Source organism: Stenotrophomonas sp. YJH_SMC_27, from assembly GCF_059369815.1.
Genome location: NZ_JCAFTA010000005.1, coordinates 170,207 through 255,566, shown reverse-complemented (window position 1 = coordinate 255,566; position 85,360 = coordinate 170,207). Strand labels below are relative to the sequence as shown.

The following is an 85,360-nucleotide window of genomic DNA, read 5'->3' as shown; positions in this document are numbered from 1 at the left end:
GCGGGGCGGTGTGGGCTGGCAGGACACGCCGTAAACCCCGCTCCGCGGTCCGGCCCAGCCGCTGGCGGCTGGGCGTTCGGGCGCTTGCGAAGCAGTGCTTCGCAAGCAAAGCGCCCTCACCCCTGGGGGCTCGATGGCGCCTTGCTCGTGTGCGCTGTCCTGCGCACACGGCAAGACCGGGGTTGGGGCGTCCTGCCCAACCCGCCCGAGGCATGCCTCGGGCCCATGGCGCCAACGGTCCTGCCAACCCACACCGCCCCGCCTCTGACAGTTCCCCGCGATCTGAAATCCACGCCACGCGTGGATGAAAGCCACCGAAATCCCTCTGGGGAAAAGCCCCCCCTTGTTAAGGGGGGCGCGCCGATGGCGCAGGGGATAGGAGGAATGCGTGGGCATCCCAACCCGCCATCGGCGGGCTGGAATGCGGAATGCGCGGACCTGAATCTTGCGATTTGGGTTTCGCCCACAGGGCGATACCCAAATCGCAATGATTCAGGTATAAGCTGTTCTCCCGATGGAGACAGACACTACACGCTTGGGTCTGATCGAAGCCGGAGCTCCCCTTTCTGCTCCGGGCGCCGAAGCATCGCCCAACGCCACGACGCTGCATCGCCCCGGTTCGGTCCGGCTGCTCTCGCTTGATGCCCACGGACGCGTACTGGACTGGATCACCTGGCAGGACGCAGCCTGCCTCTACGCCCGCGAAGCGGTTGCCTGGACGCTGGGCGATCCCTGCCTGCACATCCACGGCGGTACCAACCGCTTCAGCGGCCTGCAGAGCGGCATGGACCTGCACCCGATCATTGCCGCCCGCGGCCACGCCCGCTCCCGCGCGATCGATCCGACACCGAACCTGACCAACCCGGCCCTGTTCGCCCGCGACGCCCATCTGTGCATGTACTGCGGCCAGCAGTTCAACCGCCCCACGCTCACCCGCGACCACGTCGTGCCGCTGTCCAAGGGCGGCCTGGACTGCTGGGAAAACGTGGTCACCGCCTGCTTCCACTGCAATTCGCGCAAGAGCGACCGCACCCCGCAGCAGGCCGGCATGCCCCTGCTGGCAGTCCCCTACCGGCCCAGCTGGATCGAGCACCTGATCCTGTCCAACCGCAACATCCTGGCCGACCAGATGGCCTTCCTGAAGGCGCAATTGCCCAAGCGGTCGAAACTGAGCACCTGAACGCCCGAAAATGCAACCCTCACCGTCCTGTCACGGGCGGCGGCGTTTGCTTGCCCCACCCCCGTTTGAGGGCGAAAATGGGCGTTCAGAAAAAGTGCGAACATGATGATCGACTCTGCCCGCTATCCCCGCCTCGCGCGCATCCAGACTCCGGATGACCTTCGCACGTTCGACGAATCCGAATTGAGGGCGGTCGCCGACGAACTGCGCGCCTACCTCATCGAATCGGTGGGCAAGAGCGGCGGCCACTTCGCCGCCGGCCTGGGCGTGATCGAACTCACCGTGGCCCTGCACTACCTCTACCAGACTCCGGTCGATCAGCTGGTCTGGGACGTGGGTCACCAGACCTACCCGCACAAGATCCTGACTGGCCGCCGCGACGAGATCCATACCGTCAAGCAGAAGGACGGCGTCGCGCCGTTCCCGAAGCGCGAGGAAAGCGAGTACGACACCTTCGGCGTCGGCCACTCCTCGACCTCGATCTCGGCGGCACTGGGCATGGCCATCGCCCGCCAGTCCGAAGGCGACGACCGCAAGATCGTGGCCGTGATCGGTGACGGCGCGATGACCGCCGGCATGGCGTTCGAAGCACTGATGCATGCCGGCGGCATGGAGCCGGAACCGAACCTGCTGGTGATCCTCAACGACAACAACATGTCGATCTCCGAGGCGGTCGGCGGCCTGACCAAGATGCTCGGCCGTGCTACCGGCAGCCGCACGCTCAATGCGCTGCGCGAAGGCGGCAAGAAGATCCTCGGTGACAAGAAGAACAACCCGGCGCGCTTCGTGAAGCGCTGGGAAGAACACTGGAAGGGCATGTTCGTGCCGTCCACGATGTTCGAGGAAATGGGTTTCCACTACACCGGCCCGATCGACGGCCACGACATGCCCGCCCTGCTGTCCACGCTGAAGACGCTGCGCGCCTCCAAGGGCCCGAAGCTGCTGCACGTGATGACGACAAAGGGCAAGGGCTACGAGCCGGCTGAAGGCGATCAGATCGGCTACCACGCGGTGGGTCCGTTCGATCCGGACAAGGGCCTGGTGGCCAAGGCCGGTGCCAAGAAGCCGACCTACACCGATGTGTTCAGCGACTGGCTGTGCGATGCCGCCGCCGCCGAACCGCGCCTGTACGGCATCACCCCCGCGATGCGCGAAGGCTCCGGCCTGGTGCGTTTCAGCAAGGAATACCCGCAGCGCTACTTCGACGTGGCCATTGCCGAACAGCACGCGGTCACCCTCGCCGCCGGCATGGCGACCCAGGGGGGCAAGCCGGTGGTGGCGATCTACTCGACCTTCCTGCAGCGCGCGTACGACCAGTTGGTGCATGACGTGGCCATCCAGGACCTGGATGTGCTGTTCGCGATCGACCGCGCCGGCGTGGTCGGCCCGGACGGCGCGACCCATGCCGGCAACCTCGACCTGAGCTTCCTGCGTTGCGTGCCGAACATGGTGGTGATGGCCCCCTCCAACGAAGCAGAATGCCGGCAGATGCTCAGCACCGGCCTGCAGCACCCCGGCCCGGCAGCCGTGCGTTATCCGCGTGGCACCGGCACCGGCGTGGCTGCCGGCACCGACCTGTCCACCCTGCCGATCGGCAAGGGCGAGCTGCGCCTGCAGGGCAGCCGCATCGCCCTGCTGGCCTTCGGCAGCACGGTGGCCGCCGCCGAGCAGGTCGGCCGCGAACTGGGCCTGAGCGTGGTCAACATGCGTTTCATCAAGCCGCTGGACCGCGAGCTGTTGCTGGCTGTGGCCGCCCAGCACGAGGGCCTGGTGACGATCGAAGACAACGTGGTGGCCGGTGGCGCCGGCTCCGGCGTCGGTGAGCTGCTCAATGCCGAAGGCGTGCTGCGCCCGATCCTGCACCTGGGCCTGCCCGACAGCTACCAGCACCACGCCAGCCGTGAAGACCTGCTGGCCGAAGCCGGTATCGATGCCGCGGGCATCCGCGCGGCGGTACTCAAGCGCTGGCCGCAGCTGGCCGCCGGCACACCGCCGCTCAGCGCGGCCGGCTGAGGCCGATTGCCAATTCGTGGATCCACGCATGGCGTGGATCTACTGCGGAACAGAGGCGCAGACCCACGCCAGATGCAAAGTAGATCGACGCCATGCGTGGATAGCGGGGTCCCAGAACCGGATCTGGCCGGAAGCCACAACCCTCAGCCGTAGCTGACCGCTTCCACGAAGGCGCCGCTGGCTTCCACCCGCACCGCAGCGCGCTGCCCGGTGTCGACGAAGTGGAGACGTGCAAGGGTCTCGGCGAAATCATAGGCTCTGGCACCGTCGCGGAACTCGATCGGTTCGGGCCGGTCCGGGTGCAGCACGCGCCATTGGCGTTGCTCGCATTGCAGGCGGATCAACATGCAGCTCACTCCTTGAGGCAGCGTATCGACGGTGGCGGGATGGGCGTGCCGGTTACGGCAGACGTCATCGCGACGGATCAGGGGCACGCAGGGGTGCCCTGATTCGCAGAAGATACGACGTTCAAAATGTGAGCTGTATCAGATTATTCTGATTTTCGAGGGGCGCGCTCAATTCACCTGGAACTGCGCCCGGCAGCCGTCGCTGACCCAGATGCCACGGCGGTCCCAGCCCCAGGTCTGGCCTTCGATGCAGGCACTGCGTGAATCCTGGCGGACCAGGCGCACGCCACGGCGGATGCGGGCATCGCAGTATTCCTGGCGGTGACCGTTGGAATGGCAGGTGATCACCTCGCCCCCGCCCCAGCCATTGCCACCATTGCCCCAGCCGTTGCCATGGCCACCACCCCAGCCACCGCCGCGGCGGTACTCGCCGACGAACTCGGCACGGCAGCCCTGGGTGACCCAGACGCCGTAGCGCGATTGCCCCCAGGTCTCGCCTTCCACGCACGGCGAGCCGGACAACTGGCGGATCATCCGGGCACGGCCTTCCAGGCGGCATTCATTGCTGCGGTTCTTGATCGATTCGCAGCGTACGATGCCGCCGCCGTCGCGACCGCCATAGCGATCGTCGTCATAACCGTAGCCATAGCTCTGCGCCTGCGCGCCGCCTGCGGCGGCCAACATCGGCAGCAGCGTGCAGGCCAGGGCGCGCCAGGTGAGTGCCTTGCCCATCGGAATCTCCACATGAATACGATGGCGCAAGCATCCGGGATTCGCGGCCCGACGGACAGGGGGCGCCCCCAAGGCGGTTCTTTCCCCATTCAAACAGCTCAACCGTGGCTGACTGCACCTCGGCCGGATGGTGTCAACGTCCGAAGTGGAGTGCGTCCACGGAATTGCCAAGCGCCTCGACCCGTACCGTGCTGCACTGGCCGGTGCGGCGGTGGTGCTCCTGGGCCCGCGCTGCGGCGACATCGAAGGCCTCGGCGCCCCGTGCATAACGGGTTGCGTCATGCGCCTGCGGGTCCAGTACGGACCAGTGCCGGGCATTGCATTGAACGGTAATGACCATTGGAGACTCCTGCGGAATGGGTCAAGCCGGCGACGGAAGGCCCTGAGCACCGGTACCCCAGCAGGCTAGCGATCGCCTCCGGGATGGCCCATCAGATTTGTACGAAAATGCCGCGCCGCGCTGTCAGGGCCCCCGCCATCACATCCCTGAGGCCGTTTAGTGAGTCCCCTTTCGTGACCCTTGTCACGGAGTTGGCGGAGCTTCACACTACCGTCACCAACAGGGGCCCCTTCCACATGCGCACCTTCTTCTCGCAGCAGCGTTGGACGCTGCTGAAGTTCTACTTCGTGGCCAGCTACCTCGTGCTGATCGAGGAACTGATCCGCGCCGCCATGCACTGAGCGCTTGCTGCAGGGCTATTTGCGGCAGACACTGTCGCTTTAGGCACGGAGCCCGCCCGATGAAAGCGCTTCTTCTGATTCCAGCCCTGCTGGTGCTGTCCGCCTGTGCCAACCAGCATCAGGCCGCTGCGCGTGCCGATACGGCGGCCACTTCGCCTGCCACGCCGAAGGTCGGTGGCGACCGCGATGCCCACGGTTGCATCGGTTCGGCCGGCTACCAGTGGTGCGAGCACAGCCAGCGTTGCGAACGTCCGTGGGAACTGGCGCAGGCACAGGGTCTGGCCAACACCGCCGAAGCCATCGATGCCTACTGCGCGAAGCCGGCCAGCCCGGCGCGCAAGTGAGTCGCGCCGCCCATGGCCGAGCTGAGTCCGCTACCCACCCTGGCCCCGGGCCGCTACCGCCACTTCAAGGGCGGCGAGTACGAAGTGCTCGACATCGTCCGCAGCAGTGAGACCCTGCAGCCGATGGTGCTGTACCGCGCGCTGTATGGCGAAGGTGGCCTGTGGGTACGCCCGTACACCATGTTCGTCGAGCAGGTGCCGGGCGAGCACGGACCGCAACCGCGTTTCGCCCGCATCGACGCATGATGGCTCCGCTGCCGGCCTTGGCCGGCAGCGCGCGGCAACGCGGTGGGCCTGCGCTACAGTCGTACCGTCCAGTCGGTTTCTTCCCGCCACGCCGGTATCCGCTCCTGTTCGCGCTGCAAGGCAGCCGACCGCGTGCGCCAATCACTGCTGCGGGCCACCATCGAAGTAGCCTGCCGTAATGGCTTGGCTGCTGGTGGATGAAGCCACCGGCGCGCTGATCGGCGATTTCGAAGCGCGGGCAACCCGATGGAACCAGCGCTGCCTGCGCTTGACGTCCTGGAAGCGTGCGATGCTGGCCGAATCCTGGCGACGCCAACGGTACGCGGCGCGCTGCACGCTGCCAATGGCTTCTGGGCCACGGCCTACCCGCTGGACGCGCAGGAACGTGCCAGCGCATTGACCATGGCCGAACAGGCGCTGAAACTGAGCGCAATGAGCTGGAGCGGTCAATGAATTCCTATCTCTACCTTGCCGCTGCCATCGTGCTGGAAGTGATTGCCACATCACTGCTGAAGGCGTCCGACAGCATGAGCCGGCTGGCGCCGACACTGGGCGCACTGGTCGGCTATGGACTGTGCTTCTACCTGTTGTCGATGACCATGAAGTCGATCCCGACCGGCATCGCCTACGCGATCTGGTCCGGCGTCGGCATCGTGCTGATCTCGCTGATCGGGCTGGTGGTGTTCAAGCAGCGCCTGGATGCACCCGCGCTGATCGGCATCGGCCTGATCTGCGCCGGTGTACTCGTGATCAACCTGTTTTCGCGCAGCAGCGCGCACTGAGCACGCTGCTGCGCGATCAACGCTAGCTGACCTTCTTGGCCACGGTCATGCCGAGCAGGAACAGCACCACGGCGATGATGATGCCGGCCCAGAACAGGAACTTGGCGATGCCGACCGAGGCACCGGCGATGCCACCGAAGCCGAGCACGCCTGCGATCACACCGATGATGGCGAAGATGATGGCCCACTTGATCATGTCAAACCTTTCCCTGCGGGGACTGCGTACTGGATGATCAGGCTAGGCCGTCACCGATGCGGCAGTCGTGAACAGGCCGCGTGCGCGGCGTGAATCAGCGCGGACGAAAGCGCAGCAGCGCGACGGCAAACGCCAGGAACACGCTACCGACCAACCGCTCGAACCAGCGTCGCGCAAAGGGTTCGGCCAGCCAGCGGCGCAGGCCATGGCCACCGGCTGCATACATCACGTACCAGAACAGTTCGCAAGCGGCGAAGGTGGCCACCAGCACGCTGTACTGAAACGCCTGGCCACGTGACGGGTCAACGAACTGCGGCAGGAACGCCGCCGCGAACAGCAGCAGCTTGGGATTGCTCAGGCCCACCAGAAGGCCACCACGGAACACGGTCCAGGCACCAAGCGTCGGCATCATCGGCAGTGCGGCATCCACCGTCACCGTAGGCGCGGGACGACAGCTGTCGCGCCATGCCTTCAGGCCCAGCCAGGCCAGGTAGGCCACGCCCAGATAGCGCAGCACTTCGAACAGCATCGGCGAGGAATGAAGCAATGCGCTCAGGCCAGCAGCGGACGCGGCCAGCACCAGCAGCATCGCCAGCAGGCAGCCGGCCATCGCCGGTACACTGCCGCGGAAGCCGAGTCCGACGCTGCGGCCGAGGATATGCAGCATGTTCGGCCCCGGCGTGCCACACAGAACGAACACCGTGGCGAGGAACCACCACCAGGTATGCAGGGCCATGGCGCACATCCACTTCAGAAGACCGTACCAGCATAGAGTGCGTCTGCAACGCGCGGCACATACAGCACAGCGTGGATGTGGTGGTTACAGAGGCAGGCTCAGGCCGCGTGCGCGTCGCGCCGTACCAGTACCTGGTCGATCAGGCCCCATTCGCATGCCTGCTCGGCACTCATGAAACGATCGCGGTCCAGGGTCTGCTCGACCTCCTCGACACTGCGTCCGCAATGCTGCGCATACAGCCGGGTGATGCGCTGCTTGGTGCGCTGCATTTCCTCGGCGTGGATGAAGATGTCCGAAGCCTGGCCCTGTACCCCGCCCAGCGGCTGGTGCACGTGCAGGCTGGCATTGGCCAACGCCGCGCGGTGACCCGGCTCGCCGGCCATCAGCAGGAACGACCCCATCGACCGCGCGGTGCCCATGCACAGCGTATGCACCGGAGCAGAGATGTATTGCATCGTGTCGTACATCGCCAAGCCGCTGGAAATGACTCCGCCTGGCGAGTTGATGTACAGATGGATCGGCTTCTCCGGGTTTTCCGATTCCAGGAACAGCAGTTGCGCGCAGACCAGCGCCGATACGGTGTCATCGACTTCGCCGTTGAGAAAGATGATGCGCTCGCGCAGCAGCCGCGAGTAGATGTCATAGGAACGCTCGCCGCGCTCGCTGCGTTCCACCACCATCGGTACCAGCTGCATCCTGTCCCGCATGTGCCTGCTCCCTATAGCGTTCGATCCAAGCGCTGGTTCAAGCCGCGCGCATCACCGTGCGATGCTCATCGTTGGAAGCCGGCCGGATCAGAGAACGCCGGTCAGTGAGCCGATGCACGATGGTCAGCACCGTCCCTCCACCCTCATCCGCGCGCAGCCGGAAACACACCAGACTGTGCAGATGTGGGGGCTGCGCATCGCGCAAGCGGAAGCCCAGCTCCCGTCCCTCCTCGCAGAGGTAGGGCTGCGGGTCGGCAAGATCGGCTGCGGGCAACCAGCGCTCACGCAGCGCCGGGTCCAACAGTGCGCGCCAGACCCGTTCCGGTGGCGCTGGCAGCCACTGCTCCATCACCAACGCAGGAGCCGCTTCGTTCAGAACGTCGTCCATCAATCCATCTCCTTCAGCAGATCCTGCAAGGCATCCATACGCGCGGGCCAGTAGGCCCGGTAGCGCTGCAGCCAGTTGCCGATGTGGGCCAGTCCGCGCGGATCGACCTCGTAGTAGACGAAGCGGCCTTGGCGCTGTTCGCTCACCAGCCCGGCATCGCGCAGCACCGCCAGGTGCTGGGACATCGCAGACTGGCTGATCGCCATGCCCTCGCGCAGCGCGCTGGCATGCTGCCCGCCCTCGGCCAGCTTTTCGAAGATGTGGCGGCGGGTGGGGTCGGCCAGCGCTTTGAAGAGGGCGTTCTCGATCATGACCAATACATTAGCAATCACTAATGTGTAGTGCAACTCCCGCATCGGCTGTGCTGCAATGACGGCTCCCCGGCATGGAGCTGTGCATGAAGACCCTTGGCCTGATCGGCGGCATGAGCTGGGAAAGCTCGGCGCAGTATTACCGGCTCATCAACGAGGACGTGCGGCAGCGCCTCGGTGGCGCACATTCGGCGCAGCTGCTGCTGTGGTCGGTGGACTTCGCCCCGATCAAGCAGCTGCAGCACGACGGCGACTGGGATGCACTGGGCGACCACATGGTCGAGGCCGCACGGCGCCTGCAGGCCGGTGGTGCCGAACTGCTGCTGGTCTGCACCAACACCATGCACCAACTGGCCGACCGCATCGAGGCGGCCTGCCCACTGCCACTGCTGCATATCGCCGACCCCACCGCCCAGGCCATCGTGCAGGCAGGGGCGCGAAAGGTGGGCCTGCTCGGCACCGCCTTCACCATGGAGCAGGACTTCTACCGCGGCCGGCTGCAGGATCGCTTCGGATTGGAGGTCCTGGTTCCCGAAGCCGATGATCGTCGCAGCGTGCACGACATCATCTACCAGGAACTGATCGCCGGCGTGGTCAGCGAACACTCACGACAGGTCTACGCCGGCGTGATCGAGAGACTGGTCGCGCGCGGCGCCGAGGCCATCATCCTCGGCTGTACCGAGATCATGCTGCTGGTACGGCCGGAGGACAGCACAGTGCCGCTGTTCGATACCACTGCACTGCATGCGCGGGCCGCCGTGGACGCGGCGCTGGCGTGAATCAAAGCGCGCCGGAACGCGGAATCAGTCCGCGCCCTGCACTTCCAGCGCGGTGATCAGCCATTCGACCACCGCCTGGGAATCGCACAGGAAGAAGATGGCATCGCCGGAGCGCGCTTCGGTAAGCAGGCGATAGACCGTGATCGCCACCGCCGACTGGTTGGCGATGAACACTTCCGGGCTGCGCGGCCCTTCGCTGTGGCCAGCAACCGCGTGCAGCGCCTTGCGTGCGGCCACGGTCGCAACCGGGTCCGCGCTGCGGGTCAGTTCCGGCCCGCGCAGGCCCCAGGCAGTGAACACGTGCTTGCCCTTGAACGTGGTGTCCAGGACCCGCACCTCGGCGCCGCCTGCGTCGGCCGAGCGATGAATGACGGTACTGCTGATCAACGCAACCCCCTGTGGTCGTCGTGGTCCGCGCATCCTCCCGCACAGGCCGCCCGCACACCAGTGACGGCAGCCACAGGCTGCGCCGACAGGCGTGGAAGACATGTAAGAAGGTGTAAACCGATGCGATCGGATGTGCAGCGATGATACGGGATGTAAGCCTCTGCTTGGGCCCGTGCGCACTACTAAATCCTTACTGAGCCACTTCCGGAACGATGCGTTCCGACGGCCCCGTGCTGGGTCATTCTTGCCGCCCGAATCCCCCGCTCGAGGCTCCCCATGACCCTTCGCCCGCTGCTGCCGATCACCGGTGCCGTCCTTGCCCTGCTGCTGGCCGCCACCGCCGTGGCCGCCCAGGACCACGACACTGATCACATTCCAGCGCTGCGCTGCGAATCCCAGTTCAACAAGACCGAGCAATGCCCCATTGAGGGCCCGATGCGCCTGGCCAGGCAACTGTCGGTCACCCGCTGCGTGGAGAACCAGAACTGGGGCCAGAGCCGCCGCACGTTATGGGTGACCGACGGCTGCCGCGCCGAGTTCGTCGCCGATGGATACGGGCGCTGGCCGGGACGTGGCCGCGGCCGTGACCGCGACAACGAGGGTGAACGCCTGGTCTGCGAGTCCTACGAGAACAAGGACAAGGAGTGCCGCATCCGCGTCCGCCACGAGGTGCGGCTGGTCAAGCAGAAATCGGTGACGACCTGCATCGAGGACCGCAACTGGGGCTGGGACCGTCGCGGCGTGTGGGTCAGCGACGGCTGTCGTGCCGAGTTCCGGGTGTATTGACTGCCTGCCACGCGCTGGCTGTGGCGCATGCGCGGACACGGCCGACGTGATCGATAGACTGGGCGCAACCAGCCCAGGAGCTTCGATGGTGCCGCCCGATCCTTCCTCGACGACGCTGCATATCCGCGAGGCAACGCCCGCCGACGTTCCCGCGTTGATCGCGCTCGACAGCGTTGCGGCCCACGATCCGCGGCGCGCACGGCAGATCAGCGACTGGCAGGCCAGCGGTGGCATGCACGTGGCCGAACGGTCCGGCCAGCTGGCCGGTTACCTGGTCATCCATCGTCACTTCTTCGGCGAAGCCTTCGCCGAGATGCTCATGGTGGCGCGCGAACAACGCAGACAGGACGCCGGCGCCGCCCTGCTGCGCCATGCCATCGCGCTGCAGGGGCAAGGCAAGCTGTTTACTTCGACGAATGCATCCAACACCAGCATGCAATGCCTGCTCGCCGCCTCGGGTTTCATCGAAAGTGGCATCGTGCATGGATTGGACGAAGGCGATCCGGAACTGATCTACTGCTTTGCCGGCAGCTGATCGAGATACACGGCCACCTTGGCGTCCAGCAGGTCCATCAACAGCGGATCCATGCAGCGATAGTCGTCGGGGATGTCCAGGCAATGCAGGCGCTTGTGTTCCAGCAGTCGCGCGTACGTGGCCTGCAGGCGATGCTGGTGCTTGGCCTCCATCGCGAAGATGACATCGGCCCAGCGGATATCCGCCGGGCCGATGGGGCGTCGTGCGTGCGGGCTGGTACCGGCCGACAGCGCGTTGAAGCCGGGCCGCCGTCGCCACATGGCTTCGGCGGTCGGGCTGCGCAGCTGGTTGCGGCTGCAGACGAACAGCAGGTTGATCATTCCTGTTCCTGCAGTTGGCGGGCGCTGAGGACCGGATAGGTGAAGCCCAGCTGGCGTGCGCGCGCGAGCTTGGCATCGCGCGTATACAGCAGCTTCCAGTTCTTCTCGGGCTTGTAGCTGTAGGCGGTCGTGGCGCGGTCGCCACCATGGTTGCGGGCCTGGCTGCGACGCCAGGCACGGTTTCTTGCAGATTCCATGATGTGTTCTCGTGAGTACCGGGTTCAGCAGCCGCGGTAGTACGAGTGGCGCGCAGCATACACCGCACGCACAAAAAAAACCCACGCATCGCTGCGCGGGCTTCTTGATTCATCACAGTGGTCGGGACGGCCGGATTCGAACCGACGACCCTCTGTCCCCAGGCATCATCACTGGTTGCCCCATCCCGTTGATCTATAAGGGTTTCAGGCCTGCACCGGGCCTCCCAGAAGTGCCGATTGAGGCCCAATTCAATCAATTACTTCCGCGCTGATAGGGTTGCAGCCACCGGGACTAAACATGGCTCCGCATCTGCTGCGGCCCTGCCCTCATCTACGCCCTACGGGCGTCGCTCGGACGGAGCTTGGTCACCGGCGGCGGCTTGGCGGGCTCCAATGACCGCACCCTCCTGCCTCGGACTATTCCGGCGGAGAAAAACCGTGTGCTTGACCCAAAACGAAAAACTTGTACGCGTTCGGGAATCGAACAGCGCCTGGATGTGAGCTGGCCGCCAACTCTAGTGCGTACGAAAGAGATGAGACATTCTTGCCGGGGACCGGCGGATGCCGCAGCGCCATGCCCTTGTCGTCAGTAAAATGAGTGAACTCGTGGACCATCGTGCCAACCTTTGAGGGTTCACCAATGTGATTGGCGGGCAGCATAGATAGGGACCAAAATACAGGGCATGCGTGAATTACGTATGGAGCACCTGACTGCACATAAGCAATGGTGTCTGCCGGCACTTCGTCAGCATTGCACCGGCAGGAGAGGGACACCGGCGGCTTCGGGGGTCACTCCGTCTCCCGAAATTCTCCAGATGATCGCCATCAAAGTGCTATCAACCAGCGCATCATCTTCGTTGACATCTTCACCGGCAACGACGTTGACGTCCGGGCCATGCTCCCCGAAATAGCGCGTATAGTGAACTGAGGGGCTGAACCTCAGCCACAACTCAGTTTCAGATGTTGTATGGACCTCAGTCATCTGCTGGAGCTGGCTCAGCGCATTTCCTGCACCAATCGTTACCCCAGCCAATACACTCTGAAAAATTGCACTTTTTTGGCCGAAGGCGGGGTGCCGGCCGGATCGACACATGCCACAGGTTCAAGAAACTCCCCCGCCCGGGCTTGCTTCATTGTTCTTCCAGTAACGGGTACAACAACCGTGCGGGGTGCGGGATACGCACTTTGCCACTTGCCTGATTGCCGCTTTATGGGCCCAGCTTCCGCATTCCTGCCGTCGGCGGTGCGATAGGAAATCGGGGCTCGCAAGCCAATGGTGTAACCCAGCCCTGGCGACAGACTATAGCCACTTGCAAGATTTATATCTAGGCTGAAACTGCCGCCAGGAGGTATGGACAAAGAACTCGGAGTTTCGGAGAGCGTATCCCTCATTATCCCGAAGAACTGGACTTCGCGCCCATCCTGCTGTTTCACTATGAAGGGATCATCCAACAACATTTTGCGAGCATTGAGCGTCGGCAGAGAAGACTCAGCGACTACCGCAACCTGGTCACCGACATTCGAGAGCTTCAACGCGATTGAAGTTTCTCCCAGGTCGCCCTTCAGCGGAACTATTTCGACTTGTAGCCGAGCGTCGGCCATCGCAACATTGCTGCTACAAAGCGCGATGAACAGCATTGCCACTTTAACGGGTGATTTCATTCCGCCACCCGCCTTCTTCCATGATTCAAGATGCGTTATTAACATACAGATCAGCATTTTCCAACCCGAACCTCAGCCATCGATCTGTAGGACTTCCCCGAACCGCAGATTAAATTTTCGAACCGCCATAAGAATCACGTTTTTGCAGGCACTGACCTCCAGGATCTTTTGCTACCGCGCCTACGCCACTGTGCCGAGCTCGGCCATCATCGCAAAGGCCATCGCCGGCGAGACCGTTGGACTTCAGTGAAGCGTCGAAGAACTACGCCTTTCGCCTGGCAATCGAGCGCATCAGCGGAGAGCCGCGAGTTCCAGGACGTCCGCGAGTCAATCAGCTTGGATCGGCATGCATCAGGTGTCACTCCAGGAGATCCGCAGGCTTGGCGGTGCTCTTCCACACAACCGTCGAGGTTGGTCGGAAGAACAAGTGCAGCACCTTCTCACACACAGCTCGCCGGCGATGACCGAGGTGTATCTGGAAGGCCACGAAAGGCCGTGGACCGAGATCAACACGGGCATCCTCGCCATTCGATAGGGTGACGATAGGGTGCACAACGAAGAAGGGCCTGCACCGTATGGCGCAAGCCCTTGTTCTATCGCTGCTTTTGGTCGGGACGGCCGGATTCGAACCGACGACCCTCTGCCCCCCAGGCAGATGCGCTACCAGGCTGCGCTACGCCCCGACTGATGCTGCGATGTGCCCGCCAGTGCGGCGGGCCGTGAAGTATAGCGGATTACGATGGAAATGGGATCAGCGGCGCAACAACTGCAGCACTTCTTCCAGTTCCATGCGCACCTGCTTGATGATCTGGTTGCTCAGCGCCGATTCCTCGCGGGCATCGGGGCCGTCCAGACGCAGGCGTGCACCACCGATGGTGTAGCCCTGTTCGTACAGCAGGCTGCGGATCTGCCGGACCATCAGCACGTCGTGGCGCTGGTAGTAGCGGCGGTTGCCTCGGCGCTTGGCCGGCTCAAGGCTGGGAAACTCGGTTTCCCAGTAGCGCAGGACGTGCGGCTTGACGTCGCACAGCTCGCTGACTTCACCGATGGTGAAGTAGCGCTTGGCCGGAATCGGCGGTAGTTCGCGGTTACTGCCCGGATCCAGCATAAGCTTCCACCCTCTCCTTGAGCTTCTGGCCCGGACGGAAGGTGACCACCGTACGGGCGGAAATCGGAATTTCCTCGCCGGTCTTGGGGTTGCGACCCGGGCGCTGGTTCTTGCGCCGCAGATCGAAATTACCGAAGCCCGACAGCTTCACCTGACGTCCCTGTTCCAATGCTTCACGCAGCACATCGAAAAACGCGTCGACGAATTCCTTGGCTTCCCGCTTGTTCAGACCGACTTCGTCGAACAGCTTTTCCGCCATCTCCGCCTTGGTCAATGCCATTGCCTGCTACCCCCGAGTGCTGCCCGCTCAGCCGCGGATCCGGGCGTGGTGTTCACGCTCGATGGCAGTGACCGCCTCGGCCACCACCGCTTCCACGTCGCGGTCCGTCAGAGTGCGCGACTTGTCCTGCAAAATCAAGCCCATAGCGAGACTCTTGAATCCCGGCTCGACGCCCTGGCCGACATAGCGGTCGAACAGGTTCAGGTCGCGCAGCAACGGGCCGGCGACCTGGCGGACGGTCGCCGCCAGATCGGCCCAGGCCACCTGTTCAGGCACCAGGAATGCCAGGTCGCGGCGCACCGCCGGGAAGCGCGACAGTTCGCCGGCACGCGGCAGGCGGCGGGCGGTCAGCGGTTCCAGGTCCAGTTCGAAGGCGTAGACGTCGGCTTCGATGTCCATCGCCCTGGCCAGGCGCGGGTGAACCTGGCCGATCCAGCCGATCGCCACGCCATCGCGCAACACCTCGGCCGAACGCGCCGGGTGGCCGTAGGCGCGGGTGGACGGACGGAACTCCAGCTGCGCGCCACTGGCGGCCGCCAGCGATTCGAGGTCACCCTTCAGGTCATGGAAATCGACCTTGCGGGTCGGCAGACCCCACTGCACCGCCTGCGCATCACCGCAGACCGCAGCGGCCACGCGCGGGGTTTCCAGCGGTGCCGGCTGGCTTTCGCCAAGCGACGCATCTCCGGCCTGCTGGGCGAACACCCGACCCAGCTCGAACAGGCGCACGCGGCCGAGCTGGCGAGCGGCATTGCGGCCCAGGGTGGCAACCAGGCCCGGCAGCAGCGACGGGCGCATCACCGCCAGTTCGGCCGACAGCGGGTTGGCCAGCGGCACCAGGGCGTCGCGCAGCTGCCACTGGGCCAGCAGTGCGTCGTCGACGAAGGCGAAATTGACGGTTTCCTGCAGGTCGCGGGCGATCAGCTGGCGGCGCACGCTCAGCGCGTCCAGCTGGGTCTCGCTCGGCATCGCCACGCGCGAGGCACCGCCCGGCAGCGTGGTCGGGATCTGCTCGTAACCGTGGATGCGGGCCAGTTCTTCGATCAGGTCCTCTTCGATGGCGATATCGAAGCGGCGGCTCGGCGCGGTGACCTGCCAGCCGTCGGCGGTGGCGGCCACGTCCATGCCCAGCGCACGCAGGATGCGCTCGACTTCGGCATCGTCAATGGTGATGCCAAGCACGCGGGTGATGCGCGTGCGGCGCAGCACGATCGTGGCCGGCTGCGGCAGATCGGCCTCGCGCACAGCTTCGGTGACCGGCGCCGGGGTACCGCCGGCCAGGTCCAGCACCAGGCGGGTGGCGTACTCGATCGCGGTACGCGGCAGTGCCGGATCGACACCGCGCTCGAAGCGGTGGCCGGCATCGGTGTGCAGGCCCAGCTTGCGGCCACGGCCCATGATCGCGGCCGGCGCGAAGTGCGCGGCCTCCAGGAACACGGCGGTGGTCGCGTCGGTGACACGGGTGTCGAAGCCGCCCATCAGGCCGGCCAGGCCGACCGCACGATCGGCGTCGGTGACCACCAGGAAGCTGTCGTCCAGCGCGGCATCGCGGCCGTCCAGCAGCTTCAGCGTCTCGCCCGCGCGCGAACGGCGCACGGCAATGCTGCCCTGCAGGGTGGCCAGGTCGTAGGCATGCATCGGCTGGCCCAGTTCCAGCATCACGTACTGGGTGATGTCGACCAGCAGCGAGACCGGGCGCACGCCACTGCGGCGCAGGCGCTCGGCCATCCACAGTGGGGTCTTGGCGGCAGCGTTGACGCCCTCGATCACACGGCCCAGATAACGCGGCGCTTCGGCGCCAGCGTCGAGCTGGATGGCCAGCTCACGGCTGCCGGCAGCCGGAATGGCGTCGGCGGCGAAATCCAGCACTTCACTGCGGGTAGCGGCGGCGACGTCGTAGGCGATGCCGCGCAGGCTGAAGCAGTCGGCGCGGTTCGGGGTCAGCTTGATTTCGATACTGGCGTCCGGCAGGCCCAGGTACTCGACCAGGGCCTGGCCGACCGGGGCGTCATCGGGCAGTTCCAGCAGTCCGGAGGCATCGTTGTCCAGGCCCAGCTCCTTGGCCGAGCACAGCATGCCGTTGGACTCGACGCCACGCAGCTTGGCCGGCTTGATCTTCAGCTCGCCGATCTGCGCACCGACCATCGCCAGTGGCGCGACCAGGCCCGCGCGGGCGTTCGGCGCACCGCAGACGATCTGCAGCAGCTCGCCCTGCCCGGCATCGACCTTGCACACCTGCAGGCGATCGGCTTCCGGGTGGCGCGCGGCCTCGACGATGCGTGCCACGACCACGTGATCGAGGCCTTCGCCCAGCGCGGATACTTCTTCCACTTCCAGGCCGATGGCGGTCAGCACCGCGCTCAGCTCATCGCGCGAGGCGGAGGTCGGGACGTGGCTGCGCAGCCAGTTTTCGGAGAATTTCATGGTGTCACCCTGGTGGGAGGCGTGCCTCCCGTTGCGGTTTTTGTGGTCGCCCAGCGCATGCGCAAGGAGGCGTCCATCCAGAAAGGCAGCCGAGCATGGCCCGGCTCTACACGGTTGCGGCTTACGCGAACTGTTTCAGGAACCGCACGTCGTTCTCGAAGAACGCGCGCAGGTCATTGACGCCGTAGCGCAGCATCGCGAAACGCTCCACGCCCATGCCGAAGGCAAAGCCGGTGTAACGCTCCGGATCGATGCCGACATTGCGCAGCACGTTCGGATGCACCATGCCGCAGCCGAGCACTTCCAGCCAGCGGGTCGTGCCATCGGGCTGCTGCCAGGCGATGTCCACTTCCGCACCCGGTTCGACGAACGGGAAGTAGCTGGGACGGAAGCGCATCTCGAAATCGCGCTCGAAGAACGCGCGCACGAATTCCGCCAGCGTGCCCTTCAGGTCGGCGAAGGTCGAGTGCTCGTCCACCAGCAGGCCTTCGACCTGATGGAACATCGGCGAATGGGTCTGGTCGCTGTCGCTGCGGTACACCTTGCCGGCAGCGATCATGCGCAGCGGCGGCGCGTGGTCGCCCATGTAGCGCACCTGCACACCGGAGGTATGCGTGCGCAGCAGGCGGCCGTCGCCGAAGTAGAAGGTGTCGTGCATGGCGCGCGCCGGGTGGTGCGGCGGAAAATTCAGCGCCTCGAAATTGTGCCAGTCATCCTCGATCTCCGGCCCTTCCGACAGCTCGTAGCCCAGCCGGCCGAAAATACCGGTGATGCGTTCCAGGGTACGGGTGATCGGATGCAGGCCAGCACGGTCGCCATTGCGGCCCGGCAGGGTGATGTCGATGGCTTCGGCAGCCAGCCGCGCGTCCAGTGCGGCGTCTTCCAGCAGCGCCTTGCGCTCGGCCAGCGCACGGGTCAGTGTGTCGCGGGCCTGGTTGATCGCTTCACCGGCGGCCTTGCGCTCCTCGGCCGGCAGGGTACCGAGCTGCTTGAGCTGCGAGGTGATGCTGCCGCTCTTGCCAAGCAGGGCCACGCGCAGCTGTTCCAGCACGTCAGGGCTCTGTGCGGCGGCCACATCGGCCAGCGCCTGGGTGGTGAGGGATTGGATGTCGCTCATGGGGGGCCGGAACTCCAGTCGATCTGCCATCGCGATGCGCGAAGGGCCGACCCCTGTCGCCACCGCCGTCCCCGCGCTGCCGCTGTGGCCGCACCGGGACCCAAAAAAGAATGGGGAAGGACTTGCGCCCTTCCCCATGCATTGCCTTGACCTGACACCGTTCCGAGTGAACGGTTACGGCATCGGGAAGGACTTATGCCGCCAGCGCGCCCTTGGCCTTTTCGGCCAGCGCGGCAAAACCGGCTGCGTCGTGCACGGCGATGTCAGCCAGGACCTTGCGATCCAGGGTGATGCCGGCCTTCAGCAGGCCGTTCATGAAGCGGCTGTAGCTCAGGCCGTTGATGCGGGCAGCCGCATTGATGCGGGTGATCCACAGCGAACGGAAGTTGCGCTTCTTCTGCTTACGGCCGATGTAGGCGTACTGCTGTGCCTTGATGACCGCCTGCTTGGCAACGCGGAAGACCTTGCGACGGGCGTTGTAGTAGCCCTTGGCGAGATCCAGAATCTTCTTGTGGCGGCGACGCGCCTGTACGCCACGCTTAACTCGTGCCATTTTTCAGTTCCTCAGAGGTAAGGGAGCATGCGGTCCAGACGGCCTGCGTCTTCTGCACGGACATGGCCCGTCTGACGCAGATTACGCTTACGCTTGGTCGCTTTCTTCGTGAGGATGTGGCTACGGTTGGCGTGGCCGCACTTGTACTTGCCCGAGGCGGTCTTGCGGAAACGCTTGGCCGCTGCCCGGTTGGTCTTGATCTTGGGCATTGCAATGTCCTTGATGGGATTTGACCCTGGTTTCTGACTGATCTGGCGGCGGTCTGGGCCGCTCTTTCCGTCCTGCCATGATCGGCGTACGACCCGTCCTGGGTGGGTCGAGCCGGGCATGATACAGGCAAAACGGCCCTGCCACCAGCCCCTGCTCGCCTTTCATCCGCAACCCGCCGGCCCGCCACAAAAGCAAAGGGACGCCAGCGGCGCCCCCTTACCCTGAACCATTCAGCCAGGCGCCCCGAAAGGCAGGCCGTCAGGCCTCAGGTCTTCTTCTTCGGCGCGATCATCATGACCATCTGACGCCCTTCCAGGCGCGGACGGGATTCAATGACGATGTCCTCGCCCAGATCGGCCTCGATCCGGTTGGCCATTTCGCGGCCCAGCTCCTGGTGGCTCATTTCACGGCCACGGAAGCGGATGTTGACCTTGATCTTGTCACCATCTTCGAGGAACCCGCGCATCTTGCGCAGCTTGATCTGGTAGTCGCCCTCGTCCGTGACCGGACGGAACTTCACTTCCTTGATCTCGACCTGCTTGGTCTTCTTCTTGGCCTCGCTGGCCTTCTTCTGCGCTTCGAACTTGAACTTGCCGAAGTCCATGATCTTGCAGACCGGCGGATCGGCCTGCGGCTGGATTTCGACCAGGTCCAGGCCTTCATCTTCGGCCATGGACAGCGCTTCGTCGCGCGACAACACGCCGATCATTTCTCCGTCACTGCCGATCACGCGGACGCGCGGCACACGGATTTCCTGATTCTTGCGGTTCTGTTTGTTGTCAGGGGTGCTGATATTACGTTCTCCCAAGGGTATCGAACCGGCCCGGGTGCCTGTGCCCCCGGACCGGACCTTTGCTTACGCGCCCTCGGCGTGGAGCCGCTCGATGAAGGCCTGCAGGCTCATGCTGCCCAGGTCTTCGCCAGAACGCGTACGCACCGCCACAGCCCCATTTTCCTTCTCGCGGTCACCGATGACCAGCAGGTAGGGCACGCGCTGCAACGTATGCTCGCGGATTTTATAGCCGATCTTCTCGTTACGCAAATCCGAGCTGACGCGGAAGCCTTGCTCCGCAAGGGTTTTGGTCACGCCCGAGACATAGTCGGCCTGGGCGTCGGTGATGTTGGCCACCACCACCTGGGTCGGCGCCAGCCAGGCCGGGAACTGGCCGGCATGGTGTTCGATCAGGATGCCCAGGAAACGCTCCATCGAGCCGACGATGGCCCGGTGCAGCATCACCGGGTGCTTCTTCTGGCTGTTCTCGTCCACGTACTCGGCGCCCAGGCGGCCGGGCATCATGAAGTCGACCTGCATCGTGCCCAGCTGCCAGGTACGGCCGATGGCATCCTTCAGGTGGTACTCGATCTTCGGGCCGTAGAAGGCGCCCTCGCCCGGCAGCTCCTGCCATTCCACGCCACAGGCGGTCAGTGCCGAGCGCAGCGCGCCTTCGGCCTTGTCCCAGGTGGCGTCGTCACCCAGGCGCGATTCCGGGCGCAGCGCGATCTTGATCTGGATCTCGTCGAAGCCGAAGTGCTGGTAGACCGCCAGCGCCTGCTGGTGGAAGGCAGTCACTTCCGACTCGATCTGGTTTTCCGTGCAGAACACGTGGCCGTCGTCCTGGGTGAAGCCACGCACGCGCAGGATGCCGTGCAGCGCGCCGGACGGCTCGTTGCGGTGGCACGACCCGAACTCGCCGTAGCGGATCGGCAGGTCGCGGTAGCTGTGCAGGCCCTGGTTGAACACCTGGATGTGGCCCGGGCAGTTCATCGGCTTGACCGCGTAAGTGCGTTTCTCCGATTCGGTGAAGAACATGTTGTCCTGGTAGTTGTCCCAGTGGCCGGACTTCTTCCACAGGCTCACGTCCAGAATCTGCGGGCAACGCACTTCGCCATAGCCACTGTTGCGGTAGACCTTGCGCATGTACTGCTCCACCACCTGCCACAGCGCCCAGCCCTTCGGGTGCCAGAACACCAGGCCCGGGGCTTCTTCCTGCAGGTGGAACAGGTCCTGCTGCTTGCCGATGCGGCGGTGGTCGCGCATTTCGGCTTCTTCGATGCGCTTGATGTACGCCTCCAGCTGCTTCTTGTCGGCCCAGGCGGTGCCGTAGATGCGCTGCAGCTGCTCGTTCTGCGCGTCACCGCGCCAGTAGGCGCCGGAGATGCGGGTCAGCTTGAAGGCCTTCAGGAAGCGCGTGTTCGGCACGTGCGGGCCGCGGCACATGTCCACGTATTCCTGGTGGTAGTACATGCCCATCGCCTGGATGTCGTCGGCCATGTCCTCGATCAGGCGCAGCTTGTAGTCCTCGCCACGGGCCTTGAAGATCTCGATCACTTCGGCGCGCGGCGTCATCTTCTTGATGACGTCGTAGTCCTGGGCGATCAGTTCACCCATGCGCTTCTCGATCGCGGCCATGTCGTCCGGGGTGAACGGGCGCTCGGAATAGATGTCGTAGTAGAAGCCTTCGGCGATCACCGGACCGATCACCATCTTCACATCCGGGTACAGCTGCTTGACGGCGTGGCCGACCAGGTGGGCGCAGGAGTGGCGGATGATCTCCACGCCCTCCTCGTCCTTGGCGGTGATGATGCGCAGGCTGGCGTCGTGGTCGATGACGTCGGTGGCATCGACCAGCACGCCATCCACGGCACCGGCGATGGTGGCCTTGGCCAGGCCGGCGCCGATCGACTGGGCAACCTCCATGACGCTCACAGGGTTTTCGAATTCGCGGCGGCTGCCGTCGGGAAGGGTAATGTTGATCATCGCAGTGGCTTCGTGCGGGGCCCGCCGGGCGGGCTGGAAAGCGTTCCCGGGCCGTTGCCCGGGCAATAAAAAAGCGCCGCGAGGGCGCCTGGAACGCAGGGCCTTCGGGGGCAGGTCAACAGTGGGCGGTGGTAGTGCTCATGTCGCACGCTCGGCCGGCGCTGGGCGCGGGCCACCTTGTTCCAGTCAGGGGTTCTGCGATGATCTTAAACCAGCGCACCGGAAAGCCCAAGGGCCACCGTACGGCCCGCTGAATGAGCCGCGCTGGCGGCGTGAAAACGCAATGATTACCATGTGCGCGCAGCCCGCCCCGTGCCAGCCTGCCCGCTTTCCCCCAGGACCTCGTGTGTAGGCGGACGCGAGGTTTGCGAAATGCGGACACTTGGTTTGAGGTCAGCGTAAACGGGCGAAACCGGGCTTAGAACGCTCTTCAATCCGCCATTGAAAAGGGGGCGCAGGGGTCATCCTGACCGCCCGCAACCCTTATCGCAGCCTTCGCGACGCAGAGCCGTATCCTGACGCCATGCCGCTGCCCCGGGACTTTTACTGGACAAGACGCTCTGCCAGCCGGACAGAAGATCCGCTGACGGTGATTGCATGCAAAGGTGAATGGGTCGTTGCCATGTTCCAGCGGGTGAACGACGGCATGTGGATAGCCTCCCTAGACCGCCATCGGAACGGACCAGGCGGACCCTCGCGGGTGTGCAGCAGCTACGAGCAAGGGCGGACAGGCGCCGAGCTGTGGGTGGTCAGGCACCAAGAGCGCCTGCGCGAGGATGTTGCCAAGATCACCAAGTGGCGCGAGGCCGTGAGAGCGAACAGGCTGTCAAAGGCATCGCTCCCTCCTCCCTTCGATTGGATGGAATAGGCCATCTGGCCAACATCTATGCCCGAGAAAGGCCCCGCGCTAGCGGGGCCTCGTGCCTCAGCCCAAAACTCCGAAGCAGAACCCTGAAACATCGGAGATGCGCCCGCGCCAGAGCACAGGCGAGGAAGGAGTTGCCCCTGACACGCCTGGAGTGAAGAAACGCGCGTTCTCCAGGTGAATGTAGGTCGGCGCTTGGGCACTCCACGCGTCGGGGGCGTAGATGTCGGCGAAGGGCTGGAGGCGCTTCTTGATAGCCTCCTTCACTTGCTCGTCCACGTCGGCGAGTGTTTCGTCAAAAATGAACTGCATGTACTTGCTGCCGGAGCAGACGTTGCCGCTGACCAGCGTGCCCCCGACCGTAAGCGTAATCCCGAAGCCGAATCCAGCGCCGGCTATCTCGACCAACTCCTGCAGCAGCGCGTCAGGCAGCTGCTGAGTAGTGTCGATACCCTTGGTGTCGGAGCCCTGTGCCTGAGGCGTTGCGGTTGATTCCGTCATGTCCGTGTCCTTAGTGCGCCGATTGCGCCGCTGCAGTCTAACCACCAAGAAACGCCGATTAAAAGCCTTATTTTTCAGCGTTATAGGCTTGTTATGGAGCGGTAGAGTGGCCACTACAGGAACGCACGGAAGTGTCTACTACCTGCTTCGGTCAGCCCGCTGGAACTTCCTCGAACACCCAGGCCGTGCCGTAGTAGTCGCCGCCCAAGTGGCTGATGGCGCCTGGCGCCGCCTGGCCATAAACGGCCGTCCGATGGATCTCATCGGTATGGAGCGCCCCGCCTGCCTGCTGCCATCGGGGGATCACCGCGACGCGAGCCGAGCCGCTGACGCGCGCAGCCAGCGCGTCCCAGTCCAGACCATTGGCCAAGCCCCTGGCCCTGGCCTCTGCAAGATCGGCGCGCCGGAACGCGACCCGCACACGCTGGTAGGTCCGACGCTTCACCACATTCAGCCCGGCACCGAGGGTTCGCTCCACAACGCTGGGATCGACGCGTTCCGAGGACCACTGCGGCTCGATTGGCGTTTCAACTGCCGGCGTGATGATCAGCTCGCCCACGTCGACCTGGTCGGTCTGCAGTTGAATCGTGACGCCCGACAGGATCAGGTCTTCGTCAAGAACGAACCAGGCTGCAATGCTCCCGTCCGCCAGCGCGACAGCAGGCTGCCCTGCCGCATTCCCGCCCAGGGCGACGGGTTCGGCTTGGGCGTCGACCGCTGTCACGGAAACCACAGTGCCGGGCGCGCAGCTCAGGCCCAGCAGGCCGATGATCCGCACAGGCGCGGGCGCCAGCAGCGTGCAGCTGAGCTGGCAGGTGCCACCCGCGTTGCGGAGCCGGCAGACGCTGCTGGGCCGGCCATCAGTCAGAGCGGCCGCGTTGAAGATGCTGCCCTCCAACAGGGCGACATTCATGGCGATCTGTTCGTATCCGATCAGCATCACATTCCCCAGAACTTGATGGTGTGCGTACCGGTCACTGGGTTGCTCATTACGCCCGTGACCATGACCTTGCGCCCGTCCTGCAGCCCATATCGGCTGTAGGTAAGACGTCCCACTTGGCCGACCTGCAGGCGCAGATCGGGCCTGGCGGCGAATTTGCCGGCATAGAAGTTGCGCGGCACGGAATAGATGCCCACCAGGCGATCGATCTCAGCCTGCGCGTCCTCGCGCCGGTCAAACCACGACAGCATCGGAGCTGCAGCATCGGCGTGGGCGTATCGCCTGGCCAACTCGCCCGCCGCGTAAACCTGCCCGCGCTGGGGCGATGTCAGCTCCTGCCGGCGCTGCGGGGGCAACTGCACCAGGTCGGTAATCAGGTCGGCGCTGGTGAGCGGCTGAGCGTTCAGCTGAAAGGCCATCCGCCGGGATAGGTTGGGCGCAAGATCGGGCAGCACGATTAGATCCGCGCCCAGCTCGCGCCAATCAACGTCAAAGGCGATCTGATCGTCCGGGGTGTCTTCGGGCGCGATCAATCGGACAATGCGCAACACCCCGGCCGCATCCTGCCACCAATCCGCGCCATAGCTCGGCAGAACCGTTTGCAACGCTGTGCGCGCGGTGGCGCCTTCGCCCGCGTAGTAGCCGATGCCGGCGTAGCCAGTAAGCGAATCGATCTGAGCGGCGCCAGCAGAGTCCCACGCTGATTTGCCAAGCCGACCGAACACGTTAGCCAGGAACTGCTGCAGGGTTGCAGGAGCCATCGCCTCCTGGGTCGACACGTCCGCGATGACCGGCCCCAGCGGGGGCGACTTCAAGGCGATCTGCTGCCCGTCTGTCGACAGGCCATAGCCATCGTCAGCATCGAGGGCCGCGCCGCGATCCAGTACCGCGCCCAGGCTGCGTAGCGGCGCATCACTCACCCAGCGCACGCTGCCATCGCTGTTGATTCCCGTAGTAGGAACGCTGCGCACGCAACCGATCACCACCGGCTGAGGCGCCCAGGCCAAGCTGTCGCTCACCGAAGGCAGGAACACTGCCTGGTGCAGTGACCGGTCGAGGTCATCATGTGCGTCACGCAGGACCAGCGACTTGACGCCGTCGCTTTCGATATCCACCCGGTCCAGTACGTACCGTCCGACCGCCTCTGCGGAACTGAGGGGAGCGCCCTGCTGCACCTGGCTGATACGCACGGGGACGTTGCGCATGGCGCCGAGTGCCATGCCATCGAAACGCCCCTCGGCGTCCAGGATGCGCACCGTCGCCGTTCCGCCGCGTGAGGCGTTATCCCAAGGCCAGAAAGAGACGCTGGCCACAGTGTTCAGGCCATCGGCCTGCAGTAGACCGTGGAACGGCGTATCTGCCAGATCGTCGGCGGCATGGGTGAAGTAGTCTTCGCTGCCGAGACGCAGAGGCTCGACGGCTTCGGCTGGCAGCCCCCATTGCAGCCCATCAGATACAGCGCCGCGACCGCGCCACTGCCCTGCATTGACGATGCACCGCAGCTCGCGCTTCTCCTCACTGGCCAGTGACACGGCGAAAAAGACGCGCGGCCCAGCCGCACGGTGCGCCTGCGCAACCACTTGGGTGTCGCGGTAGAACGTGGCGTCCACACCTTGGTCGGTGATCGAAACGCGTAGTCCCACGATCACAGCAGTGGTCACCACGGGGATGCCCGAGGTCACCAGGACACCATCGACGAACACCTCACCGGTGTGCAGGCGCCAGCCGATGCCGGTAGAGAATCCGACCTCTGCATTGGTCGCAGCGCCCTCGCTGACTACGCCTACGGTCGCTGTCGCAGCGGCCTCCCCCCAGAACACGAACTCAACCCCATGCGTGCCCTCGGACTGACCGATGTCAGCGCGGGCCATGCGGTTCAGTCCTGCAGCGGGGCCGACAGCCAAGAGGCTGCGACCGCCATCGAGCACCATCAGATCGGGACCGAGCGGGGACTCGGCGAACTTGGCAACGGCATCCGTCATGCGGACATCCTCGGCAGGTAGGTCAGATAGAGGCCGATGGCTCGCAGGATCTCGCCCGCCCAGAAGCCGAAGAACATGCCGTTATCGGAGGAAGCGCGCACGGCCGGCGACCAGCAGCCGTTCATGACGTGGCCCGCCGACACCACCTTATAGTTGTCCTGAAGCTCTTTCATCGAGTTGTTGATGACCGTGTGAGCCGGCGCCGCATCGGCACCGGCGAGGGCCGCGTAGCAGGCGCCCGCCAACCACAGACCGGTCATGTGCCCGGTGAAGTCGTCCGCAGGGACTCGCGGCAATGCGTCTGAGGGAAACTCGGTGGGGTTCAGCCCGCCGTGGTCTGTCTGAAACTGCGCCAGCCACCGCAGCCAGTTGTTCACGTAGTCACGCAGGTGAATCGGGACAACTCGGTTGCGCTGTTTGAGCGTGTACCAAGCGAGCGCTGCGCCCAAGAAGGCACGTGGTTGGTAGCCCGACCATGGCTCGCCGTTGCCCCAATGCGTGAAAGCGAAGGTGTCTGCAGGGCCGTAGCTGAGGCTGTCCCAACGGTTCCAGTAGTACGCAGCTGCACCAGGGCCCAGCACGCCGAAGCGGCGCTTGTAGGCCTGCTGCGAGTCGTAGAGGAACTCCACCATGTTGTTCAGCGGCGCATCGTCGTCGGTGATCGCCCAGATCCACGGGTACTGATAGCCGGGATACGGCATGCCGTGCCAGCCATCGAACTGCTGGGAGAACGGGTCCAGGTTGTTGGAGAACGGAATCACGCCGGGGGTGTAGGCCAGATTGTCGTCGCGGTACTTCTCGATCCTGCAATCGCCAAGGAGCGCGTTAAAGGCTTCGTCGCCTGAGAACGTCACGCTGAACATCATGGTGTAAGCGCTGTCGGAGTCGAATCGCGGCGGCACGTCATTGATGCAGTACCACTCCAGCCAGCCGGTTGCGCCGACAGGAGTGTCATCGAGCAACAGGGTGAACTCCGATGAACCTGTGTAGTCCGGGCCAGCCGGGCGCGGGCGGCCATCTTGGTTTGGCTGGTAGCCGGAGAATCGCAGGTCCGACACCGGCAGATCGATGGTGCGCCACTCGCCGTTGGTCGCTGGGACCATCCACCACCACCGCCATCCGGCCGAATCTTCGATGCGAATGTTGAAGGCGTCAGCACCAGACCGATAAGTGATCCGCCTCACCTCGGCCCGCTCGTTGGGCAGCAGCCAGAACCCCACGCTGGCGCCGCCGTCCTCGTTCATTTCCAGCCGGCAGGTAGTGCCGGCGCGATCACCCAGGACATCCAGGACATAGCGGGTCTCCAGGGTGGCACCGCCGTATGGGGCAATCATGCGTGGGTCGGCCACGATGTAAGGCATACCCTCGGGCGAGGCCTCTCGGATGAACTGGCCCAGCTGGATGGTGTACGTCTTCACCGACATGTCGGTTGTGTCAGGAATTGGCGCCACATACTCAACGGCCGATGGATGGTCTTCTGCCTTTACCGGCGACAGTTGCAGCTTGCAGCGAACGCGTAGCGGCGTACCGCTGTCGCCACAGCCGCCCAGCTCAATGTGGAGCTGACTGGCTGTGTTGACGCGCATCCAGATGGCCTGCTGTTCGAGCGTCTGCTGCGCAGCCTGAGCCTGCCGAATCGTGATCAGGCCCGAAGCATCGCGGCCAAACTCGGGCACGGCGGAAGACGGATAGGCATAGTCGTAGCTGATGCCATCTGTCCAGGGCGTGCTGGCGGCGGTGGAGCGGCGGAAGAACTGGTCGAATCGGTCGATGTCGGCATAGAGGCGGCAAGTCTCCATTACGCACTCGAAGGCCTGGCGATATCGTGCCTCGCCAGTGATTTCCCACAACAGATGGCTGGCCTCGCCAAACCACTGCTCGGCATCGGCAGCGTTGGACATGGCACGGGTAGGCACCGGCACGTTGATGGGACGGTTGTGCCAAGGCTTGTTGCGTGGGATCAACGTGCCGCCGTTCGCCACGGGCAGCTTCACGGCGAAGTTGAGCAGATAGCAGCCGTTGAGTCCCGCGTCCTGCAGCTGCACCGTGCCGAACTCGCTGGGCTGGTGGCCGGTGCTGATCACGTTGCCATCCCAGTCCACCTTTTCGCCCGACCAAGTAATGATCCAGTCCAGGGCGTACTCGACGCCGCGACCGGCTGAGCCCCAGACAGGGGTGTACTCATCGCCGAGGTAGCCCTGCCAATCGATCCACGCCTTGGGCTCCCAGGGAGTGTCGGTGCTGAGTCTGCGCCAGTTGCTGTAGATAGCTGCCCAGTCCACGTCCTCGGCGATCTTCTGCACGTTGGCATTGATGGCCGGCCATGCCAGATGCCCCCGGTGCGCAAAGCTGGCCACATCGAGCCACTCGCCCCAGAAGGGGGCGCCATGCGGGATCTGGGTCCGGCCCTGGGTAAACATCAGCGGCACGCTCTTGAAGCCGCCCTGGGTCGGATAGTCCGGGTGCAGCGGGTAATGTGCGACCACCGGTTCCTTGCCGTTGACGATCCAGTTGCAGTACCACGGTGCAGCGGGTACAGGGATGGCCTGGCCGTCATAGAAGTAATTGACGTATGCCTCCCAGTAGTGGACCGCGCCCTGCAGCCAGACCGGGTCCTTTGTGGCCTGGTACATGTGGGCATAGCCGGTGATCAGCAGCGCCTGCCCCTCGGTGGTGGCATCGCCGTTGGGCTGGTACTCCTGGCGGGTGTAGCCAATGAAATGCCGGTTGTTGGCCAGCACGCCCTCGGGGTTCAGCACGTAGTGCTGGGCGTCGCCGGCAAGCGTCGTGCCGGTGTTCCGCTGCAGGAACCTGGCATGGCCATAGGCAAGGCTCAGGGCGTTGGCGCGGAGCGAGGCCTCGTGACTCAGAAAGCCGGCCTTCACGATGCGAATCCCCCCGCAGCGAAGAACCCCAGCCATTGATCGCCACCGTTGAACAGCAGCGTGACCAAGTCGAACTGGCCGGCCGCGTAGGACAGCACGGGCTTTTGCCCGAACGGCCAGACCACGTTGGCCGGCCAGGCGACCTGGTTGGCGCCGCTACCCTGGCGCAGCAGCAGGGTGACCTGCTTCATGCGTGTGGCCTCGATCGCGGGCGTCTGCAGCGTCAATGCGCAGCTGGGCTGTGAGAGCTGGATCTGCCAGAAGCTGGCGCCGCTTCCGGTTGCGAGCTGGAGCGCGCTGCCGGCATCGGCAATGACCACCTTGTTGTAGATCGACGCCGCTGCTAGATCGGCATTGGCGCCGGCTTCGCTGCCGGCACTCTGTACCGCCCGCCAAGACGGGATGATCTTGGCGTTGCCTTCGCCATCGGTCACCGAGGCGATCAGGTCGTTGGTGCCATACAGGTTGACCTGCTGGTCCTGGAACAGCCGGACCTGCGCAACCAGCGCTTGGACCTGCTGCGCAAGCAATGCCAGATCCGGCACGCCCGCTGTCTGGGGAGTAGCGTCGACCATATCGATTACCTCATTCCTGTGATCTGGGCGGTGACGCCTGTTAGGCGCCAGCTGCCCCAACTGTTGGTTCCGCGGCTGACGCGGATGCGATACCGGCGTGCGGTCGATACGTAGCTGTCGGGCACGATCATCACGTTGGTCGGCTGCGTGGAGGCGGCCAAGGTGAATGTCTTGGTGCGCAGATCTACCCAGGTGCCATTGATCAGGTACTGGATGGTGATCACGCCATCGCGAGAGTGGTCGCCATCGTTTTCCATCGACAGTTCGATCATCAGCACGGGCTGGTGGCTGTCGCCGTAACGGATAGGCGCGTCCAGGACAAACTCGCTGGTGAAGCCAGTGAAGTCCGCACTCAGGACGCCCGACCAGGTGAACACCTGGGTGCGCTGGAACCTGCCGGAGATCGCCTCGGCAATCACGGTGCCGCGCACCAGCACGTCGCCCGCGAACCGGGCCTGGCCATTCTTCAGGATCTGCCACCCACGGTAGATCCCCGCCGCGTCGTCCCAGAGGAAGTTGTCCGACTGGATCGTATTGCCGATCATGGCGTTGTTGATCCACCCGTCACCAATGAAGGCCTGGTTGATGTAGACCTTGCCGTTGTTGATGATGAACGGTGAATACACGGTGCCGTCGGAGGCCGTGGACAGCACACCGAACGTATCGGCCAGTGCCAGAACTTCACGTTGCACCAGGTCGCCATCGGAATAGACGCCTACCACGACGCCGGCCATGTAGTGCTTGCCGTTGATGTTCAGCTGCGTGCGGATCGAGTGGGAAGCCGAGGACTTCCCATTGAGGTCTGCAACCGCTTCGCTCGTCTCCTGGACGATCGCCCGAATCGGGCCTGTCTCGGCAGCAACCGTGTCCTGGACCATGGCTCGCGCCTGCTCAACGGTGACCGAGGTCTCCTCCAAGTGCGCGATGTACGCGCGATTCTGCCGAGTACCGTTGGCCAGTTCGTACTGTTCCAGGGCCTGCTTAACAATCGTCTCTGAGTTGACATCGATGCCGTCGATCGCAGTGACGAGCTGCTGCCCGATTTCCGACTGTTTGATGTGGTCGACAATCTCCTGCATTCCCGGCACGTCCTTGGACTGGCCGTTTGCGATGCCGCCCAGCCCCGGCCGACCATTCACGCTGGCCGTTACACGGAAGTACCACAGCCCATCGCGCGGACCGGTGTACAGGTAGCGAGTCGCCGAGGTGCGGGCGATTTCTGCCCAGGGCCCGGTAGCTGCACGCGATCGCTCAATGATGTACTGGACGTAGCCAACACGGACGGGCTCCCATTCCAGGAGGATGCCATCAGCCACTGGCGTGGGCGTGACCTCGGGAATCGGCGGTACCACGGCGGGCGGCGTGTAAACCGCCTGCGACCAGTTGCCCGCAGGAGCGACTGCAGGCGTCACTGCCGGCAGAGGAATGTCGCCGATTTCCAACAGCAGTACAGGACGCGTCATAGGTCGTTCAAAGCTCGCTGTTCCGTGCTGCGACCCAGTGCCCGGATGCCGTCACGGATTTCAACCAGGAGCGGTTCCGAAGGACCGTAACCGGGTGAGGTCAGCTCGCCAGGGGCGCTGGAGTTGCGGCCACTGAAGGACGCGGTGGGGAGCGTCTCGCCCCGCAGCGCGGCAACCATAGCCATGGCAATGCGGGTAGGAAGATCGTTGAGGATCTCGGCCAAGTCGCTGAGGTCGGTGTTCTGCGCGGTGAGGTATTCCGACAGCTCGGCGATCGACAGGCCGAGATCCTTTGCCAGGTCTTCGGGGGTCATGCCCGTGGTGTTGCGCAGGATCTCCAGCGGATCGCCGCCCTTGACGCCGGCAAGGTCTGCAACGCCCTGGGCGATACGCTGGGCACGATCCAGCCGAGCAGCGGCCTCCTGCTGCGCCTGCAGGGCCTCGCGCTGGGCATAAAGCTGCTCCAGCGAGTTGGCGCTGCCATCGGCCCCGAACTGCTGTGCCATCCGCATGACCTCGGCGTAGTCGGCCTGGTAGCGAGACCCGGATGCGTTCATGGCGCGGCTGACTTCCAGGAACCGCTGGGCGTAGGTAATGAAGCTGTCCACGTTGCCGCTTGCAGCGGCGCTTTTCATCAGGTCCGAAGCGGTGGAGCGCTTCTGCGCATCGGTGTTGACCGAGAGCGTGTCGCTCAGGCGCAGGGAGTTGAGGAAGTCGCCCAGCTTGTCGCTGGCGCCCTCCGCCGAGCCACCCAAGCGCTGGATCTGATCGTTGACGCGACTCAGCGCCAGGTCGACCAGCTCGGACTGCAGCGACTTCACCAGGTCATTGGCCTTTTGTTCGGCCGCTTGGCGCACAGCCATCAAGTCCGACTCGCGTGCCGACAGGCCGCCGAGCGCCCTGGCCTGTTCCTTCAGGGTCGCAATGCGCTGCTGCTCTTCGCGGCGGACAGACAGCATGGACTTGGCAAACGAGCTGAGCCCGGCCGTGGCCACGTCTTCCTGGGCGGACGCGGCCACTTCGGAGTAGCTCTTGGCGGCGCTGGCCATCGCCTCCGTCTGCTCGGTCAGCGTCCGGCCCGATTCCTTGGCCATACGCTGGAACACGTCCAGGGTGGCCGACAGCTCTTCCACTGACCCATTGGTCAAACCCACCGCGCCAGCGGCGGCGCCCATGATGTCGGTTGCCTCAAAGCCCTTGTCCATCAGGCTCGACAGACCCAATGCCTTGACTGCCTCGCCCGACAGGTTTGCCACCATCTTGTTGACGGCGTCTTCGAGCTGGGCCTTTGCCTTCTCCGGGTCTGCGTCCAGCTGCAGCTTGCCGATATCCACGCGCACGTTGGCCAGGTGGCCGCTGACATCCATCCCGAGCTGCTTGGCCAGCTCGGATACGCCACTCTTTACCTGGGCCGCCGCCGAGCTGAAGAGCTGGCTGATGCCTGGATCGACGTCGCCGTACTGGGTCCACTTCTTATCGCTGCGGAACCAGCCGCCCTTTTGCTTGATGTCGGCATAGCTACGGCCGGAGAACCCATCAAACCCATACGAGCCCTCAATGCCCTGGCCGGTGACCTTGGGCGCCTGGCGACCGAAGGCGCGCGACCACAGGGCGCTGCCCGAGATCAGCGACGCGGCCGAGCTGCCCAGGCCAAAGCCCTTCAGCAGGCGATCGACCGCGCCGATGCCAGCCGTCATGGTGCCTAGGACGGGGCCGAGGAAGTTGCCCTTAGCGGTGGACTTGAACAGGGTCTCCGTCATGTCGGTGGTCTGACCGTCCATGTTCCAGCCCTGCTTGTAGAAGCTGCTGTTGAGCATCATGCCGGCCGCAATCCAACCAGCGATCGGGATCGCGGTCAGCCCCGCCAGTGCGCCCGACCCGGCGCCCGCACCCGCGCCTGCAGCGCTGCTCGCTGCGCCGGCACCGGTCAGGATGCCGCTGTTGGCGCCCGCAACCCCGGCCAGATTGCCGACATTGCCAAAGTTCATCAGTGAGCCGGCGCTCGCCGCAGCGTTGGCTCCCACGCCCTTACCGAACAGCCCCGAGAGCGTGCCAAGCCAGCTGCTGTCACCCTTGCCGAACAGTCCGCTCAGGGTGTTCATCCAGCTGCCGCCGGTTCCGCCACCGAAGAGGCTGGAGGTGCCCTTGCTCAGCATCTGGTTGAACATGTCCTGCATCGGGCGCACAAAATTCTGCTCCATGACCGTCCTGGCCAGGTCGCGCCAACCGCGCTTGAAGATGTCCTTCAGCTGGTCGAAGAAGCTCTTGGATTGATCCAGGCCATCGTCGAACGCATCGATCAGCAGATCGGCAATGCCGCCGACGGTGTCGCCGCCGACACGCGCCAGCTCCTCCAGGTAGCCCGAGTTGCGCTCGACCTGGATGGAGAGCCCGGCATAGGCTGCCGCCTGGTTGACCAGGCTCTGCGTCATCTCCGCATTGATTCCCGCGCCGGCCTCGTTGGCCTCGTTGATGGCCTGGCGCATATCGTGCTCGGCGCGCATTTGGCGCTGCGCGCGCTCTCGCGCGTCGCCCAGCAGACCTAGAACCTGCAGCTCGGCCGACATGTCGCCCAGCAGCGCCTGCGGCGCCTGCTGCCGGCGATTCAGTTCCTGCGTTTGCTTGGCCAGCTCGGCGGTCGACGCCTTGACCAGGTCGTTGCGCGCAGCCTGGGTGATGTTGCCCTTGGCCAGCTCCTTGTCCAGTTCGGCCTCACGTTGCTTCTGGCGTTCCTGGGCAGCGGCAAGAGGTCCGCGCAGCTCGGCAGCAGTGAGCGCCGCCTCTGCGGTATAACGCGCCTGCGTTTCGATCAGCTGTTCTCGCTTGCGCTTGGCCTCTTCCGCCTTACGCTCGCTGTCCGTGTCAGCCTTGGTGGCTGCCTGGGTGGCCTTCGTCTGGCGCTCGATGGACAGCGTCAGCGCGATCGCCTGCTCGTTCTTGGCCCGCAGCTTCTGATAGTCGGCGCTGGTGGGGTCCAAGCCCTGCGCTGTGGCGGCGGTGATGAACTCGGCGCGCATACGCGCGGCCTTGCCCTGGGTCTGCTCGATCAGCTGCAGCTGCAGCGTGTTGATCTGCTTGTCCAAGCCCTCGTTGACCGACTGCAGCGCGGCCTTGATCGCCGCGCCCGACGCCTGCGCGGCACTGGCCACCTTGTCGAAGCTGGCGCTGGCGAGGCGGTTGGCCGTATCGACATTGAACTGCTCAGTCGCCCATTTGGTCAGCAGCGGCATGTTCTGCTGCAGCGTCTGGCCAGAGGTGGCCTGGCGCTTCAACAGTTCTTCCAGGGACGCTCGCTGGGTATTGGTGGCGTTGGTGATGCCGGCCGACTTCAGCACCAGGTCGGCGGCTACGTCGATCGACCGCTCGTAGCCGGCCGTCAGCTGCTCCTGGCGCACGCGGGCAGAGTCGAGCGCGTTGGCGGCAGACCGCAGATCCTTTTCGAAGCCTGGCGGTGTGTTGCCCGTGCGGGCCACCCACATGTTCTTCGTCCTCACCAGGTCGGCGTACCGCGCGCGCAGCTTGTCCACTTCCTGGCCAGCCTTGTCGAGCGTCTCGATGGACCCGGCGAGGTTGGCGAAGGAGGCGTTGGCGGTTTCCTGGTTGAAGCCCTGGAGCGTCCCGATGGCGGCCTGGAACCCAGCCGTCACGGTTTTGGACAGCTCCTTGGCTTCCTTATCGCTGTTGCGCAGCCACAGGACGAACAGCGACAAGGCGGTGATGGCCAGGCCTACCGGCCCCCCGAAGGCGCTCATGGCCACGTTTAGGCCGCGCATCGCCGCTGCCTTAGCAGTCAGCGCCACCGACGCCCCCTGTGCAGCGGCGGCGGTGCGCAGCTGGGCCGCTGCCAGCGCTTGTTCGGCTGCTGCAACACCACCTGCCGCGCTCATGCCGGCCCGCGCCATGGAGAGCTGGCCAGCGGCCTGCACCTCGGCGGCACGGGCCGCGACCAGCTCCTGCCGGGCCAACTCGCGGCTGGCGGCAGCTGACGCGATCTTTGCCGCCGTCGCCTGCAGGATGTTGGCCACCAGCTTGCCGCCGAAGGCCACCGCCAGCACGTTGGCTGCCTGGCCGACCGCCTCCATGTTCTGCGCGAGGAAGGCCACCCCCTCGGCCAGGCCGCTGCCTGCACCCAGCTCCTGGGACGCTTCGCCGATGTAGCGGGTGACGCTGTTGCGCAGCTGCACCATGGCCCGCTCGACCGTGAGGGGCATCTGATTGAACTCCGCCTGGATCGTTGCCGATTGGTTCTCCAGGGCACCGACGATCTTGTCGATGGACACCTGCCCATCGTTGACCATCTTGCGCAACTCGCCCATACCAACGCCGAGGCCATCGGCCAGCGCCTGTGCCAGGCGCGGCGAATTCTCGATCACCGAGTTGAACTCTTCAGCGCGCAGCACGCCGCCAGCGAGTGCCTGGGTGAACTGGGTGATGGTGTTGGACGCGGCGACCGCACTGGCGCCAGAAATGGTGAAGGTGCGGTTGATCGACTCCGTCAGCGCAAGCTGGCGCTGCTGGCTGATACCGTACTCCGCCGTGGACTGCGCCAGGCGGGCATACAGAGTGGCGGTACTCTCCAGGGCGGTCGAGGTCCGCTGGGAGATGTTGAACACCTCTGACTGGGCCTGGGTGAACGCCTTGTGGCCGTCCGTGGCCAACTTCAGACGGCCGCTGATGTTGGCGTATTCGTCCGACAGCTTGACCACCGACGCCACAGCCTGGGCGCCGACAACACCGGCCACAGCGGTACGGGCGACGTTCACCACCGCACCCATGGCAGAGACCTTGCGGGCGGCCTGGTCTGACGCGTTGCCCAAAGAGGAAACACCGGCAGCACCAGCGCGTGCCTGCTGGCCCATGGCCGCCGATGCTTTACCCAGTTGCGCCACTTCCTCCCTGGATTGGCGCGTGACAGGCACCAGCCTGCTGTTGTCGGCGGTCAATCGGAGGGTGACGGTGGGGTTCACTGGGGCACCTATGCGGCCACGGAGTAGGCGTCGCGGGTTGCTTCGATCAAGACATCCAGGCAGAACAAGATGTCGGGGTAGTGGGCGCGATCTATGTTGAGCAGGTCTGCTGCGGCCCGAATCTCGGTGGCGCTGATGCCGCCGTATTTCAGCGAGCCGAGGCCAACGGGAATCCAGTCAGGCTGGCAGCGCTGGAACACGGCAACGGCAATCCAGTTCTCTTCGAGAACCTCGATCGGTTCGTCGGCGCCTTCTGGATCTCCGCCGTCACGCAGGAAGTCGCCCGTGCTGACTGAACCGTCACGCAGAAAGTCCGTCGCACTGACGGCAGAATCGGGTTCATGGTTCCGATCGCTGCCGCCAGTGCGGGGACCCTTCCCAACTAGCGCCCGCGCGACGGCTTGGAGTTTTTTACGCGGACGTCGCCGTAATGCTCCCAGTAGTCCTGGAGGATGGCGTTCTGCAGGTAGGTCGACCAGGGGCCGGTGTAGACCTCGGCCAGGGCGGCATCACCTTCGATCGGGTTGCCGTTTTCATCGCCGAGACCGGACACGGACACCAGGATCTGACGCAGATACTCGGTGTCGTGGATCTCGGCGTCGGCCAGATCCTTCAGCTGTTCCTTGGTCAGGACCTTGACGCCGACAGTGATGGTGCCTTCGTTGAAGGTGTCCGGGTTGTCGGTCGGCAGCCGCAGCTTCACCGGGCGGGACACAGTGGCGGTTTTCTTGAGTTTCAGCATGGGGTTGAATCCTTTAGGGAAGGTAGTTCAATGCCCGTTTGAACGGGACAGGAACACTTTGCCTGCGCGCTTTGCGCGATCGGGATTAACAACCGTTAGTGCAAAAAAGAAGCCCCGCGCGTGGCGGGGCTAATGGGCGGAGTGTAGCTCGCTTACGGCGTGGAATCGCCGAATTCGATGTAAAGCTCGTCACCGCCGGCATCGCTGGCCACGCACGGGCCAGACAGCTCCCAGCCGTAGTCGCCATCGATCTCCACCTCGTTGATGGTGTCGATCTGTCCGCGAATGCCCAGCTCGCTGTACAGCTTGCTCTGCTCAGTCAGGCGCAGCGAGATGGCCAGCGGGGTTGCAGCATCGCGCAGCGTCCAGGGATTGAAGTCGGCCAAGGCGGTCCTGGCCAGGCGCAGCGTCCAGGTCGGCGCGCGATCGGTGATGCCGGTTTCCTTGTGCGAGGTGTACTCCTTGGGGGTGATCGTGTTGCCCAGGTCCACCGAGAGCGACTTGGCCCAGACGGTCAGCGCAGTGCCGCCTGGCAGCACGCTGATCTTGGTCACGGTGTTGTCCGCCCTGGCGACGGTGGGGACCGTGGTCGGCAAGACGATTTCCGGCAGGGCTTCCTCGGCGATAGTCTCGTAGTCGCCCTGGACGCGAACGTTGCCCTTGAAGCGATCGCCGACAGTGATGGCCAGGCTGGTCAGGTTGTGGCGGGCGGCCTGCACATGCTTCACGGTGCCGGCGTGCCAGAACTTCGCATCGCTGAGCGCCATGTTCACGCTGATGGGGTTGTAGCGGGTGGTTTTCTCCGTGGCGTCCTTGACCACGGTCATACCAGCCGGCAGCAACAGCACACCGCAATCGGGATCGCTGTCGGCGGCGCCGCCTGGCGAGGTCGGCGGGTACAGCTCGAACTCGCCCTCGATGTAGGCGCGGCGCGCGCCCACGGCGAAGGGCTGGCCGGTCAGGAACGGGCGATCGATGGGTCGTTCGATCTTGTCGAACTCGGTGCCGCTGGTGCCGTTGAACAGCAGGACGCCATTGGTTGCCGGCGCGGGGACGACTGCGCTGCCGGCAGCGACGCGCACGGCCAGCGCCAGGCCGCGACGCTTGAAGGGTTCGAGTTGGGGCTGTGCCATGTGGCTATTCCTCAGTGGGAGACGGGGTGGTGGTGTTCCGCTGGCGCGGAGGCTTCGCCGCCGGGGTGGCGGCCTTCGGCGCGACCGGGGGCGGCGCGGGGATCGCCTGGGTTTCATCGACCAGGGCGCCGTCAATTACGCGCCAGGCGCCCCCGCTGATCGGGGTGGGTTTGTTGGTCATCGCGATACCTGCATGCGGTAGTTGGTGGTAAGCACCTGCTGGTTGACCAACCAGCCGGCCTTGAAGGCTTCGTCGCGGCCCGCCTGGAAGGAGAGCGCATCGAAGGCGTCGACCGGGGTCCATCCGACCAGGGCCTGGCGCACTGCGGGGATCACTTCCTTGTCCATCTGATCGCGGGCGCCGACGCCCGTCGCTTCCCCTGCATAGTTGCGGACGAACAACACCACGCGAATCGTGACGTCGACATTCTGGATGTGCAGGGCATTCGTGGAGTATTTCGAGGGTTTCCCCACCTCGGCCGATGTCACGAACGCGGCCACGGCCGTCTTGGGCTGCTGCTCCAATGCGGTGCTGAGGTCGGCAGCGCTGCCCACTTCGAGCAGCACCTCGGCCTGCTCCTGGAGGCGAGCGACGATCGCCCCGACTGGGAAGGGGCCAACGGTCACGGCCGGCCGTCCCTGCCGAACACCTTGTTGCCAGGATTGATGATGAAGTCGCCCAGGCCGCTGGTGCCGGTGGTCGGGTCGGCGCCGCCCAGGTGGAATTCGCCTTTGGCGATCAGCCGCAGGAAATTCATTGCGTCGCGGTAATCCCGCACAACAGGATCGGTGCGCTCATCTGACATGCGATCGCCGTGGAGCTGGTAACGCACGATGCTTCTCGCCCACGTGGGCAGCATGGTGTCCATCTGTGCCAATGGCAGCTGATAGCGCTTGGCCAGGTAGCCATCGATCAGCGCGCCGGCCTGGGCGATTGCTTCCTGGATTCGCGCCACGCAGGCGTCAGCGCGAACGATTTCCGTGGGGTCGAAGGCGCTACGATCACCCCCGCGCAGCGTGGCGTCCATCAGTGCGGCCGACACGGGGCGCTGGTCCTTCGCCGTGGCCACCTGCGCCAGCTCCAGGGCGCCGGGGATCTCGGCCAGCTGCGTGAGGGTGATGTAGCTCATCGGTCAGCCTTCCTTGCCCAGGTGCGCCTCGATCTGCGGCACGCGCTCGGCCGGCGGCAGCGCTTCCCAGGCCGCTGCATCCAGACCGGCCGCTGCCTGCGCCTTGACCTCGGCTTCGCCCCAGGCCTTCTTGCCGGCCGCGTTCTTGGTCGCTGCCTTCTGGCGTGCGATCGCCACCTCGTCGGCGGTCAGCTCGCCCTTCGATTCGACCTCCTGGACGATCAGCTCGGGGTCGCCCTTGATGGCGTCGAGCTGGCCTTTCTTCAGGTCTGCCACGTCGATGGTTTCACCCTGGCGGGTGAAGTGACGGCCTGCGCGCCAACGGCCACGCTCCTGTCGGGATTTCACGATGATCTGCTGGTTGGCCATTGGCCACTCCTTGCTGAGTTGAACGGCGGAGCCAGCGCGGGTAACGCTGGCCCCTTTCGAATGGGCTTACTGAATCCAGGGCGAGTCGAGGGCCTCAACAACGCCCTTCATCACGTTGTCGGTGCCGGAGATCTGGTTCGCGGTCAGGATCTCTGCCGCCTTGAACTTCAGGTTCGGCGTGATGACCAGCAGATCCGGCACCAGGCCCAGCGGACGGCCGTGATCACCGGTACGGCTGGTGAAGGCGGTATAGGCGGCCTGCAGGTTTTCCGCCGTCAGCGGCTTGTTGCTGGCGTAGCCCATCTGCCAGAAGCCGAAGCCCACGTTGCGGCGGCAATCGGTGCCGTAGCGGAACTCCTTCTTGGTGAACACCGCCTCATCGGTTTCGGTGTCCATGGACACGAAGTTCGGGTCCTGGCGGTTCTGGAAGATCAGCGGCTTCAGGGCGCGCTTGGTGCACAGCAGGTACCAGTAGGGACCGGTGCCGCCGGAATCGATGTTGCTCTGGGTGACGTTCTTGCCGTCCGCGTCGATGACCGGGTGGTCGGTGTCGAAGAAGTTCTGGCCGTCATAGCACGCCGTGTTGATGCCGTTCTTCAGCAGGCCGAAGGTCAGCTCATCGGGCTGCGCCGCGACCGATTCGCCCATGTTGACCATCAGCGGTGTGTAGACGCCGATGTTGTCGTCCTGGATGTCGTCGCGGTCAACGCCTACCGTCAGCTCGAACGGCTCATTACGGATGGTGTAGCCGTGGGTCATGATCCCGTGGATCACGCGATCGCCGATCCACTTGCGCATGCCTGGCAGCTTGCCGAGCCAGCCGTATTCGTTGGACTTGGTGGTGGACGGCACGACGGTGGCGATGCGCTCGTACTGGGACGGTGCCTGACCCAGGCCCTGCTTGAAGGCCGCATTGAAGGCCACGAACAGCGTGGAGAGAGTTGCGCGGGAAATCTGCATGTGGGTGTCCTGTGGAAGGAGTGGGACGGGATCAGCCGACCAGGACCCAGACGCCAGCGGCGTCCACGTCGATGATCTTGCCGGCGACCTTGCGCGCGGCGCTGTTGTCGGTCTTGGCAACGGTCTGGTCATCGACCACGAACGCCTTGCCACCGATGTCGGCGCGGGTGATCTGGTCAGCGGCAGCGCTGTTGGCGAAGTGGAACGCGTAGCCGCGCCAAGCGTCGGCCTGGACAGTGCCATCGCCGTGCCCATCGCTCTGAGCGACGCCGACGGCATCACCCGACCCAGCGGTGCCGGCGGGCACCGCGTTGCCGTTGGTGGTCAGGAGGGCAATCATCGTGCCCGCCCAGATCTGCGTGCCGGGATTGATGAGGTGGCCAACGCGCTGAGCGTCACGGCGGTTGGTGTTGCGGCCCTGGGTGGCTGCAGTCATGGGAGTGTCCTTATATATAGGCGTGGTTGACGCGTTGCCGTCAGGCGGACGGCTTGGCGGCGGCGTAGTCCTTCGGGCTGATGCCGGTCATCGAGCAGACGGCCAGCTCGCTGGCATCCAGGCCGTGCGCATCCTTGGCTTCTTCACCGCCTGGCTTCCTGCCCTTGGTCTGGCTCTGGCTGAGTGCGGCGATTGCGGGGGCGCCGGCCAGGTACTTGTTCAGCGCGGCAATATCGGACTTGCCCAGGTCGGTGGCCCAGTCCTTCAGGGCGGGCAGGATGCGGCCATCGGCCAGACCCTGCTCGACCAAAGCAGAGACCTTCTCGTTGGTGCGCTCTGCACTGAGCGCGGCCAACTGGCCACGGATCTCTTCCACCGCGCTCAGCGGTACGAACTTGGTCGGGTCCGGCGCGGCGGATGCCTTCGTCTTCAGGGCGGAGCACGCAGCCAGTGCGCCACCCTCATCGACGCCCAGCTCGGTGGTCAGGCTTTCCAGCGTGGCCAACTGCAGGCCGAGCTTGCTGCAGGCGGCGATGGCCTGTTCCTCGGTCGTGGTGGCGGGCAGTTTCAGTGCAGCCAGAAGGGCTGCGAGCAAGGGATTCATCGGGTGGTCCTCGGTGTCGGTATGGAACGCGAACGTGGCAGCCGCACGCAGGGAGAGCGCCTGCATGTCATCGATCGCGGGGGTGTTGGTGATAGCGGCCATCTCGATCGTCAGCACTTCGCCGGTCTTCTCATCGAAGCGGAACACCGGGGAGACGTAGAGGTACTCCTTGGCGTCGATCGCAGCCGCCGCACGGGCCGTGGGATCGGCGATAGCCCAGAGGCCGGAACCTTCGCGCCATTGCAGCGCACGCATCCAGGCAGCGGCCGGCGCAGGCTGCCCGTTGGTTTCCTTGTTGAGGGTCTGATGCTCGTAATCGACGACGAGCGGCTTGTTCTTGGCGTTGAAGCGGGCGATGACGCGTTCGGCAACCGCCGCATCGATGTACCAAGCCGCCACCGGAAGCTCGCGGCCATCGTTGGGCCGGAATTCGCCTGCAGGCGTCAGCTGCATTTCGATGGTTCCGTCATCGGCAAGGCTCAGCGGCAGCTTGAAGCTGCACGCGGCTACCGCGACGTTGGAGGGGATGGGGGTCTGGGCTGGCTTGGTCATCCCAGCCAGATTGGCCGGTCGACTGGGCGGATCGGGATTAACATCCGCTAGTGCAGATGGGGGGCAAGCGCCTCGCACCATCGAGCCCAAACTGTACACGTTCCGCGAAGAATCGGCCGTCCTCGGCAACGCCACCTTCACTGCCGACAGGAACAGCGTTTGAAAGGCGTTTAAATCGCCCCACGCGGCCCAGGATGGGGCGGCCTCGGACGGTGGCCGCGCCCAGGGGGCCTCAGAGGCCCTGTGGGGCCGTTTTAGGCGGGGGGCAAATTCCCCGCTTCGGCATCCAATTCCAGCCAAGCCACTGCAAGCTGCTCGATGGCCTCGGCATCGGCCTCGCTGACGCCCAGGAACGGGCGCGCCGGTAGCCCAGGATGATTGACCTTTTTGACGAACCCTGGCGACTCCTTCCCGTCCTTCCCGGTACGCGTCTGCATGCCTGGCCAGAACAGCGCCTTGCCCGGCTTGGCCTGGATGACATACGGGTCTGTGCCCTCCTGGTGCCACCTGGCTTGCTTGGAGTCGGCTCGGATCTCCACCCAGTCCACGCCCGATAGAGGGTGGATGCCATCCCTGGTGCGGTGCGTCGCGTTCAGCGGCGTGCGGCCAGACCCGTCCGCCAGTGGTTGCCAGGCGACCCCGTCAGGGCCGATGCCCGTGTCGAACCGGGCCTGGGTGCTCTCGGTCAGGTCTTCGCCGATCTGGGCCATCAGGCCACTGAGATCGGCGCTGCGGCGGTGCAGTTCGCCAAACCAGCGCTGTGCCTGGTCGGCATCGACCTGCAGAATCAGCGGCTCGTCAGCCATGGTATTCTCCGCCCACGGACCAGGGACCAGCCGCCCCTGGTGTAGCGGCCCCAGGGCCGCAATCCTTCCACAGGGTGGGCCAGCCCCCGAGGCCCTGCAGGAAGCGCCGCAGAGCGAGCTGGCGCGTCTGTGAGCAAAGGCTCATCCTTCCGACCTTCCCCATACCAACACCCCTTGCCGCGATCGCGGCTGTGGCTTGTTGCCCCGGAAGAAGTCGAACGATCCCCACACCCCGCCGGGTAGCACTTCGGCGATGACCGTCAGCGCGTACCGCTTCGCCGCCGCGCCTTCGCCCTCGGTCACTTCAACCCGCTTGACGTAGTAGCGGCGCAGGCCGACCTTGCCGGCGTCGTTCTGGGCGAAGTTGGCCCAGATCTCGAACGGTGCCTGGATGGTCTCGGCCAGGAGCGGCAGGTACTTCTCCCGACCATCCAGGCGCGAGGGTTTCTCCAGCCAGTGCTCGATCACCTGGTCGGTCAATAGAACCGGGTCGCCTGCTGGATCGCGCAGCGTGGAGGTCTCCCCGTACAGCTCCCGCCACACCTGGCGCACGCGCTCGGGGTCGCGGATGCCGGTTGCCAGAGGTTGAGCCTGGGCCGCATCGAGCGGAACCTGCGCCGGCCGGCCGTACTCTGCAGCGGTCCGTCCAGGCAGCTCGGACCATTTCGCAGCTGCGTCCTTGGCGAGGATGGGATCGGCAATCTGGCGGCCGTTGGCCGCATGCCCCACGTGGTAGGCCCACTCCGGCGGCGGATCGCCCAGGACAGCAGCAGGCCGTTCGCTGACCTTCCAGCGCATCGCCCGCATCTTGGCCTCGGATACTCCGATCACCGTGCAATGGCAGCCCCAACCGTTGGGGGTGTAGTGCGTATCCCACCAGGGATCGTTGGACGGCAGGATGATCCCGTCCCAGGCCTTGTGCTGCTCGCGGGGGTTGCGAACGGTGTTGTGCTTGTACCGCAGGTAGGGGAAATGCCGCAGGGTCTCCCATCGCCCCGCCTGGTAGGCGGTCCGAATGTTGGTGTTGTAGATGACCGCCGTGCGCCAGGCCTGGCCACCAGGGCTGCCTTCGCCCGTCCAGCCGACCCAGCCGTTGCGCTGGACGATGTCGCGGAATCGGGCGCGAAAATCCTCCAGCGTCTCGCCCTGGGTGATCGCAGCGTCGACCGCTTCGCGTAGATCCGTGAGCAGGGCGTCACGCGTGGCACCGGCAACCACAAAGGCACGTGCGTGCTGGCCCTGCCAGAGGTCATTCCAGCGCCTGGTCGGCAGATTGACCTTGTCGCGGAAGTAACGTTCCGCCTCGGGCAGGTTGCCGAAGTTGCCCCGGATCTCAGCCACGGCTGTCTTCCAGTGCGTCGAACATGCCAGCAGCGCCGCCGATCGCCAGCGCGTGCTGCATGGCACGGGTGAACTGATCGGTGCTCATCGATGGCAGCAGATCGAGCAGACCCTGTCGGATGTGTTCCAGGTCCGGGGCGGTATCGACCAGCTGCTGGATCTTCCCGACCCAGTCGGCAATCAACGGATCGATCTCACCGCCCACCAGGGCCGCAAGCTGGTCCTCCCGGTCCCGGCCACGGCCGCCCTGCGCGGTGGCCACAGCCAGGCCGGCCTGGGTGAGCGCGGCCACGCCTGCAGGAGCAGCGTCGACGCCGTCGATCAGCACAGGCTCATTGGGGCCGGCCTCTGGAATGCCCAGCTCGGTGTGGACCCAGGACGGGCTGATCCGCATGCCCAGTTTCACCAAGGGCGGCAGCGCGGTCGCGTAGGCGCCGATGTCCTTCGTTTCGGCCAGGTCGAAGGTGAAGCGGGGGCAGCGACGGCGATCGCCCTGCGGCAGGAGGCCGTTCAACATCGCCAACGGATAGATCAGGTCGCGTGTCAGCGTGGTGGCCACCTCCTTGGCGTCGGCGTCCTTCAGCTCCTTGCGCACCTCGTTATGTACCTCGCCCAGGGCGTTGGTGCTGCTCTTGCCATCGGCCTGACTGGTCAGCGTTCCACCCAGGATCGCCTTGCTTTGGCTGCGCTCGCACCAGCTGATCATCAGCTCGAACGCCTTGGGGTCACCTTCGGCAACCGCAGGGAAATCCATGGTCATCCCTTCGGGGATGATGCCGGCCGCATTGTGGCCGATCTGCATCAGCGCCCGGAGCAGAGTCAGCTTCTCCTTCTCGGATGCGCCTGGCGGATATTTGCCGATGCGCATCGGGATGCCGTAGATCTCCAGGAACTCGGCCAGGTCGCCGACGCTGTAGTTCTTGAACAGGTACGGCCACACCAGGACCCGGAACAGCGCCGAGCGTTCCAGATAGCCGCTCTTGGCAGCGTGGGTGTGGGTGATCCACCCATAGGGCTGGAGCGCTTCGCCATCGCCACTACCGACGCGCAGGCGGATCTCCTGCTGATAGCCACGCTTGAACTGGAACCAGCTCTGCGGACGGTGCAGGATCGACTTGGGCTGCCACTCGGCGCCCAGGCGCTGCCACTCGATCTCCTGGCACGCAAAGCCCTTGCCGATCGCGTCGGTGGTATCGAAGAGGATGCCTTCCAGGTTGTCCATCGACTCCAGTATTTCCTGGAGCTGCTCGGCATTTCTCTTTTCGACGGCGCTGGCGTTCTTGGGTGGTGCGATCTTCCAGGACAGGCTGGCCACGGCGCGGCGTCGCTTGGACATCTCGGAATAGATGTGGGCGTCGCGCTCTTCCATGTCCTCGAACAGCTCGTACTGCCGGATGACGTCGCCTTGCTCAGCGGCCAGCATGATCGCGGCCAGACGCGAGGGCGTCAGGCCGCGTGAGGGATGGCCCTGGAACTCACGCTGCAGCTGGATCGCCTGGGCGGTTTGCGGCTCGGCCAGCTGGGCAAGGCGCAGGGGCTGGCCATCGGGGCCAAGGATGCGGGAGGTGTTCACCATGCTTCGGGTTCCGGGATAGAGAGGTCGTCGTCGTGATGAGCGACAGTGTCGAAGCCGCGGCTGCTGCGCGGCATTGGCGTCCATTCCATTTCCGCACCGGGGTGGCGGCTGGCGTAGTACATGAGAGCGATGGCGATGCCGGCATCACCGTGGCGCTGCCCACCGTCCTTGCCGGTGGAGCGATCAGGCACGCGGGCGACGCCCTTGATCATCTTGATGGCGCGCAGGTCGCCCAGGACGTCCTTGTCGCGTGGGACGGCGATGGTGTCGTCCTCGAACGCCTGCTTCAGCGGAGGCATGTTCTCGCGGTACCAGGTCTCCGTTGCCATGACCAGGGCGACACGGCTGTAGCCGAACTCTTGGGCGAGGAACTCTGCTACGGCGTTGCCGTTGCCGCGTGCATCCACCGCAGCCTTGACGAAGCGCGGCAGGCGTTTGATGACGTACTGGGCCACCTGGTCCTGCTGCTTGTGCGGCATGTTCCGCAACTCCAGCAGGAACGGGATGCGGCGACGCAGGCTCTGCTCGATCTGCGCTGGCACCATTACGGTCAGATCGCCCGAGCGGCCGAAGTCCTGGCCGAACACGCTCTGCAGCTCCGGGTCCAGCGCGTCCAGCAGCGGACCGACTTCCAGATCCAGCCATTCCTGGACGGCGGTGCGGCGCGCGTTATCTGACTGCTGCTCGAAGCCCTTGGGGCAGTTGTAGCGAAGGACCGGTGCGCCGTACATGCGCTGTTCGACCAAGGCTGTGGTCAGCCAGGCGCCCGAGCCTTGGCTTGGCACAACATCCAGCTCTTCCTCGGCTGCCGAGCCATAGAAGGCATAGACGCTGGCCACCCACGCGGCCTGGGCATCCACGTCCCATACCGCGCCCTTGCGCATGCAGACGCGACCGAACAAACCCTGCTCGACAGCTTCTTTAAACGTGATGCGGTGGACGCTACCCTTTCGGGAGCCCGCCCGAATCTCGTTCACCAGTTCGTTGAACGGGTTTTGATCGCCGTCATGGGTGCTGATCACACGGACTTTGCCGCCCCAGATCAGCAGCGCCAGGGCGGCCTTCAGTAGTTCGTCCAGCGCGCCGTGGAATGCGGCCTCATCGATGACCACCACGCCTTGCTTGCCGCGCAGGTTGGCCGGGCGCGAGGACAGGGCCACGATGCGGAAGCCGCTGGCAAAGCGGATGGTGTAGGTCTTGATGGACTTCTCATCGTCGCCATCCTTGAAGACTTCTTCGCCTTCCTCGACGTCTTCGGCCACCTGGTTGAACACGCGAGCCCACATGGCGCAGGCCTCGATGTACTCGATGGCCATGTCCATGTTGTAGCCGATGTAGTACACGTTCATCCCGCCGCCCTGACGGGACTTGGCGGCGGTCAGCACGTTGTCTGACGCTTCGGCCCAGGTGAGGCCTACGCGGCGGCTCTTCTCGGCCACCTTCAGGTCGCTGTCATCGGCAACCCAGTCCTGCTGGTACTTCAGCAGCACGGCGTCGATCGCGCTGTTGACTTCGACGGCGAGCGACGCCGGCAGTTCGTCCTGCAGCAGATCCTCGACACGATCGGCCCGATTGATGGCCTCTGCCAACGGCGTCTTGGTTGGCGCAGCCTTCGGGCGCGTGGCGTTCGCGATGACCATCAGCCGATCCCCAGGATCTTCTTGCGGAACTCTTGGGCCCGCTCTTCGGACAGACCGCCCGACTTGACGACGTTCTCCAGCTTGGCGGCCTGCTCGCGCTGCAGGGCCTCGCGGGCTTCCTGCGCGATCGCACGGCGGACGTTGACGCTCATCCGCTGGGTGTTCATCGCGTCGTTGGCAGCACGCGCCAACTTGCGGATGTCTTCGATGCTGGTCTCGTCGCTTTCGTGCGCCTTCAGCGCCGCGTTGGTTGCCAAAGTGGTGATGGCGTGGCCCAGCAGTGCGCCGGCCTTCTCGCCGACACCTTCGCCCAGCTCGCCCACCACCGCCTGGGCGGCAGCCTCGATGTCCCGCATGCGTGCAGTCATGGCGGAGATGCCCTGGTGATAGCGATGCAGTGCCGACTTCGACACCTCCGCAGCCGGCTCACCCGGGAACGTCTGCTGCAGCTCGGTAATCATCTCCGCCAACGTCAGGCGGTCCTCGCGGAGCAGGCGCTCTACATGGGCGCGCTGCTCCGGCGGCAGACGTTGGATGCTGGACTTCCCGCGACGTGGGGCATTCATGGCGTTACCGCGCGCTCGGACGGCGGACGCCGGGCACGGACGTCATGCCGGTGGCAACGTCCTGGCCGCGCTGGGTCAGTTCGGCCACCAGGACGCCAGGCACCGCCTCGCTCACCCGCAGCAGGCCCTGCTCACCGAGCCAGGTCAGGTCCGTCAGGACATCGTCCCGGCTGCCCGCCACAGCCATGTGGTGCAGCCCCGCGTGCAGCGTGGAGCTGTTGGCGCGGTAGCCATTCTGTTCGGCCAGCAGGCGCAGCAGCACCAAGCGGCGGTCCTCGCGCATGCGCTCGGCAAAGGTCTTCTGGGTCATCAATCGTTCTCCAACAGATGGGTTTGGACGGTCATCAGCATTTCGTTCGTGGCTTCGAGCTGAACCTCCAGCGTCGCCAGGCGCTCGAACACTCGCTGGACTTCTTGGCGGGAAAGGTGGTGCTGGTAGTGCACCTCCAGTTTTGTGACGCGGTCGGCCAGGCCTGAGTGGCGCCACCACAGAACGATCCCCACCAGCAGGTTGATCGACACCAGGCCTGCCACCAGCACCAGGAGACCCACCACCATCGGCCCGGCCGTCACCGCGTCGTTCATCGGGCCTCCAGCGCGCCAGCGCACGTCACGCAGCGGCGGGTCCGGGGCACGGCGCGCTGTCGGGCTTCTGGGATGCTGGTACCGCAGTCCACGCAATCCATCGGTGTCAGGATTGCGGGCGGTCCAGCCAGATACGCCTCACGCGCGAGCCGGTTGCGTTCGTGTGCCTCCCAGGCTCTTGCGTCGACCTCACCGGCCATATCAGCGTCGTCTTGCACTCGGGTGTTTCCTTCCATTGATCAGGTCGAAGAGATCGGCCGCGCAGCCCGCGTAGGCGCGAGCCTGGCCCTCCAGGGCGGCGGCGCGGTCGCCGCGCAGCTTCTTGGCTTCAGTTCTGCACCGCAGTGCCAGGTCGAGGTACTCGTTGCGCAGGGTTGCCAGGTCCTTCTCGGTTGCGCCTGCCATCACCGCAGCCCGCTGCTCGAACCTGCGACTGCTCCAGCGCCCGGCAGTACCACTGCCATGCCGTTGCCTCCCAGTCGTCCGTGGCCAGGATCAACGCCCGGCCCCGTGCGCTGCAGTCGTGATACAGGGATGCCACCAGGTCGTGGTTGCCCAGCAGGGTCGCCAGAAGGTCGTTGGGTGCCATCGGCAGCGCCGGGCATTCTTGCTTCAGGCTGGCCTGGATCGCGGGCGGGGGGGGCGGCGGCGGGCTTGCCTTGGTTGCTTTGGTTCCAGTGCCGCAGGACGTCAGCGCCAACGCGAGCAGTACGCAGCTCAGGGCGACGTTCCAGCAACGATTCCAGCGCCCCTCGCTGGTCTTCGGTGAACCTGCGGTTCTCTTCACGGGTCTGCTCCAGGGATTCGGCAATGGTGTTCATGCGGTCGATCGCCTGGGCGTAGGCGATGGCCGTATCGGCGGCGCGCGTGTGCAGGTCGGTGAGCTGCTGCTCCAGGTCCTTGATGTACGCCTGGTGTTCGGCGCGGTCCTTGATCGCGCGCCCGCCCTCGGCCCAGCGATTGCCTGCCCACAGGCCTGCGGCGATCGCGGTGGCCAGCAGCAGCGCGATGGCCAGGAGCTTTCCTGCGGTGGACTCAATGCGGCTCACTGACATGGAGAACTCCCCGGCCACCCGGCCGCGATGTAAGCCGGTTCCAGCACCAGCAGGATGCGTCGCGGATAACCGATGTTCTCGCGGTGCGCCCAGTCGGCTCGCGCGCGGAACTTGGCGACCTGGTGCCAGTCGTTGGAATCGGCGCCGGCCGCATATGCCAGGCTGCGCTCGCGGTTGAGAGCCTTCTCACCACCGTTGTAGGCGCGGAACGTGAAGGCCCAGCGGCTGCACTCAGACATCGTCCCACCGCCGTACACCGCGACGCGGTCGAGCAGCCAGCGGTCATACAGCGCCGCTGCAAGAATGGCCTGCTGTGCGTTCCAGGGATCGAAGGCTGCCAGATCCTTGGGGAACACCGTCGCGATCCAAGTGGCCGTCTTTGGCATGAACTGCGCGATGCCCTGGGCGCCAACCGGTGAGCGCGCGTCGGCGCGGAAGCCCGATTCCTGATGCAGCTGCGCGGCCAGTCGCGCAGGGCTGCCATGCACGCCCCAAGCACGGGCGGCAGCTTGCTCAACGCGGTGGCGGTACAGCGCTGAGGCGGGAGCAACGCGGACCGCCGCCTGCTTGGGCTCTGCGGCAGCTGCGCGGCAGCAGCTGCCGATGGCCAAGACTGCAACCAATGCCAGGACCACCGCGACCAACAGGCGCAGCGCCCGATCGGGGTAGCCGCGCCGACTCATCCGATCAACCCTGCGGCAATCATGGCTGCCGCGATCAGGGTCACACGGCGGGTTTGCGCCATCGACTTCTCCAGGCCGTCCTGCAGGTGGCGGGGATCAGCACCACGGAAGACGGTCAGGTCCACGCCGAAGCCGATGGCAGCGGCCAGCGTCAGCTTGGACGCGGCCCAGATGTAGGAAGCCACCAGCACGGGATTGATCAGGGCGACCACCGCCAGCAGTACCAGGCTGATGGCGAACCACAGCCAGATGTAGCCGATGCGGTCGAGCAGCGAGCCAATGGCCGAGGTGACTCGCAGGAAGGGGTTGTTGGGTTGCATGTGCACTCCGCTGTTATGGGTAGCGGGGTGCGATGCCGGCACTTGCTGTGCCATGGCGCCCCCGTGGTACACAGCTTCCGCGCGAGAGCCGGGGGATCGGGATTAACAACCGTTAGTGCAAAAAAAAGGCCCCGCAGATGCGGGGCCTTCTTGGTGCTGCTGAGGTTACGGTGCCGCCAGTTCCATCTCAACACGGACCCGGCCAGAGGTTTCGGTAAGGCGCTGCTTTGCGCGCACCAGTCCAGCCTGCCACTGCGGACTGCCGTCCATGTGAACCATCCGGAAATTCTCGTAGTACGCCATCTGCGCTGAGAAATCCTCCTTCATGGCCTCGCGCAGGTCCGATTCGGGTAGCGTGCGGATCGCAAGCGCGTACTTCTTGGCGATGTCCTTTCGGCGATCCTGGGCGAGTAAGGCAAAGTCGTTGAGCGAGGCCGGGCCGGGGTTGAGCGATTCCTTGCGCAGCAGTGCATTGGCCTGCATGAAGGAGACGTCAGCCTGGACGGTGGATTCAACTACCACGCTGGACAGTTGATCGAGATTCTCAATAGCGATGATCGGGTTGTTGATCGGCCCCGTACCCGCTGGCTGTGCGGAGGCCTGGCCGATAATTGCGCTGTCGGTGTGGTTTGCGCAGCTCGCCAGGGCGAGCAATGCAAAAGCCAGCATCGTGTTCTTCATTTCCTACCCCTGTTCCTTGAAGTCAAAATGACTCTGCACCTTGGACAGGTGCAGCTCCTTCTGCTCGCGGCAGATTCGATAGACGCTGACATCCGTCAGCCCATACTCCCGCGCCAGTTCCTGAATGTTACCGCGCTTCGCCCGCCGATAGATCTCAGCGTCGCGCAGGGCGTTGCGGAGGCGCTGCCCGCGCGGGAGGTACATCATTCGGCCACCGGCATACTCGGCCTGGGCGAGGACGCCAGCCAGGGCGTACCTGGTTGCCATTTCCTCGTCCGCGCCGCTTCGCTGGAAGGCCAGTTCCATTACCTGCACCAGCGCGACCAGCTGAGCCGCCCAACGCGACTCGGGCAGATCGATGCCACCACGCTCGATGAGCGCAGCAGCTTCTTCGCCTTCGGGCATGCGGATCAGATCGCGCTGTTCAACCATCACACCTCTCCGTACTTCTCATGGGCCTTGCGGCGTTCTTCCTCGGCTTCCTCTGCGTTGTACTGTCCGAATTCCTCCATCTGAGCGATCCAAGCCAGTTGGCGTTGCAAAGGTGTTTCTGCATTGGGTGAGGGATCGATGCCGGTGGTTCCGGAACTACGCGTCAGGTGCTTGCCCGAACGCGTGTCTTCTTCGCGCTTGCGCTCCGCCGCCGCGTCCTGCTTGTCGGCCAGTCCGTAGACCACGGCGCGCAGGTATCCATGGGAGTCCAGCGGCAGCGAAATGGCCGACCGCTGAGCGAGCATCTGCTCGATTCCTGCTGTCCAGACCGCAGGGCCTGCAGGGCGGCGAACGCCAGTGCGCTCGTCCTTGCAGACGTGACCGGTTGCGATCAAGTCCGCCACGTCCTGGGCGATCTTCACCGCCCGCTGCAGACGCAGTGAACTCTTCGGCGGCTTGAACAGCCCGAGATAGCCCAGAACTGCCTTTGCCAGCTCCTTGGTGGGCATCTCGGCCATGATCATTGCCAGCCGCTTGCCGTCCTCTTCGACAAAGAAGGTGGCGATATGGCCTTGGCAGCCACAGTCGGGGCATGTCGCTTTCATCCTTCGTGCCCCAGCAGACGCGGCTTCCGAGCGCGGGGCGTGGGCGTCTCTACCGTTGCCCGGACGTTGCGCGGGGAGACCATCTGCATCTCGCAACGCGGCCGCTCGCCGGCGACCCAGTTTCCATAGCCTCGCTCCATGTCGTGTTCGACCTCGACGGCGTTGCGCAGGAGGGCCATCGCTTTGAGCCCATCGGTGGCAGGCATCAGCACCTGCACGAACCCGATGGTCACGACGCAGCAGTCCTTCATTTCACGTTTTGCGCTCATCGTGCGCCCCCTTCAATCTTCGTTTCCATGGTCTGCATCAGTTGACCCGCAGGTCCTTCATCGTGAGGAAAGGCGGGTTGTCCAGGCTGCGCGTCGCCTCAGCCAGGAACTCCCGCACAAAGGTGTCTTGCTCGCCGCCTGCTCGCAGCAGTTCAACCGCGATCACGGTCATCTGAGTCAGGTATGGGATGACCTGCGGCGGGGGCAGCTGGGCAACCCGTTCAAACGTCGTTTGCAGCGCTTCCTTGGTGGCGCCCTTCATCGCTTCTTCAAACAGCTGCTGTTTGCTCACGTCTTCTTCCCTCGGTTCGCGTCGATCTGCAGGGCTGCGATCAGGCGGTGCAACTGATCGCCTTTGAGCCACTCCAGGCGATCCACCTTGAACATGCGATTGGCTATGGCCAGCGCGTAGCTCCAGGGACGGCCGGCATCAGCCAGGAGCGCCTCGATCTTCTGCAGCATCGGAGTGTCATCGACCGTTTCCGGCCGGCCCGGAAAGGCGGCGCTGCCGTCCAACTTCTTGGCTCCGGTGAACCCCAGGCGCCGCAGCTCGCTGATGACCTGGTCGCGCTCACCGACCGACATTCGAGCGGTGGAGTCCTTCCCGGTCACGCGGCGCAGCAGGTCCCGGTAAGTAGCGTCGTCCAGCCCGAGCTGGGTGGCAGCCAGATGGATCTTGGCGATCTGTGCCCGGCGCGGGTCCCTTTTGGTCATCACGGGATCACCTCCAGCTGGCGCGTGGCCATGCCCACGCCTTGATTGAGCTGGGCCTGTTTGCCTGCCTCGAAGCCCGCCCAGCGGTCGTTGTCGCTGGCACGCCCCTTGCTGATTTCCTTGCCGGAGGTGGTGCCCAGCTGGCCGTGGCGCAGAGCAATCGCGGCCTCAATCGCAGATCGGCGCTCCTGCGTCATCTCCTCTTGCGAGAACAGGCGACGGAGCGCCGCCACGAATCCGCGAGCGAACTCCTCGCCGCGACGATCACGGTTCGCCTGCTTACGAATGCGTCGGGTGTGGGCAGCCCTGCTGCGCTGCAGCTGGCGCCGCAGCACGGTGAACGCATACCCGGCCACCTCCGGGTCCGAGCCGGTGCCGTAGAACTCCACCACGGTCTTACCCGTCACCGTCACGAGCCCGGAGCGGACACCCAGGCAGCGGCGGCGCTGGATCACCAGGGAGCAGCGGTAGCCGCTCGCCACCAGGTCGGCCAGGGCGACCAGGGATTGCGGGATCTCACCACCCCGATAGCCGGTGGGCGCCTCGGAGGATCGAACGTCAGCAGCAGCTGCGTCTTCCTCACTCAAACCGTGCTGTTCCATCAGCGCACGGGCTTGTCGCAATGCCGTCGCTGCTTCGGTCGGGTTGTCGGATGCGGCAAGGCGCAGGCAAGCCTGGATCTTGCGGAGCGCGCCGGCCCGCGAGGCGTTGGGCGCGGTCATACGCCCACCGCCCGGTCTTCAAACCGCACCAGGTTGGGATGCTGCGGGTGGCGGCGCATCACCCACGGGAAGACGCCTTCACCCCGTAGATCGATGTACTCCAGGGCATCCCGCACCATCGACACGTCCTCGTCGTAGAGCCTGGGAGCGTCCAGGTCGTAGTGCTGGATTCCGTCGACCCAGACGTCCTTGGCGAACAGTTCTATGTCGCTACGCACTGTGCGGTCGGCAATCTCTGCCGCGAGCTGCAGGTACTGCGCAATGGTTTGCTGCTTGGGCATGTCAGACCCCCGCCATGTCGAGGGTGATGGGCTGATACTTGCCCTTGTCGTCGCGCTCGTACAGGCGCACATAGGACTTGCTGCCGACCACTTGCACGGCTTGGCCAATGGCCTCCATTGCGCGCTTCCAGCGGTCGTCCTCGATCTTCAGCCGGCGCAGCGACAGAACCTGACCGGTGCGGATGTTGCCCTGACTGTCCAGCCGGAACGCGTCGTTGATGATGGCCTGGATCTCCGGGCTGGCATCTTCGGTCCATTCGGTCAGGCAATCATCGATCAACGCCTTTGCTGCCTGCAGCCGCTCGTCAAAGCGGATGTTCTCCTGAATCTGCCGGATAATCTTGTAGCGCCCGTTGAACGTCAGCAGGGTGACGTTGCCCTTCTTGCCACCGATAACTACGCGGTACTGCTCCGCGCTGAGCTGGACGAACGCTGCGATGTCGGCATGTGCACGCAGCTTGAACGCTGCCAGTGCCTCATGCAGGCGCTTGGCCTCGGCGACCAGCTCTTCGACAAGGTCGTCGCGCGCCTGGTCGATGGGGCGGATGTTCTTCTCGGGCACCAGGTTGCCCTTGGCGTCCTGCCGGTAGCCGACAGGAATGGTGGCGGCTTGCATGTTATCGGTCTCCATTTCGTGTTCAGCGAGCAACGGTTTCGGCAGCGGCGCGGGTGGCGCGATCGGCCTCCAGCAGGTGCTGGATGGTGAGGTGTGGCAGCTCGATGCTGCAGGCATCGACCAGCGCTTCGTGGATGTCCTGGTTGATGGTCTCGATTCGCTTGCGAAGAGCCATCGGATCATCTTGCCCACCTCGCTGACTGGCTTCGGTCGTGAGCGTGAAGCTGTCCGCCAGGACTTCCGGTGGGCTGCCGATCTTGATCACGCCGTCCTCGACGGAGAATGGTGCGACGTGAATCGCAGCAGCCGCATGGTCGCCAGGGCGCCTCAGCGAGTGAACTGCCGCATTGCCGGTTCCTTCGGTCTCCAGCTCACCTTGCCCTTGCAGAGCGAACACTGCGGAGGCCCGCTCTGCTGCTGGAACGTCCTCCAAGGCTTCGCGCAGCTGGGAGGCCGTGATCATGCCGCCAGCATCCCTGGCACTGGCCACGATTCGACGCCGAACCTCTGCTCGCTCTTCTTCGGTGAAAGGTACTTTGTTCATCTTCTATCTCGGCTCGGTGCGGGGTCAGTGGCGGGTCTGGATGGCCAGCGAACAGACTTCCCATTCGATCTGGCACCCGAAGAACGGCGCGGCCATCACTGCGCGCTGGACCATCTGGCCGGTGCCTTTGCGGACGTGCTGCACGCCAGCCAGGAACGCGTGGTCGCGCGGCGGGTCGATCACAATCAAGGGCTTGCCGCCCGTGATTGAGATGGATCGAGGGACACAGCCATGGCCGGCAAGCTGGGACACGGCGCCCTGTGCGGTCTTCAAAAGGTCATCAAAGGTGGGCACTGCCTTGGTCGAACTGCTCATGCGGGGAACCCTCTCTGTACGTTGGCGTGGGCTTTGGATTGGTTGGCGAGCCGGAGCAACTCGCCGACTGTCAGGTCATCAACCGAGGTTCCGCGCTCGGCAATGGCCTGGACGAGGTGGCAGCGCTGCGGCAGTGCTTCCTTGCGATCGAGCTGGCTGATGCCTGCGAGGGCACTGATCAGGTCGGCGGTGATTCGCGGGATCTGAGCGCTCATGCTGCAAATACCCCAAGCTCCTGCGCTGCGTAGCGGATCGACTCGCAGCACATTGGTTCCTTCTTCGCCTTGGCGTAGACCGCCGCCAGGCGCAGCACCTTGTTCAGCACGCGCAGCGCGCCGGGACGGTCCGCAATCTGGCGAATCTGATCCCTGCAGCTGGCGTCGGTGATGTTCCAGGCGTCGATGATTGCGTCCGCATCGCCCTTGACCGCCTTGTGGACAATCAGGCGCTTGCCGACGCGGCTGTAGAGGCGGTCGAGGAAGGGGGCGCGGTTACCGCCGGTCATCTGCGAGATAACCCGCTCATTGCCCACCAGCACCAGGCCGATGCCGGTCTGGTCGTTGATCGCGCGCACCTGGTCCAATGCCTGCACGGTCAGGTGCTGGGCTTCGTCCAGGATCAGCAGGCCGTTGGTGTTGCGGACCTTATGGAAGATGGCGCGCTGGATGTAGGCGGCGGTGTTGACCAGGTCGCGCAGGCCCATGGCGCCGGCAATTTCCTGAAGGCACGTCAACACGCCACCAGTGGCAGGAGTCAGCTCGACGTGCCAGACGTTCGGGTTGACGGCGGCGTAGCGCTTATTTGTGACCGTCTTGCCGACGCCGGCGCCGCCCGCGATGACTGCGATGTCGCCGGCCATATGGGCGTACTGCAGCACAGCACGCAGCTTCTCGCTGGTCGGGGTGCGCACATAGTCCGGGCCTTCGGGCAGAGCGCCGTTGCTGATGCGCTCATCGCGGGACGCCAGCCAGCCAGAGAGCTTGCGGGCCACGTTCTGCTGGTTGCCAGCGTAGGTGCCGCCCAGGAACTGCGAGAGCGTGGCGCTGCTGATGTCCGACTCCCTTGCCAAGCGGGCCTGGCTGAGGTTGGTGTCTTCCTGCAGCGTGATCCGCAGCCGTTCGCGCAGTTCGGCGAGCTGTTCGGGGCTCAGTTCTTCGGGAGTGATCGAGGTGACAGCCAGGTTCATTGTGAGTGGTTCCTTGGAGTGGTGCGGGTGCAGCGGGGAGACAGGTGGAAGAGGCGGGCGTTTGAGTGAGGCCAACTTGGTTTTCCGGCGGATGACGCTGCCGCCGGGTCCCGTGGCCTTGGGCTGCTTTCGGTGGTCAACGCCAGAGCGCAACCTCAGTTGCGCCTGGTGTCGGGGCGGGTGGGAGCCCTCGTTACGGATGCGCTGCAGGTAGGCTTGGCGCCGCTGGTAGCCGGTGGCGAGGTTCGTCTGCATCAGGCCTCCCCATCGGTAGTGCTCCAGAGGCTGTTGCGCTGCTGTTCGGACTGCATGCGGTCCATCAGCGACACAAAGGCGGTCTGGTTGTCGTCGGTGCCAGTACGCTGCTGCACGATGCGTTCGGCTTCTTCCGTGCGCGAAGTCTTGCGACGGCCAAACATCGGCGCGATAACGCCGGCCGGCGGCAGTTCTTCTGGCATCGGCGAAGGCAACTGCGCGGCGACCTTGGAAACCTCCATCCGGCGCTCGGCGTCCAACTGCTTGCGAGTTGCAGTGCGGTAGTTCTTCTTGGCGCGCGCGTGCTCGCGGGCTGCGCCGGTATCTGCGAAGCCGACAGCCGCGATGCACTCGGCCTGACCGATATAGACATTGGCCAGGGTGTAAGCCTGGACGGCCTGGTGCAGCTGTTCCGGGTCAAACCGCAGCATCAGCTTCTGGCCCGCGTAAGGGGCGATTGCTTCGCTCCAGTACCGGTTGCCGGACAGACGCACCGAGCCATCGCGGCGGTCGCTGGTCACCACGTCGGTGGACAGCAGCAGTTCGCGCAGCTGCTCGGGCGTTGCCTTTCGGATCGGCGCCCTGGAGTAGCTCTCCTGGAATGCGGCGTCGAAACTACGGCCGGCAGCGGTGCGGGTGCGTCGGCCTTCGCGGGCGTTGTGGGCGGCGATTTCCTCGTTGACCACCCTGACGAACTCGTCCAGGGCGATCGCCTTGCTGCCGTAGTTCTCCGGCTTGGCGTCAGGCTTGTTGCCGGTGTAGGCGCCCGCGAACGCGGGGTGCTTGGCGATGCGGTCGCAGAGGTCACGCCATGCGCGCTCGATCGGCTTGGCCTGGCCGTGGTACGGCGTGGCCCAGTGAATCTCGCAGCCCATCGCGGTCAGGACACCGGTCGGATCATCCTCGCGGACCTTGAAACGGAATCGGTTCTTGGTGCCGCCCGTGAGCATCTTCGAGGCGAAGCCGCGACCGTTGTCCAGCCAAACCTTCGACGGGATGCCGTAGCGCTCCATGACGTCACGGAACGCGAAGCGCGCCAGGTCGGCCGACTCGGTCTCAGCGATGCGGTAGCCCAGCAGCTTGCCGCTGTAGAGGTCCTGCACGCCGACCATGATCGGCCGCGCCACTGTGCCATCGGGCCACCTGGCGAACACGTCGAACTTGTGGCCGTCGCTGTTGACCGCCTCCAGGGCGTGAAACACAGAGCGGTCGCGCTCCTGGGTCGGGAACGTCTGATCGAACTTCTCCTGGCCCTGACGGGCCAGCACCAGCACTGCACGCGGCAGTTCCGCGTCGATTCGGCGCTGGAATGTCTTCAGGCACGGCAGCGCCGGCCATTCCGTCTTGATGGCGGCGATGCGCTGCAGGCGGTCATAGCAGCTGCTGGCGGTGGGTGCTTCAACACGGAGATAGTCCGCCTTGAACAGATCCCACGCCTCGGCCGGGATTTCGACCCGCGCAGTGCGGCCGGTGTAGGCCGGCACCAGCATAGCCAGGCGGTGATGCTTCTCGACCTTGGCTACCAGCGCCGCCCAGCGGCCGAGGCTGGCCACGCTGGCGCCGCCAACGTTCTCGCGCTGCAGTTGCGCGGCGACCAGGGCGCGCGCATCCATGACCGGCCGGCCATCGGCGACCAGCTGATCTACCGCCTGCAGAGCGCGCAGGCGGCGGTGCGCTTCGTCTTTCAGGTGCTGGGGCACTGCTTCGTAGCGCTTCCAGGCGGAGGCGATGCGGTCCGCGCTGGACTGCCGGGCTGCGGTCGGGGTTGCTGCCGGAGCAGTGGCCTGCGTCGCCAAAGCTACCGCCGCCTGCATTTCCAGCGGGAGGCTGGAGACCGCAAAGATGCGCTGTTGGCCCCCACGGACGGTGCGGGACTCAAATGGCCACTTTTCGCGGTTGGCGCGGATTTCGATCGCGCGCTTGGACTTGCCGAGGGCACTGGCCAGAGAGGCCAGATCGATGCCGCCCCGATTGGGCAGGGAACCGTCTGCCATTACCTGCCGCTCCTTTCGCTCAGGGTGCGGAGCGCGCGGAGCCGCTTCAACGAGCTTGCGCGCTCGCGTTCCGCTCGCCCGATTTCAGCGTCGAGCGTGTCGGCGCCCAGCAGCAGCTGGCCACCAATGGTGTCCGCCTGCCAGCCAGCCAGGTCGGCGCTGTTGCACACGACTTCGAGCACCGGGGCGAGCCACAGCGGGATGTTGAAGGTCTGCCGGCTCGGGGCGGTGTAGCCATCGAGCATCGCCTTTGAGACGTGCTGGCCGGTCAGCCGGCTGGCGCGGGCGGCTACTTCGTACCGGTCCAGCCCAGCGGCATGGGCAGTTTCGAGCATCTGGCCGACCATCACGCTGACCGCTTCGCGGAAATCCATGGTTCCGGGGACCTGGGCCACTGGCTGCGGGGCCAAAAAGAAGTCTTGCGGGGGGCGGGCCTGGCGTGGGTGACGATTCATCCTTGCGTCTCCTGCAGGTGAGCGGCGCGAGTGCGCCTGGGGGAAGCTGTAGATAGATGCACCCTTCATTGGGAGGCACCCATTTGTGGATTGCGGCCTGCGCGGAGGCTGCTAGGCTTTGCACCAGGGGGTAGCAGCGGTTTGCGCCCCCCCTGGCCACGGTTCGGTTTGCCGTCGGCGTCATATCGGGTGGGCCAGATGGCCTGGGGTGGCTTTCCGAGCGCCTCGGCGATCAGTGCCTCTGCTTGCGGGTATGGCCGACGAAGAGCGGTATTGAGGCTGGTAGCGTTGGTGTAGCCATTCAGTAGTGCGAGCTGGCGCAGGGAGATTTTTCTGCGATGCAGCGCCGCTACGATGTCGGCGGGATGCCAGTCCGTAGCAGGACTGGCTTTTCTCGGGGCATTCGTTGCTGACACTTCGTACCTGTCCGTTGAGTGATGTCTACGGGGCAGATGCTAAACCCATTTGGGTGCTTGTCAACAACCGTTTGTGTTTCGCACTTCGCTTTTCGAACCACAAACGGGTGTTACCGGGGATTTGCCGATATGAAACAAATACTTACAGGAAGTGCGAAACGATGATCGCTCGCGAAAATTCTGTTCGCACTTCGGCCGAGGAAAGCGCGAAACCCGAATGGGTGTCGATTGGTGCGCGACTGGCGACCGTTCGGGGGTCTCGAACCCAGGGCGAGATGGCCGCGCTTATGCGGGTGGCCAAGAACACGTACGGGCGCTTTGAGCGTGGTCTGCGCGAGATTGGGGCAGAGTGCTTGGCTGTCTTGGTCAAGGACGGGTGGAACAGCAATTGGCTGCTTACGGGAGAAGGCCCGGAGCGCCTGGATTCCGGCCCTATCCAGCGTCAAAACAATGACTTGCCCCAGTCTCAGGTGGTGCGCCACACGTCTGTGAAGATCGCCGCGCAACTGCTTCAGGAGGCGCTTGATGACGCAAATGCCACGCTGGCCCCGGCCCAGTACGGCGAGGCGCTTGTTCTCCTGGCGCAGCTGCTGGAAAAAGGACTGCCGGAGGCCGAAGTACGGCCGTTTGCCCGGCAGACAGTCGGGATGATCACGACAGGGGCACCGAATGGAGCAACAGCGGCAACTGGTAGGTAAGTTGAGGGCAATCCTGGGGGACGCGATCCCCAGGCATCCTCGGAATGAAAGGACTCTGGAGCCAGTGACAGCGGCCCACCACAGACGCGCGCGGGCCAGATTCGAGATCCGCGACATTGCGACGCGGTACGGGTGGCAAGGCGAAGTAGAGCGCGCCCTGGTGCGCTTTGAAGCTCCTTCGCTCAAGTACCTGGGCATTGATCAGCTCGACCAGGTGCTGGCGCAGCTTCGATCACTGGAGGAATGCCTCCATACGCCCTGCGACCCCGCCGACTCTCCGCCAGCTCGTTGAAGCCCCCTTCAAACGCCAATAGAACGGCCGCCATCGCTGGCGGCCGTTTTGCATTTCATGTGTCTCTCGCGGTCATTTCGGGTCCATTTCGCAGACCAACCTATATCTATCGATAGAGGTCACTCAGGCGGGGCAAACCGAGCAACGGCGGGGCTTTCGTCCCATTTCGTCCCGTTTTTTCCCGTTCTTTCCCCTGTTATCAATCCTCTAGTCCCCCCACATCGTGATGCGCCACCCGCTTCGACCGGCTGCCGCCGGCCCCGCCCGTGCCCCGCGTTCGCCGACCCGCCGCCGCGCAGGCTGCCCGCGATGATCACCGTCGGCCTCTCCACGCTGGGTTTCTGCAGCCTGGGCATGTTGGCGGCGATGTTCTCGGCACTGGCCTTCTATGCGGCCTCGCCCCACTGCCGCTGGCCGCGCCTGCGCCGCGCCGGCCGCCTGGGCCGCCAGATCGGCCTGGTCGCCGCTGCCGCCGCGCTGTGGCTGTGGATGGCCGAGCTCGGCTTTGCCGCCGGCCTGGTGGCGATGTTGTGCACCTGGATGCTCGCGGCCATGCTGCTGCCGGCGCTGGCCGCCTGGCACCGACCGGGCACGGAGTTGCCCTGATGTGGGCGCGCGCCTTCGCCGGCATCATCGTCGGCTTCCTGCTTGCAGCCGCCGTTACCGGCCTGCTGGCCTGGCTTCCGCCTGGCCCTTGGCAGCGAGCGCTGGTACCTACCCTGATCGCCTTCATCCCGCTGTGGATGCTGGCCGCCTTGTGGTCGTTCAGCTTCCGCAGCGCGCTGCGCGCCTGGCTGGTGCTGGGCGGCAGCGCCGCCACCGGCTTCGTCGTGCTCGGGCTGCTGCGCCTGACCGGCGCGGTGCAATGAGATCCACGCCATGAAGTTCAGTTCGCAGACCCTGCGCACGTTCACCACCCTGCACACCTGGGTCGGCCTGGTGGCCGGCTTCGGCCTGTTCGTGGCCTTTTACGCAGGCTCGCTGACCCTGTTCCACCATGACCTGCCGCGGTGGCAGACACCGGGCGCCGCCACGGCACTCCCGGCCAGCCTGGATGACGCCCAGTACCTGCTGGAGGACGTGCTGGCGGCGCATCCGGAAGCGCGCCGCCACGTCGGCATGACCTTCCCCGGCACCGAACACCCGCAGCCTCTGGCGTACTGGCAGGCCGATGACGGCAGCTGGCGCTATGCGTGGCCGGGGCAGATCGCCGGCAGCCCCACACCACCGCAGACCGGACTGGCCGAACTGGTCAACGAACTCCATTACAGCCTCGGCCTGCCCGTGGCCGGGATCTACGTGATGGGCATTGTCAGCCTGCTGTACGGGATGGCACTGCTCAGCGGCCTGGTGATCCATCTGCCGAAGCTGCTCGGCGACCTGTTCGCGCTGCGTCCGGGGCGCAACCTGAAGCAGCTGTGGCAGGACGCGCACAACGTGGTCGGTGTGCTCAGCCTGCCCTTCCACCTGATGTTCGCGGTCACCGGCGCCCTGCTCTGCCTGGTGTTCGTGCAGATGGCCCTGCTCAATCCGCTGATCTACGACGGCAAAGCGCTGCAGGCAGTACCGACTGCGATGGACACCGCGCCGGTGCGCAATGCCAGTGGCATCCCGGCACCGCCGGGCAGCCTGCGCGTGCTGCATGCGCGCGCACTTGAAGTGGCCCGCGCACAGGGCGTGGCCAACTTCGAACCGGCCTATCTGAAGCTGGCCAATGGCGGCGATGCCAACGCGACGATCGAGATCACCGGCGAGGCCAGTGGCACCCTCGGCCCGCTTGGTGCCGTGGCATTGGACGTCGCCACCGGCAATCTGCTCGCGTCGCAGCTGCCGGGCCAGCGCGACGCCAACCACGCCACGCTCAGCGCCGCCTACGCGTTGCACTTCGGCGAATTCGGCAATGGCGTGGTGGTCTGGCTGTACTTCCTGCTCGGACTCGGCGGTGCGTTCCTGTTCTACTCCGGCAACCTGCTGTGGATCGAGTCGCGGCGCAAGCGTCGCCAGCCGCAACAGCCACGTGCCGGTGTGAACATGGCGCGGGCCACGGTCGGCGTGTGCATCGGCCTGTGCGTGGCGATCTCGATCGCGTTCGGCACCGCACTGGTGCTGGAGCGGCTGGCACCGTCGGCGGTCGACCACGGCATCCGCTGGGCCTGCTTCGGCAGTTGGGCGGCCTGCGCGCTATGGGCCACGCTGCGCCGCCCGGCGCAGGCCGCGCGCGAACTGCTGTGGGCGGCGGCGGTCAGTACCGCGCTGGTGCCGGTGCTGCACGGCGCACTCAATGGTGACTGGCTGTGGCGCGCCGCCGCAGGGGGGCACTGGCCGCTGTTCTGGGTCGATGCCATCGCGCTGGCGATGGCCTTCGGCTTCGCGCGTCTGGCCGTGGCCAGCCAACGCCGCGCCCGCAACGGCGATCCCAACAGCGTCTGGGCCGATTGAGCCTTCGCCGGGCATGGCCCGGTGCTACTGGAAGTCGGCTTGGCACGGGCAACGACGTACACCGCAGTGTGTGTATCAGGTCGGTGACGTTGCGGCATGGGCCCAGCACGACGCGCCACCCGACACTCAATCGCCGATGCGCGCCTTCTGCCAGGGGCCCAGCATGGCATTGAGCAGGCTGGCCTGTTCGTCATCGCCGGTCAGTTCCCACATGAACACCCCGGCCAGGCCCTGCTCACGGGCGAACTGCGCACGCAGCCCGATCGAGCGCGGGTCTTCATAGCTGATGAAAATCTTCTGCGCGGCGTTGTACAGCCACGGGCTCTGCGCCTGCGGCTGCCAGTGTTTCGTCCAACCCGGCTGGTCGAGATAGCGCGCCTTGATCACCCGCCAGTCGCCGGCATCAGCCGGCGCACTGTAGGCCTGGTACAGCCCATCCGGGGCGTCGCCGGTGACCTTGAAGCCGCGCCCGTAGAACGGTACGCCCAGCACCAGCTTCCCGGCCGGCACGCCGTGCTCGCGGTAGAACTGCACCGCGCCGGCCACGTTGTTCCAGCGCCGCAGCTCCGGCGCCAGCGGATCGGCCGGCACTTCATGCAGAGGCGCATTGAAGGTCGACACCGAGGAGAAGCCGGTGCCCATGTCGTAGCTCATCAGGTTGATGAAATCGAACACCTTGGCCAGCGCCGGCAGGTCATAGCTCGCTGCTGGATCGTAGGGGCCATCGGTCTGCAGGCGACCGGCGGCCAGCGCGGCAGTCAGCAGCATCGACTGCCCCGTCCTGCGGCCGCGCGCATCGAGTGCCGCGCGGAAGGCCTGGGCAAGCCGGGTCAGATTGACGCGATCCTGCGGGCGATGCGCCAGCTCCTTCGGTCCGCCACTGACCGGGAACTCCCAATCGATGTCCACGCCGTCGAAGCTGCCGGCATGGCGATCGAAGAACAGCGCCATGCACGAATCGACCAAGCGCTTGCGGCTGGCCTCGGTCAGCGCTGCATCGGAGAACCCACCCGCACCCCAGCCACCGATCGAAATCAGCGTGCGCAGGTGCGGATGCGCCTTCTTGAGTTCGGCCAGTGCGGCGAAATTCTTCGGCGCTTCCGCACCGATCGTGCAGCGCCCGTCCTCGATGGTGGAGAACGCATAGAACAGATGCGTCAGGCGCTCGGCTGGAATGCTCGAGACCGGATAGCGTTCGGCCGAGCCGCCCGGGTAGTAGGCGCCGAAGATCGGCGGCTGCGCGGGCGCCGCGTGCGCGGCGATGGGCAAGACACCGGCAATCAGCACGGCAAGGACGGCCACGGTCTGGCGGAACATGGAGATCTCCCGGTTCGAAGGCGCCGCCACGTTAGCAAACCGATGGGGCTGCGGTACGGGTATCGCGGCATGTCGTCCCATGGACAGGCGCGATCCGTACAACCGAGACAGAACGATGGCCGCGTGGCGGCGATCATGCACTGCAGCAGGACATGCAGCGACCTGGATGAGCTTCTTTTCGCAACATCGAGGCAAAGAAAAAGCGGGCCGAAGCCCGCTTTTTCATTTGCGAAAGCGTGAGGACCAACGGTCCTCACCCACCGCACGATCAGCAGTACCGATTATTCGGCGCTGGCGCCTTCGCCTTCTTCGACTGCCTTCATCGACAGGCGGATACGGCCCTGCTTGTCGACTTCCAGCACCTTGACCTTGACCACATCGCCTTCCTTCAGCTTGTCGCCGACCTTCTCGACGCGCTCGCTGGAGATCTGCGAGACGTGGACCAGGCCATCCTTGCCCGGCAGGATGGTGACGAACGCACCGAAGTCCATGATCTTGGCGACCTTGCCTTCGTAGATGCGGCCCGGCTCGACGTCCGAGGTGATCTGCTCGATGCGGGCCTTGGCAGCCTGGGCAGCGATGGCGTTGACCGACGCGATGACGATGGTGCCGTCGTCTTGGATGTCGATCTGGGTGCCGGTTTCCTTGGTGATGGCCTGGATGGTCGAGCCGCCCTTGCCGATCACTTCGCGGATCTTGTCCGGGTGGATCTTGATGGTCAGCAGGCGCGGCGCGTAGTCCGACAGCTCTTCACGCGGAGCGGTCAGGCCGTGGGCCATCTCGCCCAGGATGTGCAGGCGGCCAGCCTTGGCCTGCTGCAGGGCCTGCTTCATGATTTCTTCGGTGATGCCTTCGATCTTGATGTCCATCTGCAGGGCGGAGATGCCCTCAGCGGTACCGGCGACCTTGAAGTCCATGTCGCCCAGGTGATCTTCGTCACCCAGGATGTCGGACAGGACCACGAAACGATCGCCTTCCTTGACCAGACCCATGGCGATACCGGCCACCGGGGCCTTCACCGGCACGCCGGCGTCCATCAGGGCCAGCGACGAGCCGCAGACCGAGGCCATCGACGAGGAACCGTTCGACTCGGTGATTTCCGAAACGACGCGGATGGTGTACGGGAAGGCTTCCAGCGACGGCATGACAGCCAGCACGCCGCGCTTGGCCAGACGACCGTGGCCGATTTCGCGGCGCTTCGGGCCCATCATGCGGCCGCACTCGCCCACCGAGAACGGAGGGAAGTTGTAGTGGAACAGGAAGTTTTCCTTGTACTCACCGGCAACGGCGTCGATGACCTGGCCATCACGGGCGGTGCCCAGGGTGATGGTCACGATGGCCTGGGTTTCGCCGCGGGTGAACAGCGAGGAACCGTGGGTACGCGGCAGCACGCCGGTCTTCACGGTGATCGGGCGGACGGTGTCCAGCGCACGGCCGTCGATGCGGACCTTGGTGTCCAGCACCGAGTCACGCATGGTGCGGTATTCCAGCTCGCCGAATTCCTTCGACAGCTCGGCCGGGTTCCAGCCTTCGGCGGCCACGCGGCCCGCCAGGGCTTCGAATACGTCCTTCTTGATCGCCGAGATGGCGTCGCGGCGCTGCAGCTTGTCACGCACCTGGAAGGCTTCGCCCAGGCGCGGGCCGATGGCTTCCTTCAGGGCGGAGATCAGCGCGTCGTTCTTGGCCGGGGCTTCCCAGGTCGACGGCTTGGTGCCGGCTTCGACGGTCAGCTCGTTGATCGCGTTGATGACCTTCTGCATTTCGCGGTGACCGAAGGTCACGGCGCCCAGCATCACTTCTTCGGACAGCAGCGCGGCTTCGGATTCGACCATCAGCACGGCGTTGGAGGTACCGGCGACGACCAGTTCCAGCTGCGAGTCAGCCAGTTCGCTGACGGTCGGGTTCAGGATGTACTCGCCGTTCTTGTAACCGACCTTGGCAGCGCCGATCGGACCCATGAACGGGGTACCGGCCAGGGCCAGGGCAGCCGAGGCACCGATCAGGGCCGGGATGTCACCGTCCACGTCCGGGTTCAGCGACATCACCGTGGCGATGATCTGCACTTCGTTCTTGTAGTCCTCCGGGAACAGCGGGCGGATCGGACGGTCGATCAGGCGCGAGATCAGCGTTTCCTTCTCGGTCGCACGGCCTTCACGCTTGAAGAAACCACCCGGGATACGGCCGCCGGCGTAGAACTTTTCCTGATAATCGACGGTCAGCGGGAAGAAGTCCTGGCCTTCGCGCGCGCTCTTGGCGGCGACGGCGGTGACCAGCAGTACGGTGTCGTCCATCTTGACGATGACGGCACCGCTGGCCTGGCGGGCGACTTCGCCGGTCTCAAGCGTGACGGTGTGCTTGCCGTACTGGAAGGTTTTGGTGATTTTTGCCACGGAGGGTGTCCTTGGGGATGCTGTCTGCGAATTTGGACCGTCGGCGACCCTTGCCGCCAGCGGGTGACCGGATCGTTCCGGCCTGAATCGGGGATTGCGGTACTACAAAACAAAACCGCGGCGCATCGCTGCGCCGCGGGGAATTCGTTGCTTAGCGACGCAGGCCAAGCTTCTCGATCAGGGCCTTGTAACGCTCGACGTCCTTCTTCTTCAGGTAGTCGAGCAGGCTGCGACGGCGGTTGACCATCTGCAGCAGGCCGCGGCGGCTGTGGTGGTCCTTCTTGTGGGTCTTGAAGTGGCCGGTCAGCAGTTCGATGCGGGCGGTCAGCAGGGCCACCTGGACTTCCGGGGAGCCGGTGTCAGCGGCGCTGCGCTTGTTGTCTTCAATGACCTTCTGGGTGTCGATCGACATTTCTTTTTTCTCTGTGATGCGTGGCCGGCAGGAACGCGCTTCGCGCACCGCCAGGCTCGCCGTGGACTACGAGGATGAAACCTGCACGAGGCAGGCTGCCGGAAAACGGCCGCGAAATTGTAACGGCCAGGGGCTTCCGGGACAAGGACCGGGTCTGAACCGCCCTGGCCCCGGTCAGAGGTTGAAACGACGCTGCGGAGCCAGCAGACCACTGTCATCGACCTGGCCCAGCCCCTGGACAGTATCGCCCGGACCGAACACCGCCACCAGGCCGTGGGGCCAGGACGGGTCGCGCTGGCGCTGGCCGACGCAGAAGCGATGGGTCTGGTCGGCATCGAGATCGACCCGCGGGTATTCAGCCAGGCCGGCCGCCAGCGGCAGCAGCAGCGCATCCATGGCCGCCTCGTCGCCGGCCTCGGCCATCGCCCGCAGCTGGTCCAGGGTGACCATCGCCGGTTCGCGGAACGGCTCCACCCAGAGCCGGCGCAGCGCACTGATGTGTGCGCCACATCCCAGCGCCTCGCCCAGGTCGCGGGCCAGGCTGCGGATGTAGGTGCCCGAACCGCAGGTCACGCGCAGCCGCAAGCGCTCAGGCTGCTGCTCCAGCACGTCGATGGCGTGCACCTGCACCTCGCGTTCCGGCGCCTCGATGACGTCACCGCGGCGGGCCTTCACATACAGCGGCTCACCACCCTGCTTCAGTGCCGAATAGACCGGGGCACGCTGGCGGATGTTGCCGGTCAGCGGCGCCAACGCGGCCTGCAGGGCCTCGGCACCGATCGCCGGTACCGGGCGCTGCAGCAGCACCTGGCCCTCGGAATCGTCGGTATCGGTCGTCTGGCCGAGCACGATCTCGGCATCGTAGGCCTTGGCCGACCCCAGCAGCAGCCCAGCGATCTTGGTCGCCTCGCCGAAGCACAGCGGCAGCAGACCGGTGGCCAGCGGGTCGAGGCTGCCGGTGTGGCCGCCCTTCTCGGCACGGAACAGGCGACGGGCCACCTGCAGGGCGGCGTTGGAGCTCATGCCGGTCGACTTGTCGAGCAGCAGGATGCCATCCAGGCGGCGGAACTGAATTCGGGTCATGACAGATACGGGTAGCGCCGGGCCATGCCCGGCGAGCGCGAAGCGCGGCCAGCGTCCGGCCTCGCACGGTCAGAATGAAAAGACGCCGGGCATGGGCCCGGCGCTGGCTTATTCTTCGTCGCTCTCGCGACGCTTCTCCGCGGCCAGCGTATCGGGCAGGTCGCGCAGGAGGTTGTCGATATGCTCGCCACGATCGACCGAGTCGTCGTAGTGGAAATGCAGCTCCGGCACATGGCGCAGCTTCATCGCCCGGGCCAGGTCCATGCGCAGGCGGTAGCCCAGTTCCTTCAGGCCGGCCACCGCTTCCGCCGAACGCTCCGGCATCAGCGCGGTGACGAAGACCTTGGCATGAGCCATGTCGCGGGTGATTTCCACGTCGGACACGCTCACCGAGGGCAACCCGTGCTCGCGCACGGCGTTGTGCACCAGGGTGCCGAGTTCGCGGCGCAGCTGGGCAGAGACACGGTCGGTTCGATGGAAAGTCTTGGGCACGAGGAGCTCTTGGTTCAGTTGTCGCCCGACCAACGGTCGGGCGCTACCTTTGATTCGATTGTCGCCCGGCCAACGGTCGGGCGCCATCTTTGATTCGATTGTCGCCCGGCCAACGGTCGGGCGCTACATCTACCATGGTACCCGACCGTTGGTCGGGTTCTACATCACGGTAGGGCCCGACCGTTGGTCGGGCCGCCTTGCAGCATTACAGGGTGCGCGGCACTTCGATACGCTCGAAGCACTCGATCTGGTCACCCGGCTTGACGTCGTTGTAGGCCTTCACCGCGATACCGCATTCGGTACCGTTGCGGACTTCCTCGACGTTCTCCTTGAAGCGACGCAGCGATTCCAGCTCGCCCTCGAAGATCACCACGCTGTCGCGCAGCACGCGGATCGGCTTGTTGCGCTTGACCACGCCCTCGATGACCATCGAGCCGGCAACAGCGCCCAGCTTGGAGCTGCGGAAGACGTCGCGGACCTCGGCGATACCGATGATCTCTTCGCGGATCTCCACGCCCAGCAGGCCGGAGGCCACCTGCTTCACCTGATCGATCACGTCATAGATGATCGAGAAGTAACGCAGGTCCACGCCGTTGGATTCGATGATGCGACGGGCCGAAGCATCCGCACGCACGTTGAAGCCGATGACGGTGGCCTTCGAAGCGGCCGCCGAGTTGGCGTCCGACTCGGTGATGCCGCCCACGCCGGAGTGGATCACGTTGATGCGGATGTCGTCGTTGGACAGCGCGACCAGTGCCTGGCTCAGGGCCTGCACCGAACCCTGCACGTCGGCCTTGATGACCAGGTTGAGGACCTGCTGGCCCTCGCCCTTGCCCAGGGTCGCCATGATGTCTTCCATGCGGCTGCCCGCGGTGGCGACCAGGCGCGATTCACGGCGCTTGGTCTCACGCTGCTGGGCAACGTCCTTGGCCAGGCGCTCGTCCTCGACGACCACGAAGTCGTCACCGGCTTCCGGCACGCCGGACAGGCCCAGGACCTGCACCGGGATGGACGGGCCGGCGAACTCCGGCTGCTTGCCGGTTTCGTCGAACAGCGCACGCACGCGGCCGTACTGGATGCCGCACACCAGGTAATCGCCCTTCTTCAGGCGACCCTGCTGCACCAGCACGGTGGCGACCGGGCCACGGCCCTTGTCCAGCGACGATTCGATCACCACGCCCGAGGCCCGGCCTTCGTCGACCGCCTTCAGTTCCAGCAGTTCGGCCTGGATCGAGATGGCGTCCAGCAGGTCGTCGATGCCCAGGCCGGTCTTGGCCGAGATCTCCACCATCTGGGTGTCACCACCGAAGTCCTCGGCCACGACCTGCTCGGACAGCAGTTCGTTCTTGACCCGCATCGGGTCGGCGTCGGACTTGTCGATCTTGTTGATCGCCACGATCAGCGGCACACCCGCCGAACGGGCGTGCTGGATCGCTTCCTTGGTCTGCGGCATGACGCCGTCATCGGCAGCAACGACCAGCACCACGATGTCGGTCAGCTTGGCGCCGCGCGCACGCATCGAGGTGAACGCCGCGTGGCCCGGGGTATCCAGGAAGCTGATCACGCCCTTGGGCGTATCCACGTGGTAGGCACCGATGTGCTGGGTGATGCCGCCGGCTTCGCCGGTGGCAACCTTGGTGCGGCGGATGTAATCCAGCAGCGAGGTCTTGCCGTGGTCGACGTGGCCCATGATGGTGACCACCGGCGGACGCTGGGTGGCTTCGCCCTGGTTTTCACCGGCCGAGGCCAGCAGCGCGTCTTCGGCGTCGTTGTCGTTGGCACGGATCGCCTTGTGGCCGAGTTCTTCGGTCACCAGCGCGGCGGTGTCATGGTCGATGGACTGGGTGATGGTGGCCATCACGCCCATCTTGAACAGCGCCTTCACCACCTCGCCACCCTTCAGCGCAAGCTTCTGCGCCAGGTCGGCCACGGTAATGGTGTCGCCGATCGCCACTTCACGCACCACCGGTGCGGTCGGACGTTCGAACGCGTGCGGGCCGGCGTTGTTGCCACCACGCGACATGTCGCGACGGCCACCGGCCTGGTTGCGGCCGCCCGGACGACCACGGGTGTTGCTGTTGTTGCTGTTGCCACGACGCGCACGATCGGCCGCAGACAGGTGCATCTGGCCGGCGAAACGATCACCCGGGCCACGCTCGTTGCGCGGCGCGCTGCGGTTGTTGCGGTCGTCGTTGCGCGGCGGCGGCGCACTGCGCGGCGCAGCCGGAGCTGTCGCCGGGGCGCGCGGCGGGCGCGGCGCGGTTTCGTCGATCGGAGCACGCTTGGGCTTGCTGGCAGCCAGCGTCTCGGCCGCCTTGGCGGCAGCCGCAGCTTCCTCGGCGGCCTTCTTCTCGGCCTCGGCGCGTTCCTTGGCGGCGGCCTCTTCCTCGCGGGCACGGACGATGGCTTCGTCGCGCAGACGATCCTTTTCGGCCAGCGCCTGCTGTTCGGCGAGGTTGCGCGCACGCGACTCTTCCAGCTTGCGCAGGATGTCGGCGCGCTCTTCGTCCGGCGTCATGGCGCGAGCACCATCCTTGACGTAGGTACGCTTCTGGCGCACCTCGACATTCACGGTCGTCTTGCTGCGACCGGAACTGACCGTCACTTCCTGCTGTTTCCGGCGGTTGAGCGTGATCTTCTTTGCAGACTGATCCGTCTCTTCCGGGGCCTGCTCGGGCTTGCCGTGCGAACGACGAAGGAAGCCCAGGAGCTTCACCTTCTCGGTACTGGTCACGACCTGGTCGGGACCGCTGAACTTCATGCCGGCACCGGCCAGCTGTTCCAGCAGTTTTTCGACCGGCGTGTTGACCAGTTCGGCAAGCTTGCGGATGGTGGTTTGCTGCGACATTCGGATCCTATGATCTTGTGGGCGCCCCCCCGCATCTGGAGGTGGCGCGGATTCTACGCCCTGAGCGGCTCAGGGCCCTGTTCATTGCCGGCTCATTCGCCGCGTTCCAGTCGGGCGATCTCCTCGGCACGCGCGGCCAGGATCAGCGCCGCAGCGCGCTCCTGGTCCAGCCCTTCAATGCCGAAGTCCATGACCTCGTCGGCGGCCAGGTCGGACAGGTCCTCGCTGGTACGCACGCCGTGGCCGGCCAGCGCATACGCGGTGGCTTCGTCCATGCCCTTCAGGGACAGCAGGTCCTGCGCCGGCTGGCCGTCTTCAAGGCCTTCCTCGACTGCCAGGGCCTCATTGAGCAGCGCATCGCGGGCACGAGCGCGCAGCTCTTCGACGATGTCTTCGTCGAAACCTTCCACGGCCAGCAGTTCGCCGACCGGGACATATGCGATTTCCTCGACGGTGCCGAAGCCTTCGCTGACCAGGATGCCGGCGATCTCTTCGTCCACTTCCAGCTTGTCCATGAACAGCTGGCGTGCGGCGGCCTGCTCGGCCTCCGACTTGGCGGTGACCTGGTCCTGGGTCATCACGTTGAGCTGCCAGCCGGTCAGGCGGCTGGCCAGGCGCACGTTCTGGCCGCCCTTGCCGATCGCCTGGGCGAGACGGTCTTCGGCAACGGCCAGGTCCATCGAGTGCTTGTCTTCATCGACGATGATCGACTGGACTTCGGCCGGCGCCATCGCATTGATGACGAAGTTGGCCGGATTGTCGTTCCACAGCACGATGTCCACGCGCTCGCCGTTGAGCTCGTTGGACACGGCCTGCACGCGCGAACCGCGCATGCCGATGCAGGCACCGATCGGATCGGTGCGCTGGTCGTGGGCCAGCACGGCGATCTTGGCGCGATCGCCCGGATCGCGCGCACAGGCCTTGATTTCCACCAGGCCCTGGCCGACTTCCGGCACTTCCAGCTTGAACAGCTCGATCATGAATTCCGGGGCGGCGCGGCTGATGAACAGCTGCGGACCACGCGGTTCCGAACGGACCTCGGCCAGGTAGCCGCGCACGCGGTCACCGGCGCGCAGCACGTCGCGCGGGATGCCCTTGTCCTTCGGAATGAAGCCTTCGGCGTTGCCGCCGAGGTCGACATAGATGTTGCCACGCTCGGCGCGCTTGACCACGCCGGTGATCAACTCACCGACACGATCCTTCCACGCGTCCACGACCTGCTGGCGCTCGGCTTCGCGCACGCGCTGGACGATGACCTGCTTGGCGGCCTGGGCAGCAATGCGGCCGAAGTCCGGGTTCTCGATCTGTTCTTCGATGTAGTCGCCGACCTCGACGCCTTCGGCTTCGTCGACGGCATCCATCAGGCGGATCTGGCGGTCGGGCGACTCCATGACCACATCATCGGCCACCACTTCCCAGCGGCGGAAGGTTTCGTAGCTGCCATCCTTGTGGTCGATGACCACGCGGGTCAGCACTTCCTCGTCGGGATAGCGCTTCTTCGCTGCCGAGGCCAGAGCGGCCTCGATGGCATCGAAGATCACTTCACGCGGCACGCCCTTCTCGTTGGCGACTGCGTCGACTACCAGCAACAGTTCCTTGCTCATTGGCTCACTCCGCGCGCGGCTTCTTTGCCGCCGGCTCGTTGGAAGAAGAATTCGTGTTCGGCTTCGGACGCTTCGGTGCCGGACCGGTCGGCTTGCTCGGGGCCAGCCCCAGCGCCACCCAGTCGGGCATGATCCGTGCCTTGTCGATGTTGTCGGCCGACACCACCACTTCGGCCTTGTCGACGATGAAGGTGATGGTGCCCGCAGCCTCGTCGGTCGCCTCGATACGCCCCTGCAGGCGACGACGGTTGTCCTGCGGCAGCTTCAGCGTGACCTTGGCCGATTCACCCTGGTGGCGAGCGAACTGCTCCAGGTTGAACAACGGGCGATCCACGCCCGGCGAGGACACTTCCAGCGTGTAATTGCCGCTGATCGGGTCTTCGACGTCCAGCTGCGCCGACACTTCGCGGCTGACCCGCTCACAGTCGTCGACATTGATGATGCGCTCGGGCTGTTCAGCCAGTGGCACGTCGATGTAAAGGCGCAGGGTCGCACCGCCGGGGGCCGGCAGATACTCAACGCCCAGCAGCTCCAGGCCCAGCGACACAACGGTCGGGGCGAGCAGATTCGCGATGTCGGTTGCCTTGTCGCTCACAGCCTGCCTTGATCTCTTGGTTGGGTGCCGGCCTTGGCCAGCGTGAAAACATGACGCCCCGGAAACGACAAAGGGCCCGCTGGGCCCCTTTTCCGGAAAGACTCCGGTGACTGGATTCCGGTTGCAACCTGCATTGCCTGCCGGTCGCGGCCCTCCTTCCGGATCCGGACTCCCGCTGGGAGGCCGCCTTCAGGGGTACTGCTAGGCCGCTGATGATAGCGGCTGCACCGCGCTGGTGCAAGGTGCGGGCCTGGGGGCAGCCCCTTTTCCGCACCGGCAGTTCGGGCATGGCTCGACTCTACAGAAACGGGCCACAGCCCAAAGAAAAACGCCTTCGAAGGAGGACTTCGAAGGCGATCTCTTTACTTGGTAGCGGGGGCAGGATTTGAACCTGCGACCTTCGGGTTATGAGCCCGACGAGCTGCCAGACTGCTCCACCCCGCATCAGGAGCGGAATTATGAGCGATCGCTTCGAAACATGCAAGCTTTCCCTCATCCATCAAATCGGTTGGCGCCGATCCGACGTTGGTAGCGGGGGCAGGATTTGAACCTGCGACCTTCGGGTTATGAGCCCGACGAGCTGCCAGACTGCTCCACCCCGCACCGGAAGTGTTTGAACTGCTGCTGCGCTCTTTCGAGGACGGCTACCGCAACGATGTTCTGGCTGAACCGCTGCAGTGACAACTCAGGCTGCGCATATTACACGAATCGCGCAGCTTTGTGTCAATTTTTATGCAAGATGCGCAAATGCCTGCTGGCACCAGACCATGATCGGGTTCCAGGCAAGGCCCAGCGCCAGCAGTGCCAGCGCGTTCACGCCCAGCACCAGGCCCAGTACGCGGTCGTTGCTGCGCGGCATGGCCTCGCCCACCGGCTCATCGAAGTACATGACCTTGATGACGCGCAGGTAGTAGAAGCAGCCCACCACGGCGCACAGCACGCCAAGGATGGCCAGCCACAGCAGGCCGCCGTTGACGGCCGCGCCCAGCACCGCCAGCTTGGTCCAGAACCCCAGGAACGGCGGGATGCCGGCCAGCGACGCCATGATGCACAGCACCAGGCCGGCCATCCACGGATTGCGGGCGTTGAGCCCCTTGAAGTCCTCGATGTTCTCGGCTTCGAAACCGGCGCGCGACAGGGCGATGATCGCACCGAAGGCAGCGGTCGACATGATGGCGTAGGCCAGTGCGTAGAACAGCGCGGCGGCATAGCCCTGCGCGCCGCCACCGGCGATGCCCATCAGCAGGAAGCCGATGTGCGAGACGGTGGAGAACGCCAGCATTCGCTTGAGGTTGCTCTGCGCGATGGCCATCAGGTTGCCGATGACCAGCGAGACTGCGGCCAGGCCGGCAATGAGCAGCTGCAGCTCGGTCGACAGCGGCCCCACGCCCATTTCCAGCAGGCGGTAGGCCATGCCGAAGGCCGCCAGCTTCGGCGCCGAGCTGATGAACAGCGCGATCGGTGCCGGGGCACCCTGGTAGACGTCCGGCAGCCACATGTGGAACGGCGCGGCGCCCAGCTTGAAGGCGACGCCGGCGATCATGAACACCGCACCGGTGATCAGCAGCACGCGCTCTTCCGAGTGCGGGATGGCATCGCGGATGACGTCCAGGTGCAGGCTGCCGGTGGCGCCGTAGATCAGCGACATGCCGTACAGCAGCAGGCCCGAGGCCAGCGAGCCCAGCACGATGTACTTCATCGCCGCTTCCGAGGCCAGGCCGTTTTCACGGTTGCTGGCGACCAGGGCGTAGGAGCACAGCGCCAGCAGCTCCAGGCCCAGGTAGACCATCAGCAGGCTGCCGGCCGAGACCAGGATCATCATGCCGGCGGTACCGAACAGGATCAGCACCGGGATCTCGCCCTGGAACAGGTTGCGGTCACGCAGGTAGCGCCAGCCGTAGATCAGGGTCAGGCCGCTGAGCAGCACGATCCCGGTCTTCATCACGTCCGCGGCGGTATCGCGCACGAACATGCCATGGAAGACCTCCCCCTGCCCGCCCACGCCGGTGGCCAGCATGAACAGCACCACGGCCAGCGCAGCGAGCGCGAACAGGTGGGTGACGATCTTGTTCCGGTTGCTGACGAACAGGTCGAGGATCATCAGGGCGAAGGCGCTGCCGATCAGCACCAGCTCGGGAGCGAGCGGTGGCAGGTCAGCGGCGGTCAATGGCAGCAGCGGCGAGGTGGTCATCATCAAATCCTGGAATTACAGCAGCTTGCTGGATGCGATCTGCATCGCCAGCTTCGCGATCGAGGGCTCCATCAGGTCGGTCAGCGGCTTGGGGTAGATGCCCAGGGCCAGCACGCCGATGGCGAACACGCCCAGCACCAGCCATTCGCGGCCGTTGATGTCCTTCAGTTCGGCCACATGGCTGTTGGCCACTTCGCCGAAGAAGATGCGCTTGTACAGCCACAGGGTGTAGGCGGCGCCGATGATCAGGGTGGTGGCCGCGCCCAGCGCGATCCACGGATTACGCTGGAAGGCCGAGAGGATGACCATGAACTCGCCGACGAAACCGCTGGTACCCGGCAGGCCAGCATTGGCCATGAAGAACAGCATGGCGAAGGTGGCGAACCACGGCATCACGTTGACCACGCCGCCGTAATCGGCGATGCGGCGGCTGTGCATGCGGTCGTACAGCACGCCGACGCAGGAGAACATGGCGCCGGACACGAAGCCGTGCGAGATCATCTGCACCATGGCGCCCTGCAGGCCCAGGCGGGCGGCATCGGCGTTGCCGGCTTCACGCACCAGCCACAGGGCGATGAAGGTGCCGAGGGTGACAAAGCCCATGTGCGCGATCGACGAGTAGGCGATCAGCTTCTTCATGTCGTCCTGCACCAGGGCGACCAGGCCGACATAGATCACTGCGATCAGCGACAACGCGATCACCAGCCAGGCCCATTCCTGCGACGCGTCCGGAACGATCGGCAGGTTGAAGCGCAGGAAGCCGTAGCCACCGATCTTCAGGGCGATCGCGGCCAGGATCACCGAACCGGCGGTCGGCGCTTCCACGTGGGCGTCCGGCAGCCAGGTGTGGACCGGGAACATCGGCACCTTGACCGCGAAGGCGATCAGGAAGGCGAAGAAGATCCAGGTCTGTTCCTTGGCCGACAGCGGCAGTGCGTACAGGTCGGCCAGCTGGAAGCTTCCGCCCTTCATGTACAGGTAGATCAGCGCCACCAGCATCAGCACCGAGCCGAGGAAGGTGTACAGGAAGAACTTCAGCGCGGCGTAGATGCGGCGCGGGCCGCCCCAGACACCGATGATCAGGAACATCGGAATCAGCATCGCTTCGAAGAACACGTAGAACAGCATCGCGTCCGTCGCAGCAAAGATGCCCACGGTGACGCCTTCCAGGATAAGGAAGGCCGCCACGTACTGGTTCACGCGCTTGTCGATGGCGCTCCAGGCGCCGATCAGGGCAAGCACGCTGACCAGGGTGGTCAGCAGGATCAGCGCCACGGCAATGCCGTCCACGCCCAGGTTGTAGCCGATCTTGTACGCCGGGATCCAGGCGTGGGTCTCGACGAACTGCAGACCGTCGACGCCCGCGTTGTAGCCGCTCAGCAGCGAGAGGCTCGCCACGAACGTCAGCACCGCTACGCCCAGCGACGCCCAGCGGGCGGTCTGCGCATCACGGATCGCAAGGATCAGGGCGCCACCGATGATCGGCAGCCAGATGAGGACACTGAGTAGAGGCCAGTTCGACACGTCTTCTTATTCCGTACAGGTCATCAACGCAGGTAATGCATCAGCACGCCCAGCAGGGCAATCAGGCCGATGATCATCGCGAAGGCGTAGTGATAGAGGAAACCGGATTGGGTACGACGCAGCACGCCGGCTGCGACGTCCACAACACGTGCCGAGAGATTGACCACGCCGTCGACGATGTTGCTGTCGATCCAGCGCGAGACCTTGCCCAGCTTGACGCTGCCACCGGCAAAGCCATCGATCCACAGCTTGTCGAAGCCGTACTTGTTTTCCAGCACCGAAACCAGCGGAGCGAAGGTCTTGCGGGCCTTGCCCGACAGGTCCGGCTTCCACAGGTAGAACAGTGCGGCCAGCAGGAAGCCCGCAACGGTCAGCACGAACGCCGGCGCCATCATGCCGTGCAGCGCGAACGCGACCGGGCCATGGAACTCCTCGCCCAGGAAGCCGATGGTGTTCTTGGCCGGATCGTAGAAGTCGACGATGCCAGTGAAGAACGTATGCGCCTGTCCCTTGATGGCGTCGTGCGCGTGGTGGCCGGCCCAGTCGGTGCCATACAGCATCGGACCGATGCTGAAGAAGCCGATGGCGATCGAAGGGATGGCCAGCAGGATCAGCGGCAGGGTCACCACCCACGGGGTTTCGTGCGGCTCATGAGGACCGTGGCCATGGCCGTGGTCGTCGTGATGCGCATCGCCGTGGTGGGCGTCGGCGGCATGGTGCTCGTCATGGCCATGGCCATGCGCGTGGTCATCATGCGTGTCGCGGAATCGTTCCTTGCCATGGAAGGTCAGGAACAGCAGGCGGAAGCTGTAGAAGCTGGTGACGATCACGCCGCCCAGTACGGCCCAGTAGCCGTAGGTGGCCACCCAGTTGTTGGACAGGTGCGCGTGCAGCTCGGCCGCCTCGATGATGGTGTCCTTCGAGTAGAAGCCGGAGAAGAACGGCGTACCCACCAGCGCCAGGGTACCGACCCACATGGTGATGAAGGTGATCGGCATGTACTTGCGCAGGCCGCCCATCTTGCGCATGTCCTGCTCGTGGTGCATCGCGATGATGACCGAGCCGGCGCCCAGGAACAGCAGGGCCTTGAAGAAGGCGTGGGTCATCAGGTGGAACACGGCGGCCGAATAGGCCGACACGCCCAGTGCAACCGTCATGTAGCCCAGCTGGGACAGCGTGGAATACGCGACGACGCGCTTGATGTCGTTCTGCACGATGCCGATCAGGCCGGTGAAGAACGCGGTGGTGGCACCGATGAACAGCACGAAGTTCAGCGCGGTCTGCGACAGCTCGAACAGCGGTGACATGCGGGTGACCATGAAGATACCGGCTGTCACCATCGTCGCGGCGTGGATCAGTGCCGAGATCGGGGTCGGGCCTTCCATCGAGTCCGGCAGCCACACATGCAGCGGGACCTGGGCCGACTTGCCCATGGCACCAATGAACAGGCAGATGCAGATGACGGTGGCGATCGACCAGATCACCGGCTCGTTCAGCAGCTGCATGCCCAGGATGGTGCCGTCCCAGATCTGCAGCTGGGCGCGCGGGTCAGCCAGCATGCCGGCCTGCGAGAACACCTGCGAGTAGTCCAGGGTGCCGAACACCCACAGCACGCCGGCGATGCCCAGCAGGAAGCCGAAGTCACCGACGCGGTTGACCAGGAACGCCTTCATGTTGGCGAAGATCGCGGTCGGGCGCTTGAACCAGAAGCCGATCAGCAGGTACGACACCAGGCCCACCGCTTCCCAGCCGAAGAACAGCTGCAGGAAATTGTTGCTCATCACCAGGGTGAGCATCGAGAAGGTGAACAGCGAGATGTAGCTGAAGAACCGCTGGTAGCCCGGGTCGTCCTGCATGTAGCCGATCGTGTAGATGTGGACCAGCAGCGACACGAAGGTCACCACTACCATCATCATCGCGGTCAGCTTGTCGACCATGAAGCCGACGTGCGCCGAATACTGGCCGACTTCAAAGAACGTGTAGATGTTCTGGTTGAACGGCTGCGCGCCGCCCCACATCAACTGGTAGAACGTGTACATCGACAGGCCGCAGGCCACCGCGACGCCGAGGATGGTGATGGTCTGCGCGCCGAAGCGCTTGACCTGGCGACCGAACAGGCCGGCGATGATGCTGCCGAACAGCGGTGCGAGCACCACTGCGATCAACAGACTCTTGGAGAGAGTGATTTCCATCTGTGGATCAGCCCTTCAACGAATCGACTTCGCCGACATTGATCGTGCGGCGGGTACGGAACAGGGTCACCAGGATCGCCAGGCCGATGGCGGCTTCCGCGGCGGCGACGGTCAGGATGAAGAACACGAACAGCTGGCCGGACGGATCGCCCAGCTGGCGCGAGAAGCCGACGAAGTTGATGTTCACCGACAGCAGCATCAGTTCGATCGACATCAGCAGGACGATGACGTTCTTCCGGTTGAGGAAGATGCCGGCCAGGCTGATGGCGAACAGCACCGCGCCAAGCGCAAGGATGTGGCCAAGGGTAATCACGGCTGGGTCTCCTCGCCGGTGGCCGGCTTGCTGTTGCTGTGCACGACCGGGGCCTCGGCCCCCATCTTGACCATCCGCAGACGCTGGCCGGCCTTGACCATGGTCTGCTCACCCGGGTTCTGGCTCTTGACGCCGGTGCGGCGACGCAGGGTCAGCATCACGGCAGCAACCACGGCCACGGTCAGGATGACGGCGGCGAACTCGAACGGAAGCAGGTACTCGGTGAACAACGTGCGCGCCAGCCAGGTGATGTTGGACGTGTCGGCGGCGACCGCAGCGGCGTTGTCGGCCGGGAACGGCGTGGCCGAACGCGCCTTGACGCCGATCAGGATCAGCATCTGCACCAGCATCGCGACGGCGACGATGAGGCCGACCGGCAGGTAGCGCACCCAGCCCTCACGCAGCTTGGTGGGGTCGATGTCCAGCATCATCACCACGAACAGGAACAGCACCATCACCGCGCCGACGTAGACCAGCACCAGCGCCACACCGAGGAACTCGGCGCCCACCAGCAGCCACACGCAGGCAATGGAGAAGAAGGTCAGCACCAGGCAGAGCACGGCGTGAACCGGGTTGCGCACGCTGATCACCGCACCGGCCGAAACCGTTGCCGCGATGGCGAACACCCAGAAAGCGATATTTACCCAATCCATCTCTCGACCTCAGCGGTAAGCGGCATCGGCGGCACGACGCTCGGCGATCTCGTTTTCGAGACGGTCGCCCAGGGCCAGCAGCTGCGGCTTGGTAACGATGTTTTCGCCACGATTCTCGAAGTGGTACTCGAGGATGTGGGTTTCGACGATCGAGTCCACCGGGCAGCTTTCCTCGCAGAAGCCGCAGAAGATGCACTTGAACAGGTCGATGTCGTAGCGCGTGGTGCGGCGGGTTCCGTCCTCGCGCTTGGCCGAGTCGATGGTGATGGCCAGCGCCGGGCACACCGCTTCGCACAGCTTGCAGGCAATGCAGCGCTCTTCGCCGTTGGGGTAACGGCGCAGCGCGTGCAGGCCACGGAAGCGCGGCGACTGCGGGAACTTCTCCATCGGGTACATCATCGTGTACTTCGGCTTGAAGCTGTACTTCAGCGTCAGCCAGAGGCCCGCCAGCAGTTCGAGCAGCAGCAGGCTCTTGAAGTAATGGGTAATCCTGTTCATCACTTTAGACGCCCTTTTGAATCACGCCGAAGAACACCATGACGGCGGTAACCGCGATCCACAGAATGGCCAGCGGGATGAAGACCTTCCAGCCCAGGCGCATGATCTGGTCGTAGCGGAAGCGCGGGAAGCTGGCACGGAACCAGATGTAGGCACTGGCGAAGAAGAACACCTTGACGAACAGCCACGGCGCGCCGCCCTTCCAGACCCAGTCGACCAGCGGCGAGACATCGCCGAAGTTGACCCAGCCCTGGACCGGGCTCAGCCAGCCGCCGAGGAAGAAGATCGAGATCAGGAAGCTGATCAGGATCATGTTCGCGTATTCGGCCAGGAAGAACAGGGCGAACGCGCCGCCGGAGTACTCGACCATGTGGCCGGCGACGATTTCCGATTCGCCTTCCACCACGTCGAACGGCGCGCGGTTGGTTTCAGCCACGCCCGACACCCAGTAGATGACGAACAGCGGGAACAAAGGCAGCAGGAACCAGTCGAAGAAGCCGGAACTGCCGGCCTGCGCCATCACGATGTTGCTCAGGTTCAGGCTGCCCGAGGCGATCATCACGCCGACCAGGGCAAAGCCCATGGCGATTTCATAGCTGATCATCTGTGCCGAGGCGCGCATCGCACCCAGGAACGCGTACTTCGAGTTGGACGCCCAGCCGGCCAGGATGATGCCGTAGATGCCCAGCGAGGTCATCGCCAGCAGGTACAGCAGGCCGGCGTTGGCGTTGGACAGCACGATCTGCGAATCGAAGGGGACCACCGACCAGGCCGCGAAGGCCGGGGCCAGGGTGATCAGCGGGGCCAGCAGGTAGATCGCCTTGTTGGCGCTGCTCGGCTGGACCACTTCCTTGAACAGCAGCTTGAAGACGTCGGCGAAGGCCTGGAAGATGCCCATGCCCACATACATCGGGCCGTGGCGGACGTGCATCCAGCCGATCAGCTTGCGTTCCCAGACCACGTAGAAGGCCACCGAGATGATCACCGGAACGGCGATCACCAGGATCTTCAGGATGATCCAGATCAGCGCGCCGATGTCACCGAGGCCCAGCAGCCACTGGTGCAGCGGGTCGACCGCGTTCAACAGCAATTCGTTCATGCAGCCACCACCGATACGCGAGCGGCACCCAGCGGCGCGGTCGCGCCGTGGCCCGATTCAATCCAGACCGAACCCGCTGCGACGCGGGCGTCGACCACCACCGGCAGGGTGGCCTTGCCGGCATCGGTGCCGACCTTGGCCATCTGCCCTTCCTGCAGCTGCAGGCGAGCGGCATCTTCAGCGTTCAGCACGATGCGCGGGGCGTTGTTGAGCGGATGCGACTGCAGCGCCGGCGCGCGACGGACCACCGCATCGGTGCGGTAGATCGCGGCGGTCGAAGCCACTTCCAGGCCCTCACCGGCAACCGCCGGCTGTGCCGAAGCGGCAATACTGACCGACACGGGGGCCAGGCTGGCACGCAGTCCGGCCAGGTCGGTGAAGTCGAAACCGGCCAGCGCCATGTCGCCGCCCAGGGCGCGCAGCACGCGCCAGCCTTCACGGGCCTCGCCCGGCAGCTTGCCGCCGGCACGGGCCGACTGCTCGCGACCATCGAGGTTGGTCAGGGTGGCATCGATTTCCGGCAGCGCACCGATCGGCAGGATCACGTCTGCAACGTCGCGGGTCGAGGCGCAGGCGAAGTGGCTGAACGCCACCACCTGGGCACCCACCAGCGCCTTGCGCGCGGCCGGTGCATCGGCGAAGTCCAGGCCCGGCTCCAGCCCGTACACCACGTAGGCCTGGCGCGGCTGCGCCAGCATCGCGGCGACGTCCTTGCCGGCCGGCAGCACGCCGGCGCGGGTCAGGCCCACGGCGTTGGCGCCCTGCGGGATGCGGCACAGCTTGGCACCGGTCGCTGCGGCGAAGTCACGCGCCGCGGCGCGGATCGCGGCAGCCTGCGGGTGATTCTCGGCGATGCCACCGACGATCAGCACGGTGTTGTTGCCGCCCTGCACTGCCGAACGCAGCTCGCTGCTGGCCAGCGCATCGACGAACTTGGACGGTGCGACGATCTGCTTGCCGGCAATGCTGAAGGCAAAGTCGAAGTCCACCGGATTGATGACGTGGATCTTCGCGCCCTTGGTTGTCTGCGCCTTGCGCAGGCGGGCGTGCAGCAGCGGCAGTTCGTGGCGGATGTTGCTGCCCAGGACGACGATGCGGTCGGCGCCTTCGATCTCGGCCAGCGGCAGGCCGAACACTTCGGCGGTTGCGGCGTCGGAGAAATCGCGGTTGTTGATGCGGTGGTCGATGTTGCCCGAGCCCAGGCCCTTGGCCAGGCGGGCCAGCAGCGCACCCTCCTCGTTCGAGGTCGACGGATGCACCAGCACGCCCAGGTTGTCGCCCTGGTTCGCCTTGAGGATCTCGGCGGCTGCGGCCAGGCCTTCGGCCCAGCTCACTTCCTTCCACTCGCCATTGACCTTGCGCAGCGGCTTGACCGCGCGGTCTTCGCTGTACAGGCCCTGGTGCGAGTAGCGGTCGCGGTCGGACAGCCAGCACTCGTTCACCGCTTCGTTGTCGCGCGGCACGGTGCGCAGCACTTCGCCGCGACGCACGTGCAGGAACAGGTTCGAACCCATCGCGTCGTGGTAGCCCAGCGACTCGCGCGCGGTCAGCTCCCACGGGCGGGCGCGGAACTGGAACACCTTGTTGGTCAGCGCGCCGACCGGGCAGACGTCGACGACGTTGCCCGACAGCTCGGTGGTCAGCGGCTTGCCGTCGAAGGTGCCGATCTGCAGGTTCTCACCGCGGTACATGCCACCCAGTTCGTAGGTACCGGCAACGTCGGCGGTGAAGCGGACGCAGCGGGTGCACTGGATGCAACGGGTCATCTCGGTGGCCACCAGCGGCCCCATGTCCTCGTCCGGCACCACGCGCTTGCGCTCGTTGAAACGGCTGACCGAACGGCCATAGCCCAGCGATACGTCCTGCAGTTCGCACTCGCCGCCCTGATCGCAGATCGGGCAGTCCAGCGGATGGTTGATGAGCAGGAACTCCATCACCGAGCGCTGGAACTTCAGTGCCTTCTCACTGCGGGTGGCGACCTTCATGCCGTCCATCACCGGGGTAGCGCAGGCCGGCGCCGGCTTCGGCGACTTCTCCACGTCCACCAGGCACATGCGGCAGTTGGCGGCGATCGGCAGCTTCTCGTGGTAGCAGAAGCGCGGAATCGGAATGCCGGCCTTGTCGGCTGCCTGGATGATCATCGAACCCTTGGGCACGACCAGCGACTTGCCATCGATCTCGATGGTCACGTGGTCTGGTGGCACGTTCGGGTTTACGGGTTGCGCGCTCATGCGGCGGCTGCCTCCACCTTCTTGCCGTCAACCATCGAATGACCGTTGACGATGTAGTACTCGAATTCGTCCCAGAACTGGCGCAGGAAGCCCTGGATGGGCCATGCAGCCGCTTCACCGAACGCACAGATGGTGTGGCCTTCGATCTGGCCGGCCACCGCCTTCAGCTGGTGCAGGTCTTCCATCGTGGCCTTGCCGGCGACGATGCGCTCCAGCACGCGGTGCATCCAGCCGGTACCTTCACGGCACGGCGTGCACTGGCCGCACGATTCCTTGTGGAAGAACTGGCTGATGCGGCAGGCGAACTTGACGCAGCAGACGCTGTCGTCGAGCACCACGATGGCCCCCGAACCCAGGCCGGAGCCCAGCGCACGGATGGTGTCGTAGTCCATCGGCAGGCCCTTCAGCTCGGCCGCGGTCAGCACCGGCATCGACACGCCGCCCGGAATCGCGCCCTTGAGCTTGCGGCCCGGACGCAGGCCACCGGCCATTTCCAGCAGGTCGTCGAAGGTGGTGCCCAGCGGTACTTCAAAGTTGCCGCCGTTCTGC

At 65.0% G+C, this 85,360-nt stretch carries 97 protein-coding genes and 4 tRNA genes (1 of these 101 only partly in view); 14 read left to right on the top strand and 87 right to left on the bottom strand.

Annotated features, from left to right (window positions below; all coding sequences use genetic code 11):
- Positions 1–514 precede the first annotated feature (514 nt).
- Positions 515–1,180, top strand: coding sequence for an HNH endonuclease (locus AC5P7R_RS10560; protein WP_019660544.1), 666 nt, complete (start codon positions 515–517; stop codon positions 1,178–1,180).
- A 105-nt stretch (positions 1,181–1,285) separates the two neighbouring features.
- Positions 1,286–3,193, top strand: coding sequence for a 1-deoxy-D-xylulose-5-phosphate synthase (gene dxs / locus AC5P7R_RS10555; RefSeq protein WP_032953273.1), 1,908 nt, complete (start codon positions 1,286–1,288; stop codon positions 3,191–3,193).
- Positions 3,194–3,336: 143 nt separating this feature from the next.
- Here dxs and AC5P7R_RS10550 read toward each other — a convergent pair whose 3' ends face one another.
- The 3 genes from AC5P7R_RS10550 to AC5P7R_RS10540 all read right to left on the bottom strand — a co-directional run bounded on the left by AC5P7R_RS10550 (position 3,337) and on the right by AC5P7R_RS10540 (position 4,612).
- The gene (locus AC5P7R_RS10550) at positions 3,337–3,540 is read right to left on the bottom strand and encodes a hypothetical protein (protein WP_005417823.1); all 204 of its coding nucleotides are present in this window, start codon (positions 3,538–3,540) and stop codon (positions 3,337–3,339) included.
- Positions 3,541–3,708: 168 nt separating this feature from the next.
- Positions 3,709–4,272: a DUF3011 domain-containing protein gene (locus AC5P7R_RS10545; RefSeq protein ID WP_346469268.1), complete on the bottom strand. Its 564-nt coding sequence runs from the start codon at positions 4,270–4,272 to the stop codon at positions 3,709–3,711.
- A 133-nt stretch (positions 4,273–4,405) separates the two neighbouring features.
- The gene (locus AC5P7R_RS10540) at positions 4,406–4,612 is read right to left on the bottom strand and encodes a hypothetical protein (protein ID WP_021202175.1); all 207 of its coding nucleotides are present in this window, start codon (positions 4,610–4,612) and stop codon (positions 4,406–4,408) included.
- 400 nt (positions 4,613–5,012) lie between these two features.
- On the opposite strand from AC5P7R_RS10540, the gene AC5P7R_RS10535 reads away from it, so the two are divergent.
- The 4 genes from AC5P7R_RS10535 to AC5P7R_RS10520 all read left to right on the top strand — a co-directional run bounded on the left by AC5P7R_RS10535 (position 5,013) and on the right by AC5P7R_RS10520 (position 6,325).
- A complete protein-coding gene (locus tag AC5P7R_RS10535; RefSeq protein WP_005410420.1) occupies positions 5,013–5,297 on the top strand; it encodes a hypothetical protein in 285 nt (94 codons plus the stop codon).
- Between the two features lie 12 nt (positions 5,298–5,309).
- On the top strand, positions 5,310–5,543 hold the full coding sequence (locus tag AC5P7R_RS10530; protein ID WP_021202177.1) for a DUF1653 domain-containing protein: 234 nt from the start codon (positions 5,310–5,312) through the stop codon (positions 5,541–5,543).
- Between the two features lie 246 nt (positions 5,544–5,789).
- Positions 5,790–5,996: a hypothetical protein gene (locus AC5P7R_RS10525; RefSeq protein WP_227853529.1), complete on the top strand. Its 207-nt coding sequence runs from the start codon at positions 5,790–5,792 to the stop codon at positions 5,994–5,996.
- Positions 5,993–6,325, top strand: coding sequence for an SMR family transporter (locus AC5P7R_RS10520; protein ID WP_227853528.1), 333 nt, complete (start codon positions 5,993–5,995; stop codon positions 6,323–6,325). The genes AC5P7R_RS10525 and AC5P7R_RS10520 overlap by 4 nt, the downstream gene beginning before the upstream one ends.
- A 22-nt stretch (positions 6,326–6,347) precedes the next feature.
- Here AC5P7R_RS10520 and AC5P7R_RS10515 read toward each other — a convergent pair whose 3' ends face one another.
- From AC5P7R_RS10515 to AC5P7R_RS10495, 5 genes are all read right to left on the bottom strand, one after another.
- A complete protein-coding gene (locus AC5P7R_RS10515; RefSeq protein ID WP_021202178.1) occupies positions 6,348–6,521 on the bottom strand; it encodes a DUF1328 domain-containing protein in 174 nt (57 codons plus the stop codon).
- A 94-nt stretch (positions 6,522–6,615) separates the two neighbouring features.
- Positions 6,616–7,257, bottom strand: coding sequence for a LysE family translocator (locus AC5P7R_RS10510; RefSeq protein ID WP_019660553.1), 642 nt, complete (start codon positions 7,255–7,257; stop codon positions 6,616–6,618).
- Between the two features lie 98 nt (positions 7,258–7,355).
- On the bottom strand, positions 7,356–7,964 hold the full coding sequence (locus AC5P7R_RS10505) for an ATP-dependent Clp protease proteolytic subunit (RefSeq protein WP_111102443.1): 609 nt from the start codon (positions 7,962–7,964) through the stop codon (positions 7,356–7,358).
- Between the two features lie 37 nt (positions 7,965–8,001).
- Positions 8,002–8,352 (bottom strand): SRPBCC family protein, encoded by a 351-nt coding sequence (locus AC5P7R_RS10500; protein WP_227853527.1) that lies wholly within the window; start codon positions 8,350–8,352, stop codon positions 8,002–8,004.
- Positions 8,352–8,663, bottom strand: a complete 312-nt coding sequence (locus AC5P7R_RS10495; RefSeq protein WP_021202181.1) for an ArsR/SmtB family transcription factor — start codon at positions 8,661–8,663, stop codon at positions 8,352–8,354. Before AC5P7R_RS10495 ends, AC5P7R_RS10500 begins: the two co-directional genes overlap by 1 nt.
- 86 nt (positions 8,664–8,749) lie before the next feature.
- On the opposite strand from AC5P7R_RS10495, the gene AC5P7R_RS10490 reads away from it, so the two are divergent.
- On the top strand, positions 8,750–9,442 hold the full coding sequence (locus AC5P7R_RS10490; protein ID WP_026347077.1) for an aspartate/glutamate racemase family protein: 693 nt from the start codon (positions 8,750–8,752) through the stop codon (positions 9,440–9,442).
- A 24-nt stretch (positions 9,443–9,466) separates the two neighbouring features.
- Here the strand turns inward: AC5P7R_RS10490 and AC5P7R_RS10485 are convergent, their stop codons facing one another.
- Positions 9,467–9,862 (bottom strand): hypothetical protein, encoded by a 396-nt coding sequence (locus AC5P7R_RS10485; RefSeq protein WP_019660558.1) that lies wholly within the window; start codon positions 9,860–9,862, stop codon positions 9,467–9,469.
- Between the two features lie 243 nt (positions 9,863–10,105).
- Between AC5P7R_RS10485 and AC5P7R_RS10480 the strand changes: the two genes are divergently transcribed.
- Together AC5P7R_RS10480 and AC5P7R_RS10475 are read left to right on the top strand one after the other, a co-directional pair.
- On the top strand, positions 10,106–10,615 hold the full coding sequence (locus AC5P7R_RS10480; protein ID WP_111102445.1) for a DUF3011 domain-containing protein: 510 nt from the start codon (positions 10,106–10,108) through the stop codon (positions 10,613–10,615).
- A gap of 85 nt (positions 10,616–10,700) precedes the next feature.
- Complete coding sequence (locus AC5P7R_RS10475; protein ID WP_021202183.1) at positions 10,701–11,150, top strand: GNAT family N-acetyltransferase; 450 nt, start codon at positions 10,701–10,703, stop codon at positions 11,148–11,150.
- Here AC5P7R_RS10475 and AC5P7R_RS10470 read toward each other — a convergent pair.
- The 22 genes from AC5P7R_RS10470 to AC5P7R_RS10365 form a co-directional block, all read right to left on the bottom strand.
- Entirely contained in the window at positions 11,129–11,470 is a 342-nt protein-coding gene (locus AC5P7R_RS10470; RefSeq protein ID WP_021202184.1) for a low molecular weight protein tyrosine phosphatase family protein, read from the bottom strand. The genes AC5P7R_RS10475 and AC5P7R_RS10470 overlap by 22 nt on opposite strands.
- Positions 11,467–11,667, bottom strand: coding sequence for a hypothetical protein (locus AC5P7R_RS10465; RefSeq protein ID WP_021202185.1), 201 nt, complete (start codon positions 11,665–11,667; stop codon positions 11,467–11,469). Before AC5P7R_RS10465 ends, AC5P7R_RS10470 begins: the two co-directional genes overlap by 4 nt.
- A 118-nt stretch (positions 11,668–11,785) precedes the next feature.
- Positions 11,786–11,855, bottom strand: a tRNA-OTHER gene (locus AC5P7R_RS10460).
- 229 nt (positions 11,856–12,084) lie between these two features.
- A complete protein-coding gene (locus tag AC5P7R_RS10455; RefSeq protein ID WP_456115567.1) occupies positions 12,085–12,384 on the bottom strand; it encodes a M35 family metallo-endopeptidase in 300 nt (99 codons plus the stop codon).
- Between the two features lie 28 nt (positions 12,385–12,412).
- The gene (locus AC5P7R_RS10450; protein WP_227853525.1) at positions 12,413–12,649 is read right to left on the bottom strand and encodes a hypothetical protein; all 237 of its coding nucleotides are present in this window, start codon (positions 12,647–12,649) and stop codon (positions 12,413–12,415) included.
- A 38-nt stretch (positions 12,650–12,687) separates the two neighbouring features.
- Positions 12,688–13,329 carry a hypothetical protein gene (locus AC5P7R_RS10445; RefSeq protein WP_495213839.1) on the bottom strand — a complete coding sequence of 214 codons (642 nt, stop codon included), beginning with the start codon at positions 13,327–13,329 and terminating at the stop codon, positions 12,688–12,690.
- Between the two features lie 606 nt (positions 13,330–13,935).
- Positions 13,936–14,012 (bottom strand) — tRNA-Pro (locus tag AC5P7R_RS10440).
- A 68-nt stretch (positions 14,013–14,080) separates the two neighbouring features.
- The gene (locus AC5P7R_RS10435) at positions 14,081–14,437 is read right to left on the bottom strand and encodes a MerR family transcriptional regulator (RefSeq protein WP_005410431.1); all 357 of its coding nucleotides are present in this window, start codon (positions 14,435–14,437) and stop codon (positions 14,081–14,083) included.
- Positions 14,418–14,717, bottom strand: a complete 300-nt coding sequence (locus AC5P7R_RS10430) for an integration host factor subunit alpha (protein ID WP_005410432.1) — start codon at positions 14,715–14,717, stop codon at positions 14,418–14,420. Before AC5P7R_RS10430 ends, AC5P7R_RS10435 begins: the two co-directional genes overlap by 20 nt.
- Before the next feature lie 27 nt (positions 14,718–14,744).
- Entirely contained in the window at positions 14,745–17,141 is a 2,397-nt protein-coding gene (pheT, locus tag AC5P7R_RS10425; protein ID WP_227852691.1) for a phenylalanine--tRNA ligase subunit beta, read from the bottom strand.
- Between the two features lie 121 nt (positions 17,142–17,262).
- Positions 17,263–18,258, bottom strand: a complete 996-nt coding sequence (gene pheS / locus AC5P7R_RS10420; protein ID WP_207049019.1) for a phenylalanine--tRNA ligase subunit alpha — start codon at positions 18,256–18,258, stop codon at positions 17,263–17,265.
- A gap of 193 nt (positions 18,259–18,451) precedes the next feature.
- Complete coding sequence (rplT, locus tag AC5P7R_RS10415; protein ID WP_005410435.1) at positions 18,452–18,811, bottom strand: 50S ribosomal protein L20; 360 nt, start codon at positions 18,809–18,811, stop codon at positions 18,452–18,454.
- Between the two features lie 11 nt (positions 18,812–18,822).
- Positions 18,823–19,020 (bottom strand): 50S ribosomal protein L35, encoded by a 198-nt coding sequence (gene rpmI / locus AC5P7R_RS10410; RefSeq protein ID WP_005410436.1) that lies wholly within the window; start codon positions 19,018–19,020, stop codon positions 18,823–18,825.
- 266 nt (positions 19,021–19,286) lie between these two features.
- Positions 19,287–19,829 (bottom strand): translation initiation factor IF-3, encoded by a 543-nt coding sequence (gene infC, locus AC5P7R_RS10405; protein WP_019660568.1) that lies wholly within the window; start codon positions 19,827–19,829, stop codon positions 19,287–19,289.
- A gap of 48 nt (positions 19,830–19,877) precedes the next feature.
- Positions 19,878–21,779 (bottom strand): threonine--tRNA ligase, encoded by a 1,902-nt coding sequence (gene thrS / locus AC5P7R_RS10400; protein WP_495213838.1) that lies wholly within the window; start codon positions 21,777–21,779, stop codon positions 19,878–19,880.
- A gap of 925 nt (positions 21,780–22,704) precedes the next feature.
- Positions 22,705–23,145, bottom strand: coding sequence for a GvpU-like protein (locus AC5P7R_RS10395; protein ID WP_478438503.1), 441 nt, complete (start codon positions 23,143–23,145; stop codon positions 22,705–22,707).
- Positions 23,146–23,296: 151 nt separating this feature from the next.
- A complete protein-coding gene (locus tag AC5P7R_RS10390) occupies positions 23,297–24,085 on the bottom strand; it encodes a hypothetical protein (protein ID WP_478438504.1) in 789 nt (262 codons plus the stop codon).
- A complete protein-coding gene (locus tag AC5P7R_RS10385) occupies positions 24,085–26,067 on the bottom strand; it encodes a hypothetical protein (protein WP_495213837.1) in 1,983 nt (660 codons plus the stop codon). Before AC5P7R_RS10385 ends, AC5P7R_RS10390 begins: the two co-directional genes overlap by 1 nt.
- On the bottom strand, positions 26,064–28,952 hold the full coding sequence (locus tag AC5P7R_RS10380; RefSeq protein WP_495213836.1) for a hypothetical protein: 2,889 nt from the start codon (positions 28,950–28,952) through the stop codon (positions 26,064–26,066). The genes AC5P7R_RS10385 and AC5P7R_RS10380 overlap by 4 nt, the downstream gene beginning before the upstream one ends.
- Positions 28,949–29,527 carry a hypothetical protein gene (locus tag AC5P7R_RS10375; protein ID WP_111102502.1) on the bottom strand — a complete coding sequence of 193 codons (579 nt, stop codon included), beginning with the start codon at positions 29,525–29,527 and terminating at the stop codon, positions 28,949–28,951. The genes AC5P7R_RS10380 and AC5P7R_RS10375 overlap by 4 nt, the downstream gene beginning before the upstream one ends.
- Before the next feature lie 5 nt (positions 29,528–29,532).
- A complete protein-coding gene (locus AC5P7R_RS10370) occupies positions 29,533–30,990 on the bottom strand; it encodes a DUF1983 domain-containing protein (RefSeq protein ID WP_478438508.1) in 1,458 nt (485 codons plus the stop codon).
- Positions 30,987–35,957: a tape measure protein gene (locus AC5P7R_RS10365; protein ID WP_495213835.1), complete on the bottom strand. Its 4,971-nt coding sequence runs from the start codon at positions 35,955–35,957 to the stop codon at positions 30,987–30,989. Before AC5P7R_RS10365 ends, AC5P7R_RS10370 begins: the two co-directional genes overlap by 4 nt.
- 80 nt (positions 35,958–36,037) lie before the next feature.
- Between AC5P7R_RS10365 and AC5P7R_RS10360 the strand changes: the two genes are divergently transcribed.
- Complete coding sequence (locus tag AC5P7R_RS10360; protein ID WP_478438511.1) at positions 36,038–36,253, top strand: hypothetical protein; 216 nt, start codon at positions 36,038–36,040, stop codon at positions 36,251–36,253.
- Between the two features lie 86 nt (positions 36,254–36,339).
- On the opposite strand, the gene AC5P7R_RS10355 is transcribed toward AC5P7R_RS10360, so the two are convergent.
- The 37 genes from AC5P7R_RS10355 to AC5P7R_RS10175 form a co-directional block, all read right to left on the bottom strand.
- On the bottom strand, positions 36,340–36,699 hold the full coding sequence (locus tag AC5P7R_RS10355) for a hypothetical protein (RefSeq protein WP_478438512.1): 360 nt from the start codon (positions 36,697–36,699) through the stop codon (positions 36,340–36,342).
- Positions 36,700–36,851: 152 nt separating this feature from the next.
- Positions 36,852–37,832 carry a hypothetical protein gene (locus AC5P7R_RS10350; RefSeq protein ID WP_478438514.1) on the bottom strand — a complete coding sequence of 327 codons (981 nt, stop codon included), beginning with the start codon at positions 37,830–37,832 and terminating at the stop codon, positions 36,852–36,854.
- Between the two features lie 4 nt (positions 37,833–37,836).
- Positions 37,837–38,013 (bottom strand): hypothetical protein, encoded by a 177-nt coding sequence (locus AC5P7R_RS10345; protein WP_495213834.1) that lies wholly within the window; start codon positions 38,011–38,013, stop codon positions 37,837–37,839.
- Entirely contained in the window at positions 38,010–38,459 is a 450-nt protein-coding gene (locus AC5P7R_RS10340; protein ID WP_478438516.1) for a phage tail terminator protein, read from the bottom strand. The genes AC5P7R_RS10345 and AC5P7R_RS10340 overlap by 4 nt, the downstream gene beginning before the upstream one ends.
- Entirely contained in the window at positions 38,456–38,962 is a 507-nt protein-coding gene (locus AC5P7R_RS10335) for a gp436 family protein (RefSeq protein WP_111102516.1), read from the bottom strand. The genes AC5P7R_RS10340 and AC5P7R_RS10335 overlap by 4 nt, the downstream gene beginning before the upstream one ends.
- Before the next feature lie 3 nt (positions 38,963–38,965).
- Positions 38,966–39,331, bottom strand: coding sequence for an HI1506-related protein (locus AC5P7R_RS10330; protein WP_478438518.1), 366 nt, complete (start codon positions 39,329–39,331; stop codon positions 38,966–38,968).
- A 66-nt stretch (positions 39,332–39,397) separates the two neighbouring features.
- A complete protein-coding gene (locus AC5P7R_RS10325; RefSeq protein ID WP_478438520.1) occupies positions 39,398–40,291 on the bottom strand; it encodes a Mu-like prophage major head subunit gpT family protein in 894 nt (297 codons plus the stop codon).
- 31 nt (positions 40,292–40,322) lie between these two features.
- Positions 40,323–40,727 carry a hypothetical protein gene (locus tag AC5P7R_RS10320; protein WP_111102522.1) on the bottom strand — a complete coding sequence of 135 codons (405 nt, stop codon included), beginning with the start codon at positions 40,725–40,727 and terminating at the stop codon, positions 40,323–40,325.
- Between the two features lie 40 nt (positions 40,728–40,767).
- Complete coding sequence (locus tag AC5P7R_RS10315) at positions 40,768–41,883, bottom strand: phage protease (RefSeq protein WP_111102524.1); 1,116 nt, start codon at positions 41,881–41,883, stop codon at positions 40,768–40,770.
- Between the two features lie 254 nt (positions 41,884–42,137).
- Positions 42,138–42,689 carry a phage virion morphogenesis family protein gene (locus AC5P7R_RS10310; protein ID WP_478438521.1) on the bottom strand — a complete coding sequence of 184 codons (552 nt, stop codon included), beginning with the start codon at positions 42,687–42,689 and terminating at the stop codon, positions 42,138–42,140.
- 141 nt (positions 42,690–42,830) lie between these two features.
- A complete protein-coding gene (locus tag AC5P7R_RS10305) occupies positions 42,831–44,030 on the bottom strand; it encodes a PBECR2 nuclease fold domain-containing protein (RefSeq protein ID WP_478438522.1) in 1,200 nt (399 codons plus the stop codon).
- Complete coding sequence (locus AC5P7R_RS10300) at positions 44,023–45,606, bottom strand: DUF935 domain-containing protein (RefSeq protein ID WP_478438523.1); 1,584 nt, start codon at positions 45,604–45,606, stop codon at positions 44,023–44,025. Before AC5P7R_RS10300 ends, AC5P7R_RS10305 begins: the two co-directional genes overlap by 8 nt.
- A complete protein-coding gene (locus AC5P7R_RS10295; protein ID WP_478438525.1) occupies positions 45,600–47,246 on the bottom strand; it encodes a hypothetical protein in 1,647 nt (548 codons plus the stop codon). Before AC5P7R_RS10295 ends, AC5P7R_RS10300 begins: the two co-directional genes overlap by 7 nt.
- A complete protein-coding gene (locus AC5P7R_RS10290) occupies positions 47,246–47,812 on the bottom strand; it encodes a phage protein Gp27 family protein (RefSeq protein ID WP_478438526.1) in 567 nt (188 codons plus the stop codon). Before AC5P7R_RS10290 ends, AC5P7R_RS10295 begins: the two co-directional genes overlap by 1 nt.
- A 4-nt stretch (positions 47,813–47,816) precedes the next feature.
- Positions 47,817–48,122, bottom strand: a complete 306-nt coding sequence (locus tag AC5P7R_RS10285) for a VpaChn25_0724 family phage protein (protein ID WP_478438528.1) — start codon at positions 48,120–48,122, stop codon at positions 47,817–47,819.
- Entirely contained in the window at positions 48,122–48,397 is a 276-nt protein-coding gene (locus AC5P7R_RS10280) for a hypothetical protein (protein ID WP_478438530.1), read from the bottom strand. Before AC5P7R_RS10280 ends, AC5P7R_RS10285 begins: the two co-directional genes overlap by 1 nt.
- Entirely contained in the window at positions 48,394–48,498 is a 105-nt protein-coding gene (locus AC5P7R_RS10275) for a TraR/DksA C4-type zinc finger protein (protein WP_495213841.1), read from the bottom strand. Before AC5P7R_RS10275 ends, AC5P7R_RS10280 begins: the two co-directional genes overlap by 4 nt.
- A 100-nt stretch (positions 48,499–48,598) precedes the next feature.
- Complete coding sequence (locus AC5P7R_RS10270; RefSeq protein WP_049451771.1) at positions 48,599–48,802, bottom strand: hypothetical protein; 204 nt, start codon at positions 48,800–48,802, stop codon at positions 48,599–48,601.
- Positions 48,802–49,452 (bottom strand): hypothetical protein, encoded by a 651-nt coding sequence (locus AC5P7R_RS10265; RefSeq protein ID WP_478438534.1) that lies wholly within the window; start codon positions 49,450–49,452, stop codon positions 48,802–48,804. Before AC5P7R_RS10265 ends, AC5P7R_RS10270 begins: the two co-directional genes overlap by 1 nt.
- A complete protein-coding gene (locus AC5P7R_RS10260) occupies positions 49,443–50,135 on the bottom strand; it encodes a transglycosylase SLT domain-containing protein (RefSeq protein WP_111102543.1) in 693 nt (230 codons plus the stop codon). Before AC5P7R_RS10260 ends, AC5P7R_RS10265 begins: the two co-directional genes overlap by 10 nt.
- The gene (locus AC5P7R_RS10255; protein ID WP_111102545.1) at positions 50,132–50,455 is read right to left on the bottom strand and encodes a putative holin; all 324 of its coding nucleotides are present in this window, start codon (positions 50,453–50,455) and stop codon (positions 50,132–50,134) included. The genes AC5P7R_RS10260 and AC5P7R_RS10255 overlap by 4 nt, the downstream gene beginning before the upstream one ends.
- A gap of 165 nt (positions 50,456–50,620) precedes the next feature.
- Positions 50,621–51,136, bottom strand: a complete 516-nt coding sequence (locus AC5P7R_RS10250; protein WP_494527796.1) for a hypothetical protein — start codon at positions 51,134–51,136, stop codon at positions 50,621–50,623.
- 3 nt (positions 51,137–51,139) lie between these two features.
- On the bottom strand, positions 51,140–51,568 hold the full coding sequence (locus tag AC5P7R_RS10245) for a Mor transcription activator family protein (protein ID WP_180867388.1): 429 nt from the start codon (positions 51,566–51,568) through the stop codon (positions 51,140–51,142).
- Complete coding sequence (locus tag AC5P7R_RS10240; RefSeq protein ID WP_206621403.1) at positions 51,568–52,173, bottom strand: HI_1489 N-terminal domain-containing protein; 606 nt, start codon at positions 52,171–52,173, stop codon at positions 51,568–51,570. Before AC5P7R_RS10240 ends, AC5P7R_RS10245 begins: the two co-directional genes overlap by 1 nt.
- Positions 52,170–52,442 carry a hypothetical protein gene (locus tag AC5P7R_RS10235; RefSeq protein ID WP_478438538.1) on the bottom strand — a complete coding sequence of 91 codons (273 nt, stop codon included), beginning with the start codon at positions 52,440–52,442 and terminating at the stop codon, positions 52,170–52,172. Before AC5P7R_RS10235 ends, AC5P7R_RS10240 begins: the two co-directional genes overlap by 4 nt.
- Before the next feature lie 37 nt (positions 52,443–52,479).
- Positions 52,480–52,734, bottom strand: a complete 255-nt coding sequence (locus AC5P7R_RS10230) for a hypothetical protein (protein WP_478438540.1) — start codon at positions 52,732–52,734, stop codon at positions 52,480–52,482.
- Positions 52,731–53,156 (bottom strand): gp16 family protein, encoded by a 426-nt coding sequence (locus tag AC5P7R_RS10225; protein ID WP_478438559.1) that lies wholly within the window; start codon positions 53,154–53,156, stop codon positions 52,731–52,733. The genes AC5P7R_RS10230 and AC5P7R_RS10225 overlap by 4 nt, the downstream gene beginning before the upstream one ends.
- On the bottom strand, positions 53,156–53,878 hold the full coding sequence (locus AC5P7R_RS10220) for a DUF2786 domain-containing protein (RefSeq protein WP_478438542.1): 723 nt from the start codon (positions 53,876–53,878) through the stop codon (positions 53,156–53,158). Before AC5P7R_RS10220 ends, AC5P7R_RS10225 begins: the two co-directional genes overlap by 1 nt.
- Positions 53,875–54,159 carry a hypothetical protein gene (locus AC5P7R_RS10215; protein ID WP_478438544.1) on the bottom strand — a complete coding sequence of 95 codons (285 nt, stop codon included), beginning with the start codon at positions 54,157–54,159 and terminating at the stop codon, positions 53,875–53,877. Before AC5P7R_RS10215 ends, AC5P7R_RS10220 begins: the two co-directional genes overlap by 4 nt.
- 1 nt (position 54,160) lies before the next feature.
- The gene (locus AC5P7R_RS10210) at positions 54,161–54,775 is read right to left on the bottom strand and encodes a DUF3164 family protein (protein ID WP_111102562.1); all 615 of its coding nucleotides are present in this window, start codon (positions 54,773–54,775) and stop codon (positions 54,161–54,163) included.
- 22 nt (positions 54,776–54,797) lie between these two features.
- Positions 54,798–55,319, bottom strand: coding sequence for a hypothetical protein (locus AC5P7R_RS10205; protein WP_146268421.1), 522 nt, complete (start codon positions 55,317–55,319; stop codon positions 54,798–54,800).
- A 24-nt stretch (positions 55,320–55,343) separates the two neighbouring features.
- Entirely contained in the window at positions 55,344–55,634 is a 291-nt protein-coding gene (locus AC5P7R_RS10200; protein WP_111102566.1) for a hypothetical protein, read from the bottom strand.
- Positions 55,631–55,849 carry a hypothetical protein gene (locus AC5P7R_RS10195; protein ID WP_111102567.1) on the bottom strand — a complete coding sequence of 73 codons (219 nt, stop codon included), beginning with the start codon at positions 55,847–55,849 and terminating at the stop codon, positions 55,631–55,633. Before AC5P7R_RS10195 ends, AC5P7R_RS10200 begins: the two co-directional genes overlap by 4 nt.
- The gene (locus tag AC5P7R_RS10190; protein WP_478438547.1) at positions 55,846–57,075 is read right to left on the bottom strand and encodes an AAA family ATPase; all 1,230 of its coding nucleotides are present in this window, start codon (positions 57,073–57,075) and stop codon (positions 55,846–55,848) included. The genes AC5P7R_RS10195 and AC5P7R_RS10190 overlap by 4 nt, the downstream gene beginning before the upstream one ends.
- Complete coding sequence (locus tag AC5P7R_RS10185) at positions 57,075–59,069, bottom strand: transposase domain-containing protein (RefSeq protein WP_495213832.1); 1,995 nt, start codon at positions 59,067–59,069, stop codon at positions 57,075–57,077. The genes AC5P7R_RS10190 and AC5P7R_RS10185 overlap by 1 nt, the downstream gene beginning before the upstream one ends.
- A complete protein-coding gene (locus tag AC5P7R_RS10180) occupies positions 59,069–59,443 on the bottom strand; it encodes a hypothetical protein (protein WP_111102573.1) in 375 nt (124 codons plus the stop codon). The genes AC5P7R_RS10185 and AC5P7R_RS10180 overlap by 1 nt, the downstream gene beginning before the upstream one ends.
- Positions 59,444–59,589: 146 nt before the next feature.
- Positions 59,590–59,940 (bottom strand): helix-turn-helix domain-containing protein, encoded by a 351-nt coding sequence (locus AC5P7R_RS10175; RefSeq protein ID WP_111102575.1) that lies wholly within the window; start codon positions 59,938–59,940, stop codon positions 59,590–59,592.
- Positions 59,941–60,101: 161 nt separating this feature from the next.
- On the opposite strand from AC5P7R_RS10175, the gene AC5P7R_RS10170 reads away from it, so the two are divergent.
- The 4 genes from AC5P7R_RS10170 to AC5P7R_RS10155 all read left to right on the top strand — a co-directional run bounded on the left by AC5P7R_RS10170 (position 60,102) and on the right by AC5P7R_RS10155 (position 63,369).
- Positions 60,102–60,638, top strand: a complete 537-nt coding sequence (locus AC5P7R_RS10170; protein WP_478438551.1) for a hypothetical protein — start codon at positions 60,102–60,104, stop codon at positions 60,636–60,638.
- 601 nt (positions 60,639–61,239) lie between these two features.
- Positions 61,240–61,536, top strand: a complete 297-nt coding sequence (locus tag AC5P7R_RS10165) for a hypothetical protein (RefSeq protein WP_021202190.1) — start codon at positions 61,240–61,242, stop codon at positions 61,534–61,536.
- Positions 61,536–61,799, top strand: coding sequence for a hypothetical protein (locus tag AC5P7R_RS10160; protein ID WP_021202191.1), 264 nt, complete (start codon positions 61,536–61,538; stop codon positions 61,797–61,799). The genes AC5P7R_RS10165 and AC5P7R_RS10160 overlap by 1 nt, the downstream gene beginning before the upstream one ends.
- A 10-nt stretch (positions 61,800–61,809) precedes the next feature.
- Entirely contained in the window at positions 61,810–63,369 is a 1,560-nt protein-coding gene (locus tag AC5P7R_RS10155; RefSeq protein WP_180876561.1) for a PepSY-associated TM helix domain-containing protein, read from the top strand.
- Between the two features lie 126 nt (positions 63,370–63,495).
- Here the strand turns inward: AC5P7R_RS10155 and AC5P7R_RS10150 are convergent, their stop codons facing one another.
- The 19 genes from AC5P7R_RS10150 to nuoF form a co-directional block, all read right to left on the bottom strand.
- The gene (locus tag AC5P7R_RS10150; protein WP_021202193.1) at positions 63,496–64,686 is read right to left on the bottom strand and encodes a glycoside hydrolase family 18 protein; all 1,191 of its coding nucleotides are present in this window, start codon (positions 64,684–64,686) and stop codon (positions 63,496–63,498) included.
- Positions 64,687–64,967: 281 nt separating this feature from the next.
- Positions 64,968–67,076 (bottom strand): polyribonucleotide nucleotidyltransferase, encoded by a 2,109-nt coding sequence (pnp, locus tag AC5P7R_RS10145; RefSeq protein WP_005417884.1) that lies wholly within the window; start codon positions 67,074–67,076, stop codon positions 64,968–64,970.
- Positions 67,077–67,227: 151 nt separating this feature from the next.
- Positions 67,228–67,488 (bottom strand): 30S ribosomal protein S15, encoded by a 261-nt coding sequence (gene rpsO, locus AC5P7R_RS10140; protein WP_005417886.1) that lies wholly within the window; start codon positions 67,486–67,488, stop codon positions 67,228–67,230.
- 174 nt (positions 67,489–67,662) lie between these two features.
- Positions 67,663–68,571, bottom strand: a complete 909-nt coding sequence (gene truB, locus AC5P7R_RS10135) for a tRNA pseudouridine(55) synthase TruB (RefSeq protein ID WP_021202194.1) — start codon at positions 68,569–68,571, stop codon at positions 67,663–67,665.
- Between the two features lie 108 nt (positions 68,572–68,679).
- A complete protein-coding gene (rbfA, locus tag AC5P7R_RS10130) occupies positions 68,680–69,063 on the bottom strand; it encodes a 30S ribosome-binding factor RbfA (RefSeq protein ID WP_019660575.1) in 384 nt (127 codons plus the stop codon).
- A 205-nt stretch (positions 69,064–69,268) separates the two neighbouring features.
- The gene (gene infB, locus AC5P7R_RS10125; protein ID WP_019660576.1) at positions 69,269–71,911 is read right to left on the bottom strand and encodes a translation initiation factor IF-2; all 2,643 of its coding nucleotides are present in this window, start codon (positions 71,909–71,911) and stop codon (positions 69,269–69,271) included.
- 92 nt (positions 71,912–72,003) lie between these two features.
- Positions 72,004–73,515, bottom strand: coding sequence for a transcription termination factor NusA (nusA, locus tag AC5P7R_RS10120; protein ID WP_019660577.1), 1,512 nt, complete (start codon positions 73,513–73,515; stop codon positions 72,004–72,006).
- 4 nt (positions 73,516–73,519) lie between these two features.
- On the bottom strand, positions 73,520–74,110 hold the full coding sequence (gene rimP / locus AC5P7R_RS10115) for a ribosome maturation factor RimP (RefSeq protein ID WP_019660578.1): 591 nt from the start codon (positions 74,108–74,110) through the stop codon (positions 73,520–73,522).
- A gap of 367 nt (positions 74,111–74,477) precedes the next feature.
- Positions 74,478–74,554, bottom strand: a tRNA-Met gene (locus tag AC5P7R_RS10110).
- Positions 74,555–74,636: 82 nt separating this feature from the next.
- Positions 74,637–74,713, bottom strand: a tRNA-Met gene (locus AC5P7R_RS10105).
- Between the two features lie 127 nt (positions 74,714–74,840).
- Positions 74,841–76,301 carry an NADH-quinone oxidoreductase subunit NuoN gene (gene nuoN / locus AC5P7R_RS10100; RefSeq protein WP_019660579.1) on the bottom strand — a complete coding sequence of 487 codons (1,461 nt, stop codon included), beginning with the start codon at positions 76,299–76,301 and terminating at the stop codon, positions 74,841–74,843.
- 15 nt (positions 76,302–76,316) lie between these two features.
- Positions 76,317–77,825, bottom strand: coding sequence for an NADH-quinone oxidoreductase subunit M (locus tag AC5P7R_RS10095; protein ID WP_019660580.1), 1,509 nt, complete (start codon positions 77,823–77,825; stop codon positions 76,317–76,319).
- Positions 77,826–77,848: 23 nt separating this feature from the next.
- Positions 77,849–80,017, bottom strand: coding sequence for an NADH-quinone oxidoreductase subunit L (nuoL, locus tag AC5P7R_RS10090; RefSeq protein ID WP_227853522.1), 2,169 nt, complete (start codon positions 80,015–80,017; stop codon positions 77,849–77,851).
- A gap of 7 nt (positions 80,018–80,024) precedes the next feature.
- Positions 80,025–80,330 carry an NADH-quinone oxidoreductase subunit NuoK gene (gene nuoK / locus AC5P7R_RS10085; protein ID WP_005417921.1) on the bottom strand — a complete coding sequence of 102 codons (306 nt, stop codon included), beginning with the start codon at positions 80,328–80,330 and terminating at the stop codon, positions 80,025–80,027.
- Positions 80,327–80,983 carry an NADH-quinone oxidoreductase subunit J gene (locus tag AC5P7R_RS10080; protein ID WP_019660582.1) on the bottom strand — a complete coding sequence of 219 codons (657 nt, stop codon included), beginning with the start codon at positions 80,981–80,983 and terminating at the stop codon, positions 80,327–80,329. Before AC5P7R_RS10080 ends, nuoK begins: the two co-directional genes overlap by 4 nt.
- A 9-nt stretch (positions 80,984–80,992) precedes the next feature.
- Positions 80,993–81,481 (bottom strand): NADH-quinone oxidoreductase subunit NuoI, encoded by a 489-nt coding sequence (nuoI, locus tag AC5P7R_RS10075; protein WP_005410456.1) that lies wholly within the window; start codon positions 81,479–81,481, stop codon positions 80,993–80,995.
- A 4-nt stretch (positions 81,482–81,485) separates the two neighbouring features.
- Positions 81,486–82,580, bottom strand: coding sequence for an NADH-quinone oxidoreductase subunit NuoH (gene nuoH / locus AC5P7R_RS10070; RefSeq protein WP_058982298.1), 1,095 nt, complete (start codon positions 82,578–82,580; stop codon positions 81,486–81,488).
- Positions 82,577–84,811 (bottom strand): NADH-quinone oxidoreductase subunit NuoG, encoded by a 2,235-nt coding sequence (gene nuoG / locus AC5P7R_RS10065; RefSeq protein WP_021202064.1) that lies wholly within the window; start codon positions 84,809–84,811, stop codon positions 82,577–82,579. Before nuoG ends, nuoH begins: the two co-directional genes overlap by 4 nt.
- Positions 84,808–85,360: the 3' portion of an NADH-quinone oxidoreductase subunit NuoF gene (gene nuoF, locus AC5P7R_RS10060; RefSeq protein WP_005417934.1), read on the bottom strand. It continues 788 nt past the right edge of the window; only the last 553 of its 1,341 coding nucleotides appear in the window; its start codon lies off the right edge, out of view — the gene reads right to left on this strand; it ends in the stop codon at positions 84,808–84,810. The genes nuoG and nuoF overlap by 4 nt, the downstream gene beginning before the upstream one ends.

Excerpts from the sequence above, each read along its gene's own strand:
- rpsO (WP_005417886.1), bottom strand. The coding sequence starts at position 67,488 with ATGTCGATCGACACCCAGAAGGTCATTGAAGACAACAAGCGCAGCGCC.
- AC5P7R_RS10260 (WP_111102543.1), bottom strand. The coding sequence starts at position 50,135 with ATGAGTCGGCGCGGCTACCCCGATCGGGCGCTGCGCCTGTTGGTCGCG.
- AC5P7R_RS10520 (WP_227853528.1), top strand. The coding sequence starts at position 5,993 with ATGAATTCCTATCTCTACCTTGCCGCTGCCATCGTGCTGGAAGTGATT.
- AC5P7R_RS10155 (WP_180876561.1), top strand. The coding sequence starts at position 61,810 with ATGAAGTTCAGTTCGCAGACCCTGCGCACGTTCACCACCCTGCACACC.
- AC5P7R_RS10270 (WP_049451771.1), bottom strand. The coding sequence starts at position 48,802 with ATGGCAGGCGCAACCGAGAAGGACCTGGCAACCCTGCGCAACGAGTAC.
- AC5P7R_RS10315 (WP_111102524.1), bottom strand. The coding sequence starts at position 41,883 with ATGACCAAGCCAGCCCAGACCCCCATCCCCTCCAACGTCGCGGTAGCC.
- nuoN (WP_019660579.1), bottom strand. The coding sequence starts at position 76,301 with ATGACCACCTCGCCGCTGCTGCCATTGACCGCCGCTGACCTGCCACCG.
- AC5P7R_RS10430 (WP_005410432.1), bottom strand. The coding sequence starts at position 14,717 with ATGGCATTGACCAAGGCGGAGATGGCGGAAAAGCTGTTCGACGAAGTC.
- AC5P7R_RS10250 (WP_494527796.1), bottom strand. The coding sequence starts at position 51,136 with ATGAAGAACACGATGCTGGCTTTTGCATTGCTCGCCCTGGCGAGCTGC.
- AC5P7R_RS10220 (WP_478438542.1), bottom strand. The coding sequence starts at position 53,878 with ATGACCGCGCCCAACGCCTCGCGGGCCGGCGCGCTCCGCAAGATCCAG.
- AC5P7R_RS10200 (WP_111102566.1), bottom strand. The coding sequence starts at position 55,634 with ATGAGCAGTTCGACCAAGGCAGTGCCCACCTTTGATGACCTTTTGAAG.
- AC5P7R_RS10190 (WP_478438547.1), bottom strand. The coding sequence starts at position 57,075 with ATGCAGACGAACCTCGCCACCGGCTACCAGCGGCGCCAAGCCTACCTG.
- AC5P7R_RS10275 (WP_495213841.1), bottom strand. The coding sequence starts at position 48,498 with ATGGATTGCGTGGACTGCGGTACCAGCATCCCAGAAGCCCGACAGCGC.
- AC5P7R_RS10285 (WP_478438528.1), bottom strand. The coding sequence starts at position 48,122 with ATGACCCAGAAGACCTTTGCCGAGCGCATGCGCGAGGACCGCCGCTTG.
- AC5P7R_RS10390 (WP_478438504.1), bottom strand. The coding sequence starts at position 24,085 with ATGCTGATCGGATACGAACAGATCGCCATGAATGTCGCCCTGTTGGAG.
- AC5P7R_RS10195 (WP_111102567.1), bottom strand. The coding sequence starts at position 55,849 with ATGAGCGCTCAGATCCCGCGAATCACCGCCGACCTGATCAGTGCCCTC.
- AC5P7R_RS10265 (WP_478438534.1), bottom strand. The coding sequence starts at position 49,452 with ATGTCAGTGAGCCGCATTGAGTCCACCGCAGGAAAGCTCCTGGCCATC.
- AC5P7R_RS10540 (WP_021202175.1), bottom strand. The coding sequence starts at position 4,612 with ATGGTCATTACCGTTCAATGCAATGCCCGGCACTGGTCCGTACTGGAC.
- AC5P7R_RS10480 (WP_111102445.1), top strand. The coding sequence starts at position 10,106 with ATGACCCTTCGCCCGCTGCTGCCGATCACCGGTGCCGTCCTTGCCCTG.
- AC5P7R_RS10375 (WP_111102502.1), bottom strand. The coding sequence starts at position 29,527 with ATGGTCGACGCTACTCCCCAGACAGCGGGCGTGCCGGATCTGGCATTG.
- AC5P7R_RS10495 (WP_021202181.1), bottom strand. The coding sequence starts at position 8,663 with ATGATCGAGAACGCCCTCTTCAAAGCGCTGGCCGACCCCACCCGCCGC.
- dxs (WP_032953273.1), top strand. The coding sequence starts at position 1,286 with ATGATCGACTCTGCCCGCTATCCCCGCCTCGCGCGCATCCAGACTCCG.
- AC5P7R_RS10170 (WP_478438551.1), top strand. The coding sequence starts at position 60,102 with ATGATCGCTCGCGAAAATTCTGTTCGCACTTCGGCCGAGGAAAGCGCG.
- AC5P7R_RS10205 (WP_146268421.1), bottom strand. The coding sequence starts at position 55,319 with ATGAACAAAGTACCTTTCACCGAAGAAGAGCGAGCAGAGGTTCGGCGT.
- AC5P7R_RS10535 (WP_005410420.1), top strand. The coding sequence starts at position 5,013 with ATGAAAGCGCTTCTTCTGATTCCAGCCCTGCTGGTGCTGTCCGCCTGT.
- nuoG (WP_021202064.1), bottom strand. The coding sequence starts at position 84,811 with ATGAGCGCGCAACCCGTAAACCCGAACGTGCCACCAGACCACGTGACC.
- AC5P7R_RS10325 (WP_478438520.1), bottom strand. The coding sequence starts at position 40,291 with ATGCAGATTTCCCGCGCAACTCTCTCCACGCTGTTCGTGGCCTTCAAT.
- AC5P7R_RS10370 (WP_478438508.1), bottom strand. The coding sequence starts at position 30,990 with ATGACGCGTCCTGTACTGCTGTTGGAAATCGGCGACATTCCTCTGCCG.
- AC5P7R_RS10255 (WP_111102545.1), bottom strand. The coding sequence starts at position 50,455 with ATGCAACCCAACAACCCCTTCCTGCGAGTCACCTCGGCCATTGGCTCG.
- AC5P7R_RS10185 (WP_495213832.1), bottom strand. The coding sequence starts at position 59,069 with ATGGCAGACGGTTCCCTGCCCAATCGGGGCGGCATCGATCTGGCCTCT.
- AC5P7R_RS10350 (WP_478438514.1), bottom strand. The coding sequence starts at position 37,832 with ATGGCACAGCCCCAACTCGAACCCTTCAAGCGTCGCGGCCTGGCGCTG.
- AC5P7R_RS10450 (WP_227853525.1), bottom strand. The coding sequence starts at position 12,649 with ATGACTGAGGTCCATACAACATCTGAAACTGAGTTGTGGCTGAGGTTC.
- AC5P7R_RS10465 (WP_021202185.1), bottom strand. The coding sequence starts at position 11,667 with ATGGAATCTGCAAGAAACCGTGCCTGGCGTCGCAGCCAGGCCCGCAAC.
- AC5P7R_RS10385 (WP_495213837.1), bottom strand. The coding sequence starts at position 26,067 with ATGACGGATGCCGTTGCCAAGTTCGCCGAGTCCCCGCTCGGTCCCGAT.
- AC5P7R_RS10080 (WP_019660582.1), bottom strand. The coding sequence starts at position 80,983 with ATGGATTGGGTAAATATCGCTTTCTGGGTGTTCGCCATCGCGGCAACG.
- AC5P7R_RS10215 (WP_478438544.1), bottom strand. The coding sequence starts at position 54,159 with ATGCCCAAGCAGCAAACCATTGCGCAGTACCTGCAGCTCGCGGCAGAG.
- AC5P7R_RS10435 (WP_005410431.1), bottom strand. The coding sequence starts at position 14,437 with ATGCTGGATCCGGGCAGTAACCGCGAACTACCGCCGATTCCGGCCAAG.
- AC5P7R_RS10525 (WP_227853529.1), top strand. The coding sequence starts at position 5,790 with ATGGAACCAGCGCTGCCTGCGCTTGACGTCCTGGAAGCGTGCGATGCT.
- nusA (WP_019660577.1), bottom strand. The coding sequence starts at position 73,515 with ATGAGCAAGGAACTGTTGCTGGTAGTCGACGCAGTCGCCAACGAGAAG.
- AC5P7R_RS10310 (WP_478438521.1), bottom strand. The coding sequence starts at position 42,689 with ATGGCTGACGAGCCGCTGATTCTGCAGGTCGATGCCGACCAGGCACAG.
- AC5P7R_RS10470 (WP_021202184.1), bottom strand. The coding sequence starts at position 11,470 with ATGATCAACCTGCTGTTCGTCTGCAGCCGCAACCAGCTGCGCAGCCCG.
- pheS (WP_207049019.1), bottom strand. The coding sequence starts at position 18,258 with ATGAGCGACATCCAATCCCTCACCACCCAGGCGCTGGCCGATGTGGCC.
- AC5P7R_RS10545 (WP_346469268.1), bottom strand. The coding sequence starts at position 4,272 with ATGGGCAAGGCACTCACCTGGCGCGCCCTGGCCTGCACGCTGCTGCCG.
- AC5P7R_RS10515 (WP_021202178.1), bottom strand. The coding sequence starts at position 6,521 with ATGATCAAGTGGGCCATCATCTTCGCCATCATCGGTGTGATCGCAGGC.
- truB (WP_021202194.1), bottom strand. The coding sequence starts at position 68,571 with ATGACCCGAATTCAGTTCCGCCGCCTGGATGGCATCCTGCTGCTCGAC.
- AC5P7R_RS10395 (WP_478438503.1), bottom strand. The coding sequence starts at position 23,145 with ATGACGGAATCAACCGCAACGCCTCAGGCACAGGGCTCCGACACCAAG.
- AC5P7R_RS10300 (WP_478438523.1), bottom strand. The coding sequence starts at position 45,606 with ATGGTGAACACCTCCCGCATCCTTGGCCCCGATGGCCAGCCCCTGCGC.
- nuoH (WP_058982298.1), bottom strand. The coding sequence starts at position 82,580 with ATGAACGAATTGCTGTTGAACGCGGTCGACCCGCTGCACCAGTGGCTG.
- AC5P7R_RS10280 (WP_478438530.1), bottom strand. The coding sequence starts at position 48,397 with ATGAACGACGCGGTGACGGCCGGGCCGATGGTGGTGGGTCTCCTGGTG.
- AC5P7R_RS10150 (WP_021202193.1), bottom strand. The coding sequence starts at position 64,686 with ATGTTCCGCCAGACCGTGGCCGTCCTTGCCGTGCTGATTGCCGGTGTC.
- AC5P7R_RS10505 (WP_111102443.1), bottom strand. The coding sequence starts at position 7,964 with ATGCGGGACAGGATGCAGCTGGTACCGATGGTGGTGGAACGCAGCGAG.
- AC5P7R_RS10490 (WP_026347077.1), top strand. The coding sequence starts at position 8,750 with ATGAAGACCCTTGGCCTGATCGGCGGCATGAGCTGGGAAAGCTCGGCG.
- AC5P7R_RS10355 (WP_478438512.1), bottom strand. The coding sequence starts at position 36,699 with ATGCTGAAACTCAAGAAAACCGCCACTGTGTCCCGCCCGGTGAAGCTG.
- AC5P7R_RS10235 (WP_478438538.1), bottom strand. The coding sequence starts at position 52,442 with ATGAGCGCAAAACGTGAAATGAAGGACTGCTGCGTCGTGACCATCGGG.
- infB (WP_019660576.1), bottom strand. The coding sequence starts at position 71,911 with ATGTCGCAGCAAACCACCATCCGCAAGCTTGCCGAACTGGTCAACACG.
- AC5P7R_RS10345 (WP_495213834.1), bottom strand. The coding sequence starts at position 38,013 with ATGACCAACAAACCCACCCCGATCAGCGGGGGCGCCTGGCGCGTAATT.
- AC5P7R_RS10530 (WP_021202177.1), top strand. The coding sequence starts at position 5,310 with ATGGCCGAGCTGAGTCCGCTACCCACCCTGGCCCCGGGCCGCTACCGC.
- thrS (WP_495213838.1), bottom strand. The coding sequence starts at position 21,779 with ATGATCAACATTACCCTTCCCGACGGCAGCCGCCGCGAATTCGAAAAC.
- AC5P7R_RS10180 (WP_111102573.1), bottom strand. The coding sequence starts at position 59,443 with ATGGATTTCCGCGAAGCGGTCAGCGTGATGGTCGGCCAGATGCTCGAA.
- AC5P7R_RS10500 (WP_227853527.1), bottom strand. The coding sequence starts at position 8,352 with ATGGACGACGTTCTGAACGAAGCGGCTCCTGCGTTGGTGATGGAGCAG.
- AC5P7R_RS10245 (WP_180867388.1), bottom strand. The coding sequence starts at position 51,568 with ATGGTTGAACAGCGCGATCTGATCCGCATGCCCGAAGGCGAAGAAGCT.
- AC5P7R_RS10330 (WP_478438518.1), bottom strand. The coding sequence starts at position 39,331 with ATGGCCAACCAGCAGATCATCGTGAAATCCCGACAGGAGCGTGGCCGT.
- nuoI (WP_005410456.1), bottom strand. The coding sequence starts at position 81,481 with ATGAACAGGATTACCCATTACTTCAAGAGCCTGCTGCTGCTCGAACTG.
- AC5P7R_RS10210 (WP_111102562.1), bottom strand. The coding sequence starts at position 54,775 with ATGCAAGCCGCCACCATTCCTGTCGGCTACCGGCAGGACGCCAAGGGC.
- nuoL (WP_227853522.1), bottom strand. The coding sequence starts at position 80,017 with ATGGAAATCACTCTCTCCAAGAGTCTGTTGATCGCAGTGGTGCTCGCA.
- AC5P7R_RS10475 (WP_021202183.1), top strand. The coding sequence starts at position 10,701 with ATGGTGCCGCCCGATCCTTCCTCGACGACGCTGCATATCCGCGAGGCA.
- AC5P7R_RS10445 (WP_495213839.1), bottom strand. The coding sequence starts at position 13,329 with ATGAAATCACCCGTTAAAGTGGCAATGCTGTTCATCGCGCTTTGTAGC.
- AC5P7R_RS10560 (WP_019660544.1), top strand. The coding sequence starts at position 515 with ATGGAGACAGACACTACACGCTTGGGTCTGATCGAAGCCGGAGCTCCC.
- AC5P7R_RS10240 (WP_206621403.1), bottom strand. The coding sequence starts at position 52,173 with ATGAAAGCGACATGCCCCGACTGTGGCTGCCAAGGCCATATCGCCACC.
- pheT (WP_227852691.1), bottom strand. The coding sequence starts at position 17,141 with ATGAAATTCTCCGAAAACTGGCTGCGCAGCCACGTCCCGACCTCCGCC.
- AC5P7R_RS10320 (WP_111102522.1), bottom strand. The coding sequence starts at position 40,727 with ATGACTGCAGCCACCCAGGGCCGCAACACCAACCGCCGTGACGCTCAG.
- AC5P7R_RS10335 (WP_111102516.1), bottom strand. The coding sequence starts at position 38,962 with ATGAGCTACATCACCCTCACGCAGCTGGCCGAGATCCCCGGCGCCCTG.
- AC5P7R_RS10225 (WP_478438559.1), bottom strand. The coding sequence starts at position 53,156 with ATGACCAAAAGGGACCCGCGCCGGGCACAGATCGCCAAGATCCATCTG.
- rpmI (WP_005410436.1), bottom strand. The coding sequence starts at position 19,020 with ATGCCCAAGATCAAGACCAACCGGGCAGCGGCCAAGCGTTTCCGCAAG.
- AC5P7R_RS10165 (WP_021202190.1), top strand. The coding sequence starts at position 61,240 with ATGATCACCGTCGGCCTCTCCACGCTGGGTTTCTGCAGCCTGGGCATG.
- AC5P7R_RS10510 (WP_019660553.1), bottom strand. The coding sequence starts at position 7,257 with ATGGCCCTGCATACCTGGTGGTGGTTCCTCGCCACGGTGTTCGTTCTG.
- rplT (WP_005410435.1), bottom strand. The coding sequence starts at position 18,811 with ATGGCACGAGTTAAGCGTGGCGTACAGGCGCGTCGCCGCCACAAGAAG.
- AC5P7R_RS10160 (WP_021202191.1), top strand. The coding sequence starts at position 61,536 with ATGTGGGCGCGCGCCTTCGCCGGCATCATCGTCGGCTTCCTGCTTGCA.
- AC5P7R_RS10550 (WP_005417823.1), bottom strand. The coding sequence starts at position 3,540 with ATGTTGATCCGCCTGCAATGCGAGCAACGCCAATGGCGCGTGCTGCAC.
- AC5P7R_RS10485 (WP_019660558.1), bottom strand. The coding sequence starts at position 9,862 with ATGCGCGGACCACGACGACCACAGGGGGTTGCGTTGATCAGCAGTACC.
- AC5P7R_RS10295 (WP_478438525.1), bottom strand. The coding sequence starts at position 47,246 with ATGGTCATCGCGAACGCCACGCGCCCGAAGGCTGCGCCAACCAAGACG.
- AC5P7R_RS10290 (WP_478438526.1), bottom strand. The coding sequence starts at position 47,812 with ATGAATGCCCCACGTCGCGGGAAGTCCAGCATCCAACGTCTGCCGCCG.